Origin of the sequence: Frigoribacterium sp. PvP054, assembly GCF_040547465.1 — a bacterium.
Taxonomy (GTDB): domain Bacteria; phylum Actinomycetota; class Actinomycetes; order Actinomycetales; family Microbacteriaceae; genus Frigoribacterium.
This window is the reverse complement of sequence record NZ_JBEPPU010000006.1, coordinates 57363-172272: the sequence shown is the minus strand read 5'-3', so window position 1 is coordinate 172272 and position 114910 is coordinate 57363. Positions and strand designations below refer to the sequence as shown.

Here is a 114910-nt window from a genome sequence, read left to right as displayed (position 1 = left end):
CTATTGTTCCCCCCGAGCGCCAGCCGACTAAAAGCCGCGGGCCCCCCCCCCCCCCCCGCCGCCCGCCCCCGCCCCCCCCCCGGGGGGCCCCCCCCCCCGGGGGGGGGGCCCCCCCCGCCACGACCCCCACCACCGACGAGGAGACACCATGGCCGACGCCAACCTGACCCGCCCCTACGACATCATCGGCATCGTGCCCGAGTTCGAGCTCACGAGCACAGACATCACCGACGGCGCCGAGCTGCGCCGCCCGCAGGTGAGCGGCATCATGGGCCCGGGTGGCGACGACGCCAGCCCGCAACTGAGCTGGTCCGGAGCCCCCGAGGGCACCAAGAGCTTCGCCGTCACGATCTACGACCCCTACGCGCCCACCGGTTCGGGCTTCTGGCACTGGGCGGTCGCCGACCTGCCGGCCGACACGACCGACCTGCCGTCGGGTGCCGGCGACGACCAGGGGTCCGGCCTGCCCGAGGGCGCGATCCAGCTGAAGAACGACGGGGGCCTGGCCCGTTACGTCGGCGCGGCCCCGCCGGAGGGCCACGGCCCGCACACGTACTTCGTGGCCGTGCACGCCCTCGACGTGGAGAAGATCGGGGTCGACAAGACCGCCAGCCCGGCGTACCTCGGTTTCAACCTGCACTTCCACACCCTGGCTCGCGCCGTCATCTCGGCCACCTTCGAGGTGCCCGCGGCCTGATCGCACGCCCCGCCACGACGCGACGACGCCCCGCCACGATCTCGTGGCGGGGCGTCGTCGCGTCCCGTCGCCCGACCCGCGGGCCGCCGGACACGGGCCCGCGGGTCGACGGCGTCAGGCCTCGCGGCCGCTCGGCATCTGCGTCTTGCGCGGGTCGGTCTCGGCGAGACCCTCGAAGATCGACTCGATGCGTGACAACACGTCGGCCTCGAGCGTGACGCCCGACGCCTTCGCGTTCGACTCGACCTGCTCGGGGCGCGACGCCCCGATGATGGCCGAGGCGACGTTCTCGTTCGAGAGCACCCAGGCGAGCGACAGCTGGGCCTGGGTCAGACCCAGATCCGACGCGATCGGCTCGAGCTGGGCGACGGCGTCGAGGACGTCGTCGCGCAGCCAGCGCTCGATCATGCCCGCACCGCCCTTCTGGTCCGTCGCCCGGCTGCCCTCAGGCAGCTCGGCACCGACCTTGTACTTGCCCGTCAACACGCCCTGGGCGACGGGCGACCAGACGATCTGCGAGATGCCGAGCTCGGTCGAGGCGGGGACCACCTCGTCCTCGATGACGCGCCAGAGCAACGAGTACTCGGGCTGGTTCGAGACGAGCTGGATCTTCAACTCGCGGGCGAGGGCGTGCGCCTCACGGAGCTGCTCGGCGTTCCACTCCGAGACGCCGACGTAGAGGATCTTGCCCTGGCGGACCAGGTCGGCGAAGGTCTCCATCGTCTCGTCGAGGGGCGTCTCGACGTCGTACCGGTGGGCCTGGTAGAGATCGACGTAGTCGGTCTGCAGACGCCGGAGCGACCCGTCGATCGACTCGGTGATGTGCTTGCGGCTGAGCCCGGTGTCGTTGTGCCCCTTCGGGCCGGTCGGACCGTAGACCTTGGTGAAGATCTCGAGGGACTCGCGACGCTCGCCCTTCAGCGCCTCGCCCAGGACGGTCTCGGCCTGCGTGTTGGCGTAGACGTCGGCGGTGTCGAACGAGCTGATGCCGACGTCGAGGGCGGCACGGACGCAGCGCGTCGCCGTGTCGTTCTCGACCTGCGAGCCGTGGGTGAGCCAGTTGCCGTAGGTGAGCTCGCTGACCTTGAGCCCGCTGTTTCCGAGGTACCTGAACTTCATGACGACCTTTCTCGGTGGTGCCGCGTCGATGCGGCACCCGGTCGACGCTAGTCACGGGCCGCCCCGCCCGCCCGGTCGCGGACCGCGTCGGGCACCGTGAAGCCCGAGGGCGTGCGGTGCCAGAAGGCCCGCAGTCGGAGCGGTCCGGCACCGAGCGACCGGGCGATGCCCGAGGCCCAGACGTCGACGGCGACGCGGTCGACGGGGTCGTCGTCGACGGTCTGCCAGACGCAGACCAGCTGCCGGGCCCTGACCCGCAGGCCCTGGTGACGCCAGAGGTCGACGAGTTCGTCGACGTCGGGCCGGCGAGGCAGGCGCGGAACGCCGTGGAGCCGGCCCGCCGGGGCGAGCTGGCGGCCGTCGGCGGCGAGGAAGGCGAAATGGACGACCTCGCGCTCGCAGCTCTCGGCGCACAGGCGGGTCGCATGGTCGAGCAGGGCCCGGTCGTCGGCGTCGGCTGCGAGGACGGGGAGGCGCAGGAGAGCGGCATCGGCATCGACGGGAACGGAGCCGCCGCGGACGCGCACGCCTCAGCCCACCGGAAGGAGGGGACGGACGTCGGACGGGGTACGACGCATGGGTGGGAGGACCGTCAGGTCACCGGGGTCGATCACGGACAGGATCGCCGCGGCCCACCGCTGGTCGTCGCACGTCGCCGAGAGGGACTCGTCGGGGCTCTGCCACACGAGGAGGACGGACGCGGCCTCGACCCAGGCCGCCACCTCGACGATGCGGAGGGCGATCGTGCCCACCCGGTCGCGATCGGGCTCGACCGGGAGGCCGCCGACGGCGACGGGCGGAGCGACGGGGACGCCGTCCGGTCCGAGGTACATCCACAGCAGGGCCCGGTCGTCGGACGGCTCGAGGCAGAACTCGTGGACGAAGTCCTCGAGCTGCTCGTCGGTGGGATGGGGGGCGAGGACGGGAGGGTAGGTGTCGATGGAGGTCATGGGACGAGGCTGGCGGCCACGGTGTCGACGGTGGCACGCAGCCGGCCCGCCTGTGGAGGACGTCGGCGTCGGCCGAGCTGGGGAGGAGACGACCGGCTCGGGACCGGGGACGCGACCCGACGACTACCATCCCCGGCATGACGACCCCCGCCACCCCCACGAATCCCGCCGTCGCCCTGCCGGACGGTCGGGTCGTCCCGGCGCTCGGCCAGGGCACCTGGAACCTCGGCGACGACCCCCGGCGGCGCGAGGCCGAGATCGCGGCCCTCCGCGCCGGGCTCGACGCCGGGCTCACGATGGTCGACACGGCCGAGATGTACGGCGGAGGGCGGTCGGAGTCGCTCGTCGGCGAGGCGATCGCCGGGCGCCGCGACGAGGTGTTCCTGGTCAGCAAGGTGCTGCCGAGCAACGCCTCGCGGCAGGGCACGGTGGACGCCTGTCACGCCAGCCTCGATCGACTGGGCACGGACCACCTCGACCTCTACCTGCTGCACTGGCGCGGACGTCACCCGCTCGCCGAGACGGTCGACGCCCTGGAGACGCTGGTCGCCGAGGGCGCGATCGGCGGCTGGGGCGTCAGCAACTTCGACGTCGACGACCTGCACGAGCTGCTCTCGGTGCCCGGGGGCGACAAGGTCCAGACGAACCAGGTGCTCTACAACCTGGCCCGTCGCGGTCCCGAGTTCGACCTGCTGCCCTGGGCGCGCGAGCACGGCGTGCCGTTGACCTCGTACTCCCCCGTCGACGGCGGCGAGCTGCTCGGGCACCCCGTCCTCGCGCAGGTCGCGGGCGACCTCGGCGTCTCGCAGGCCCAGCTGGCCCTCGCCTGGGTGCTGCGCCTCGTGCCCGACCTCATGGTCGCGGTCAAGGCGGGCACGGCCGAGCACACCCTCGAGAACGCGGCCGCCCTGGCGATCGACCTCGACGACCAGGCCTTCGTGCAGCTCGAGCGGGCGTTCCCCGCACCGACGACCGGGGTGCCGCTCGAGATGCGCTGACCCGCGCCTCCTGGGCTCGCCTCACGCCGACGCATGCAGCAGAGTGGAGGGACCAGCCCGGGTGACATCGACGTCAGCCGGACGCGAGCTCCAGAGGACACCGCATGATCATCGACAAGGCCGACGTGATCGTCACCAGCCCCGACCGCAACTTCGTGACGCTGAAGATCACGACCTCCGACGGCGTCACCGGCCTCGGCGACGCCACCCTGAACGGTCGTGAGCTCGCCGTGGTCGCCTACCTGACCGAGCACGTCGTCCCCCTGTTGATCGGGCGCGACCCCGCCCGCATCGAGGACACCTGGCAGTTCCTCTACCGCAGCGCCTACTGGCGTCGGGGGCCGGTCACCATGGCCGCGATCGCCGCCGTCGACGTCGCGCTGTGGGACGTCAAGGCCAAGGTCGCCGGACTGCCCCTCTACCAACTGCTCGGCGGCGCCTCGCGCACCGGCCTGCTGACCTACGGCCACGCCTCGGGCAAGGACCTGCCCGAGCTCTTCGACAGCGTCCGCGACCACCAGGAGCAGGGCTACAAGGCGATCCGCGTCCAGACCGGCGTGCCCGGTCTCCGATCGATCTACGGGATCGCCTCGAACGCCACCTTCGACGCCAACAGCGGCGTGCGCTACGACCACGAGCCCGCGCAGCGCGGCGCCCTGCCGGCCGAGGAGGACTGGGACACCCGGTCGTACCTGCGGCACGTGCCCACCGTGTTCGAGGCGGTGCGGAACGAGTTCGGCCCCGAGATCCCCCTGCTGCACGACGGCCACCACCGCATGACGCCGATCCAGGCGGCGCGGCTCGGCAAGAGCCTCGAGCCCTACGACCTGTTCTGGCTCGAGGACGTCACGCCGGCCGAGAACCCCGAGGCCCTGCGCCTCGTGCGGCAGCACACGACCACTCCCCTGGCGATCGGCGAGATCTTCAACACGGTGTGGGACTACCAGCAGATCATCCGTGAGCAGCTGATCGACTACGTGCGGAGCGCCGTGACGCACACGGGCGGCATCACCCACCTCAAGAAGGTGCTCGACTACGCCTCGCAGTACCAGATCAAGTCGGGCATGCACGGGCCGACCGACATCTCGCCGGTCGGCATGGCGGCCGCGATGCACCTGGGCCTCGCCATCCACAACTTCGGCATCCAGGAGTACATGAAGCACGGCGCGAGGACCGACGAGGTCTTCCGGCAGAGCTTCACCTTCGTCGACGGCATGCTGCACCCGGGCGAGCAGCCCGGCATCGGCGTCGAGCTGGACGAACGGGCCGCGGCGGCGTACCCCTACGCCCAGGCGTACCTGCCCTACAACCGCCTGGCGGACGGCACGGTCCACGACTGGTGACGAGGAGGCGCGGCGCGCGAGAGGGCGTCAGTCGCCCTCGTACGCGGCCGCCAGTTCGGCGATGACGAGCCTGTTCATGCCCATCATCGCGGCCATGGCCCGGGCGGCGCCCTCGGGGTCGGGCCCGCCCAGGTAGCGGTCCATGACGGTGGGGACGACCTGCCAGGAGAAGCCCCAGCGGTCCGTCACCCAGCCGCACCGCCCCTCCTGCCCGCCGTCGGCAGCGAACGCGTCCCAGTAGTGGTCGAGCTCGTCCTGGGTCTCGACCGAGATCGAGAACGAGGTCGCCTCGGTGGGCCGCGGGCCGCCGTCGCCGCCGTTCAGCAGGCGGTACGGCTGACCGTCGAGCTCGAGGTCGACGACCAGCGCCCGACCGGCCATGGCCTGGTCGGGGAAGTCCTCTGGATAGCGCGAGACGTCGGTGACGCGGGACGCCGGGAACAGGCCGACGTAGAAGTCGGCCGCGGTCTCGACGTCACGACCGAACCAGAGCGTGGGGGTGATGCGGGGCATGGCGCGCCTCCTCGTGGTGGGCCGGTGGCGCCGTCGCCGCCGTGCCGCACAGGCTAGCGCCGCCCGGCCCGCGGGGCGAGGACTAGCCGATGAGCGCCTCGATCGGACCCCGCACGAAGTACACCAGGAACCCGGCGGCGACGATCCACAGCAACGGGCTGATCTTCCGCGCCCGCCCGGCGAAGGCCCCCACGACGACCCAGCTGACGAAGCCGACGCCGATGCCGTTCGCGATCGAGTAGGTCAGCGGCATCGTGATGACGGTGAGGAACACCGGGAGGGCGACCGAGAAGTCGGTCCAGTCGATCTGGCTGATCTGCGACACCATCAGGGCGCCGACGATCACCAGTGCCGACGCGGCGACCTCGAGGGGCACGACCTGGGTCAGCGGCGTGAAGAACATCGCGAGCAGGAAGAGCGCCCCCGTGACGACCGAGGCGAAGCCCGTCCGGGCACCTTCGCCGATGCCCGAGGCGGACTCGACGAACACCGTGTTCGACGACGAGCTGGTCGCCCCGCCGGCGACCGCCCCGACGCCCTCGACGATGAGGGCCGAGCGCAGGCGCGGGAAGGTGCCGTCGGCGTCGGCGACGTCGCCCGCCTTGGCGAGGCCGGTCATCGTGCCCATCGCGTCGAAGAAGTTCGTGAACACCAGGGTGAAGACCAGCATCACGGCCGACAGCACGCCGATGCGGGCGAAGGCGCCGAAGCTGAACTGGCCGACCAGCGAGAGGTCGGGCAGCGCCACGATCTGGGTCGGCAGGACGGGGGCGTTGAGGTTCCAGTCGTCGAGGTTCTGGCCGTTCGACGGCGGCACCTGGAAGATCGCCTGGAGGGCGATGGCGATGACGGTCGTCGCGACGATGCCGATGAAGATCGCCCCGCGCACCCTGCGGGCCATGAGCACGCCGATGACGAGCAGGCCGATGACGAAGGTGATCGTCGGCAGCGTCGCGACCGAGCCCGCATCGCCCAGCTGCACGGGCGGCGACGAGGTGCCGCTGGTGCGGACGAAGCCCGAGTCGACCAGGCCGATGAAGGCGATGAAGAGGCCGATGCCGACCGTGATGGCCGTCTTGAGGGCCGCGGGCACCGCGGTGAAGATCATGCTGCGCAGGCCGGTCACGGCGAGGATGGTGATGACGAGCCCGTTGATCACGACCAGGCCCATGGCCTCGGGCCAGGTGACGTCCTGCACGACGTTGACGGCGAGGAACGAGTTGATGCCGAGACCCGCCGCGAAGGCGAACGGGAGGCGCGCGACCGTTCCGAACAGGATCGTCATGACCCCGGCGGTCAGGGCGGTGACCGCACCCACCTGACCGTTCTGCAGCCAGTTGCCGGCCACGTCCGTGGCCGCCTGGTCGGCGCTGAAGCCGCCGAGGATGAGCGGGTTCAAGATGACGATGTAGGCCATCGTGACGAAGGTCACGACGCCGCCCCGGATCTCGCGCGCCCAGGTCGAGCCGCGGTGCGTGACCTCGAAGAAGCGGTCGAGCGTGCCCCCGACTCCGGGTCGCGGTGGCGTGGTGGCGGGGGCGTTCGTGGCCATGGCGATGCGTCTCCGGTGGGATCGGACGTGGGGGGAAGAGAACAGGATAGGCCGTGTGCGCGGTGCACGATGCAACGCTGCGCACCGCCGCGTCCGCCCCGTCGACGGGTCAGCCCCCGAGCCCGGCGATCAGGTTGACCGTCGAGGCGAGGATCACCGACCCGAACAGGTACGACAGCAGCATGTGGCGCAGCACGACGGCGCGGATGACGCTCGACCCGATGTCGGTGTCGGCGATCTGGAACGTCATGCCGAGCCCGAAGGCGACGTAGGCGAAATCGGCGTAGCGCGGCGGGGCGTCCTGGTTGAACGAGATGCCACCGACCTCGTCGCCGCTGTAGTAGAGCACGGCGTACCGCAGGGTGAAGAGCGTGTGCACGAGGAACCACGACAGGGCGATGCTGACGACGGCGAGCCCGGCGAGGAGGTCCTCGGCCGCCCCGCCCATGCTCGTCGCGCGGACGAGGACGACCCCGACCGCGAACAGGCTCGCGACGCTCGCGCCCACGAGCAGGAGGTCGCCGGCCGGTCGGGACGGGTCCTCTCGGGTCGCCCAGCGGCGGGTGTCGTCGGCGTCGAACCGGCCGACCGCGAGCCAGACCCAGGCGAGGTAGACGACGCAGGCCGCGGCCCAGCCGATCGCGACGGCGACGGAGGGCAGCACCCAGGGCCACGTGCCGACCACGGCCACGACGCCGACCACGGCCATCACGACGAACCGGAGGCGCGAGCGGCGGACGCGCACGGCGGTGGCCTGGGGGTCGACTCGGGGGCTCATGCCCCGATCGTGCCAGACCCCGCCCGCCCGGTGACGCCGTGCGCGTCGAGGTCGGAGGAGCCTAGGAGGCGCGGTGCACGCCGAGCGCGCGCGTCACCAGGGGCACCTGCAACGGCAGCCGGGCGATCGTCACGGCCCGGCGCACCGTCGTGGCCCGCTCGCTCCGCACGGCGCGCAGGGCCATCGAGACGTTCGCCGGGAACACGGCGACGAAGAGGGCGGCGGCGGCCAGACCGCCCGCCCGACGCGTCCTCGGCGACAGGAGGGCGACGGCGATGCCGACCTCGGCGAGGCCCGCTCCGATCGTCCAGAACCGGGCCGGCCCCGGCACGCTCCGCGGGACGACCGCGTCGTAGACCGCGGGCCTGGCCAGGTGGAGGACGCCGGAGCCGCCCAGGATCGCGGCGAGGACGCGGGCGTCCCGACGGGCGGCGGACCTCGGGGGGCGTCGGGGGCGGTGGCTCATGGGACCATCTTGCGCGCGCCTCCCGGGGTGGGCCGTGGGCGACGCGGCGCGGCGCTCAGACGGCGCGGCTGACGCCCCGGCTCGTGATGGCCGACATGAGGGCGTCGACGGGCTCGCGGGCGGCGCCCGGGTTGGCGACGAGCACGTAGTCGACGTCGCCGAGGGTGGGCAGCGAGAACCGGTCGCTGACCTTGACGAGGTCGGTGGGGATGAGCGAGAACGGGAACACGGCCACGCCGATGCCCGCCCGCACCGCGGCGAGCACCCCGTTGACGTCACGCGTGTTGCAGGTGATGCGCCAGGTGCGGCCGGCGCGCTCGAGCGCGTCGATGGCCATCTGCCGACTGAGGCTCGGCGCCTGGTACGCGATCAACGGGACGGGCTGGCCGGCTTCGACCACGAGCTTGTCCTGGCCGATCCAGACCATCGCGTCACCGGCGACCCGGGTGCCCTCGTCGGACTCGCCCGCCGTCTGCTTGACGAAGATGAGGTCGAGGTGGCCGGCGGCGAGGCGGCGGCGCAGGGGCGCGGACTGGTTGACGGTGAGCTCGAGGTTGATCTGCGGGTAGAGCTGGCGGAAGTGGCGCAGGATGCGCGGCAGCTGGGTGATCGCGAGGTCGTCGGCGGCGCCGAAACGCAGGCGACCGCGCATCGCCGAGCCGCTGAAGTAGCTCTCGGCCGCGGCGTGGGCGGCGAGGATCGTCCGGGCGAAGCCGGCCATGGCGTCGCCGTTGTCGGTCAGGCGCACGTCCCGGGTGTCGCGGGCCACCAGCGTGCGGCCCGCGGCCTTCTCGAGTCGGCCGACCTGCTGGCTGACCGTGGGCTGGCTGATGCCGAGGCGCTGGGCGGCCCGGGTGAAGCTGCGGGTCTCGGCCACGACGAGGAACGTCGCGAGCAGCGTGGGGTCGTACACCGCGCCTCCTCGGTCGAGCGGGCCTGGGGCCCCGTCATTCACGAAGCCAATGCGATTGATCATCTCCCACCGGGGTCCGAATGACCAGCCCGGCCGTACCGTCGATGCAGACCGTGAACCGAACCCCAGCGCAGGAACCGTGATGTCCGCCCCGCCCCGCACCGACTTCCCCCCGACCGCCCCCCTCCCGATCAGCACGACCCGCCCGCCGTGGCGGCACACCTTCATCGCCCTCAGCGTGCCGAACTTCCGGCTCTGGACGGCCGGCAACGTCGTGGCCATGACCGCCGGGTGGATGCAGCGCATCGCCCAGGACTGGCTCGTGCTCGAGCTGACCGGCAGCGCCACCGCAGTCGGCGTCACCGTGGCGATGCAGTTCGCCCCGATGCTGTTCTTCGGCCTGCTCGGCGGCGTGATCGTCGACCGGTTCTCGAAGCGGGCGCTCATGCTCGTCACGCAGAGCGTCTTCGCGGTGCTGAGCCTCGGCCTCGCGGCCCTGACCCTCTCGGGCGCCGTCGAGGCCTGGCACGTCTTCGCCATCGCGTTCGCCACCGGCCTCGTGACCGTCGTGGACAACCCGGCCCGCCAGGTGATCGTGACCGAACTCGTCGGACACACCCATCTGCGCAACGCGATCAGCGTCAACTCGAGCGTGTTCCAGCTCGGCGGCATGGTCGGCCCCGCGATCGCCGGCGTCCTGCTGCTCGCCGTCGGCGCCGGGTGGGCCTTCGTCGTCAACGGCGTGGCCTGCCTGGTCGTCGTCGTCATGCTGACGCTGCTGCGCACGGCGCAGATGACCCGGGTCGCCCCGGCCGCCCGAGGACGGGGCCAGTTGCGCCAGGGGCTCGCCTACGCGCGGTCGAAGCCGACCATCGTCGTCCCCGTGCTGCTCGTGGGCGTCTACGCCGTCTTCGGCCTGACCATGCCGGTGCTGCTCGCGTCGTTCGCCGCCGACGTGTACGACGTGGGGCCCGGCGGCTACGGCCTCTTCAACTCGATGATCGCCGTCGGCGCGCTGACCGGCGCCCTGCTCTCGACGCGTCGGGCGACGATCCGGCTGCGGACCATCGTGCTCGGCGTCCTCGTGACCGGCGTGCTGCAGGCCGTGGCCGGGTCGATGCCGTCGCTCGTCCCGTTCGCCGTCGTGCTCGTCGGCGTCGGGCTGGCCTCGCTGCTGTTCTTGACGGCGGCGAACCAGCTCGTGCAGATGTCGAGCAACATCGCGATCCGCGGGCGGGTGATGTCGCTGTACATCCTCGTGCTGCTCGGCGGTCAGGCGATCGGCGGCCCGCTGATGGGCGTGATCGTCGAGACCTTCGGCACGCACGCCGCCATGGTGGTCTCGGGCGGGGTGCCGGCCGTCGCCGCGGCCGTCACGGCGATCGCGTTGGCCCGACGGGGGCAGCTCACGCTGCAGGTGCGCACCCGGTGGCACGTGCCGGTGGTCAGCATCGAGCAGCGCTAGGCCCGGCCGGGGTCAGACCGCGGCGCCGCGGGTCAGCGCGGCGACGACGTCGGCCATCACGTCGCCGGCCGCCTGCTCGCCGGTGGCCGGCCAGTCGAAGGCGACGCCCAGCGTGATGCACACGAGCACCCGGGCCAGGGTGCGGGGCTCGAGGCCGGTGATCTGCACCGCGTGCCCCCGGAACACCTCCTCGACGAGCGCGTGCACCGCGTCGAGCACCTCGCGGCGTTGCCGCACGAAGTCCGCCATCACCTCGGGGTGCGCGAGGGCGTGAGCCCGGAACTCGCTCATCAGGGCGAAGTCCTCGACCTGGCCGGGCCCGTAGGGGGCGAACGCCGTGCTGATCTTCTCGGGCAGCTGCTCGAGGGTCGTCCCCGGCAGGAACATGCCCTGCAGCGCCCCCAGTGCGCCGTCGGTCTCGCGACGCATGAGGCTGACGACCAGGTCGTCCTTCGACGAGAAGTTCGAGTAGACCGCCCCCTTGCTGAACCCGGCGGCGCGGGCCACGTCGTCGAGGGTCGTGGCGTGCACCCCGCGACGGGAGAACAGCTCGGACGCCGCGTCGAGCAGTCGCTGCTTGACCTGCGCTCGGGGCGTGCGCGGAACGGGAGCGCCTGCGGTGCTGGCCATGCTGCGACCCTAACGGGTGCGGGTGATCCTCAGAAGTCACCCGCGTGGACCCCGAACGGGGCGCATACCGACGGGTATCGGGGCGTTACCATCGGATCGCCTGGTGAACCCGAAGCATCAGGAGACCGCGTGGGTGCGCGACCGCCCGACCCTCACCAGGTCGACGCCTCGGTCGCGCACCCCGCCCCGGCACCGCGGACCGCCGCGGGTGCGGTCGGTCGACCCGCGCCTCCTCGGACGGTCGTCGTCGAGGTCGGTGGCCTCAGATCGCGGTGCGTCGCGACGAGCCGCCGAAGCCGATCGACACGTCCAGGCGCCAGGCCTTCGGCTCGCCCGACACGTGCGTCGTGCCCACGAAGCGCAGCCGGTCGCCGGCGCCGAGGCTGAGGACGCCGTGCACGTCGAGGTTCTCGCCGAGCCGGAAGACGATCTCGTGCTCGTCGAGCAGCTCGTCGTCGACGGTCGCACCGAAGGTCGCGCCGTCGAACGTCAGGGGCACGTCACGGAACACCAGTGACGGCGCTTCGTCCGACCAGTCGACCACCTCGGGCACCCGCGCCGCGACGATGCGGGCGTCCACGACCCCGTCGTCGTCGAGGGTGACCGAGGAGGCACGCAGGTCGATGCTGAGGTCGTCACCGTCGAGTCGGAAGCGGTTCTCCACGGCCCCACGCTACCCAGCACCGGCCCCGGGCGGAATGGTCGGACCGCGTCCGGGGTTCGCCCGGTCATGAAGAAGCGCATCGGGTTCTTGTCGTTCGGCCACTACCAGGACGTCCGCGGCTCGGCGACCCCGACCGCCCGGGAGGCGCTGGTCCAGTCGATCGAGCTGGCCGAGGCCGCGGACGAGATCGGCATCGACGTGGCCGCCGTGCGCGTCCACCACTTCGTGCGCCAAGCCGCCAACCCCTTCCCGCTGCTGGCCGCGATGGCGGCCCGGACGAGCCGCATACAGCTCGGCACCGGCGTGATCGACATGCGGTACGAGAACCCGCTGTCGATGGCCGAGCAGGCGGCCGCCGCCGACCTGATCAGTGCGGGCCGGTTGCAGCTCGGCGTCAGCCGGGGATCACCCGAGCCCGCCCTGCGCGGCTGGGAGGCCTTCGGCCACGTCCCGCGCGACGGCGAGAGCGACGCCGACCTCGCCCGCCGGCACACCGAGCTCTTCCGGGCCGCGATCGACGGCGCCGACGTGGCCGAGTCCGACCCGAAGATGACCGGCTGGTCGCACGGCCTCTCGGTCGAGCCCCGCTCCCCCGGCCTCGGCGAGCGCATCTGGTGGGGCTCCGGCAGCCGCTCGACGGCCGTCTGGACCGGAGAACAGGGCATGAACCTGATGAGCAGCACGCTGCTGACCGAGGACACCGGTGTGCCCTTCGACGAACTGCAGGCCGAGCAGATCGCGCTGTACCGCGAGGCCTACCGGGCCGCGGGGCACACCCGCGAGTCGCGGGTGTCGGTGAGCCGCAGCGTCATCCCCATCACCACGGACGAGGACCGCCGTTACTTCGGCGTCCGGGCCCAGGCCGACTCGCAGGACCAGGTCGGGCTGCTCGACGGCGTGCAGTCGCGCTTCGGCAAGAGCTACGTGGGCGAGCCCGACGTGATCGCGGCTCAGCTGGCCGCGGACGCCGCGGTGCGGGCCGCCGACACGATCCTGTTGACGGTGCCCAACCAGCTCGGGGTGGCGTACAACGCCCGTCTGCTGCAGACGGTGGCCGACCACGTCGCGCCCGCGTTCGGCTGGGTGCCGAACCTGGCCCGCGCGAGCTGAGCCGCGCCTCCCGCGCCTCCCGCACCGCGCCTCCTGCACCGCGCCTGTCGGGCTGGCGCCGCGGGCTGCGGTAGACAGGTGCTCATGTTCACCGACCTGCCAGAGCCCGCCCTGCGCGAGTACCGCAGCACCCAGACCGACCCCGACGACTTCGACGAGTTCTGGGCCACGACGCTCGCCGAGACGCGGGCACACCCGCTCGACCTGCGCGTCGAGCGGGTCGACACGGGGCTGACGACGCTCGACGTGTACGACGTGACGTTCTCCGGGTGGGCGGGGCAGCCCGTGCGCGCCTGGCTGCGCGTGCCGGCCGGGGCGACCGGGCCGTTGCCGGCGGTCGTGCAGTTCGTCGGGTACGGCGGCGGACGCGGCGCCGCGGTCGAGAACCTGTTCTGGGCGTCGGCCGGGTTCGCGCACCTGCAGATGGACACCCGCGGCCAGGGCTCGGGCTGGAGCATCGGTGCCACCCCCGACCCCGACGGCTCGGGCCCGGCGCACCCGGGCGTCATGACGCGCGGCATCGACTCGCGCGAGACGTACTACTACCGGCGGGTGTTCACCGACGCGGTGCGGGCCGTCGAGGCGGCTCGCGGGCTCGACGTCGTCGACGCCTCCCGCGTGTCGGTCGTGGGCGGCAGCCAGGGCGGGGGCATCGCCCTCGCCGTCGCGGGGCTCGTGCCCGAGGTCGCCGCCGTGGCGGCGTACGTGCCGTTCCTCTGCGACTTCCGGCGGGCGACGGTCATCACCGACGCCGACCCGTACAAGGAGATCGGACGCTACCTGGCCGTCCACCGGCACCGCGCCTCCTCGGTGCACGACGTGCTCGCGTACTTCGACGGCGTGAACTTCGCCCGGCGGGCCACCGCCCCCGCCCGGTTCACCACGGCCCTGATGGACCCGATCTGCCCTCCGTCGACCGTGTTCGGCGCGTTCCACGCCTACGGCGGCCCGGCCGAGATCACCGTCTGGCCGTACAACGGGCACGAGGGCGGCGGGTCGGAGGACGACCTCTTGGCACTCGCCCTGTTCCGCAGCCCGGGGGTCTGACGCCCCGACGGTGGGACCACGGTCGAGCCGACCACGCACGACGACCGGCCGCCCACCCCGAGGGGTGGACGGCCGGTCGTGACGTCCCCGGCGACCGAGGCCGGGAAGCGCGGTTCAGCCGATCGGCGTCGGGTTCGTCGGGTCGGGCGGCACGGGCAGCGAGCCGCGGATCTGGTTCTGCGCCTGGCACTGGCTGGTGCAGTTCGTCGCACCGGCGCTCAGCTCGATCGCGTCCTCGCCGAGCACGCCGCCGAGGCGTCCGCCCGACTGCACGAGCCACTTCGTGACGGTGCCCGACTGGAACGTCTTGGTCGCGACCTGCGGGCTGTCCTTGCCGAGCAGCATCTGGTGCGCACCGGCCCCCGAGGCGACCCCGTCGACCCCGTCACCGAAGTTGACCTTGCCCGTGTACTGGTTGACGAAGTAGAAGACGCCCGGCGCGAGGGTGTGCACGAACTCGACGGGGGTGCCGAACTCGGACTCCATCTGGAAGATGCCGCCCTGGGCACCGTCCTTGGCCTGGATCTTGAACTTCCCGGCCGAGGTGCCGAAGAGCACGACCAGGGTGTCGTCCTTGATCTCGAGGCTCTTGATCGTCGCGCCGGACCGCTGGGCCGCGGTGAGGGTCGGCACCTTCGAGGCGAAGACGGTCGTGGGCTTCGTCACCATGCGCTGGGTGTCGGGGGCGCCGGTCAGCGTGTAGTCGTAGACGCCGAGGGTCGCGACGTCGATGTCGAAGCCGTTGTTGACGCCGCGGACGGCGATGCGGCCGGTCGGCACGAGGCCGGAGAGCTTCGTGCTCTTGCCGGCGGCCGGGTCGTACGTCGTGCCGTTCACGGTCACGGCGTAGTCGCCGCCGGCGCTGGTCTTGCCCGAGGCGCTGGCGGGGGCGGCCGAGAGGGCGAGCGAGCCGGCGACGACCGCCGTCACGAGCACGGCCGCGCGGGCCCTGCGGAAGAAGGTGCTTGGCATGGTGGGCCTTTCGAGAGCGGAGGACAGCTCGTTCTGTGCTGTGGACCCCAGCATCGTGGGGCGCCGGCCCCGGCACCATCGGACCTTGGTACTAGTACCCGCCGGCCCCGGACCCGCCGGCTCGGTGCCCGCCGGCCCCGTACCCGTTGTCGCGCGCCCAGAGCGCGGCGCTCGTGCGGTCGGCCACCCCGATCCGGCGGAACACGCTGCCGACGTGCGCCTTGACCGTCCGCTCGCTGATGCCGAGCTGCCCGGCGATCTGCTTGTTCGCCAACCCACGGGCGAGCAGCCGCAGCACCTCGGCCTCCCGACCCGAGACCGGTCCGGGTGCCCCGACCGCCGCCGTCGGGGACGCGGGAGGCGCGGGTGACGCGGCCACGCCTCCTCCGTCGCGAGACGGCAGCAGCACGCGGGCCGCCCGGGGGTCGAGGGGTGCGCCTCCCCCGGCGGCGGCGCGGACGCCCGCGACGACGCCCGCGGGATCGGCGTCCTTCAGCAGGTAGCCGACGGCCCCCGCGGCGAGCGCCTGCTGCACCGAGGCCGGGTCGGGGAAGGAGGTGAGGACGACGACGTGCAGGTGGTCGTGCGCCTCGGTGAGGAGGCGTGTGGCGGCGAGGCCGCCCATGCCCGGCATCGAGAGGTCCATCAGGACGACCGCGAGGGGGACGGGACCGGCACGGTCGGCGTCGTCGGCGGCGAACGCCACGGCGTCCTCTCCGCTCGCCGCCTCGCCGACGACGACGAGATCGTCCGCGGTGTCGACGAGGGCGCGCAGCCCGGCTCGGACGAGCGGGTGGTCGTCGACCACGAGCACGCCGATCACGGGGCGGTCACCGTCAGGCGCCACCGGGTGCCGTGGCCGGGGCTCGTGGCGAGGTCGAGGGCGGCCCCCGCGTCGCGCACGGCGTCGGCCACGAGTCGCAGGCCGAAGTGGCCGTGGGGCGCGTGGTCGGCGGTCGCCGGGTCGAACCCCCGACCGTCGTCGGACACCGTCGCGACGACGCGCCGCGACCCGGCAGGGCCCGTCGAGCGCCCCGAGGCCGAGGGGTCGACGGCGACCGTCGCCGCCTCGACGTCGACGGTCGCCGCGGACGCACCGGAATGCTTGACGACGTTGACGAGGCACTCCTGGACGACGCGGTGCACGAGTCGTTCGGCGTCGGCGTCGAGCCGCAGGTCGCCCGCGATCGTCACCGTGGTGGCCACCCCACGCGCCCGGGTCGCCGTCGCCAGGTCGTCGAGCGCCGAGGCGAGGCCGGCGCGCCCGAGGTTGGGCGGGTAGATGTCGACCAGCAGGGTCCGGAGGCCGCCGATGCCGTCGCGGACCGAGCCCGCGACGCCGTCGAGGCCGTCGGCGGTGCCGACGTCACCGCGTCGGCGGGCGGCCGCGCCCTCGGCCGACAGCGCGAGCGAGGTGGCCACGAGGTCTTGAACGACCCCGTCGTGCAGGGTGCCGGCGATGCGGCGACGCTCGTCGGCGCTGGCCTCGAGTGCCCGCGTCAGGAGCGCCTCGCGCTGCAGCCTGGCCGAGCGCAGCGCCGTGAGCAGGCGCCACAGCACGGGTGCCAGCAGGGCCAGCACGACGACGACGCTGCCGACGGCGATGCCGGCGAAGCCCTGCCAGAGCTGCCCGCTGCGCTGCAGCACCTCGTCGTAGCGGAAGTACACCTCGAACAGCAGGGGCGTGCCCTCGGCGGTCCGCACCGAGCGGTAGGTCTCGAGCAGCTTGCCCTCACCGCGTTCGTAGGCGTTCTCGGGGGCCTCGAGGTCGCTGACCTCGGCGTCGACGCCCGCACCCCGCAGGGCCTCGAGCTCGTCCTCGGCGAGGCCGAACCGCTGCCCGACCAGGCGCGGCTCGTCCGACCAGACGATGCGGCCGTCGGCGTCCCAGATCTTGACCCGCACGATGCTGTCGCTCAGCACGTGGTCGCGCACCACGGCGTCGACGGCGGCGGTCGCACCCGGGTCACCCGACAGCAGGGCGTCGGTGAGCTCGGGCTGCACCAGGACGTCGGCGATGCGGTCGGCCCGGTCGGCGGCGTCGCGGACCGACTCGGTCTCGGCCAGGCGTCGGGCCGCGACGAGGGCGGCCACGATGACCGCGACGATGACGACCACCGCCACGACGGCGACCCAGGTCACCACCCGGCGGGGCGTCGGGTCGACGGCGTCGCGGGGGCGGGCGTCGGTGGGCGCGACCACCGGCGTCCAGGGCGGTGCCGAGCGGTCGGTGGGCGTCATCACGCCATTCTGCGGCCTGGCTGAGCGCCGGGAACACGGCACGGCCGGGTCTGGTTGGCTCCGGGCATGAAGTCGATCGTGTACTCCGAGACCGGACCCGCCCCCACCGTGCTGCAGCTCGTCGACCGCGACCTGCCCGAACCCGCCGCCGGCGAGGTGCGCGTGCGCGTCGTGTGGTCGGGCGTCAACCCCACCGACTGGAAGTCCCGTGCGGGCGGCGGCCCCGGCGAGTCGCTGCCGTTCGCCGAGGTCACGCCGAACCAGGACGGCTCGGGCGTCGTCGACGCCGTCGGCGAGGGCGTCTCCGGCCTCTCGGTCGGCGACCGGGTCTGGACCTACCTCTCGGCGCACCAGCGCCCGACCGGCACCGCTCAGGAGTTCACCGTGCTGCCCGCCTCGCGCGTCGTCCCGCTGCCCGAGGGCGTCGGCCTCGACGTCGGCGCGAGCCTCGGCGTGCCGGCCATGACCGCGCACCGTGCCCTGACCGTCCGCGAGGACGGCCCGAGCCGCCTGTCCCCCGGCAGCCTCGACGGCACGGTCGTCCTCGTCGCGGGAGGCGCGGGTGCCGTCGGCCACGCCGCCATCCAGCTCGCACGGTGGGCCGGTGCCACCGTCGTCACGACCATCAGCAGCGACGAGAAGGCGGCCCTGGCCACGGCCGCCGGCGCGCACCACGTCGTCAACTACCGCACGGGCGACGCCGCCGCCGAGATCCGCGAGCTCGCCCCCGACGGCGTGGACGTCGTGGTCGAGGTCGCGATCTCGCAGAACGCCGAGCTGCTGTCGCAGGTCGTCGCGCACCGCGCCTCCGTCGCGATCTACGCCGACAACGGCGGCGACACGACCACCATCCCGATCCGGGCCAACATGGTCACCAACACGCGCTTCCAGTTCGTGCTGCTCTACACCGTGGGCGAGGAGGCGCTGCAGGCGGCCGTCGAGGACGTCACCGCCGCCCTGCGCGACGGCGTCCTGCCCGTCGGCGAGGCCGCGGGCCTGCCGCTGCACACCTTCCCGCTCGCCGAGACGGCGGCCGCGCACGAGGCCGTCGAGGGCGACGTCGTGGGCAAGGTGCTGATCGAGGTCTCGGCCGAGTAGCGGTGCGGCGCGGGCGGCGCTGGCTAGGCTCGCGGGGTGACCGACGCCGCCAGCCGACCCGCGCCTCCCGCGCCTCCCGTCCCGCTAAGCCGCGTGCAGGCCGACGCCGTCCGACGGGGTGCGCTGCCGCCCGTCGAGGAGATCCGGCACGGTGTCTGGTCGGTCGCCTTCGCGTTCGGCGACGGCATCGACGACCACTCTCTCGGCTACGTCGTCGAGGGCTACGACGGGGCGCTCACGGTGATCGACCCCGGGTGGCACGTCGACGACAACCTCGACCGCCTCGAGCGGGCCCTCTCCGACGTCGACCACTCCCTCGCGGACGTCGACCTGATCGCCGTCACGCACCTGCACGCCGACCACCTGGGCGGGGCGGAGGCCCTCCGTCGGGCCTCCGGGGCCCGGATCGCGCTGCACGCCGCCGAGCAGGCCGCCCTCGCCGACCGGCCGGCCGACGCGGCCGCCGCCGACGCCGACATCGCCCGGTGGGGCGCGCCGGCGGACGAGCAGGAGGCGCTGGTCGCCTCGTGGGGGTCGGGTCGCCACCTGCCCGAGGTCACCGCCGACCTGCTGCTGGCCGACGGGGACGTGCTGCCCGTCGCGGGCCGGAAGCTGCGGGCGGTCCACACGCCCGGGCACACCGCGGGCCACCTCTGCTTCGTCGAACCCGAGCAACGCCTCGTCTTCACGGGCGACCACGTGCTGCCGCGCATCAACCCCGGCATCGGCCTCGGGGGCCGCACCCCGACGAACCCGCTGACCGACTACCTCGCGTCGCTCGAGCGCATGGTCGCCGTCGACGTGCCGGGGCCGGACGCGCTCGAGGTCTGCCCCGGCCACGAGTACCGCTTCACCGGGCTCCGCGAGCGCGCCGAGTCGCTGATCGCCCACCGCACCGACCGCGGCCGGGACGCCGCGACGGCCCTCGACGCCCTCGACCGGCCCACGGTGTGGCAGGTCGCCGAGCGCATGTCGTGGAGCGGCGGTGTCGCCTCACTTCACGGCTACCGGCTCGGGTCGGCCCTCGCGCAGACCGAGTGGCACGTGCAGGCGCTCGGCCGGGGCGACGAGCTGCGACCGGCCTGACACCTGCCCGAGCACGTCGGGGGGCGAGCGGCCTACTGTCGGGCGCGGCCCCGGGGAGCCGCACCGCACCTCCTGCCCGGGCCGCCACCACGACCGAGGAGAGACATGAGCACCACGACGACCCCCACCCGCGCCGCCCTCGTCCTGGGCGGTGGCGGCATCACCGGCATCGCCTGGGAGCTCGGCGTGCTGTCGCGCCTGCTCGAGGCGGGCGTGCCCGTGGACGAGGCCGACCTCGTGGTCGGCACGTCGGCCGGGTCGGTCGTCGGCACCATGGTGCGACTCGGCCGCGTCGACGAGGGCCTGGGCGAACAGTTCGAGGACGCCGTCGAGCTGCCGTCGGGCTCGATCGACCCCGAGGTGTTCCAGCAGACCCTCGGTCAGGCCCTGGCGGGCGCCACCAGCCACCAGGAGGCACGGGCCCGCATCGGCGCGCTGGCCCGCGAGACGCCCGTGGTCGCCGACGAGCCCGAGCTCGTCACGGCGATGCGCGACCGGTTCGGAGGCGCGGCCTGGCCCGACGCGGCGCTGACGGTCTGCACCGTGGACGCGACCGACGGCACGTTCCGACCCCTCGACGCCGACTCGGGCGTGGACCTGTACCGCGCCGTGGCCGCGAGCTGCTCGGTGCCCGTGGTCTGGCCCACCGTCGAGGTCGACGGTCGGCCGACGATGGACGGCGGCGTGAGGTCGGGCACCAACGCCGACCTGGCCGACGCCTACGACCGGGTGCTGGTGCTGTCGTGCGGCCCCGAGCTCGACGTCTCGCCCCTCGGCCCGACGCTGCCCCAGGTCGCCGCGGCCCGCCGCGCCGCCGGGCACGAGGTCTTCGTGGTCGAGGCCGACGCCGCAGCCCTCGAGGCGTTCGGCACCGACGTGCTGGCCACCACCACGCGTCGCCCCGCGGCCGAGGCGGGCCGACGCCAGGCCGAGGCCGTGCTCGACGACGTCCGCGCGTTCTGGTCGGGCGTGACGGCCTGACGAGCGACCACCGGACCCCGGGCGATGAGACCGCGCGGGCGACGGGCCGGTACCCTCGGGAAGTGACCACCGCCTCCCCCTCGCTCCGCATCGCCCTCGTGTCGCTGCACACGTCCCCCGGTGCCGAACCCGGGTCGGGCGACGTCGGCGGCATGAACGTCGTCGTGCGCAACCAGGCCGAGGCGCTGGGTGCGGCAGGGCACGAGGTCGAGATCCTGACCCGGCGGTCGTCCCCCGACGAGCCGGTGAGCGTCTCGCTCGCCCCCGGCGTCACGCTCAGGTTCCTCGACGCCGGGCCCGCCGAGCCGGTCACGAAGGGGCGCAACGAGCTGTTCGTCGACGAGTTCCGCGACCGCCTCGCCGAGCTCGGCCCCTGGGACGTCGTCCACTCGCACCACTGGTTCTCGGGCATGGCGGCACTGCCCGTGGCCCGCGCCCTCGGGGTGCCCCACGTGCAGAGCTTCCACTCCATCGCCGCCCACGACTCCACGCCCCTCTCGCACGGCGAACGCGCCGAGTCGCCCGGCCGCCTCGCCGGCGAAGAGCACCTCGCCCGTGCGTCCGACGTCGTCGTCGCCATCAGCCGTGCCGAGGCCGAGACCGTCACGACGCGGCTCGGCGGCCGTGCCGACCGGGTCGCCGTCGTGCTGCCCGGCGTCGACGCCGAGCTGTTCCACCCGGCGGCCGCCGGTGCGGTGCGCGTCGCCGGCCACCGCCCCTACGTCGTCGTGGCCGGTCGGCTCGAACCGCTCAAGGCCCCCGACCTCGCCATCCGCGCCGTCGCGGCGGTGCGGGCCGAGGTCCGCCCCGAGCTCGTCATCGCCGGCGGCGCCTCGACCGAGTTCGCGGGCTACGAGTCCGAGCTGGGCACCCTCGCGGACGAACTCGACCTGACCGTGCACTTCCTCGGCCCTCGGTCGCGCCCCGGCCTGGCGTCCCTGTTGCGCGACGCCGCGCTCGTGCTCGTGCCCTCGCACTCCGAGACCTACGGTCTGATCGCCCTCGAGGCGGCGGCGAGCGGCGTCCCCGTGGTCGCGGCCTCGTCGGGCGGGCTGCGCGAGTCGGTGGTGGACGGCGTCACCGGCATCGTGCTCACGTCGCGCGAACCGCAGGACTGGGCCCGGGCCATGACGCAGGTGCTCGCGGACGCGGGGTTGCGCGACCGACTCTCGCGCGCCTCCCGGTCGCACGCCCTCGACCACCCCTGGTCGCGCTCGGCGGACGACCTCGTGGGCGTCTACTGCGACCTGCTCGCCCGGCAGGGCTCGCCTTGCGTCGCGGCGTCGGCCTGACCGCTGTGGTCGACGGGACGACCGAGCGGCCACCAGCGCGTTGACGGGGGCCGGGCCTAGGCTCGGAGCGTGCCGCGCCGAGACGCCGGTGCACCCGAGCAATCCGCCCGACCCACCAGGAGGCCACCGATGACCGACGACACCTTGCTGCAGACCCTCGTCGAGCAAGAAGAGCGCCTGGTGTTCCGCCGGTTCACCCTCGACGTCGCCCTCGACCTGGGCGCCCACCTGCTCGCCGAGGCCCGTCGCCGCGAGCTGCCCGTCGCCGTCACCGTGCGGCACGGTCGTCAGCGCGCGTTCCACGCGGCCCTGCCCGGCAGCAGCCTCGACAACGACGAGTGGCTCGACCGCAAGGCCCGCGTCGTCGAGCGCTACGGGCAGAGCTCGTACCGGGTCGGCGAGTCGTTCCGGGTGCAGGGCGGCAGCTTCGACGAGAAGTCCCGGCTCGACACCGGGCTCTATGCCGCGCACGGCGGGCTGTTCCCCGTGCGGGTCGCCGGAGTCGGCGTCGTCGGCTCGGCCGGCGTCTCCGGCCTGCCGCAGGCCGACGACCACGCCTTCGTCGTCGACGTGCTCGAGGACTTCCTCGACCACGGCTACGACGCCTGACCGGCAACCGGCACGACCGTGGGCGACACGACCCCCGGAGGCGCGGGTCCCGTCTCCGACGTCCCCTCCGACGACGAGGCGGCCGCGTCGCTCCGCGCCCTCGTTGAGCGGGCTGCCGCCGACCTGGCGGCCCGCGACGCCCGCACCGAGGCCCTCGCCCGGTACAAGCCCGCCCGGCGCATCGTCGTCGTAAAGACGGCCGAGTCGCTCGAACCCGCGGGCCGGGCCTGGCGCCTCGGCGTGCTGCTGCTCGCCACTGACGGTCGGGTGTTCGAGACCGGCCGCATCACCCGGGCGGTGACGCCGACCCGCTCACAGCACCTCAGCGCCCAGGTCGAGCAGCGCAAGGCAGAGCGGCGGGCCGCCGTCCGGGGCCACTTCGCCGAGGGCGAGGTCGTCAACTACGGGTACGAGCCGGTGGACCTGTCGACCGGGGCGCTGCGGGCGGCTGACCAGCGCCTCCTGGTCCGTGACGGGCACGCACTCGTGCGCTGGGGCACGGCGGCCGGCGAGGTCCGCGACCTCGCCGCCTACCTCGCCGATCGGGCCGAGCTGCTCTGAGGCGTCAGCGCCTGGCGTCCGGGCCTTCTCGGACGGGCTCGGCGTCGACGAAGGGCAGGTCGTCGAGGTCGATGTTCGGGTTCGCGTCCTGCGACTCGACGAGTTCGTGCGCCTCGGCCTCGGTGGCCACGCTCGGCATCGAACCGGGCAGGGGGCGCTGCGAGGACTCCTTCATGAAGAAGACCGCGACCGCGCCGACCAACGGCGTCGCCATGAGGAAGAACGCGGGCACGAGCTCGTCGCCCGTCGCCTGCAGGAGCGCCTGGATGATCAGCGGGGTGGTGCCGCCGAACACGGCGATGGCCACGTTGTACGACACGCCCATCGCACCGTAGCGGCTCGCGGTCGGGAAGAGCGCGGGCAGCGACGACGCCTGGCTCGACACCCACAGCGCCACGCTCACGGCGAGCAACGACAAACCGGCGAGGGTCGTGGTGATGCTGCCGAGACCGATCAGCAAGAACGCCGGCAGGGCGAGCAGCAGCACCGAGGCCGCCCCGAGCCACATGACCGGGCGGCGACCGATGCGATCGCTCAGGCGGCCGGCGACCGGCAGCAGGAGGGCCAGCAGCACGAGCACGGGGATCGTCAGCAGCGTTCCGTGCAGCGGGTCGTAGCCGAGCGAGTCGGTGAGGTACGTCGGCATGTAGCTGGTCAGCGCGTAGCCGACGGTGTTCGAGGCGGCGACCAGGCCGATGGCAATGACGATCGGGCGCCAGTGCTGTCGGACGAGGGCGAGCGTGTTGCGCGGGCGGCCCTGGGCGTCGGCGATCTCGCCGACCTTGCTCTCCTGCGCGTCCTGGGTGGCCTGGAAGGCGGGCGACTCCTCGATCTTCAGGCGGAAGTAGATCGCGACCACGCCGAGCGCCCCGGCGAGCAGGAAGGGCAGGCGCCAGGCCCAGTCGAGCATCTGCTGCTCGGTGGTCAGCACCTGGAGCACCGAGACGACGGCGGCACCGAGCGCGAAGCCCAGGTAGCTGCCGAGGTCGAGGATGCTCGCGAAGAAGCCCCGGCGCTTGTCGGGTGCGTACTCGCTGACGAAGGTCGTGGCTCCGGCGTACTCGCCACCGGTCGAGAAGCCCTGCAGCAGCTTGAGCACGACGAGGGCGACCGGGGCGAGGGCGCCGATCGCGGCGAAGTCCGGCAGGACCCCGATCAGGAAGGTCGCGCTCGCCATGAGGATGAGCGTGGTCGCCAGCACCTTCTGCCGGCCGACCCGGTCGCCCAGACGACCGAAGACGACCCCCCCGAGCGGGCGTGCGACGTAGGTCGACGCGAAGACGCCGAGGCTGAACAGGATCTGCAGCGACGGGTCGGCCTCGGGCAGGAACACGCGGCCCATCGTGACGGCCAGGTAGCCGTAGACGCCGACGTCGTACCACTCCATGGTGTTGCCGACGACGGTGCCGCCGATGGCGCGCTTCATCATCGCAGGGTCGACGACGGTGACGTCGTCGACGCGCAGACGCCGCGGCCTGGGACGCCGGGAGGCGCGGGTCGGGCGGTCGGGTCGGGTCTCGCGGGCAGGCGTGGGTTGGGTTCCCATGAACGACGTTCCTCTGGATCTCGGGCGCCGGTCGGACGGACGGGCGCCTCGGCGATCGAGCTGCGGAGGGGCGGTGCCCGGCTGCCGCGGCCCGAGTGGTCGGGTCGACGGCGGGCAACGTTACCGGCGTCTCGACGGAGGATTGCCAGGGCATTCGGAGGGACGCGCGTCGTTAGCCCAGGCCGCCGGGGTCGATCGTCCACCGGGATCGCGTACCCTCGACGTCGACTTCCGCGCCGCTCGGGGGCCGGCGACGTGCCGGTCGCCCGCCCTCGACCGCCGCCTGATCCGACCCCCTGGAGGCCTGCCGTGCGCCGCGTGCTGATCGCCCTGTCCGTCGAGTTCGGCGTCGGGCTGGTCGCCTTCGTCGTCGCGATCGCGATGGTCGTGTCGGCCCTCACGGCGCCGCGCGACGAGGACGTGGTGGCCGTCACGTCGACGCCGGTGCCGGCCTGCCCCGAGGTCGACCCGGTCATGGTGGGCGACATCGAGGTGCCGGCCGGCCCGGTCGCGGGCTACTGCCAGGACCGCCTGGTCAACGCGGCCTACATCATGCTGGCGGCCCGGGCGCAGGGCATCGGCGAGCACACCCAGGCGATCGGCGTGATGACTGCGATGGGCGAGTCGAGCCTGCGCAACATCGACCACGGCGACGCCGTCGGACCCGACAGCCGCGGGCTCTTCCAGCAGCGCGACAACGGGCAGTGGGGCACCTACGAGCAGCGCATGGACCCGTACACGGCGGCCACCAGCTTCTTCACGAAGCTCGTCTCCATCCCGGGCTGGAAGGACCTCACGCCGACCCAGGCGGCCCATGCCGTCCAGGTCAACGCCGACCCCGACCACTACACGAAGTGGTTCGCCGACGCCGAGGTGGTCGTGGCGACGCTGTCGGGTTGAGCCGCGCCTCCCGCGGTCGCGACCGTGTCGACGCCCGGGTCGGGAGCGGGTCCGGCTGCGGGGTGGCTACTTCGCGGGGCGACCGATGCTGCGGCGGTCGCGCCAGGCACCCGTCGACCAGAGCGACAGCAGGACGAGCAGCGGCTGGAAGACGAGGCGGAACGCCCGCTTTCCGTCGGTGTCGAGGCCGAAGGCGTCGCTGTGCGTCACGAGCTGCGAGATGTTGCCGGGGAAGATCGCGGTGAAGAACGCCGCGGCCACCCAGCCGACCGTCACGCGGTGCTTGGGCGCGACCACCAGGGCCGCACCGATGCCGATCTCGACGACGCCCGACGCGAGCACGACGAAGTCGTCGTCGAGGGGCAACCACTCGGGCACCTGGGCCTGGAAGGGCTCGCGTGCGAAGGTCAGGTGGCTCGTGCCGGCGAAGACCAGGGCACCACCCAGGGCGACGCGGCCCAGGGTGCGGGCGAGGGACGTGGGGCGGGGGCGGGGGCGCTTCGACATCGGTCCAGTCTGCACCTGCCCGCACCCCGCAGGAGGCGCGGTGTCCGTCATGCGCACCGCCCGCGTCGCGGGGTCACCGGCCGGCCGGGTCACCAGCCCATGGTGCCCGGGGCCCCCTTGAACGGGCCGACGAGGGCCGCCGTGATCCACCCGCCGTAGAAGTCGCCCTCCTGAGCCCGGACGACCTCGCCGTCGACCTCGCACGAGTCCATCGCGCCCGGGTAGAGGGCGACGTGGTCGACGAGCGACTCGTAGCCGGGCCACGGCTCGGCGTAGAACCAGCCCGACCGACGGGCCACGACTCCCCCGCCGGTGACGTCGACGTAGCCGGCCTGGCCCTTGAACTCGCACAGGCTGCGGCCCTCGGCGCGTGACAGGGACCCCGGCGCGAAGTCGGACCGTGGCAGGTAGTACACCGGCGGGTGACTCGTCTCGAGCACGCGGATCGCGGCCGTGGTGTCGGCCACCACGACGCCGCCGAGACGGACGACGACGCGCTCGTGCCGGGGCTCGACGCGCGGCGGGCGCGGATAGTCCCAGACGGACTCCTGACCGGGGCCGGGCTCGACGCGGACGGGGTGGGCGGGGCGTGACGGGCGGCGGAAGGCGGGCATGGCCCCATGATGCGCCTCTCGGTACCGTCGAGGGACGGACCTCGACGGTGACCTCCGCGCCGTCGCCGACCTCCCCCGTCAGGGCCCGGCGATGAGCGTGACGAGGACGAACGCGAGGAAGACCTGCAGGAATCCGCCCAGACCGGACGCCACGGACCAGAGGACCCTCCCCTGGTCGCCGAGTCGACGGTCCCTGGACGCCGTGACCGCCCCCGCGAGGCCGAGAGCCGGAGGCACGAGCAGGAGGAAGACGACGAGCCGGGCACCGCCCCCGACGTCCGGGTTCGGGACGAGCTCGAACGAGACCAGGGCGAGAACCACCGCGCCGACCGTGAGGAGGACGATCGTGGTCACCGGCACGTGTCGTCGTCGTGACCGCATGTCATCGCCTCCGCTCCTTCGGACCGACGCCACTCAGGGACAGATCGGTCGAGGTATCCTCAAACGTGCGCACACGTCATCTTGTCGCCTCCTCGGCCCTTCTCCTCGCCGTCAGCGCAGCCGTGGCGGGGTGCGCCTCATCGTCGGGAATCGAACAGCAGTGGGGTGACGGCAAGGGATACGTCTCAGCCGACCAGCTCGTGACCGAGGTCGCCCCGGAGGACCGCGGCGATCCGATCGAGTTCGAGTCCGCGCTCAGCGACGGCACGAAGATCACCGCGGCCGACTACCGGGGCGAGGTCGCCGTTCTCAACTTCTGGTTCGCCGCGTGCGGCCCGTGTCGTGGGGAGGCGACCGATCTCCAAGCGGTGAGCGAGGACGTGGCCGACGAAGCCGCCTTCTTGGGCGTCAATGTCAAGGACCAGCCCGACACCGCCGACGCTTTCACCCGACGATTCGGCGTCACCTACCCCACCGCCATCGACGCGAACACCGGTGCCGTGCAACTCGCGTTCGCCGGCCGAACGGCCCCCAATGCGACCCCGGCGACGTTCGTCCTCGACCCCGAGGGACGAGTGAGCGCTCGAGTCCTGGGGGCGGTCGAGCCCTCGATCCTCCGAGCACTCGTCGAGACAGCGGCTGAGACGCCCCAGTGAGCCCCGGGGCGCCTTCCCTCCGGTGACCGCGAGTCGATCTCCTCGTCCGGCCGGTTCGCGGATCCGCACCTCGTCGTACGCTACGTCCGACCGCGAAGCGCGGAGGACCGAACGATGAGGGTCGAGGGGGACGGATGGTGAACGTCACGGTGGAAGTGGACGTCTCGGAGCACTTGTGCTGCGGCGACGCCATCGAACGCGGCGAACGGGTCGACCTGACATGTGCGAGCCGGCAGGACTCCGACGGTCGCGTGCGCGTGCTCGCGAGCCATCACGTTTCCCGCATCGAGACCACGGTCCGAGGGCGCGTCGTCGACATCATCTCCGTGGCCGAGGACGGATCGACTCGGCCCGTCCTCCGCGTCCCCAACGGCCGAGCGCTGCGTGGCTTGGACGAAGACGACGACGGACACCTCGAAGCACCCTGGACCGGCGAGACCATTCGAGACCGAGGCCGGACGTTCGTCGTGACCGTGCAACGGTGAACGACGGCACGCCCGTCCTCCCTGCCGGCGGTGGATTTGCGCGTTCGTGCCGATGGTCGAACGGCCACCGGGTGGTGCCGCACGTCGGCCGCTCCCTCGGAACCAGGCTGACCTGGCCGTCCCGATCGGTCAGTCCGAAACGCATCTCTGCGGGAGCGACCACGTGCCGACCGCGATCGACGACGTGATCATCGGGATCGTCGACGGAGGCTTCCTGTACGCCGATGGCAAGGACGGGAAGCTGACCGACGCTGACAGGGCACCTCGCCGGATGACGTGCGGGTCAGGTCCGGATGTCAGCTCTGTGGTTCTCGATAGCTCGACGAAGAGCCACGCGGGCGCGCGAGTAGCGACTCCGAACGGTGCCGGGTCTCTTGTCGAGGATGGTCGCCACTTCGGCAAGGGAGAAGCCCTCCCAGTGCACGAGGCGGATGATCTCCTGATCGAGATGGCTCAGCTCGAGCAACAGGGCACGGAGTTCGTCGCCATCGTCCGCAGGCTGAGCAACGGGGCCGCGCACTTCGATCTCTCGCCGGAGACGGTCGGCGAGGGCAGCACGACGGGCTCCGGCGCGCCGGTACGTGGAGAGGACCCGGCGAGCGATGCCGAACATCCACAAGCGGGCCGCGAGGGGCTCACCGGGCAGCTGATCGACGCGGCGCCAGGCGACCAGCTGCGTCTCGCCGAGCAGGTCGGCTGCGTCCTCGGCCGCGATCACGCGGCGCAGGAAGTAACCGAGCAGGTCTCTGGACGTCGCCTCGATCACCGCCGTCACGCGTGCCCGCCTGTCTTCGGCCTGGCTCGTCGAGGCGGCGCTAGGTCCGACGGTCACTCGGCGACCCCGCACGTCAAGGACACGCCGCCGTACCGGGCAGAGTTCACGAGCTGAGGCTCGAGTGTCGATCGGATGCCTGCGTCGAGGGTGTTCACGACACGTCGGCTGAGGTCGATCTCGCCGCGGCGACTCTGCACCAGGGCTGCGAGTCGAGATTCGAGCACCGACCAGTCGCTGCCCGCGACAGCCTCTTCCACGCGGTCCTGGGCCGCCGTCCCCTCTGAGAGGTCGAAGCGAAGGTCGGCCAGGCACCTGGTCGGCGCGCTGTCACCGTCGTCGATGAACGGGTCCCCGGGGAGAGCGAAGGCGATCGTGGTGCGAGCTTGGTAGTCCGGCTGCAGACTCTCGACGAGGGCGCCGCCCCCGAGGAGCAGTGATCCTCCCAGGACCACCGCGAGCACGGGCCATCCCCGTCGACGGAACGCTGTCGTCGGTCGTGGCACCTTCCTCGCCTCGATGCGCGCAGCTGCACTCATCGGTCCGATGAGGGCCAGCAGGTCAGGATCGTTCTCGGCAGTCGCCGGGCGGCTCCTGCTCAGCATCTCGTCCAGGTTCGCGTTCGTCATCAGGGGGCCACCGTTCATGAAGTGAGTCGTCTGCACATGACATGGCCGGCTACCTCCGAAGCGTTGCATCTCGGGGTCATGACATGTGCACACGAGGGCTGGCGTGAGGCGGCACGGGCAGAACGCCCCAGCCGAACGGTCACATCCTCGGGCGTTGCCCTGTCGGGCGCCGTCCTCGACCGGGACGGCCGAGGACGGTAGGACTACCGTGGCGCCATGCTCACCGAGCGACAACTCCTCACCACGCAGGTCGTTCTCGTCCTCGCCCTCGTCGTCATCGTGATCTCGATCGCAACTCAGTCTTCCGGGCTCCTTCTCGGAAGCGTGGTTGCGGCCGTCGGCGCCATCACGATGCTGGTCCTGAACGCGATCGACGAGCGACGCCGCCTGTAGCGCGGGAGCGCTGAGGATCGACGACCGTTCGCCTCGCCGGATCGGGCGACAGACAGTCGAACGGGCGACACCAGGGAGCTCGGCACTTTCGCTGGTGGTGTGAGCGGCGGACGAACGCTCGGCAGACGAACACTGCGCCACCCGTCCCACCTGCGTAGGCTTTCTCACCATGAAGCTCGCCGAAGCCCTCCTGCAGCGATCGGACGCCCAGCGTCGGGTCGACCAGCTGCGCGACCGCGTCACCGCGAACGCGCGCTACCAAGAGGGCGAGGAGCCCACCGAGGACGCCGCCGCGCTGCTCGCACAGGCCGTCGAGACCCTGGCCACGCTCGAGTCGCTCGTCGTGCGCATCAACCTCACCAACGCCCGCACCACCCTGCCGGGCGGGGACACGATGACCGAGGCTCTGGCCCGCCGCGAGACCCTGCGCGGCACCCACGCCCTGCTCGTCACCGCCTCCGACGCCGCCCGCGGCGCCTCGGGCGGCTACCGACAGCTGCGCAGTGAACTACGGATGTTCTCGGCCCTGCCGGTCGCCGAGCTGCGCGACCGCGCCGACGTCGTCGCCCGCGAACTGCGCGAGCTCGACGTCGAGATCCAGAAGACCAACTGGGAGGCCGAGCTGCAGAACTGACCCGCGCGGTGAGTCGGTAGACGTCACCGGGGCGAGCACGAGCCGAGGCCGGCGGTCGATCCGGTCACTGCAGGCGCGGAGGGCAGCGCCACGACTCACGTCGTCACCACTCAGCCCCGCACCGTTCACCGGTTACCGCGCACCCTGCACTGATCACCACCGTGTGCTGACCGGAGACGTCGAGGGCGGGATCGGGGACCTCACCGCACCTCCTCGGGCCGTCGTGACGAGCACGCTCGCCCGTCACGCCGGGTCGGTCGGCGGGCACGACGCTCGGTAGGCTCGTCGGGTGACCGATCAGGCAGCCCGTGGGGCGTTCATCGTGTTCGAGGGCATCGACGGGTCGGGCAAGTCGACGCAAGCGCGGCTGCTGGCCGCCCGCCTCGGCGACGCGGGCGTGCCCGTGCACCAGACGGCCGAGCCGACGAACGGCCCCGTGGGCACGCTCATCCGCAACGGCTTCAACCGTCGCGTCGACCTCGACGACCGCGTCATCGCGTCGCTGTTCGTCGCCGACCGGCTCGACCACATCACCAACGCCCACGACGGCATGCTCGGCATCGTCGAGCGCGGCACGACCGTGATCTGCGACCGGTACCACCTCTCGTCGCAGGCGTACCAGGCGTCCGACGTGGGCGGCGACTGGATCGCCTCGTCGAACTCGATCAGCACCGGCCTCATGCTGCCCGACCTGACGATCTACCTCGACGTCTCGCCCGAGGTGGCGCTCGTGCGCCTCGCCAGCGGCCGGACGACCACCGACCGGTTCGAGGTCGACGAGCGCCTCCGGGCCGCCCGCGCGCGGTACGCCGAGGCGATCGAGCGCGCCGACGAGGTCGTCGTCACCCTCGACGCCGACCGCTCGGCCGACGAGCTGGCCGACGCCGTCTGGCGCGAGGCGTCGAGCCGGCTCGACCTCGGGTCGCTTGCTCGCCCTCGGGACTGACACCGCGCCTCCCGGGGACGGCCCGGTGAGGGCTCAGGAGGCGCGGGCCGCGTCGACGACGGACGGCCCGCCGGCTGCTCCCCCGCCCTCGTCGCGGGTGATCTCGGCCCAGACCTCGTCGAGCGACAGGCCGACCACGGTGGCGATCGCCGCGATGGTCGAGAACGCCGGCGTCGCCACGCGGCCGGTCTCGATCTTGCGGAGGGTCTCGGGCGACAGCCCGGCGTCGAGGGCGACCTGCAACATCGGCCGGGGCCCGCGCGCGCCCCGCAACAACACCCCGAGGCGGCGACCGCGGTCGATCTCGGCAGGGGTGAGCGGCAGACGGACCATGGCCCGAGCGTAGTGCGCCGAGGCGCCTCGTGGGATACCTTTACCGGGATGATCTTCGGCACGAGAACGGCGGCACACCCATGATCGAGATCCTGAACGAGTCGGAGGTCGAGCGGGCCCGGGCGACCGGCGCGCTCGTCGGCACCATCTTGCAGACGCTCCGCGACCGGGTGACCGTCGGCACGAACCTGCTCGACGTCGACTCGTGGACGAAGACGATGATCGACGAGGCCGGCGCCGTCTCGTGCTACGTCGACTACGCGCCCTCGTTCGGGCGCGGCCCCTTCGGGCACTACGTCTGCACCGCCGTGAACGACGCCGTCCTGCACGGGCTGCCGCACGACCGCCGCCTCGTCGACGGCGACCTGCTGACGCTCGACCTCGCCGTCGTGCTCGACGGTGTCGCGGCCGACTCGGCGGTGAGCTTCGTCGTGGGTGACTCGCGCCCGCCGGAGAGCGTCCGCCTGATCGAGACGACCGAGCGGGCCCTCGAGGCCGGCATCGCGGCCGCCGGGCCCGGGGCGCGCATCGGCGACCTCTCGCACGCGATCGGCAGCGTGCTGTCGGAAGCGGGCTACCCGATCAACGTCGAGTTCGGCGGCCACGGCATCGGCTCGACCATGCACCAGGACCCGCACGTCTCGAACACCGGACGCCCCGGCCGCGGCTACCGGCTGCGACCCGGCCTGCTGCTGGCCCTCGAGCCGTGGGTCATGACCGACACCGACCAGCTGGTCACCGACGCCGACGGGTGGACCCTGCGCAGCGTGACCGGCTGCCGCACCGCGCACAGCGAGCACACGATCGCCATCACGGACGACGGCGCCGAAGTGCTGACGCGACGACCGACCCGCTGACCCGACGACCGCGACTCGGACGTCAGACCCGGGCGACCGGCGGGTCGGCGACCGGCTGGTCGGCGACCGGCTGGTCGGCGACCGGCTGGTCGGCGACCGGCTGCCCCTGGCCCGTCAGCCGGAGGAAGCCGCTGAGCAGGCCGAGCCCCGCGATCGAGGTGGGCAGCCCCGTCGCGAGCAACGGCGAGTGCACCAGGAACGCCGCCCACTTCGCCCGTGACAGCGCCACGTTGAGCCGGTTGGGCATCAGCAGGAAGTCCAGGCCGCGCGGGATGTCCGCCGCACTCGACGCGGCCAGCGACACCACGGCCACAACCGCCTCTTGCCCCTGGAACAGGTCGACGGTGCCGACGGGGGTCGCGTCGAACCCGGCCGCGTCGAGGTGGTCGCGCAGGACCGCCCCGTGGGCGTTGTAGGGCGCGACGACGATCACGTCGGCCGGGGTGAGCGACCTCGTGCCGTCGCCGTCGGACCACTCGAGGCCGACCACCGAACGCACGATCTCGACCACCGCTCGGGCCTCTTCGACCGACGAGGTGGTGTTGCCGACGTGCGTCACGGGCTCGACGTGCAGCCCGGGCGCGAGGCCGTCGAGTCGGCGGTCGTTCGCGTGGGCGGTCAGCGCGCCGCCGTACGACAGCTCGCTGACCGGGGCGCACAACGCCGGGTGCATGCGCCACGTGGTGGCGAGGAAGTAGCCGTGCTCGGCCGGCAGCACGTCGTGGCCGTCCGCCAGCCAGCCGAGGGCCGACTCGTCGACCGGCTCGGGGTGGCTGCCCTGGCTGACCTGCGGCAGCTGCTGCGGGTCGCCGAGCAACAGCAGGCGGGTCGCCGCGACCGAGGCGGCGACGGTCGAGGCGAGCGAGAACTGCCCGGCCTCGTCGACGACCAGCAGGTCGAGGGAGGCGCGCGCCACCTTGTCGGCGTTCGCGAACCCCCAGGCGGTCGCCCCGAACACGGCCCCGACGGCCTGCCCGCCGCCGTCGGCGCCGGCACCGCCCGCCCCGCCGTCGGCCTCGGCCAGGAAGGCGGCCTCGCCGCCGGACTTCACGGCTCGCCACGGCTGCTCATCGGCCTGCTCGACGGTCGTGCCGGACTTCGGCACCTTGCCGACCCGCTCGGGGTCGACCCCCGCCGAGATCGCCGCCCGCAGCACGTTCTCGACGACCGCGTGCGACTGCCCGACGACGCCGACCCGCCAGCCGTGCTCCCGCACCAGCCGGGCGATGACCCGCGAGCCGACGTAGGTCTTGCCCGTGCCGGGCGGGCCCTGCACGGCCAGGTAGGACCGGTCGAGGTCGAGCAGGGTCTCGACGACGGCCGAGACGGTGTCGTGCCCGACCACGGGCGCGGGCCGGCCGCCCGACCGGAGGCGCGGGGGCTGCCGCCGCAGCAGGTCGAACGCCGGGTCGGCCAGCATCTCGGGCAGGGCGTCGAGCACCCGCCCGCCCCATTCGGCGATCGCCTCGGGCTGCGGGGTGGCCCGGGGAGGCGCGGCGGGCGTCAGCGCGACCGGGAACGCGTCGTGCCGGTCGTCGTCGCCCGAGACGCGCTCGAGCAGCACGACCTCGTGCCGGTCGCCGTTCGGGCCGGCCTCGACGACGGTCGACCCGACGGCACCACGGAGCCCCGGGCCGAGCGAGGCGACCCCGGACGGCACGGGGGCGTCGTAGACGGCGTACGGCGCGCCTCCTTCGGCGAGGCGGCTGCCGGGGGCCAGCCGTCCGCGCAACCGCACCTCGCGACTGAGCTTGCGGGCCCGGGGCAGCTTCTGCCACTCGCGCTCGACCGAGGCCGTCTCGACGACGAACACGTCGCGGGTGTCGGCCCAGTCGTCGACCGGGTTGCGCAGGCGGTCGAAGTGCTCTTGCCAGAACGTCTTGGCCTCGCGGCGGTGGTAGTCGATGGCCGACGCCGCGAGGGCGATCGCGGTCTCGTCGGCGGTGCGGTCGAGCGGGTCGACGTCGGCCACGTGCGCCGCGAGGCCGACGGCGACCGGGTTCGGTTCGCGCGGCACCCGGGCCAGCTCGAGCGGGTCGGGCGCGGTCGGCCCGTCGGACTCGTCGGCGAGCGAGCCGTGGCTCTCGGCGAGGTCGAGCAGCCAGTCGCGCAACCGCAGGGTCGACCGGCAGTCGTACTCGTTGTAGTCGCGGACCTCGTCGAGCATCCGGTCGCCGCGCGCGGGGTCGCCCGTGGTGCGCTCGGCGATCGCGTCGACGTACATCGTGATGCTGGCGGCGGCCGTCGTGACGTCGCTCTGCCGCAGGTCGTCACCCATGTAGAGCGGCTCGAGCTTCTTGAGCGAGTAGCTGCGCGAGCCGACCAGCAGCGCCTGACGCACCACCGGGTAGAGATCGACGAGCACGCCGTCGCGCAGCAGGTCGTCGACCACGTCTTCGCCGACGCCGTGCCGGGCGGCGAGCGAGAGCAGGTGGCTGCGCTCGTACGAGGCGTAGTGGTACACGTGCAGGTCGGGGAAGCGTCGACGACGCTCGGCGAGGTAGTCGAGGAAGTCGACCAGCGCCTGCCGCTCGCCCGCGAAGTCGTGGCCCCAGAAGGCACGGAAGGTGCCGTCGGCCTCGACCAGCCCGAAGAGGTAGTCGAGCCCCCAGGCCCGCCCGTCGCCCTCGGTGTAGAGCGGGTCGCCCTCGAAGTCGAAGAAGACGTCGCCGGAGTCGGGGCGTGGGAGGGTGCGGAGCGCCGCGGCGTCGACGACCTCGACCGCCGGTGGACCCGACGGGTCGCGCTCGGTCGCGAGCTGCACCCTGGCCTGGCCCCTCAGTCGCGTCAGGGCCGTCGCACCGATGCCGGCGACCGGGCCGGTCGACCCCGCCAACTCGTCGATCGTGCCGACGCCGGCCAGGTGCAGCCGTTGTCGCTGCTCGCCCCGCAGGCCGGCCACGAGCACGAGGTCTCGGTGCTCGTCGACCTGCGCCTGGCACGCCGCACAGCGCCCGCAGGCCGTGACGCCCGGGTCGCCCCAGGCCAGCGGCCCGTCGGCGGCGAGCCGGTCGTCGAGGGCGGCGCGCAACCGGTCGCGTTGGACGCGATAGACGGGCAGCACGTCGGCGACGTCGTGCACGCTCTCGCTGCCGTCGCCGAGCACGAGCCGGACGGTGTCGGCCGAGGGCAGCCCGAGCGCCCGGATCTGGTCGGTGTAGGCCGCCACCTGCAGCAGTGCGGGGATCTTGGCGTGCCGGGCCAGCTTGGTGTCGTAGACCTCGTACGTGCCGGCGTCGGTGCGCACCACGAAGTCGCTGAAGCCGATGAACGATCCGTCGAAGAACGTCGCCTGGAACAGGACGTCGGCCCCGGAGGCCATCGCGAGCCGCGCCTCCTCGGCGGCCGCCGCGTAGCCCGAGGGCGCCGGGCGCTCGAACTCGACCACTTCGCGGGTCGCACGAAGCGCCTCGAGGTACCGCAGCTCGTGCGCGTCGCCGAGCCGGGCGGTGCGGTCGAGCATGTCGTCGGAGGCGTCGGCGACGGCCTCGACCCGGCCGAGCTTCGCGTCGAGCCGCCGCAGGAACGACCACTCGCAGGCGGCCCAGGTCGTCAGGTCGGACGGGCTGGTGACCACCCGGTCGTCGTCGAGGTACACGCGGACTCCTTCTGTCGTGGCACGGCCTGGACGTACGCCACGAGCCTAGGAGGCGCCACCGACACCCCGGGACGCCCCACCCGGGCGAGCCGGACGGCGTCACACGGACGGCGGGCGTGTTCGGCGGCCCCGGGCCGTCGGGGACGCCCGCCTCCGACGAACCCGCCCGGGAACGGCACCGACGACGTCGGTCAGCCGGCGGACGAGCCGGGGGCGGTGCGCAGGTGCAGCCGCTCGCCCTGTCGGCCGAACAGGCTGAGCACCTCGACCGCGTCGTCGTCGGCCCGGCCGAACCAGTGCGGCGTGCGCGTGTTGAACTCGGCCGCCTCGCCCGCGGGCAGCACGAGGTCGAGGTCGCCGAGCACGAGCCGCACCCTCCCCCGCAGCACGTAGAGCCAGTCGTAGCCCTCGTGGGTGCGCAGCACGGGCTCGCTGCGCGGCGAGTCGGCCGGGATCACCATCTTGAACGCCTGGATCGCCCCGCCCCCGCGCGAGAGCGGCACGACGGTCATGCCGTGCTGCTGCCGCGGTTTGAGGTGCACGCGAGGGTCACCGGTCTCGGGCGCGCCGACCAGGTCGTCGAGCGGCACCCCGTGCTCGCGGGCGAGCGGCAGCAACTGTTCGAGCGTCGGCCGTCGCTGACCCGACTCGAGCCGCGAGAGGGTGCTGACCGAGATGCCGGTGCGCTCTCCCAGCTCGGCCAGGGTCACGCCGCGACGCGCCCGCAGGGCCCGGAGGCGCGGGCCGACCGCCGCCAGGACGTCGTCGGTGCTCGTGGTGTCGCCGCGAAGGGCGTCGGTCGGTTCGGTCATGACGGACATCTTGCCACTTCAGCAAACGAGCTTGCCAGTCTGACGACGGAGGTCGCAGGATCGTCACAGGAGGTCACACCATGACGAACCAGAACACCCACCCGACCGACGAGGCTCACGACGTCGTCGTGATCGGCGGCGGCGCCGCGGGCCTGAGCGGTGCCCTGAGCCTCGCCCGAGCCCGCCGCGACGTCCTCGTCGTCGACGACGACCGGCCCCGCAACGCGCCCGCCGACGGGGTCCACGCGTTCCTCACCCGAGACGGCGTCGCACCGCGCGAGCTCACGCGGCTCGGCCGGGGCGAGGTCGAGGGCTACGGAGGCGCGGTCACCTCGGGCACCGTGACCGGCGTCCGACGCGACGACCACGCCGATCACCCCTTCGTCGTCACCGTCACCGGCGTGGACGGTGCCGTGTCCGAGGTGCGCGCCCGGCGCCTCCTGGTCACCAGCGGCCTGGTCGACGAGCTGCCCGCCGTCGACGGGCTCGCCGAGCGCTGGGGCCGCGACGTCGTGCACTGCCCCTACTGCCACGGGTGGGAGGTGCAGGACCGCGTCATCGGCGTGCTCGCCACGAGCCCCTTCGCGATGCACCAGGCCCTGCTCTTCGGGCAGTGGAGCCGCGACATCGTGCTGTTCACGAACGGGTCGTTCACGCCCGACGACGAACAGGCCGAGCAGTTGCGCGCCCGGGGCGTCACGGTGGTCGACGGACCGGTGGCCGGACTGCAGGTCGACGACGACGCCCTGACCGGCGTGACGCTCGTCGACGGGCGGACCGTCGCCGTCGGCGCCCTGGCCGTGATGGCTCGCGTGCGGTCGCGAGCCGACTTCGTGGCCGACCTGGGCCTCGAGGCGACCGAGCACCCGGCCGGCGTCGGCACCCACCTCGCCACGGTCGAACCGCTCACCGGTCGGTCGGCCGTGCCCGGCGTCTGGCTCGCCGGCAACGTCACCGAGCCGATGGCACAGGTCGTCGCGGCCGCCGCCGCGGGCACGATGGCGGGCGCGGCGATCAACATGGACCTCGTCACGGCCGAGGTCGCGGCGGCCGTCGCCGCTCGGCGCGCGGACGCCGGCACGGACGAGCACGCCGACGAGCACACCGACGAGAGGATCGACGCATGAACCAGTCCGAGCAGCAGCACGAGCACGCGCCCGAACACGACGGCGCGCCCGCCCACCCCGTCTTCGACCGCGCCTACTGGGAGGACCGCTACGGTGCGCCCGGTCGGGCCTGGAGCGGTAGACCCAACGCCGCACTCGTCGCGGAGACCTCGGCGCTGACCCCGGGACACGCCCTCGACGTGGGCAGCGGCGAGGGCGGCGACGCCCTCTGGCTGGCCTCGCGGGGCTGGCGGGTCACCGGTGTCGACATCTCGCAGAACGCCCTCGACAAGGCGGCCGCCTCGGCCCGCGAGCGGGACGGCGTCGACCCCGAGCAGCTCTCGTGGCAACAGGCGGACCTCACGTCGTGGAGCCCGACCCGCGCCTCCTTCGACCTGGTCACGGCGCACTTCATGCACCTGCCGCTGGCCGACCGTCAACGGCTCTTCCCGGCGCTGGCCGAGGGCGTGGCACCGGGCGGCACGCTGCTGATCGTCGGGCACGACGCCGACGCCCTGCCGGGCGGGGCCGGCCGACACGGCGACCCGGGCATGCTGTTCACCGTCGACGAGGTGGTCGGCAGGCTCGACCCGGGCACGTGGCAGGTCGACGTCGCCGAGGTGCGACCGCGCGACATGACGGGGCCGGACGGTGACGTCTGGCACGTCGCCGACGTGGTCGTGCGCGCCACGCGTCGCGCCGTCTGAGCGAGCGACCGCCCCGGCAGCACACCGGGGCGGCGGCACGCAGGACGCCGGCACACAGGACGGGCGGGTCCGGCCGCACCGGGCGTCGTGAGACGCCCGGTCGACGCGGACCCGCCCGTCCTCGGCGGCGGCGGCCTGCTACAGCGCGCTGATCTTCAGGCGCAGCTGGTGGGCGCCCGGCCGCAGCACGTGCCGCGACGCCACGTCCGGACCGCACGCCCGCGACCCCACGCCGTGCTGCGCGGCGTCGAGGTAGAGGTAGGTGCGCTCGCTCACGGGCAGCTCGTGCGGGTGCTCGGCGACGCCGATCTGCTGGGCCGTGTGGCGGCTCAGCGTGAAGCCCGGACGTTCGCCCGTCGCGCTCGGCACCGCCTCGACGCGCAGCCACGGCCGGTCGGCGGACCCGAGGTCGAGCGTCCGCAGGTCACTGCGGTGCCCCGTCTCCTGCGGGCGGGCGTACCCGGCCGACAGCTCGTCGACGCCGGACTCGTAGCGTCCGACGAACGCCGAGTGACGGCTGTCGGGGTACGACTCGCGCGGCCCCGTGCCGAACCACGACGCGTGGTCGACGTCGCCCGCCAGGTCGAAGCGCACGCCGACGCGGGGCCAGACCATGTCCCACCAGCCGGTCGGCACGATGTCGATCGACAACCAGAGGTCGTCGCCGACCAGCTGCCAGCGTTCGTCGGTCGTCACGGCGTTGCGCGTGTCGGCCGCGGCGTAGCGGGTGCGGACGTGCACCGAGCCGGGCGCGACGCTCACCGACTCGACGCGGGCGGTCAGCCGGTCGAGCCCGGCGAGCAGCCAGGTGTCCTGCGAGCTGGGCAGCACGCCGACCTCGTACAGGTCGACGCGGTGCCGGTTGCGCATGACGTCACGGTCGCGGTCCTTGGGCGTCAGCCACTCGCCACGGTCGTTGTCGGTCGGCGCGCGCCACAGCTCGAGGCGGGCGCCGTCGACCGGACGTCCGGCCAGCGACACGAGTCGTCCGTCGTCGAAGACGGCCGGACCCAGTTCGACCCGCCCCGAGGAGGCGCGGGTCGCGTGGCCGCGCCCGTCGCCCACGACCGCGGGGCGGGGCGTCGCGACCTGCACCGGTGCCGGCGTGAGGTCGAGCTGCTGGGTCGAGATCACGTGGCCCGCGTCCGCCCACACCGTGGCGTCGGCGAGCTCGGCGGTGACCGTCAGCCAGGTCTCGCCGGTGCCCGACAGGGGCACCTCGGGCAGCGAGACGAAGACCGTCTCGTGGGCGACGAGGGCGCCCCCGTCGAGGCCGACCACGTCGAGGGTGCCCGAGCGCGCCTCCTCGCCGTCGTGGGACGCGACCCACCGGAAGACGACGTCGGAGGCGTCGGCCGAGTGCCGCAGGTTCGCCACGACGAGCACCGGCGCACCGTCGACCGTCGGGGTCTCGAAGCGCAGGCGGATGGGCGCCACGACCTGGGCCCACTCGAACAGGCCCGGCGACGGGGTGTCGTCGCTCAGCACCATGCCGTCCATGACGAAGTTGCCGTCGTGGACGACCTCGCCGAAGTCGCCGCCGTAGCCGAAGTACTCGACGCCGTCGGCCGTGTGCGTGCGGAGGCCGTGGTCGCGCCACTCCCAGACGAAGCCGCCGTGGAGGCGCGGGTAGGCGTCCACGAGGTCTTCGTAGTCGTCGATCGCACCGGGGCCGTTGCCCATCGCGTGGACGTACTCGCAGAGCACGAACGGCTTCGACCGCTGACGGGCGGCCTCGGCCGGGGTGCAGCCGAGCAGCGTGAACGACTCGTCGCCCGAGCCGATGGCCCGGGTCTCGTCGATCCACGAGTACATGCGCGAGTACACGTCGGTGTAGGCGCCCGTGTAGTCGCCCTCGTAGTGGACCGGTCGGCCGCCGTCGCGGGCGTGCGTCCACGCGGCCATCGCGGCGAGGTTGTGGCCGGTGCCCGACTCGTTGCCGAGCGACCACATCACGATGCTCGGGTGGTTCTTGTCGCGCTCGACGGTGCGGACCATGCGGTCGACGTACGCGTCGTGCCAGGCCGGGTCGTCGCTCGGGTTGCCGATCCACTCCTGGCGCTCGAAGGCGTGGGTCTCGAGGTCGCACTCGAGGACGACCCAGAAGCCCAGCTCGTCGGCGAGGTCGAGGAGGCGCGGGTGCGGCGGGTAGTGCGAGGTGCGGATCGCGTTCACGTTGAACCGCTTCATCTGGGCGAGGTCGCGGCGCGACCACTCCTCGTCGAAGACGCGTCCGCGGTCGGGGTGGGTCTCGTGGCGGTTGACGCCGTGGAACACCACGCGTCGGCCGTTGACCTCGAACTGGTCGCCGACGATGCGGACGGTGCGGAAGCCCAGGCGCAGCGAGATCGTCTCGGCACCCTCGGCGCTCGAGACGGTGGCGTCGTAGAGGCGCGGCGTCTCGGCGCTCCACGGCTCGACCTCGTCGAGCTCGACGGGGGCGACGTCGGCCGGGGTGGCCCAGGTGACCTCGACGCCGAGCTCGGGCACCGAGAGGGTGACCGGGTAGGCGGCGTCGGCCGCGGTGACCTCGGGGACGATCGCCGCGCCTCCTCGGGCCTGGCCGGCCGTGCCGTGGAACGGCGTCCGCAGCCAGACGTCGTCGAGGCCGCCGACCGGGCGGGCCTGCAGCGTGACGCTGCGGAAGATGCCGGGCAGCCACCACTGGTCCTGGTCCTCGACGTAGCTCGACGCCGACCACTGGTGCACGCGCACCGCGACGACGTTGGTACCGGGGCGCAGGGCGTCGGTGACGTCGAACTCCTGAGCGAGGCGGCTGCCGACGCCCATGCCGACCTCGACGCCGTTCAGCCACACGACGTAGCGGGACTCGACGCCGTCGAAGCGCAACAGCACGCGCTCGGCACCGTCGAAGGACGACGGCAGCTCGAAGGTGCGGCGGTGGTCGCCGGTCGGGTTCGCGTCGGGCACGAACGGCGGCTCGGTCGGGAACGGGAACTGCACGTTGGTGTAGATCGGGGCACCGCGCGAGCCGTCGCCGCCGAGCACCCAGTGCGACGGCACCTCGATGTCGCCCCAGGACGAGTCGTCGAGGTCGATCGCGCCGACGCCGTCGACGGGCTCGCCCTCGGGCAGGACGCCGCGGCCGCCGAGGGTGCCGGGGGCGCCGGGCAGCAGGCGGAACGACCAGGTGCCGTCGAGCGAGAGCGTCGGGGCGTCGGTGTGCAGCCAGGAACGCGCGGGGGTGCGCGCGCCCTGACCCGGGCCGGTGTCGGTGAGGTAGTCGGCGGAGACGACGGACGGGGTGGGGCCGGTGGTGGAGCTGATGGTCACTTGACGCTTCCTTCGGTGAGGCCGCCGCGCCAGAAGCGCTGGAGGACGACCATGGCGATGACCAGCGGGATGATCGACAGCAGCACGCCGCCGGTCGTCAGCTGGTAGAACTCGGGCAGTCGGTCGGTCTGGCTGAGCCAGTTGTTGAGGCCGAGCGTGACGGGGAACTTGTCGACGTCGCTCAGCATGACCAGGGGCAGGAAGTAGTTGTTCCAGATGCCCACGAGCTGGAACAGGAACACCGTGACGAGCGCCGGGGTGAGGATGCGCAGCCCCAGGGTGTGGAAGATGCGCAGCTCGCTGGCGCCGTCGAGGCGGGCGGCCTCCATGAGCGACGTGTCGACCGTGGCCTGGGCGTAGATGCGGCAGAGGAACAGCCCGAACGGCGACACGAGCGACGGCAGCAGGACGCTCCAGTAGGTGTTGGCGATGCCCATCTGGCTGAACAGCAGGAAGAGCGGCAGGGCCGTCGCGGTGCCGGGCACGAGCACGCCGCCGAGGATCGTGCCGAAGACGACGTTGCGCCCGCGGAACTCGTACTTGGCGAGGGCGTAGCCGCCGGCCGCGGCGAAGTACGTCGCGATCAGGGCGCCGACGCCGGCGTACAGCACCGAGTTGAGCACCCAGCGGACGAAGATGCCGTCGCCGTAGGTGAGCACCTGGCCGAGGTTGTCCCAGAGGGAGAAGGTCGGCGCGAACCAGAAGCCGAACGTGCCGAACAGGTCGGGGGTCGTCTTGGTCGCCGCGACGACGACCCAGTAGACCGGCACCAGGAAGTACAGCGCGACGACGACCAGGACGGCCGTGACGATGATGGTGGACGCCTTCGAGCGTCCGGCGGACCGGTCGGGGCCGGCGCTGCGGGCACGGCGGCTCGCGGGCTTGTCGGCCCCTCGCCCCCGCCCCTGGGCGGTCACGATGGACTCGGTCTCGGTGGCGTGCTCGGCACCCTTCGTCGAGATGCTCATTTCTGCTTCCTGTTCGTGATGCTGAGGAACGTGATCGACAGCGCGAACGCGACGAGGGCGATCAGGACCGACTGGGCGGCCGCGACGTTGTAGTCGTTGTAGGCGAAGGCCGTGGTGTACGCGCTGAGGTTCGGCGTGTACTGGCTGTCGATGGCCGGCGAGACGCGTTGCAGCACCTGGGCCTCGGCGAACAGCTGCAGCGTGCCGATGATCGAGAAGACCGCGGTGAGCAGAAGGGCCGGGCGGATCAGCGGCAACTGGATGCTGAACGCGACGCGCAGCGCCGAAGCGCCGTCGACCTTGGCGGCCTCGTACAGCTCGACCGGGATCGACTTGAGCTGGGCGATGATGATCAGCATGTTGTAGCCGGTGTAGCTCCAGGTCACGATGTTCGCGATCGACCAGAGCACGGTGTTCGCGCCGAGGAAGTCGGGCGTGACGCCGAAGACCTCGCCGATGTCGATGATCGGGCTGAGACCGGGCACGTACAGGAACGACCAGAGGATGGTGGCGATGACGCCGGGCACGCCGTACGGCAGGAAGTACGCGGCGCGGAACACGCCCGGCCACTTGGCCGACGCGGACTCGAGCAGCAGCGCGAGCACGGTGCAGAGGATCAGCATGACCGGCACCTGCACGATGCCGAACAGGAACATGCGACCGATCGAGGCGACGAAGTTCGGGTCGCCGATCACCTGGGCGTAGTTGTCGAAGCCGGCGAACCCGCTGGTCACGCCGCCCTCGCCGAACAGGCCGCTGCGGGTCACCTTGGTGAAGCTCGAGAAGACGGCGATGACGATCGGGATCACGAAGGTCAACGCGAAGAGCGCCAGGAACGGCGCGAGCAGCACCCACGGCGCCCGCTTGACGGCGCCCTTCGAGCTGCTGCGACGGGGGCCAGAGGAGGCGCGGGTCGAGTCGGTCGCGGACTCGGGCCGCGTGTCGGTCGCGGCGCTCATGCGTTCGCCTTGCGGATGGTGAGGCCCTTGTTCTGGAAGACGGCCATGATGTCCTTCTCGGCCTGCGCGACGGCGTCGACGAGCGTGCCGCCCGACGCCTTGCCGCGGAACCCGTCGCTCAAGATGTTGAAGGACTGCTGCGTGATCGGCCACCAGCTCCAGTCCTGGTTCTGGGCGGACTCCTGCGTGGCGGGCACGAAGACCTCCTGGTTGTAGTTCTGGCCGCTGAAGAACGGGCTCGGCTGCTCACGGAGCGTTCCGACGACGTCGCGGGCCGGCGACCAGCCGATGCCGCAGTACTCGATGAGGGCGTTGATGCCCTCGGGGGTGGTGGTCATCCAGACCGCGAAGTCGAGTGCCTCTTGCGGGTGCTGGCTGTTCGCCAGGATCGCGGCGGTCGAGCCGCCGAGGAAGCTCGAGGCGTAGCCGGTCTGCCACGTCGGCATCGGGGCGCACTTCCACTTGCCCTCAGCACCGCTGACGCCCTCGATCAGGGCGTCGCCCCACGAGCCGGTCGTGACCGAGGCGATGGTGCCGGCGCTGGCGGCCGAGAACCAGGCCGGCGTGTAGGCGCCGTACGCGGTCGTCACGATGCCGTCGTCGATGGCCTTGTCGAAGAAGCGGGCCACGGTGAGCGTGGCCTCGTCGGTCATGTCGATGACCCAGCCGTCGTCCTCGGCACGCAGCCACGAGGCGCCGGCCTGGGTGGCGTAGGCGGCGAAGAGCGAGGCGTCGGCGAGCGGGAACGAGTCCATCAGGACGCCGGCCCCCTTGAGCTCGGCGCCGACGGCGGCCCACTCGTCCCATGTGCCGGGAACGGCCGCACCGACGGTGTCGAAGACGGCGGGCTGGTAGAACATGCCCATCGGGCCGCTGTCCTGGGGGATGGCGTAGATGCCGTCGGTGTAGCTGACCTGGTTCCAGAGGGTGGGGTCGTAGAGGTCGGCGTACTGCTCGGCGCCGTAGCGCTTGAGGTCGACGACGCCGTTCGCGAGCAGGAACTCGGGCAGCGACCGCAGCTCGACCTGGGCGATGTCGGGGCCCGCGCCCGCGGCGAGCGCCGAGTAGAGCTTCTGGTACCCGCCGGCGTTGCCGCCGGGGATGAACACGGTCTCGACCTGGACGCGAGACTGGCTCTTGTTGTAGAGCGCCGTGACCTGGTCGAGGCCTTTCAGCCAGGCCCAGTACTGCAGCTTGACGGGGCCGTCGGCGGCCGGGATGGTCGGCAGGGCGTTCACCGAGGTCGTCCCGGGCGTGGCGCAGCCGGCGAGCATCGCGGTGGCGCCGGCGGTCACCCCCAGGCCGAGCAACTGGCGTCGGGACATCGGGCTCATTGTTTCTCTCACTTCGTCGTGGGGCCGTGGCGAGAGCGACGCTAACACAAATTCGAGTGGTCGTTCGATTTTCACCTGCGGGGTGCCTGGGAGGTCGTAGAGTGTCCGATCATGACGACGACCGGCTCGACGACGAGCGATTCCGACGATCGGCCCGCCGGCCCGACCGGCAGCGCTCGTCCCGCGCGTCGCGGCCCGTACGCGAAGTCGGCCGAACGCCGGGTCGCGATCGTCGAGGCCGCCTTCGAGGTGTTCTCGTCGAAGGGCTACGTCGGCGGGTCGCTCCGTGACGTGGCCGACGTCGTCGGCATGAGCCAGACGAGCCTGTTGCACTACTTCCCGTCGAAGAGCGCCCTGCTGCTGGCCGTGCTCGAACGACGCGACGCGGTCTCGGACCGTTCCGCCGCGCCTCCCGACTGCGGCGGTCTCGTCGAGACCGTGCTCGGGCAGGCGCGGCACAACGAGAGCGTCCCCGGGCTGATCGCGCTCTACGCGGTGTTGGCGGGCGAGGCGGTCACGGCCGACAATCCCGGCAGCGGGTACGTCCGCGAGCGCTTCGATCGTCTCCGCGTCGAGTACGGCGACGCCCTGCGAGCCCTGGAGGCGCGGGGCCGGTTGCGCCCCGGGGTCGACCCCGACCGTGCGGCGTCGGGGCTCGTGGCCCTGTGGGACGGCATCCAGGTGCAGTGGTTGCTCAACCCCGACCGCATCGACGTGGTCCAGCAGCTGCAGGACTACCTCGACCTGGTGATCGTGCCCGACGAGGGGCCGGACCGGACGTGAGCCCTGCCGTGCCGGTCCGGTGGTACGAGCCGTGGCCCGGGTCCACGGCGGTGCCGGGACCGACGCTGCTGTGGTTGCACGGGGGCGGGTTCTTCCGCGGGGGGCTCGATCAGCCAGAGGCCCACGACGTCGCGCGGTCGCTCGCCGCCCGCGGGGTGAGGGTGGCCACGGCGGACTACCGTCTCGCGCCTCCCCCGGGTCTCGGCGTCGCCGCTCGGCGGCTGATGCCGACGCGCGCGCGGTACCCGGCGGCGCTCGACGACGTGCTCGCCGCCTACGACGAGGTCGGCGACCGGTCGCCCGAGGGCGTCGTCGTGGGAGGCGCCAGCGCGGGGGCGTGCCTGGCCGCGGCGGCCACCCTCCGCACGATCGACGAGGGCCGCCCTCCGGTCGGCGCCGTCTTCGCCTACGGCTTCTTCCACGCCCGGCATCCTCGGGTCGCGCAGCGGCGTCACCGGTCGCGGGGTCATCGCGGCCTCAGCCACGCCCGGTGGGCCCTCGACGCGACGAACCGCAACTACGCGGGGTCGGCGGCGGCTCGGGAGGAGCGTCTGGCCTTCCCGGGCGGTCACGCGCTGACGGGGTTCCCCCGCACCCTCGTCGTGACCGCCGAGCGGGACAACATGCGCGCCTCGGGCGACCTCTTCGCCACGGAGCTCGTCGGTGCCGGGGTCGAGGTGCGTCACGACGTGCTGCCGGGCACCCGTCACGCCTTCCTGAACCGGCCCGGCCTCGCCGAGTTCGCCCACACCGTCTCGCTCGTCGCGGACTGGAGCCGCCGGGGTGCCGCGAGGCCGTCGTCTCGGAGGCCGTCGACGGCGTCGCCCGCGCCGTCCTCGGGGACCGTGCCCGCGCCTCCTGAGGTCGCGTCGAGCTGATCCGAACCGTGTCGAACGGGCTGGGAGCGGGTCGAGCGGGGCCGGACCGAGTCGCGACCCGCCTGCACCGCGTCAGCGGAAGTCGCCGACCTGTCGGTCGACGGGCACGGTGCGCTCGACGACGACGTCACCCGTGTGGGCCGTCGTCGTGGTCTCGATGAGGACGATCTCGACCTCGTCGTCGGCGACGGGGTTGTGCTGCACTCCCCGGGGCACGACGTGGAACTGGCCCGGGGTGAGCACCACCTCGACGTCGTCGGGCAGTTGGATGCGCAGGGTGCCCGACACGACGAGGAACATCTCGTCCTCGGCGTCGTGCGCGTGCCAGACGAGTTCGCCGAGCAGCTTCGCCACCTTCACGTACTGGTCGTTCACCCGCCCGACGACCCGGGGCGTCCAGTGCTCGGTCACCTGGCGGAGTTCGGCGGCGACGTCGATCCCGTGGAGAGCAGTCATGCAGTCATTCTCGGGGCACGGCGGTCCGTCCCGCGACGCGTCGCTCCCGTCTGGTTCGATGGCCCGATGACGAAGCAGCCGATGGCACCGGTCCCGAAGGCACGAGCCGGCGACCGCGTCGCGGTCCTCTCCCCCGCCTTCGCGGCCCCGGCGGTGTCGGAGGCGCTGCACGAGCAGGCCATGCGGCGGCTCACCGAGACGACCGGGCTCGTCCCGGTCGAGTACCAGACGACACGGCAGCTGGGGGCGACCGCCGAGGCCCGGGCGGCCGACGTCACCGCCGCGTTCGCCGACCCCACCATCCGGGCCGTGCTCGCCACCGTCGGCGGTGACGACCAGATCACGGTGGTCCCCCACGTCGACGCCGAGGTCCTCGCCGCGAACCCGAAGCCCTTCGTCGGCTACAGCGACAACACGAACCTGCACGCCCTGCTGTGGGGACTCGGCGTGCCCAGCTACTACGGCGGATCGACCATGGTGCACCTCGGCCCCGGCCCCCACGTGGACGACGTGCACCTGCTGTCCCTACGAGCCGCCCTGCTGGACGGCGGCGTCCTCGAGCTGACCGACCCCGGCGAGTCCGAGGACTTCGGCGTGCCGTGGGGCGACCCCGGGGCGCTGACCCGGTTCGGCGACCGACGACCGACCGGCCCCTGGGCCTGGGCCGGCCCCGACCGCGTCGTCGAGGGCACGACGTGGGGCGGTTGCCTCGAGGTACTCGACCAGCTCGCGATGGCCGACCGTCTGCCGCCGACGTCCGACCTCGAGGGCACGGTGCTGCTGCTCGAGACCAGCGAGGAGCTGCCGTCCGCGGACCAGGTCGGGCGGTGGGTGCGCGCCCTCGGCGAGCGCGGCGTCCTCGAGGCCGTGGCCGGCGTGCTCGTCGCCCGTCCGCCCGCGAGCGCCCTCGGCTCGCCCGTGCCGACCACGGCAGCGCAGGAGGCGCGGCGCACCGACCAGCGCGACGTCGTCGTCGAGCTGGTCGCGCGGTACGCCCCCGACGCCGTCGTCTGCGTCGGCGTGCCGTTCGGGCACACCCGACCACAGTGGATCGTCCCTCACGGCGGCACCGTCCGGCTCGACGGCGTCGCGCGCACGGTCAGCGCGGACTACTCGTAGGAGCTCGCCCGGTCGAGACCGTCAGAAGACGGCGACGGTCATGCCGGCGGTGACCGCCGGGCGGTCCATGGTTGCCAGGGCGTCGGGCAGGTCGTCGAAGGCGATCGTGCGGCCGATGGACTCAAGGGGCCGCAGCCGGCCCGCGACGACGTCGTCGATCATGGCGGCGTACTCGCCCACCGAGATGCCGTGGCTGCCGAGCAGCTCGAGTTCGTCGGCGATCACGCGGCCCATCGGGATGACCGGGGCGGCCTCGTCGTCGAGAAGCAGGCCCACCTGCACGTGCCGCCCACGGGGTCGGAGCGAGGCCACCGACGCCGTCGACGTCACCCGGCTGCCGAACGCGTCGAGCGCGACGTGGGCACCGCCTCCGGTGACGGCCCGCACGCGATCGACGGCGTCGCCGTCCATCGTGACGACCTCGGCACCGAGCGCCGCGGCCCGTTCGAGGGCGGCGGGTGAGATGTCGGAGGCCACGACGCGCGCGCCGGCGGCGACCGCGACGGCCACGGCCGAGAGCCCCACGCCGCCGCAGCCGAACACGGCGACCCACTCGCCCGCCTCGACGCGGGCCCGGGCGTGCAGGGCGTGGTAGGCCGTGCCGAACCGGCAGCCGAGCGCCGCCGCCTCGACGAAGCCGACCGCGTCGGGCAGGGCGACGACGTTCACGTCGGCATGGGGCACGACCACGGACTCGGCGTACGACCCGGGCAGGGTGAAGCCGGGCTGCTGCTGACGGGTGCACACCTGGGTGGCGCCGGCCCGACACTGGTCGCACGTGCCGCACGCGAAGACGAAGGGGGCGGTGACGCGTGCCCCGACGGCGACCCGCGTGACAGCCGGACCCACCGCCGTCACGACGCCGGCGAACTCGTGACCCGGCACGTGGGGCAGCCGGACCGAGTCGTCGTGGCCCTTCCAGGCGTGCCAGTCGCTGCGGCAGACCCCCGTCGCGGCGACGCGGACCACCACGCCGTCGTCGGGCGGGAGGGGCGTCGGGAGGTCGACGAGGGACGGAACCGACCCGAACTGGTCGTACTGAACGGCGCGCATCCCCCGATCCTGACACGAGCCGGGCGTCGGTCGCTCGTGACCCCGGACGGAGGCGCGCGGTAGCGGGTAAGAACGGTGCATGAGCCTCGCATCCACCCTCCTCCGCCTGACCGTCGGCGGCTTCTTCGTCGGCCACGGACTCCAGAAGCTGACCGGCGCCTTCGACGGGCCCGGCCTCGCCGGCACCGAGCAGATGATGGCCGGCACGGGCATGCACCCGGCCGCCCGCAACGCCCGTCTCGTCGCCGTCACCGAGACCGCCGGCGGCGCCGCCCTGGCCCTCGGTGCCGCGACGCCGCTCGCCGCCGCCGGCATCGTCGGCACGATGGTCACCGCCGTCCGCAAGGTGCACCTCGCCAAGGGCCCGTGGGTCACCGAGGGCGGCTACGAGTACAACGCCGTCCTGATCGCCGCGGCCGCGGCCCTGGCCTCCGGCCCCGGCGGGCCCTCGGTCGACCAGCTGTTCGGCAAGAAGTCGTGGGGTGCCGGCGGGACGGTCTTCGCCCTCGTCGCCGGCGTCGTGGCCTCGTTCGTCGCCGTGGAGCTGGGCAAGCGCGCGACCCCGCCCACCGAGCCGGGCGACGACCCCTCGGCGGCCTGAGCCCCCGGCCGCCTCGCGTCTCGTCCCCAGGGCGCGACCTCCCGGTGACGGGCGGTCGCGCCCTCCGTCTGCCCGCCGGGTGACGGTGGCCTCTGCGACCATGGGGCCATGACACCGACGAGCACCGCGACCGACATCGACGCCGAGGCACTCGACCTGCTGCGTGCGCTCACCGGGCGCGACGACGCGGTCTTCCACGACGGCCAGCTCGAGGCCATCCGCGCGCTCGTCGCCGACCGACGCCGGGCCCTCGTCGTGCAGCGCACCGGGTGGGGCAAGTCCGCCGTGTACTTCATCGCGACGCTGCTGCTGCGCCGACGAGGCACGGGCCCGACCCTGCTCGTGTCACCGTTGCTCGCCCTCATGCGTGACCAGGTCGCCGCCGCGGCGCGTGCCGGCGTGCGGGCGGTGGCCGTCAACTCGGCGAACGCCCACGAGTGGTCCGACGTGCAACAGCAGCTCGTCGACGACGAGATCGACGTGCTGCTCGTCTCGCCCGAGCGCCTGAACAACCCTCGGTTCCGCGACGAGCAGCTGCCCGTCCTCATCGCCCGACTCGGCATGCTGGTCGTCGACGAGGCGCACTGCATCTCGGACTGGGGTCACGACTTCCGCCCCGACTACCGCCGCCTCGCCGACCTCATCCGCACCCTGCCCTCGGGCGTCCCCGTCCTCGCGACGACCGCCACGGCCAACGCCCGCGTCGTGGCCGACGTCGCCGAGCAACTCGCGGTGGGGCCGGGTGACGAGGTGCTGACGATCCGCGGGTCGCTCGCGCGCGCCTCCCTGCGTCTCGGCGTGCTGCAGCTGCCGACGTCGCGCGACCGGCTCGGCTGGTTGCTCAGCCACCTGCCCGACCTGCCCGGCAGCGGCATCATCTACACGCTCACCATCTCGGCGGCCGACGACACCGCTCGGCTGCTGCGCGAGGCCGGTCACGACGTCCGCTCGTACTCGGGCCGCACCGACCCCGAAGAACGCGAACAGCTCGAACAGCGGCTGAAGGACAACGACCTCAAGGCGCTGGTCGCGACGAGCGCCCTCGGCATGGGGTTCGACAAGCCCGACCTCGGCTTCGTGATCCACCTCGGTGCGCCGTCCTCGCCCGTGGCCTACTACCAGCAGATCGGCCGCGCCGGTCGCGCCACCGACAACGCCGACGTGCTGCTGTTGCCCGGCACCGAGGACGCCGAGATCTGGCAGTACTTCGCGACCGCTTCGATGCCGTCCGAGGCCCGGGCCTCGGCCGTGCTCGCCGAGCTGGGCGAGACGCCCCTGTCGACGCCGGCCCTCGAGGCACGGGTCGACGTCAAGCGGACCCCACTCGAGCTCATGCTCAAGGTGCTCGACGTCGACGGTGCCGTCCGCCGGGTGCAGGGCGGCTGGGTGAGCACCGGGCGACCCTGGGTCTACGACGCCGAGCGCTACGAGCGCATCGCCGCAGCCCGGGTGGCCGAACAAGAGTCCATGCTGACGTTCGAACGGGGGGCGACCTGCCGCATGCAGATGCTCCAGCTCGACCTCGACGACCCCGCCGCCGAACCGTGCGGGCGGTGCGACGTCTGCGCCGGCGCCTGGTACCCGACCGACATCGCCGGTGAGGCGGCCAGCTCGGCCGCCAGCACGCTCGACCGCGTCGGCGTCGAGATCGACCCCCGCGCCCAGTGGCCCACCGGGGCCGACCGGGCCGGGGTCGCCGTCAAGGGCAAGATCCCCGAGGGCGAGCGGGTCGAACCCGGTCGGGCCCTGGCCCGGCTGACCGACCTCGGCTGGGGCAACACCCTGCGCGAGGTCTTCGCCGCGAACGCCCCCGACGCTCCCCTGTCGAAGCACCTGCTCGACGGTGTCGTGCGCGTGCTCAAGGAGTGGCCGTGGGCCGAGCGGCCGGTGGGCGTCGTGGCCGTGCCGTCGACGTCGCGCCCGCAGCTCGTCGGATCGCTCGCCGAGGCGATCAGCACCGTCGGGCGGCTGCCGTTGCTCGGCACGCTCGGCAGTGCCCGCCCCTCGGCCGGTCGTGGCCAGGGGGGCAACAGCGTCTACCGTCTGGCCGACGTCTGGCAGTCCTTCGAGGTCGGTCCCGAGCTCGCCGCCGCGCTCGCCGACGTGACCGGTCCGGTGCTGCTCGTCGACGACCTGGTCGACAGCCGGTGGACCCTCACCGTCGCCGGGCGCGAACTCCGCCGGGCGGGCGCCCCGGCCGTGCTGCCGTTCGCCCTCGCGATGGTGGGCTGAGCCGATCCACCCGGGCCGGGCCCCGCCCGGTGGCGGACGTCAACGCTCGAAGCGCATGCCGTCGCGCGTCACCGTGCTGTGCCGCATCAGCCACACGTCGCGCGGGTAGTTCTGGTGCATCCGCCACGGTGACCGCGCACCCTGCCGCGGCATCAGGTGCACCCCGCGCGAGACGTATCCGCTCGACAGGTCGATCAGCGGGCTCGTCGGCCCGGGCCGGGTCGGGGCGACCGGCACCGCCGACCGGTACCCGTGGCGGTCGAGGTGTCGCAGCACCCGTGAGACGTAATGCACGACCAGGTCGATCTTGAGGGTCCACGACGCGTTCGTGTAGCCGATGGCGAAGGCCAGGTTCGGCACACCCGACAGCATGAAGCCCTTGTAGGTCAACCGGGACGCCGGGTCGACCGCCACCCCGTCGACGGACAGCCGCATGCCGCCGAACAGCAGCAGGTTGAGGCCCGTCGCCGTGACGACCACGTCCGCGGGCAGCTCGCGCGCCTCCTGACCGTCGCGGCCGGCGACCCGGACCCCGTCGGGGGTGAACCCCACGATGTCGTCGGTCACGATCGAGGCGTCACCCGAACGCAGCGACCGGAAGAGCGCGCCGTCGGGGGTGATGCAGAGTCGCTGGTCCCACGGGTCGTAGCTCGGCTGGAAGTGTCGGTCGACGTCGAAGTCGTCGGGCAGGCGCCTGGCCACCTGTGCCCGCAGGAAGGCCTTCATCTTCTCGGGTGACCGTCGGCTGGTCTGGAAGCTCAGCAAGGCCATGAGGATGCTGCGCCAGCGGATCAGGCGGTCGTCGACGACCTGCGGCAGCAGCCGTCGCCAGGCGCGGAGCGGCTTCCGCTTCGACGGCAACGACAGGACGTAGGTCGGCGACCGCTGCAGCATCGTGACGTGCCCGGCGGTCTCGGCCAGGGCGGGCACGAGCGTCACCGCCGTCGCGCCCGAACCGATCACCACGACGCGCTTGCCGGTCACGTCGAGGTCGTCGGGCCAGTGCTGGGGGTGCACGACGCGACCTGCGAACGAGTCCTGCCCCGAGAACGTGGGCGACCAGCCCTCGTCGTAGCGGTAGTAGCCCGAGCAGACGAACAAGAACGCGCACGAGATCGTGAGGAGACGTGGGGCCGCGGCGGTGCCCGCGCCTCCTGCGACCTCGATCGACACGGTCCAGTGGGCGTCGGCCGACGACCAGTCGGCCGCGACGACCCGGTGCCCGAACCGGACGAGCCCCGCGACGCCCGTCTCGTCCGCCGTCTCGCGCACGTAGTCGCGGATGGCCGAGCCCGGGGCGATCGCCCGGCGGTCGCGCCAGGGCCGGAACCCGTAGCCGAGCGTGAACATGTCGCTGTCGGACCGGACGCCCGGGTACCGGAAGAGGTCCCAGGTGCCGCCGATCGCGTCGCGCGCCTCGACGACCGCGAGGCTCCGACCGGGGAAGTCCCGCCTCAGCTGAGCCGCCACGCCGACCCCCGACAGTCCGGCGCCGACGACGAGCAGGTCCACGTGCTCGACCCCGTCGTGGCCGCCGCCAGCGTGGCCCTCAGCCCGTGAGGCCGCCCCCGAGGAGGCGCGGGTGGGGTCGCTCACGGGACGAGCACGATCCGGATCGGGTCGCCTTCTTTGCGTTCGAGCATCTGGACGGCACGCTCGGCCTCGGCGAGGGGCACGGTGGCGCTGACCGAGCGCGAGAACTCGAGCCGGCCCCGGCCGGCCAGGGCGACGAGCGTCGTGACGTCGGACGGTTCCGAGCCGTAGTGGCCGAGCACCTGCTGTTGCAGGAAGCTGAACCTCGTGCCGTCGGTGATCGTGATCGGCTTGTCGGAGAGGCCGACGAGCGTCAGGCGGCCGCGGTAACCGAGGCAGGCGATGGCCTGTTCTCGCACGGCCGGCACGCCCGCGAAGTCGAAGGCCCGGGCGAGTCCGCGTCCGCCGGTGGCCCGACCGAGCGCCGTGGCGAAGTCCGGGTCGGCGGGGTCGAGCGCCAGATCGGCGCCGAATTCGAGCGCCCGCTCGCGAGCCCGGGGCAGCGGGTCGACCGCGACGATCGGCGCGGCTCCGAGCAGCGCGAGCAGCTGCACGGCGTGGGCGCCGAGACCGCCGACGCCCCAGACGCCGACCGCCGTGCCGGGCCGGACGTCGGCCGTGGTGGTCAGGGCAGCCCACGGGGTCGAGACCGCGTCGGGGATGAAGCAGGCCTGCTCGAACGGCAGCGAGTCGGGGATCGGCACGACGGTGTCGGCGCGGGCCACGGCGAACTCGGCCCAACCGCCGTCGTAGTCGACGCCCCGGGTGAAGACCTGGCCGTCGCGCTCCTCGCCGGCCTGCAGCAGGACGCGGTCCCCCACGGCGACGTGCGTGACGCCCTCGCCCACCTGGTCGACGGTGCCCGCGACCTCGTGGCCGAGCGTGACGGTGTCGCCGGGCAGGTGCAGCGGCGTCAACGAGCCGCCGATCAGGTGAACGTCGCTCAGGCAGACGCCGGCCGCTGCCACGGCGATGCGTACCTGCCCGGGCCCGGCGTCGGGGGTGGGCACCTCGGTGACCGAGAAGTGGCGGGTGCTGACGTCGAGGCGTCCGGCGAGCATGGTGGCTCCGTCCTGCGGGGCCCGGTCGGTCGGCTCTGACCGTGGGGCGTGACCGCACATCGGGTGTGAGGCTACGCCGCCGTCGCCGATGTTGCACCCTGCACCTCTGCGGTCCTCGCCGCGTGCGGCCGAGACGGCGTCCGAGCGGGTGGCGGCGCAGGCGGCGAGACCCCGGGAACACGCCGAGACCCCCGCGCGCGCACGGGGGTCTCGGTGACGTCCTGGGGTCTCGGCGACGTCTACCGGAGGCGCGGCTCGTCGTCCGGACGGGCGTCGCCCGCGGGGGCGTCGGCGAGGTGCTCGTCGGCCCGGCGGCCGTCGGTGCCGACCATGGCGTGCAGCGACCCGGTCGAGATGCGGTCGGGCGAGGTGCCCTCGAGCGAGCCGAGGCCTCCCGTGCGACCGTCGAGCAGCCGGGCCCCGGTGGGCCGACCGGCGTCGTCGGTCGAGAGGGCGGCCTCGTCCTCGTCCGAGGCGGCGGCCAGGGGGCCCGCCGGACCCGGCTCCGAGGAGGCGCCGTGCCCGTCGGCGTTCATGGTCGCCTCGTCGAAGGGCGCGCGACCCGACAGCACGGTCTCGACGCGGTCCTTGTCGATCTGCTTCGTCCAGGTGCCGACGAGGATCGTCGCGACGGCGTTGCCCGTGAAGTTCGTCAGCGCCCGGGCCTCCGACATGAAGCGGTCGATGCCGACGATCACGCCGACGCCGTCGACGAGGTCGGGTCGGTGGGCCTGCAAGCCCCCGGCCAGGGTGGCGATGCCTGCCCCGGTGACGCCGGCGGCACCCTTCGAGGCGATCATCATGAACAGCAGAAGCGACACCTGCTCGCCGACGCTGAGCGGCGTGCCCATGGCGTTGGCGATGAAGAGCGACGCCATGGTCAGGTAGATGGCCGTGCCGTCGAGGTTGAACGAGTACCCGGTGGGGACGGTGATGCCGACGACGGGCTTCGAGACGCCCAGGTGCTCCATCTTGGCGATGAGGCGGGGCAGGGCGACCTCGCTCGACGAGGTCGAGACGATCAGCAGGTACTCGCGGCCGAGGTACTTCATCATCCGGAAGATGTTGACTCCGGTGACGAGCTTGAGGATCGTGCCGAGCACGACGGCCACGAACAGGATGCACGTGATGTAGAAGGCGACCATCAGCGTGCCCAGCGCGACGATGGCCGCGACGCCGGTCTCGCCGACGACGGCGGCGATGGCGCCGAAGGCGCCGATCGGGGCGACCCACATGATCATCGCGAGGATGCGGAACACCAGCAGCTGCAGGTTGCGGACGCCCTCGAGGATCGTCTTGCCGCGGTCGCCCATGCGCTGCAGGGCGAAGCCGACGAGCAGCGCGACGAACAGCGTCTGCAGGATCGACCCGCTGGTCAGCGACGACACGAGCGTCTCGGGGATGATGCCGAGCAGGAAGGCCGCGGTGCCGCCGGCCTCTTCCGCGGCGGGCGCCTCGTAGCCGGTCGAGCCGACCATGAGGCCCTCGCCCGGGTGGATCAGGTTGCCGACGACCAGGCCGATCGCGAGGGCGAAGGTCGACATGGCGATGAAGTAGCCGAGCGCGAGCCCGCCCACCTTGCCGACGGTGGCGGCCTTCGCGATCGAGCCGACGCCGAGCACGATCGTGCAGAAGATCACCGGCGCGATCATCATCGAGATCAGCGACACGAAGGCGGTGCCGATCGGCTTCAGCTGCACCGCCACCTCGGGGGCGGTCAGGCCGACGACGATGCCGGCCGCGACGGCGACGATCACCGCGATGTAGAGCCAGTGCGAGCGGTCGATGCGGCGACGGGCGCGAACGCCGTTCGTCAGCGTCGTGCCGCCGGGGATGGGGGTCTGCGGGCCCTCGTGCGTCTTTGCCATGGGGTCTTCCTCGAGCTCATGACCGGCGGCGTCGTCGTCGACGGTCGTGCGGGGGTGCGATGTCGCGACTCTGGTCGCTCGCCCGGCGGCCGTCGACCTTGTGGTCATACTGGTCGCGCCACGCGGTCCCGTCGCGCCGCACGGTCCGGTCCCGCCGTGCGTCATGATGGACCCGGCCGCAGCGCAGCGAGGAGCCCGCCCGAGATGACCGTCGATCCCACCCGGTGGAGCATCGCCACCCGGCTCTTCGCGCTGCTCGTGGTCTTCGTGGTCGCCGTCGCCGTGCTCGCGACGGCCTGGACCCTCCGCTCGGCCCGCGAGGACGCCGACCGGTCGGCCGCGCGGGCCTGCCTGGCCCTCGCCACCTCGATCGCCGACAACCCGTACGTCGTCACCGCCCTGGCGACCGACGACCCCAGCGAGCGCCTCCAGCCCTACGCCGTGGCCCTGATGAGCGACACCTCGACCGACTTCGTCACGATCATGCGCCCCGACCGCACCCGCCTGACGCACCCCGACCCGACCGAGATCGGCCGTCCCTTCGTCGGCACCATCGCCCCCGCGCTGCGCGGCGAGTCGTTCACCGAGACCTACGCCGGCACCCTGGGGCCGTCCGTCCGGGCCGTCGTGCCGATCGAGAGCGACGGCGAGGTCGTCGCCCTCGTGTCGGCCGGGGTGACGGTCGACTCGATCACGCAGTCGGTCGGCGAGCGCCTCCCCCTGGTCTTCGCCGCCGCCGGGGCCACCGTGCTGCTCGGGGGCGTGGTGTCGTGGCTGCTCAGCCGCTACCTGCGGCGGGTCACCTGGGGTCGCGGGCCCGAAGAGCTCGCGCGGATGTTCGCCTACTACGAGGGCGTGCTGCACTCGGTGCGCGAGGGCCTCGTCCTGGTCGACGAGCGCGGGCGCCTGAGCCTCTACAACGACCAGGCCGCCGAACTCCTCGACCTGCCGCCCGGGGGCATCGCCGCGCCCGTCCCGCTCGACGGGCTGCAGCTGCCCGCCTCGTTGCGCGAGCTGCTGGCCTCGGGCCGCCGCGCCTCCGACGAGGTGCACGTGACGGACGACCGCGTCCTCGTCGTGAACCAGGAGGTCACCGAACCCACGGACGGCACGACGCCCGCCACCGGCCGCCGAGGCGCGCGGTCGGCGCCGCGCACGGCGAACCCGGGAGACGCGGTGCCCGCAGGAGGCGCGGCGCCGGTGACCGGCGCGGCCCGCCTCCGCCCCCGCCGCACCCTCGGGACCGTGACGACCCTGCGCGACCACACCGAGCTCACCCACCTCTCGGGCGAGGTCGAGACCATGCGCACCCTCTCGGACGCACTGCGGTCGCAGACCCACGAGTTCTCGAACCGGCTGCACACGATCGTCTCGTTGATCGAGCTCGGCCGCGGCGACGAGGCGCTGCGCTTCGCCGCCGACGAGCTCGACCTCGGCCAGCGGCTGGCCGACCGGGTCGTCGCCTCGATCGACGAGCCGACCCTCGCCGCCCTGCTGCTGGGCAAGGCCGCGCAGGCCCGCGAGCGGTCGATCGACCTGCGCGTCGACGTCGAGCCCGGGCTGGGGCCGATCGGCGTCGAGCCCGGCGACCTCGTGACGATCGTCGGCAATCTGGTCGACAACGCCCTCGACGCCGTGGCCCCGACGCTCGACCCCGACGCCTCGCCGCTCCGCCCCCCGAGGGTCGAGGTGACCGTCGCCCGGGTCGAGGGTGGCGTGCAGCTCGACGTCGAGGACGACGGGCCGGGGCTCGGCGACGTCGAGCTCGCGTTCCGACGGGGGTTCAGCACGAAGCCGGCGGCACCGGGCGGGCGCGGCATCGGCCTCGCGCTCGTCCGTCAGGCCGTGGGTCGGGTCGGGGGTCGGCTCGACGTCGCCACGGGGCCCGACGGGACCACCTTCTCGGTGCTGCTGCCCGACGCGGGACCGGACCGCGCCGGCGCCTCCGCACGGCGTCGGGGCGGGGTGCGGCCGTGAGCCGCGCCTCCTCGTCCGACGGTCGGGTGCGGGTGCTGGTCGTCGAGGACGAGCCCCTCACCGCCGAGGCGCACGTCGCCTACCTCGAGCGTCTCGAGGGCTTCGAGGTGGTCGGTCGGGCCCGTGACGGTCGCGAGACGCTCGAGGTCGTGCGGGCGGCCGGCGGCCCCGGGGGCCCGGGGCTCGACCTCGTGCTGCTCGACATGAACCTGCCCGACACCCACGGCCTGCAGCTGTGCCGGGCCCTGCGGGCGGCGGGGTCGACCGTCGACGTCATCGCGATCACGGCCGTCCGCGACGCGACCGTGGTGCGGACGGCCGTCTCGCTCGGCATCGTCCAGTACCTGATCAAGCCCTTCACCTTCGCGACCTTCGCCGAACGCCTGGCGTCCTACCGGGCGTTCCGCGAGTCGCTCGCCGCCGGGCAGGGGCAGGTGACGCAGTCCGACGTGGACTCGGGGCTCGCCAGCCTGAGGCAGGCCCCGACGCCGACCCTGGCGAAGGGGCTCGCCCCGGCGACCCTCGACCAGGTCGTGGCCGTGCTGCGCCGCGGCGGGTCGCCGTCGGCCGGCGAGGTGGCCGACGCGGCCGGGGTGTCGCGCGTGACGGCCCGCCGCTACCTCGAACACCTCGCCGACACGGGTGCGGTCACCCGTGAACCCCGGTACGGCAGCCCGGGCCGCCCCGAGCACGGCTACCGCTGGAACTGACCCGACGCGCCCCGGCGTACCCCGACGCACCCCGGCGTACCCCGACGGCCGCCCGGCTGGGCGGGCCTCCCGGCCGGGCCGGTAGACCGGGACGATGCAGAAACCCCTGGCCGTCCTGTTCGACATCGACGAGACCCTCGTGCACACCGGCGGGGCCGGTGGACGCAGCTGGACCTGGGCCTTCGACCACCTGCACGGCGTGGCCGCCGACATCGGCGACCACACCAGCGCGGGCGAGACCGACCCCGAGGTCGGTCGGCAGACCTTCGAGGGCGTGATGGGGCGCACCCCGACCGACGCCGAGATGTCGGCGCTCTACGCCGCCTACCTCTGGCACCTCGCGGACGACATCCGCACCTCCGAGGGGTACCGGGTGCTCGACGGGGCCGAGGAGGCGCTGCGGGCGTTGAGCGACGCGGGTGTCGTCCTCGGCGTGATCTCGGGCGCGATGGAGGGCGCGGCCCGCACGAAGATGGAGCCGGCCGGGCTGGGCCGCTGGTTCGTCTTCGGCGGCTACGGCTCGGACAGCCCCGACCGCACCGAGGCCACCCGGGCCGCGATCCGCAAGGCGTCCCTGCTCGTCGGCCACGACCTGTCGCCGGCCGAGGTCTTCGTCGTGGGCGACACCCCGCACGACGTCACGAGCGCCCACGAGGCCGGCGCGACCGGCATCGGCGTCGCGACCGGGCACCACTCGGTCGACGAGCTGCGCGACGCGGGGGCCGACGCCGTGCTGACCTCGCTCACCGAGGCGTTCCCCGGCCTCTGACGCGGCCGCCGTCGCCCGTCGGTGGCGTGCCGTCAGCGCCGGACGAGCCGGGCGATCTCGGGCAGCGCCGCGAGCGTGCCGGACGCCCCGTGCTGGTCGGGGTCGAGCGCGAGTCGCTTCAACCCGGCCCGGGTGTAGGTGCCGACGTCGGCCACGAAGTCGGCAGGTGCCCGCCAGACCAGCCGGTCGGCGGCCCCCTGGTCGAGCCCACGCGCGAGCGCGGCGTCGCGGGCGCGCTCGGGGGACGTGAACGCGAGCAGGGTCGGGGTGCCCTCGTCGACGACGGCGAAGGGCTTCGACGCGCCCGCCGCGCCACGGTCGACGAACCACCAGGCCTCGAGGCGGAACGCCGCACGCCACAGGGCCACGGGGTCGTCGGCGACGATCGCCGTGATCCGCTCCGGCGGCGCGTCCCCGGGCGCGGCCGTCCTGACCGGCACCCCGGCACCGGGCGTGACCCCGGGAGGCGCGGCGACGGTCGGCCCCGTCGGCCCGGTCGGCGAGGCGGTCCGCTCGACGACGCGCTCGAGCCGCGCGCGCCTCCTCTGCGTCACGCCGACGCGAACGAGCAGCACGCCCCCGGCGACGAGGACGGCCACCACGACGAGCGCGACGACGACGTCGACCGACGACTGACGCCCCGGCGCCACGAGGCCGACCAGCAGCACCGACGCTCCGATCGGCGATCCGACCACGGCGACGGCCAGCAGCACGACGCCCCAGGTCAGGGCGGCGGTTCCGTTGGAGCGACGGGTCGACGGGTCGGGGTTCGGCATCGACCCAGCGTAGGGCGGCTCGGGGCCGGGCGACCGGGGGCGTCCCGGCGGCTCACTCCGCCGCGCGCGACCAACCGAGCCCGCGGGCCTCGACCATCCGGTGGAGGGCCGTCGTCATGGCGGCGAAGTCCTCCGGGCCGAGGGCGTCGGTCAGGACCACGTACGCGTGAGCCGCGTCGGCGGGCAGGGACGGCGTGGCGAGGGTCGGATCGACGAGCCGGGTGGTGCCCGCGCTGCCGGCGTGACGACGGACCTCGTCGTGGTCCCGGAGGTGGAAGTTCACGAGCCGCTTCCCGTCGCCCATGGCGAACAGGCGCGCCGCCCTCGAGATCCGGCGCATCGACCCTCCGGCGCCTCCGGCCAGGGGGCCGGCGGCTCCGTCGACCCAGCTCACGCGCGTGATCGAATCCCAGGGGACCACGACGCTGTCGTCGATCACGACCGCCGCGGCGTGGACGGCCAGCAGGCGACCGCCGCGCCGACGTGCGGCTCCGACGTACTCGGAGAACGTCGCGACGGGCAGCAGGGTCGGCAGCACCCACAGCGCCACCACGAACCAGAGCCACCCCGTGCTCGTGATCGACCAGATGACGAGGGCGACCATCATCGCGAGGGCGAGCAGGACGCCGAGCCCGGAACCGACGAGCTGCCGCCGCAGCCGACGCCCGTCGTGGGCGGCCACGAGCACCGGCGGGTCGGTCGGTGGGGCGAAGCGGTCGGCGGGCGCGTCCGAGGTCGTCGCCCGAGGCGTCCGACGCTCACCCGTCACGGCCCCGGAACCCGCCCGTCGCGCCTCGCGTTCGAGGCCGAAGCGCCTCATGGCCTCGAGCGCGCCGAGCGGTGCGTAGGGGCCCCGGCCCTCGACGTCGAAGAGCACGCCGAACACGCCGGACCGCTCGGCGGCGGCGGCGTCGTCGACGAACCCTGCGGACGGGAGCGCGAGCAGTCGACCCGCCTCGTCGTCGGTCAGTCCTCGCACGAGGGCGTGCTGGCGTGCCCGCTCGGGCGACGTGAACGCGAGGAACATGGGACGCCCCTCGACGTCGGCCACGAGGGGCTGCACGTCGGGGAGTTCCCCGCGGGCGATGAACCACCACCGGTCCAGCGCGAAGATCGCGTCCCAGAGGTCGGCCTGGGCATCCGTGTCCTCGAGACCCCGGGCCTCGGAGACCCGGGTCAGCTCGTCGATGCGTTCGCTCGCCTCCCGCATCTCGGCGGCGGACGGAGGCGGAGGCAGCGGCGTGCCCCCCGGGGTAGGCAGAGGGGTCGGTTCACTCACCCTCGCAGCGTACGGGGCGTCCGATCTCAACGAGAAATCCTCACGGCACGTCGCCTCCCCGACGCGGGGCGTGACCGGCGGCGCTACGCTCCGACCATGGCCGACACGCGTGGACCCCAGATCGTCCGAGGCGACCCCGAGGTGACCCGGGCGACGCTCGACCTCAAGCTGCCGGTGGCGATGCTGCCCGGGCTCGTGCGGCGGGCCCTCCAGGCGAGCCCGACGTTCTCGTTCGGCGACGCCGACGAGACGGGCGCGACCCTGCTGCGGCGGTCGGCGGCGGCGAGCGTGGCCGACGCCGTCCGGCTCGACTTCGCGGCCTCCGACCGCGGCAGTCGCGTCTCGGCCGAGGTGCACTCCCCCGGGGGCACGATCGGCACCTCGGTCAAGCGCCGCGACGACGACACCACGGCCCTCTTCGAGGCCATCGCGAAGGCTGCCGGGCCGTTCTGACCCGGGCGGGTGCCGACCCGGGCCGTCCTTCCCCGGGCGGGTGCCGACCGCCTCGGCCTGCGACCCGGGGCCAGGGGCCTCGGGTCGCCGGCCGGCGCGGTGCGCAGCCGGTCGCTCGTCAGTCGCCGAGGCGACGGCGACGCTGGAGGGTCGTCACGATGCCGAGCGCGACGAGCACGAGTCCGGCGCCCAGGGCGACGCCGACCCCCCGGCCGGAGCCGGTGAAGGCGAGCACCCGGTCCGCGACCGTCCCGGCCGCGTCCGCACGGACGTCGTCGGACTCGGCTCCGTCACCCCCGGGGGCGACATCGCCGGCGTCCTGCCCGTCCCCCGCGCCGGAGCCCTCACCGGGGTCACCGGGGTCACCGGGGTCACCGGGGTCACCAGGGTCACCGGGGTCGCCCGGGTCGCCGGGGTCGCCCGGGTCGCCCGGGTCACCGGGGTCGCCCGGGTCACCGGGGTCGACCGGGTCGACCGGGTCGACGGGAGGCTGCCCGCCCTCCACCGCGGCGAAGCTCACCTCAGCGCTCGACGAGCGCCCGTCGGGGTGCACCACGTCGATCCGGACCTCGTACGACCCCTCGGGCACACCGGTCACGTCGACGGTGTACTCGCCCGACTCGTCGAGCCAGAAGTCGCCCAGCGCGTAGCCCCCGAAGCCCGTCTGCCAGGCGAACTCGTGACGGACGCCCTCGGTGTCGGACCCGGTCGTCGACGGGCGGCCGTCGACGGCGGCGCGTGTCGCCCTGGCGGGCTGCATGGCGAACTTCAGCTGGGCACCCGGCTGGGCCGTGCCGGTGAGGCGGACGGTGCCGGGGGCGACCTCGGCACCCTGCGTCGGGCTCGAGACGACCGTCGGCGCGATCGTCGCCGAGACGACCTCGAGCTCGAGGGTGTGCGGGGCGCTCTGCTCGGCGTCCACCGTCAGGGACCGGACCCCGGCCGTTGCCGTGGCCTCGTAGGCGACGTCGAGACGGACGCGCCCCCGTTCGTCGGCGGTCGCCGTCGTGTGGGGAAGTCCCTGGCCCGTGACCGAGACCGTCTCGCCGGGGACGTAGTTCGATCCGAGCACGGTGAAGGTCCGGCCGGCGACGACCGCGTCCGGGGCACCGGCGGTGGCCGGGAGTCCCAGGTCTTCGGTCACCGCGGCGAAGGCGTTCACCATGCCGACGCCCGAGTCCGCTGGGGTGCCCTGGTCGATGGCCTGGTGTCGGATGAGGTCGCGGATCTCGGCCGCGGACGCGTCGGGGTGGACGGTGCGGAGCAATGCGGCGACGCCCGACACGGCGGGTGCGGCGTACGAGGTCCCGCTGCCCTTCTCCCAGCCGCCGACGGAGCTGCTGACGATGTCCTGGCCAGGCGCGCCGACGGCGATCACTCCCTCGCCGTAGTTCGAGAACCCGGCGCGCGGGTAGACCCCCGGGACGTCACGCAACGCCGACACGGCGAGCGTGGTGTCGTTCTCGGCCGGCAGCGCGCGGCAGCCCGTCGACACGTCCCGCCCGAAGATGGGGACGCCGTCGCTCGGACTGCGGGAGTCGGTCGTCTTGTGAGCCAGGTCGTAGGCCTCGTTGCCGGCGGCGTCGACCGTCACGACGTCCTTCTCCTCGGCGAACCGGAGGGCCCGCGTGACGGCCTCCATCACCGGGGCCTGGTCGGGGTCGCCCTCGCACCAGAAGAGCCACGGCGCCATGTGGTAGCTCGCCTGGGCGACGTCGAAGCCGTGTTCGGCGGCCCAGACGTAGCCGCACAGCGTCGACTCGACGAACTGTTCGATGCGGATCATGGCGACGGTCACCCCGGGCGCCACGCCCACGGTCCCCACCCCGTTGTCCGCCGCGGCCACGACGCCGCTGACGAACGTGCCGTGCGACGCGTAGAAGCCCGGCTCGGGCGCCCACGCGGCGGGGCTCTGGTCCGCGATGCCGTCGGCCGAGCAGCCCACCGAGAGCGACGGGTCGAGGACGTCGACCAGGTCGGGGTGGTCCGCGTCGACGCCGCTGTCGATGACGCCGACGACGACGTCCTTCGAGCCGGGCTGGATCGCACGGGCCGCAGACGCCCCGATGGCGTCGTTGCCCCACTGCGCGGTCTCGTACGGGTCGACCGGGAGGCCCTGGGTGACGTCCCCCGGGCCGCTCCGGGCGCGTCGCTCGCCACCGTCGTCGGCGATCGGGACGGTCCGCGTGGGTGCGGCGGACTGGACGCCGTCCGCAGCCCGGATGTCGTCGACGAAGGCCGCGCGGTCGGACCGGGCCAGGGTGACGCCCAGCTCGGGGAACGCCCGCAGCACCCGCCCGCCGGCAGCGGACACCTGCTCGGCGACGCGGGCAGCGGCCTCGACCCCGACCTCGCCGTTCACGACGTAGTTCATGCGGTCGCCGTCGACCAGGACGCGTTCGGACGACGTCGGCGAGGGTGCCGGGCCGGCCAGCGCGGGGGTGGTGGTGAGTGCTCCGACCGCGGCGATCGACGCGGCGACGCAGGCTGCGACGACGGCGGTCCGTCTCGTCGGATGGTGGTGCAAGGGCATGGGGCCTCCCGGGGTCGGTGGAAAGGCGCCCAACATATCGTGTTCTACATTCCAACGCCAATCCGGCGGGTCGAGGCCGGACGGCCTCAGACCTCGCCGACGATCCAGGTGTCCTTCGCCCCCCCGCCCTGCGACGAGTTGACGATCATGCTGCCCTCGGGCGCGACCCGGGTGAGCGCGAGGTCGGCCAGCACGCTCTCGCCCGCCCCGGTGCCGGTCAGGTAGACGAAGCAGCGCAGGTCGACGTGCCGCGGCTGCAGTCCCGTCGCCGTGAGGGTCGGGTGCGACGACAACGTGACGACCTCCTGCGCGACCCATCCGGCCGGATCACGCGCGATCACGGCCCGGCGTTCGGCCACGACGGCGGCGCTCGCGGACGGGCCGATCAGCACGCCCCGACCGCCCTCGCCGTCGACGGGCTTGGTGACGAGCTCGCCCACGCGGTCGAGCACGGCCATCCTCTCGGCCGGGTCGCCCGTCCGGTAGGTCGGCACCGACTCGAGCAGCGGACGCTCGCCCAGGTAGTACCAGATGAGGTCGGGCACGGCACAGTACATCGCCTTGTCGTCGGCCAGACCGTTGCCGGGGGCGTTCGCGAGCACGACGTCGCCCGCGGCCGCCACGTCCATCAGGTGCTCGCCGAGCAACGGGTCGTGCGGCGCGTGCAAGTCGACCAACTCGCCGTCGAGCCGCAGGTAGAGCGCGTCGACGACGGTGCCCGTCCCGCGGTCGACGACCCGCGCCTCCCGGACCTCGACGTCGTCGGCCCGCAGCAGCAGCAGGCCCGCCCCCTCGGCCAGGGCGCGGTGCTCGTACCAGGCCGGACTCGTCGGCCCCTCGGACAGGATCGCCCCGACCGGTTCACGGGGGGCGCCCCCGACGGCGGCGTCACCCCGAGGAGGCGCGGCGTGCGCCAGCAGCGTCGCCCGCAGCACCCCGAACACGCTCGTCGGGTCGAGCAGCCCCGCCGGCCGCGGAGCGTCCGGCACCACCTCGTCGAGCAACCGCCGCACGGCGAGGGAGAACGCCGCCCCGCTCGGCGACCGGACGTTGTCCTCGAGCACCCGCCACCCGCCCAGCTCGTTCCGCACCAGGTCGAAGCCCTGCACCGGCGCCCGGACCGCGTCCGCCGGAAGCCGCGCGGCCTCGTCCCGCCAGCCCGCCGCACCGACGACCTGCTCGAGGGTGAGGACCCCGTCGGCGACGACCCGGCGCTCGCCGTAGGCGTCCCGGAGGAAGGCCTCGATCGCCCGGGCCCGCTGCGTGAGACCGGCGTCGAGCTGCCGCCACTCGTGACGCGTGACGATGCGGGGCACCAGGTCGCAGTGGAACGCCCGGTGGTCGCCACCGACCCCGAAGCCGAGACCGGCCTGCTCGCACCAGGCGTCTCGGGCCAGCGAGCGGGCGTGGGCCTCGGTCGGGTCGAGCTCCTGGAAGAAGGCGGCGACGTCGCGATAGGCCGGGCGGGGGTGCAAGCCCGGGCCGATCGCCTCGTCGCCGGCACGGAACCGGTACCCGGCGAGGGTCGGGGTCGGTGCGTCGAGTCCGGCGGCCGGGCCGTGCGTCTCGCGGACGACCAGGTCGACCACGTCGTCGAGGCTCCCCCGCTCGGCGAACGCGGCGCGCTGACGGTCGGCCGAGTTGCCGCGGGCGAGGGTGGCCTCGGCCAGGTCGGTCACGGTCTGCCAGTCCCCGAACTCCTCGAGCTGCGGTCGCAGCCGGGTCACGAGCTGACGGACCGCCTCGGCCGCGGGCAACCGCGACGGATGCTGCTCGAGGTCGAGCAGCTCGCCGCCGAGCCCGCTGCGAGCGGCCTGCCACATCGCGGCCCGGTGCAACGGCGCAGCCCGGTGTTCGGCGGGGCGCCCGGCCTCGACGTCCATCTCGGCCCGGCGGACGGCGGCGCGGTACAGCCCGGCGATGAGGACGGCGTCGTCCACCAGCGGGCACGCGTCGCAGGTGCGCAACTCGAGGGTCGGCGCATGGCTCGACGGGCGGACGTCGAAGTAGGCCATCTTGCTGTCGGCGATGACGCCCGTCCCGATCAGGTCGGCCAGCAGGCGGTCGTACTCGGCGGCGTCGGCCATCGGCCCGGTCGCCCCGGCGCTCGGCCACCGCTGCCAGATGATCGACCGCATGCTCGCGTACCCGGTGTCCTGTCCGTTCCAGTAGGGCGAACTCGCGCTCAGGGCGAGCAGGGCCGGCAGCACGGGGGCGACGCGCCCGGCGATCTGCACGGCCAGGTCGCGGTCGGCGACGCCCACGTGGATCTGCAGGCCGCAGATCAGCTGCTCGTCGACGAGCAGGCGGTACTGCTCGTGCATGCGGCCGTAGCGTCCGGTCGTGGTCAGCTCGAAGTCGGCGAACTCGCTGCGCGGCGCCGTGCCGACCGCTCCGATGCCCAGCCCCTCGGGCGTCGTCACCTCGACCAGGTCGCGGCGCAGGGTCAGGATCTCGCGACGCAGGTCGTCGAGCGTGGTCACGACGGGGACGTTGGTCTCGACGGTCGTGCGCTGCAGCTCGGCCCCGTACCGGTCGGCGGGCAGCCGGGCGAGCAGGTGCGGCGCCCGGGCCGACAGCCGTCCCGTCTCGAGGTCGATCAGGTGCAGCTCTTCTTCGGCCCCCAGCGTCAGCTCTGCGCTCATGCCTGCACAGTAGGGGCACGCCCCGTCTCCCACCCCCGATTCATGAGGAGTTCACACGATCTGAACACGAGGAGGCGCGGGCCGGGTCAGCGGCCGGGTCAGACCTCCGCGGTCTGGCGCACCCCCGCGGCCGGCAGCAGCACGCCGTCGATCAGCCCGATCAGGAACTCGCGGTCGACGGGCTTCCGCAGCACGAGCACCCGGTACGACACCATCGACGGGGTCACGAGGGCGAGCGCCTCGATGTCGGCGTCGGCCGAGATCTCGCCCCGCTCGCGGGCACGCCGCATGAGGAGGCGGTTGGCCTCGGCGCGGGGCTGCACGATGGCGGCGTCGACCGCCTCGGCCAGCTCGGGCGTCGTCGAGAGCATCGTGACGACGCCGGCCATGACCCGCATCTTCTTCTCGGCCTCGTCGATGCTGTGGGGTTTGATCATCGCCACGAGGTCGCCGCGCAACGTGCCCGTGTCGGGCAGGTCGTCGAGGTCGAGGGCACCCTGCTTGAGGCAGGCCACGGCGTCGACGACCAGCTCGCCCTTGGACGCCCACCGCCGGTAGAGCGTGGCCTTGCCGGCCTTGGCACGGGCGGCGACCATCTCGATGGTCATGCCCTCGAACCCGGTCTCGGCCAGCACGTCGATGGTGCACCGGAGGATCTCGGGATCGCGGCTGTGGTCGCGCTTGCGCCCGGGCCGCGCGGGCGTCGCGGGGTCGGTCTCGGCGGGCGTCGTCGCCGCGCCTTCCCTGTCGGTCATGGGGGTGACTCTACATCGGATGTTTACGAAACTGCCTGTATCCGAAACTGTCGCGACTCGTATATGCTCGCGCTCATGTCTCAGGCCTCCACCTCCCGTGACGGCGCGACCCGCGCCTCCTCGTCCTCGCCCACCCCGCCGTCGTCCCGGCGCTGGTGGACCCTCACCACGGTCGCGCTCGCGCAGCTGATGGTCGTGCTCGACTCCACCGTCGTCAACATCGCCCTGCCCGCCGCCCAGACCGACCTCGGCTTCTCGGACGGCGACCGGCAGTGGATCATCACCGCCTACTCGCTCGCGTTCGGCAGCCTGCTGCTGGTGGGCGGACGCGTCAGCGACCTGATCGGCCGCAAGCGCACCTTCATCATCGGCCTGATCGGCTTCGCCCTGGCCTCGGCCCTCGGCGGCGCGGCCGGCACCTTCGACCTGCTCGTCTTCGCCCGCGCCCTGCAGGGGGCGTTCGGCGCCCTGCTCGCCCCGACCGCGCTGGCCGTGCTGACGACGACCTTCACGATCCCGAAGGAGCGCGCCAGGGCGTTCGGCGTCTTCGGCGCCATCGCCGGCGCCGGTGGAGCCATCGGCCTGCTGCTCGGCGGATTCCTGACGCAGTACGCCTCGTGGCGCTGGAACCTCTACATCAACGTCGTCATCGCCGCCGTCGCCGTGGTCGGGGCCGTGATCTTCGTGTCGCACGTCACCCGCACCGGCCCACGCCCGAAGCTCGACGTGCCCGGCACGCTGCTCGTCTCGGGTGCCCTGTTCTCGCTGGTCTACGGCTTCTCGAACGCCGAGACGCAGGGGTGGGACTCACCGCTGACCTGGGGGTTCCTGGTCGCCGCCGTCGTGCTGCTCACCTCGTTCGTCCTGTGGCAACGCCGGGCCGAGCACCCGCTGCTGCCCCTGTCGATCGTCCTCGACCGCAACCGTGGGGCCGCCTACGCCTCGGTGACCATCGCGGGCGCCGGCATGTTCGGCATCTTCCTGTTCGTGACGTACTACCTGCAGACCTCGCTCGGCTACACCCCGACGAAGACCGGGCTCGCCTTCCTGCCGATGATCGCGATGCTCGTGCTGGCGGCCCAGCTGTCGACGAACGTCTTCGTGCCGCGGTTCGGGCCGAAGGTCATGGTGCCGTTCGGCATGACGCTCGGCGTGGTCGGCATGCTGCTGCTCACCCGACTCGACCTCGAGAGCAGCTACGCCGCGAACGTCCTGCCTGCCCTGATGGTGCTCGGCTTCGGCATGGGCTCGATCATGCCCGCGTCGATCCAGACCGCCACGCTCGGCGTCGACCGCGGACACGCGGGCGTCGCCTCGGCCATGGTCAACACCAGCCAGCAGGTCGGCGGCTCGATCGGCACGGCGCTGCTCAACACGCTCGCCGCGACCGCGGCGGCGAACTACGTCGCCGACCACCTGCCCGCGACCGGAGCCGTCGCGGCCGAGGCCGCGGTCACCGGCTACGCCACGGCGTACTGGTGGGGAGCCGGCTTCTTCGCAGTCGGCGCGGTCGTCGCGGCCCTGGTGTTCCGCCGGCGCGTCCCGCAGTCGGACCAGGTCGACCCGTCGGCCTCGCCGGCCGTCGACACCCCGGTGCCGGTGCACTGACGCGGACGACCCGCGCCTCCTCAGCCCTCGGGGCCGGGGAGGCGCGGGTCGCGTCGTCGACGGACGCCGCGCCGGTCAGGACGCGGCTTCGTCCTCGTCGTAGCGGTCGACGCTGATGGTCGGGATCGACGCGGTGATGACCGAACCGTCGGCACGCATGAGGCCGCGGAGGTCGCTCGTGGTGGGCACCCGCGTCGTGATGCGTGGGCCCTGCCCCTCGAGTGCCACGCGGACCGGCGCGTCGGGCGACACCTCGACTTCTTCGCCGCGGACGGCCACGGTCACCGTGTCGCCCGTCTCGATCGTGAAGACGATCTCGTGCTGGGCGAGGTCGACCCGCACGCGACTGCCCTTGATCGAGACCCGGAACGACAGTTCGTCCCAGTCCGCCGGCAGGCGCGGGTCGAAGGTGAACGACCCGAGCCAGTCGCGCATGCCGCCGTAGCCGTTGACGAGCGCGCTCCAGATGCCGCCCGTCGAGGCGACGTGCACGCCGTCGGAGGTGTTCTTGTGCAGGTCGGCGAGGTCGACGTAGAGCGACGACAGGAAGTACTGCTGCGAGAGCTGGTGGTGACCGACCTCGGCCGCGATGATCGACTGCACGACGCCCGACAGGGTCGAGTCGCCCGTGGTCAGCGCGTCGTAGTACTCGAAGTTGCGGAGCTTCTGCTCGGGCGTGAACTCGTCGCCCTGCAGGTAGAGCGCCAGCACGACGTCGGCCTGCTTCAGCACCTGGAACCGGTAGATCACCAGGGGGTGGTAGTGCAACAGCAGCGGACGCTTGTTCGCCGGGGTGGCCTCGAGGTCCCACAGCTCCTTGTCGAGGAACTGCGCGTCCTGCGGGTGGATGCCCCGGTGGTCGTCGTAGGGGATGTGCATGGCCTCGGCGGCCAGCTGCCAGCCGGTGATCTCGTGCTCTTCGAGACCCAGGCGCGCGACCATGCGGTCGAAGGCGACCGGCGCCTCCTCTTTCAGGCGGGTGACCGCCCGGACGGCCGCACGCAGGTTCGCCCTCGCCATGACGTTCGTGTACAGGTTGTCGTCGACCACCGTCGTGTACTCGTCGGGGCCGGTGACGCCGTCGATGTGGAAGCGTTGGTCGCCGTTGGAGCGCCAGAAGCCGAGGTCGGCCCACAGCCGGGCCGTCTCGACCAGGATGTCGACCGCGCCCCGCTGCAGGAAGTCCTCGTCACCCGTGGCCTGGACGTACTGGCTGAGGGCGTGGCTGATGTCGGCGTCGATGTGGTACTGCGCCGTGCCGGCCGCGTAGTACGCACTCGACTCGAGCCCGTTGATCGTCCGCCACGGGAACAGGGCGCCCCGCTGGTTCAACTCGACGGCGCGGTCGCGGGCGGCGTCGAGCATGCCGAGGCGGAACCGCAGGGCGTTGCGGGCGACGTTCGGCGACGTGTAGGTGAGGAACGGCAGGACGTAGATCTCGGTGTCCCAGAAGTAGTGACCGCCGTAGCCCGACCCCGTGACGCCCTTGGCCGCGACGCCCTGGCCGTCGGTGCGGGCCGTGGCCTGGGCGAGCTGGAAGAGGTTCCAGCGGACGGCCTGCTGGATCTCGGGCTGACCCGCGACCTGCACGTCGCTGCGCTGCCAGAAGTCGTCGAGCCAGGCCCGCTGGTGCGCGAAGATCTCGGCGGTCGGCGTCTCGGACGCCCGGTCGAGGGTGCGGTCGCACCGGTCGGCGAGCTCACGCGGGGGCACGCCGCGACTGGTGTGGTAGCTGATCGTCTTGACGAGGCGGACCTTCTGGCCGGCCTGCGCCTTGACCCGGTAGACGTGCTTGGCGATGTCGTCGTCGATCTGCGACGACTGGTCCCATTCGGCGTCGGTCTCGATGCGGTGCTCGGCACCGACCGCGATCGTCATGCCCGAGTTCGTCGTGCGGTAGCCCAGGACGGCTCGCGTGCCCCCGTTGCGCTTGAGCACGGGCTGCAGCACGCGGTCGTCGAACGACTCGGCCTTGCGCGGGTCGAACGCCTCGGCTGCGGCCCGCATGCCCGCGTGGTACTGGTCGCCGAGGTCTTGCCGGTTGAGGATCTGGCTCGAGATCAGCAGCGAGGCCGACGAGTCGAGCATCGTCACCTCGTACTCGATGACGACGAGGTGGCGGTCCTCGAAGCTGACCAGGCGGCGGCTCGTCACGAGCACGCGCTTGCCCGACGGCGTGCGCCAGTCGATCTCGCGGATCAGCACGCCGTCACGGAAGTCGAGGCGGCGGGTGTGCCGCAGGATGTCGGCCTCGAAGAGCACGAAGGGCTCGTCGTCGACGTACAGCCGGACGACCTTGGCGTCCGGCACGTTGACGATCGTCTGGCCGACGCGGGCGAAACCGAACGCCTCTTCGGCGTGCCGGATCGGCCAGGTCTCGTGGAACCCGTTCACGAACGTGCCGAACGAGTGACCACCACGACCCTCGTCGGGGTTGCCGCGCAGGCCCAGGTAGCCGTTGCCGACCGCGAAGACGGTCTCGGTCAGGCCCTCGTCGCCCTGGATGTACTCGTCCTCGACGAGCGCCCACTCGTCGACGGGGAACCTCGAGCGGTCGAGCGGGTCGGACGTGATGTGGTTCACGACTGTGCCTCCGTGGTGCCGGTGCTGCTGGTGCTGGTGCTGGTCGAGGGGGTGTCCGGTGTCGCCTGGCCGGGGTTCGGAGCCGAGGAGGCGCGGGTTCGGTCGAGTGCCCCGACCAGCGTGCCGAGATCGTCGACCACGATGTCGGCACCGAAGTCGAGCAGGGCCTGGGCACCGGTGCCGCGGTCGACGCCCAGGACGAGGCCGAAGGCCCCCCGCCGGCCGGCCTCGACGCCGGACTGCGCGTCTTCGACGACCACGCAGTCGTCGGCGGTCAACCCGAGGCGGCGGGCGCCCTCGAGGTACGTGTCGGGGGCCGGCTTGCCGGCGATGCCCTCGTCGGCCGCGACGACGCCGTCGACGACGACGTCGAAGCGGTCGCGCAGGCCGGCGGCCTCGAGCACGGGGACGGCGTTGCGCGAGCTGGAGACCACGGCGACCCGCACGCCTTCGGCGATGGCCCGGTCGAGGAAGGCCACCGACCCCGGGTAGGGCGTGACGCCGTTCTCGTCGAGCTCGGCGGCGAAGGCGGCGTTCTTGCGGTTTCCGAGACCGCAGACGGACTCGACGTCGGGGCCGTCGTCGGGCGACCCCTCGGGCAGCACGACGTCGCGGGCGGCGAGCATGGCCCGGACGCCGTCGTAGCGGGGCCGACCGTCGACGTGCTCGAAGTAGTCGCTCTCGGTGTACGGCGCGAGGCCATGCGCGGCGAAGTACTCGGTGAAGAGCCGGGACCACGCGCGCATGTGGACCTCGGCGGTCGGCGTCAGGACGCCGTCCAGGTCGAAGAGCAGGGCGTCGAGGTGGGCGAGGCGCGAGGCGTCGCGGGGCGTGGCGGTAGACACGGGGGTGCCGGTCCCTTCGAGCGTGGGGGCAGGGTGATCGGCACCGGGGCGACGACGGCCCGGTGCCGGTGAGGCGGGAGCGATGCGGGGGCAGGACGGAGGCGGGGCGACGGGACGAGCGGGGGTGATGCGCGTCAGCTGCTGCGCCGACGGGGGTGGTGCGGGGTGAACCGCACGGGTCAAGTGTGGCACCGCTCCGGCCGGACACCTAGCCACTCGTCCGGGGTGTGGACGACCGTCCCGCTGGGGACGGGGCGTGGCGACGCCTCCCCCCTGCCCGTGGGTGGACCTCCGGGCTGTGGACGACGATCGAGCTGTCGGTGACGGCTGACATCATGGCGGCATGGACCTGGGCGACGAGTTCGACGTGCACGAGGGCTTCCCTGCCCGCGCCGGCGGTGCCCCGCGCGACGCCTCACGCCACGTCGGCGACGATGCCGACGGGCCCGTGCACTCGACGGCCGTGCCGCTCGTCGACGCCGTCGACGTCATCCGCCTCGTCGGGCCGAGAGCCTTCAACCGGGCGAAAGAGTACGTCCGTGACGGTGCCGTGCTCGACACGACGTGGCACCCGGCCGACGAGCGACTCGACGGCACCGTTCGTGGGGCCGAGGCGACGCCCTACGACGTCGTCGTCGACCTGCGGGCGACCCGGGGCGAGTACAGCCGCCCCGTCCGCAGTCGGTGCACGTGTCCGATCGGCAGCGACTGCAAACACGTCGCGGCGACCCTCCTGCAGAGCAACTCCCGCGCGGTGGCCGACCGCAGCGCGACCTCACCGAGCCCGGACGACCTGACGACCGGGGGCGTGACCGCGCTGGGCGCCGCACGACCCGGCCCGGGCACGGGCGACTGGCGGTCGACGGTGGGGGCGGTGGGGCGCCCCACCCGCGCCTCCTCGGCTCGGACGACGCGCATGGGGCTGCTGTTCGAACTCCGCGACCGGGCGCACTCGACCCGGGGGCGGGCGGTCGCTCCCTCGGCACGTCGTCAGGGCGGCCCGACCGTCCAGCGGCTCGGCGTGCGGCCCGTGACGCTGAGCGGCACGGGCAACTGGGTGCGGGGCAACCTCACCTGGTCGTCGCTGCCCTACCAGCTCAACCGGCTCGCCATCGAGCCCGAACAGCACGCCTGGTTCGGCCAGTTCGCGGCGCTGCACCGCTCGGCCGTCTCGACCTACACGCCCGGCGACGCCGACTGGCTGTTCGTCGACGACTTCGCGAGCCCGCTGCTCTGGCCCCTGCTCGCCGAGGCCGAGCGGCTCGGCGTCTCACTCGTCACGGGCAAGCGGTCCACCGACGTCGTGGTCGGCGACGAGGCCCGGGTCAGGGTCGACGCCGTGCGGGGCGACGACGGCTCGATGCTGCTGACCGCCGGGGTCACCGTCGACGGCGTGGCCCGTCGTGCCGAGTCGACCGGCGTCATCGCCGACCACGGCGTGTGGTGCGTCGCCCACGAACCGGTGCTGACCTTCACCCTCGCACCGACCGTGGTCCCGCTCGACGACGAACAGCGTCGACTGCTCACGATCACGCCCGAGGTGGTCGTGCCGGCCGCCGACTCGGCCGAGTTCCTGCGCGACTACTACCCCACCCTGCGGCGGAGCGTCGACGTCGTCAGCTCGGACGCCTCCGTCGAGTTCCCGACGATCGAGCCGCCGGTGCTGACGGTGACCGTCCGGTTCGAGAAGGCGCAGACCATCCGCGTCGCGTGGGGGTGGACGGTCGACGGCGGGTTGCAGCCGCTCACCGCACACTCCCCCGTGCCCGACCTGGGCGAGCTCGACGTCGTCCCCCGCGACCAGGTGCTGACGGGGGTGACCGCGGCCGAGTTCGCCACCGGCACGCTGCCCGCCCTCGAGGCTCGGTCCGACGTCCGGGTCGACCTCGTCGGCACGCGGCCCGACTACCGCGAGCTGACCGACGAGCCGCGGCTGACCATCACCACGATGCCGACCGACAAGCGCGACTGGTTCGACCTCGGCGTGATGGTGACGGTCGAGGGGCGGACGGTGCCCTTCACGCCCCTCATCACCGCACTCGCGAAGGGCCGCAAGAAGCTGCTGCTGGTCGACCACTCGTACCTCTCGCTCGACCACCCGGCCTTCGACGAGCTCAAGCGGCTGATCGACGAGGCCTCCGCCCTCGACGAGTGGCAGGTCGCCCCGCGCATCAACCGCTACCAGGCGAGCCTCTGGTCCGAGCTCGACGACCTCGCCGACGAGTCGATCCCGGCGGCCGAGTGGCAACGGGCCGTCGGCGGGCTGCTGGCCCTCGCCGACTCCGGGGGTCTCGACGCCGCGACGACCGTGCCCGTGCCGGCCTCGGTGGCGGCGACCCTGCGTCCGTACCAGCACGAGGGGTTCGCGTGGCTGGCCTTCCTGCACGAACACGGGCTCGGTGGCGTCCTCGCCGACGACATGGGGCTCGGCAAGACCCTGCAGACCCTCGCACTCGTCGCGCACGTCCGCGAGGCCGAACGGGCCCGGGGCGGGTCGCCGGCACGCACCGGGTCGCCGGCACGCACCGGGTCGCCGGCACGCACCGGGTCGCCGGCACGCACCGGGTCGCCGGCACCCGCCGACGAGGGCGCCGCTCCTGCCCCCTTCCTGGTCGTCGCCCCCACGTCGGTCGTGTCCAACTGGGTCGCCGAGGCCGCCCGCTTCACCCCGGGCCTGACCGTCCGCGCGGTCACGGCGACCCAGGCCAAGGGCGGGCGCGGTTCGGTGCACGACCTGGCCGAGGGCGCCGACGTGGTCGTGACGTCGTACGCGCTGTTCCGCCTCGACTTCGCGGCCTACCAGGCCGAGGGCTGGGCCGGGCTCGTCCTCGACGAAGCCCAGTTCGTGAAGAACCGCGCCTCGCAGGCGCACCGCTGTGCGGTCGACCTCGACGTGCCGTTCAAGCTCGCCATCACGGGCACGCCGCTCGAGAACAGCCTCACCGACCTCTGGTCGCTGCTGCACGTGGTGGCACCCGGCCTGCTCGGCAGCAGCGTCCGCTTCGCCGACGACTACGTCAAGCCGATCGCGACCGGCGAGGCGCCCGAGCTGCTGCAGAAGCTGCGCCGCCGCATCCGGCCGCTGATGATGCGGCGGACGAAAGAGCAGGTCGCCTCCGACCTGCCGGCCAAGCAAGAGCAGGTGCTCCGCGTCGACCTCGAACCGGCGCACCGCGAGCTCTACGACGCCTTCCTCCAGCGCGAGCGGCAGAAGCTGCTCGGCCTGATGGACGACCTCGACCGCAACCGGTTCATCGTGTTCCGGTCGCTGACCCTGCTGCGCCTGCTGTCCCTCGACGCCTCACTGGTCGACGAGGCCTACGCCGACGTCCCGTCCGCCAAGCTCGACCAACTGCTCGACGAACTCGACGACGTGGTCGCCGAGGGGCACCGGGCCCTGGTCTTCAGCCAGTTCACGACGTTCTTGCACAAGGTCGCCGCCCGACTCGAGCAGCGTGGCGTGGCCTTCGAGTACCTCGACGGCTCGACCCGGAGGCGCGGCGAGGTGATCGACCGCTTCAAGACGGGCGACGCCCCGGCCTTCCTGATCAGCCTCAAGGCGGGCGGCTTCGGACTCAACCTCACCGAGGCGGACTACGTCTTCATCCTCGACCCGTGGTGGAATCCCGCGACCGAGGCGCAGGCCGTCGACCGCACGCACCGCATCGGCCAGACGGACGCCGTCATGGTCTACCGGATGATCGCCAACGACACCATCGAGGAGAAGGTCCTCGCCCTGCAGGCGCAGAAGTCCCAGCTGTTCGACGCCGTGATGGACGACGACGCCGTCTTCAGCGCCGCGCTCACGGCCGACGACATCCGCGGCCTGCTCGACGCCTGACGGCGAGCCGGGGCGGCCGACGGTCGACGCCGGGCGGACGACACCGGGCTGCCGGCCCGGGTGGCTGCCGGCCCGGGTGGCTGCCGGGCTCACGCGAAACGGGCGAGTTCGTCGGGGACGGGCGTCCGCGGACGACGAACTCGCCCGTCGTGGCTGGTGTGCGGCCGTCGACGGACCGACCGCTCGACCGGGCCGACGCCGGGTGGGCCGAGCCGGTCCGAACGGACGCCCGGGCCTCAGCCCAGGGGCACCGTCTCGGCGAACGACCGCGTGGTGGGGGGCGCCACGAGCACCTCGGGCAGGCGGTTGGCGCCCTCCGGCGTCGCGCGCCACGCCACGTAGGCCTCGTGGTCGGCCGAGGTGGCCCAGGTCTCGACGACGATCATCACCGACGGGTCGGCGTCGTCGATCAGCACCTCGAGCCCCTCGCAGCCGGGCCAGGCCCGCGTGGCGACGAGCGTCTCGCGGGCGATCTCGTGGGCGAGGTCGAGCCGGGAGGGGTCGACGTGCAGTTCGAGGTGGACGGTGGTGGGCATGGGGGTTCCTTCGATCGGACGGCGGCCCCGGGAGCGGGCCGCGCGGCGGACGGGCCGCGGACTCCCACCCTGGCACCCGCGCCTCCCCGGCCGCCCGCGCGGCCCCCGTCCGCCCGCCGCAGGGTGGGTCCAGATCGACGGGGGCGGGCCCCGCACGCGACGTTGACGTCCCGAGGACGACGCTCGTCAGGCGACGTCGACCGTCACCCGGTGCCACCCCTCGGCACCGTTCGGCGCCGGTTGCACGTACTCCTCGGCCTGCCACGTGCCGTCGGCACCTCGGGCCCGGACGTCGATGGTGTGCGACCCCGACCCGGCGGCCGCGGCGTCCCACCGATAGACCCACTGGCGCCAGGTGTCGGCCGAGACCGAGTCGGCGAGCGTCGCGTCGAGCCACGACCCGCCGTCGATGCGCACCTGCACGGCCTCGACGCCGGTGTGCGGCTGCCAGGCCACGCCTGCGATCGACACCGTCCCCGCGTCGACCGAGCCGCCGTCGCGGGGCACGTCGATGCGCGACTCGAGCTTGACCGGCCCGAGGGCGTCCCAGCCGCGCGGCGTCCAGTACCCCTGGGCGTCGGCGAAGCGCGTGACCTCCATCTCGACGACCCACTTCGTCGCCGAGACGTAGCCGAACAGGCCGGGCACGACCATCCGCACCGGGAACCCGTGCTCGATCGGGAGCGGCTGGCCGTTCATGCCGACCGCGAGCAGGGCGTCGGTGCCGTCGTCCTGCAGCACGCCGAGCGGCGTGCCGGCCGAGAAGCCGTCGATGCTGCGCGAGAGCACCATGTCGGCCCCGCCGTTCGGCCCCGCGCGCTCGAGCAACGCCCGGATCGGGTACCCGAGCCAGAGCGCGTTGCCGATGAGGTCGCCACCGACGTCGTTCGAGACGCAGCTGAGGGTGGCCATGTGCTCCTCGAGCGGCAGGGCGAGCAACTCGTCGAACGAGATCGTGACCTCGCGGTCGACCAGGCCGTGGATGCGCAGGCTCCAGTCGGCCGGGTCGATCGACGGCACCTGCAACGCGGTGTCGATGCGGTAGAAGTCGGCGTTCGGCGTCACGTACGGGGTGATCCCCTCGACGTCCAGGGAGGCGCCGGCCGGCACCGCGGCCTCGGTCACGCTCGCCCGCGGCAGCGTCAGGGCGCGTCGCAGGGCCGCGGCGTTGGCGCGGCCCGCGTTGACGACCCATGCACCCGTGCCGACGACGACCGCCGCGACGCCGGCGACCACCGTGTAGGTCAGGAACGACCGGCGTTCGAGGCCGGCCCCCCGCAGCGGCGGCACGGGCTGCGTCTGCTCGGCCCACCCGGGCGAGGTCGAACGGACCCACCGACGGAGGCGCGAGGCCAGCTTGTCGACCAGCAGGACCGCCGCGAAGGTGCCGACGAGGCTCGGGATGGCGTCCACCTGGCCCGCGTCCGCGCGGGTCAGGACGGCGACCACGGCGAGCGCCCCGCCGGCCACGAAGGCGACCTTGCCGATCGGCTGACGGCGGTACTCGCCGTACCCGGCCGCACCGGTGATGACGACGAGCAGGACGCCCATCAGCACGAAGAGCGCGACCTTGTCGCCGGTGCCGAACAACGACACCATCGCGTCCTTCACCCCGGCGGGGGCGAGGTCGATGACGGCCGAGCCGACGGCGAAGAGCGGGCTGCCGGTCGGGCCGGTGGCGAGGGCGACGACCTCGGCGGCGGCGAGGAACGCGGCCATCGAGACGATGCCGGCGAGGGCGGCCCAGAGACCGGCGGCTCGCGGGGTCATCGGGTCGGTGACGCCGGACGTCGGGGCAGGGCCGGGCGTCGACGACGGGGGTGGGGACAGGCGGACCGACATGGGCTCAGGGTACGTCGCGTGGCTCGGGAACCGCCTGCGTCCGCGGGGTCCGGTGCGCGCCTCCTGACCACCGCCGTGGCGGTGCCCAGGTTTCCGGGCCGTGACGATGCGTGGCCGCCCCTTCCGTCGCCTCGACGACGAGGGCAGGATGTCCGGAACGCCCGAGACACATCGATGCGCCCCGGAGGTCAGCATCTCGACGACGAATCAACAGCCCGTGACGACCGACACGGGTGAGGGTCCCACCGAGTTGAAGCGGGCCATCGGCCCGAAGCTGTTGTTGCTGTTCATCGTCGGGGACATCCTCGGCACGGGCGTCTACGCCCTGACCGGGCAGGTCGCGGCCGAGGTCGGCGGAGCGGCGTGGCTGCCCTTCTTGATCGCGTTCGCCGTGGCGCTCGTGACGGCGTTCTCGTACCTCGAGCTCGTCACGAAGTACCCGCAGACCGCGGGCGCGGCGCTCTACGTGCACAAGGCGTTCGGCATCCACTTCGTCACGTTCATCGTCTGCTTCGTGGTGATGTGCTCGGGCATCACGAGCGCGTCGACGGCGTCCCGGGCCTTCGCGGCCAACCTCGCGGCCGGCATCGGGGTCGAGCTGTCGAACTCGGCCGTGATGCTCATCGCGATGGCGTTCATGCTGCTGGTGATGGCCGTGAACTTCCGCGGCGTGAGCGAGAGCGTCAAGGCGAACGTCGTGCTGACGTTGATCGAGCTGTCGGGCCTCGTCATGGTGATCTTGATCGGCTTCTGGTTCATCGCGGGCGGCAACGCCGACTGGGGTCAGGTGGTGCTGTTCGAGACGCCGGGCGACAAGTCGCTGCTGCTGAGCGTCAGCACGGCGACCTCGCTCGCGTTCTTCGCGATGGTGGGCTTCGAGGACTCGGTCAACATGGCCGAAGAGACGAGGGACCCGAGCCGGATCTTCCCGAAGGTCATGCTGACCGGGCTCGGCATCACCGCCGTGATCTACGTGCTCGTGTCGATCTGCGCCGTCGCCATCGTGCCGATCGGCGAGCTGGCCGACAACGAGACGCCGCTGGTGACGGTGGTGAACACGGCGGCCCCGGACTTCCCGATCGGGCAGCTGCTGCCGTTCATCTCGATGTTCGCCGTCGCCAACAGTGCCCTGATCAACATGATGATGGCCAGCCGCCTGCTCTACGGCATGAGCAAGCAGGGCGTGCTGCCGGGCTTCCTCGGCAAGGTGCACCCGAAGCGGCAGACGCCGTGGGCGTCGATCGTCTTCACCACGGCGCTCAGCCTGCTGCTGATCGGCTACGTCTCGCTCTCGCCCGAGTCGCCGATCGTCGCCGTGCTCGGTGGCACGACGTCGTTGCTGTTGTTGTCGGTCTTCACGTTGGTCAACGTCGTCGTGCTCGTGTTGCGCCGCGACACCGTGACGCACCGGCACTTCCGGGCGGGGACGGTGCTGCCGATCGTCGGCGTGGTGGCCTGCCTGTGGTTGGTGCTGCCGGTGTCGTCCGGTCGAGGCGCCGAGCAGTACACGATCGCCGGCGGGCTGCTCGCGATCGGCGTGGTGCTCTGGCTCGTGACCTTCGTGTCGCGCCGGGGACGGCCCGTGCCGAGCGACGCGATCGCCGACGCCGAACGAGCCGACCCCGGCGCGTAGCGGGGCACGCAGGAGGCGCGGTGCCGGTCTCGTCACCGGCACCGCGCCTCCTCGGGTCGTCGGGTCGGGCCGCTAGACGAGCCGCTTCTCGCCGGGGCGCAGCACGCGCAGCCAGCGGAACCCGTAGCCCTCGAGCTCGACGCGAAGGTGGCCGTCGGCGGCCAGCTCCTCGGGCGTCGCCAGGTCGGCGAGCAGGTCGACGACCCGCGCCGAGCCGTCCAGGTCGAGCGCGCCCAGGTCGACGTCGACCGATCGACCGTCGGGTGCGAAGTTGTGCAGCGCGACGAGCGTCCCGGTGCTGCCGTGGACGGCGTGGGCGAGAACACAGCTGTGGCCGGTGTCGAGCACGGTGAGGTCGCCCCAGCCGATCTCGGGCGAGGCCCGGTAGTGCCGGACGAGGCCCTGCACGAACCGCAGCATCGAGTCGGGCTCGTGGCGCTGCCGCGAGACGTTGACGTGCTCCGGCGCCCAGCCCTCGCCCGCGACGGGGGCGATCAGGTCGTCGGCGTCGGCGCGTGAGAAGCCGCCGCCGGGCTCGTCGGTCCACTGCATGGGCGTGCGGACCGCGCCACGGCCCGAGACCTCGGGGTTCTCACCCATGCCGATCTCCTCGCCGTAGAACAGCACGGGCGCCCCCGGCGTCGAGAACATCAGGCTGTAGACCATGCGCACGCGCCGAGGGTCGCCGTCGAGCATCGGCGGCAGGCGACGCACGATGCCCCGGCCGTGGATGCGCTGCGACTCGAGCGGGGCGAACGCCTCGAAGACCTCGTCGCGCTCGGACTCGCTCAGCTGGTCGAGGGTCAGCTCGTCGTGGTTGCGGACGAAGTTGCCCCACTGGTTGCCCCGCGCCAGGGCAGGCCGGTCGGCGAGCGCGGCCGCGAGCGGCGCAGCGTCCTGCCGGGCGAGCGAGAGGTAGAGCGCCTGGTTGGCCACGAAGTCGAACTGCATCGTCAGCTCGTCGCCGTCGTCCTCGCCGAAGAACGCGACCATCTCGTCGTAGGGCAGGTTCACCTCGCCGAGCATCATGCCGCTGCCGCTGCGGCGCGACACGTACCCGCGCAGGGCCCGCAGGAACTCGTGCTCGGCACCGTCCTCGGTGTCGATCAGGTGGGGCACGGCGTCGACGCGGAACCCGTCGATGCCGAGCTGCAGCCAGAAGCCGATGACCTTGGCGATCTCGTCCCGCACCTCCTGGCGGTGGGTCGCCAGGTCGGGCTGGTGCGAGTAGAACGAGTGCCGGTAGTACTGACCGGCGGTCTCGTCGAACGACCAGACCCCGTCCTCGACGTCGGGGAACATGTTCTCGGGCTGGTCGTCGGGCACGTCGTCGCGCCACTGGTAGTACTCGCGGAACCGGCTCTCGGGGTCGCGGCGCGCGGCCTGGAACCAGGGGTGCTGGTCGCTCGTGTGGTTGACGACGAGGTCGACGATCACCCGCATGCCGCGGTCCTTCGCGGTGCGGACCACCTCGACGAAATCGCCCAGGTGCCCGTACCGCGGGTCGACGCCGTAGTAGTCCGAGATGTCGTAGCCGTTGTCCTGCTGCGGCGAGGGGTAGAACGGCGCCAGCCAGAGGCAGGTCACGCCGAGCTCGGAGAGGTGGTCGAGACGGTGCACGAGGCCCTCGAGGTCGCCCACCCCGTCGTCGTTCCAGTCGAGGTAGGTCTCGACGTCGAGGTTGTAGAAGACGGCGGTCTTCCACCACAGGTCGCTGGTGTCGGTGACCCTCATCGGGTCGTCCCCGTCGCCACCGCGCGGCGGTGCGGGGGGCTCGGCCGGGCGGCGATCGGGTGGGCGGCGCAGGAGGCGCGGGTCGGGCGGGTCATGTCGGCTCCGTCTCGGGTGGGTCGCTTTCGCCGACCGTACCGACGCCCGGGAGGCACGGCCCTGGCCATCCCCTGTACATCGCCCGTGCGGACGCCGCGCGCCGCGCCGCCCGCCGACCCGCGCCTCCTCGGCCGCCGACCCGCGCCTCCTCGGCTGCCGACCCGCGCCTCCTCGGCTGCCGCCTCCTACGGGATGAGGCGGGCGGCGCGGTAGCGCGCGAACAGGTCGACGAAGGCCTGCTCGGTGCGGCGGTACCGGGTGAAGCCGGCGTCGCGGGCCTTGCCCATGTCGGTGACGACCTCGATGTCGCGGCCGAGGTCGCCGTCGGTGTGCCACCACGAGGCGACGCGCGACAGCTCGGGCTCGGCGAGGTCGTGCTCGGCGACCAGGTCGCGCCACTCCTGTTCGAGGCCGACCATCTGCTGCTCGAGCGGCCGCGGCTCGCCTTCGAACCCCTCGACGAGCGCGGGGTCGACGCCGAGGTGGCCCGCCAGGCGGGGCCACAGCCAGCGCCAGCGGAAGACGTCGCCGTTCACCACGTTGAACGCCTCGTCGGCGCCGGCCGGGTCGGTCGCGGCCCAGATCATCTGCTCGGCGAGGACGCCGGCGTCGGTGACGTCGACCAGCGAGTTCCACTGCGTCTCGCTGCCGGGGAACGTGAACGGGCGGCCGAGGCGCGTGCTCAGCGCGGCCTGCACGGCGAGGGTCAACCCCATGTTCATGGCGTTGCCGACGGCGAAGCCGATGACGGTGTGCGAGCGGTGCACCGACCAGGTGAAGCCCTGGCGCTCGGCGGCCGCGAACAGCTCGTCCTCCTGCGCGTAGTAGAAGTTCGGGTAGGGCAGGCGCTCCTCGTCCTCGTGGAACGGCGTGTCGGGCATGTCGCCCTTGCCGTAGGCCTCGAACGGGCCGAGGTAGTGCTTCAGCCCGGTGACGAGCGACACGTGCCGGACGGGCGCGTGGTCGAGGGCGGCGAGCAGGTCGCGCACCATGGCGCCGTTGACGGCGATGTTCTCGGCCTCGGTGTCGCGCCGCTGCCACGCGGCGAAGAACACGTGCGTCGGCTTCGCGTCGGCCAGCGCGGTGCGCAGGCTCTCGGCACTCGTCAGGTCGGCCGCGATGCCGGTCACCCCGGCGGACGAGGAGGCGCGGCGCGAGAGCGCGAGGACGTCCCACCCCTCGCGCGTCAACTGCTCGACCAGCGCGGTGCCGGTGATGCCGCTCGCACCCACCACGAGGGCGGTGCCGGGGACGGTGTCGGGGCCCTGCGGCCGGGTGCTGTCGGTCTGGGGTGTCTCGGTGGAGCTCATCTGTGCCCCAAGCCGCGGGCGTCGCCCGGCATTCCCACCCGGTGCCGACCGGGTCGTACCCCGGGGGCCCACACCTGACAGGGAGCCCGACGCACCGGGCGTACGGTCGGCCCATGGATCAGGACACGAACGAGCCCGCCGCCCGGACGCCCGAGGAAGAGGCCGCCGCCCTGGCGCTCGCCGTCGTGTCGCAGGCCGCGGCCATCACGCAGGGCGACCCCGAGGCGGTAGAAGCCAGCGACGAGAACCTGCGCGAGGTCGTCGGAGAGTTGACCGACGAGCCGTTCACCGCCCGCCAGGAGGACGTCGTCGCGACGCTCGGGACCGCCGGCGGCAGCCTGGCCGCGGGCCTCACGGCCGCCCTGGCGCACGAGAAGGGCGTCGACCCCGGGGTCATCCTCGGCTCGACCTCGCAGGCGATCGTCGCGCAGACGCAGACCCCCTTCGCCGGGGGCCTCGACGACATGGACGACGACCCCGAGCTCGTCGCGCAGGCCGAGCGCGACGCCCGGGCCCACGCGGCCGAGCTCGACGGCGACGACGCGGCCTCGCGGGTCGACGGGACGGGCCCTCTCGGCGGTCGCCGTGACATGGCCGACGCCGGCCTGGACCGGGGCGACGCCGGCGAGCCGCGGGGCGAGCGCGACGACGACGACTCCGACCACGTGTCCTGACTGCGACGCCTCGCGAGGCCTGCGGGTTCTTCGGGGGTGAGGGTCGCGGACGACGCGACCCGCGCCTCCTAGACTCGACGGACGGGTCCCACCGCCCCGGCGGACGGTGAGGCGACCCGGACCGGAGTGAGCGAGAGGGGCAGCGTGTCCGACGCGAGACGAGCCGACCGACCGGCCGCGCCGAAGGCCCGCCCCCCGCGCGTGCCCAAGCCGCCGAAGGGCAAGCCCCGGGGGCCGGCCCAGTCGCGACTGGTCAACCAGCACGAGCTCCGCGACGTCCGGGCCCGGCTCCGCGGCACGATCTACGAGGGCACGACGCCCGAGCACGGCATCGGCGGCGACCTGTACTCGCCCCGCCAGATCGTCGACTTCTGCCTCGACCTGGGCGACGTGATGCTCTCGTCGGGCGCCGACGTCCGCAGCACCGAGGTCGCCATCGTCGCCGTGAGCACGAAGTGGAACCTCGCGCCCCTCGAACTCGACATCACCGGCACCGCCATCACCATCCAGTACGCGCCGGCCGGCCACAACCCGTTGGTGAAGACGCGCGTCATCTACGCCGAGGGCTCGAACCTGCACCGGCTGTCGCGGGTGTACCAGATCGTCGACGACCTGCTGCACGACGACCGCGACATGACCGAGGCGGTGGCCGGCCTCGTCGAGGTGCTGGGGTCGCCGCCGCGCTGGCCGTCGTGGATGACCGACCTCGCCATGGGCCTGCTCGGCGTCTCGGTGACGCTGCAGGCCGGCGGCACGTGGCAGGCCGCGGTCGGCGCCTTCGTCGTGATGATCGGCATCATGGCCTCGGGGCGGGGGCTGACCGCCCGCGGCATCCCGCAGTTCTTCGTCATCGGCCTGCAGGCCGCCGTGACGGCGACCCTCGGCACGCTCGGCATCTGGGCGGGGCTGCTGGCCCCGGGAGGCGCGGCGGCGATGGTCGCGGCGGTGGTCGTCCTCGTGCTGCCGCACCCCACCATCGTCACCTGGGCCCAGGACGCCATCTCGGGGTTCCGGTCGATGGCGGTCGGTCGAGCGCTCGTCATCGGGTTGATCGTGGCCGGCGTGGTCTGCGGCATCCCGGCCGGGCTCGCCGTCACGGCCCGGTTCGTCGCGATCGAGGTCGACCCGACCAACATCACGCTGCAGGCCCTGCCCCTCTGGCTCTCGCTCATCTCGAGCTTCGCCGCGGCGTCGGCCAACTCGATCGCCCAGGGCTCGACCGCCCGCATGATCCCCATCACGATCGGCGTCGCCCTGGTCGGCAACCTCTCGTTGTTCACGTTGCGCCACCTCGGCCTGCCCCTGATGGGCGCGACCTTCGTCGCCGCCACCCTGCTCGGCGCCCTGTCGACCGTCGCGGCGGCCCGCCTGCGCACGGCCGCCACGGTCATCGCCGTGCCCGCGTTCTGCGGGTCGCTGCTGCCGTCCCTCGCGGTCGCGTCGTCGCTGCTCAACTTCATGGCGGGCACCGACGGCGCCGAGGTCGACTTCGTGTTCTCGATGCTGACGACGCTCGCGATCGGCGCGGGGCTCGTGCTCGGCAGCCTGCTGGCGACCCCGGGTGCCCGACGGTGGCTGCGCCGGGCCAAGCGCGTCCGGGTGCAGTCGGTCCACACCGACACGACGCCGATCAGCGTGATCTCGGCTCCGGGGGCTGGTGCGGGAGCCGCGCCCGCGCCGGCTGCGGGGGCCGCCCCCGCTGCCCCTTCCGCTCCGGCTGCGGCTTCGGCTGCCGCTCCGGCTCCCGCTGCCGCTCCGGCTCCGGCTGCCGCTCGCACTCCGGCTCCGGCCGCCGCTCCGGCTCCGACCACCGCCCCGCTGCCGCTCGCCACGACGCCGCCGCACGCACCCGCACGACCTCGTCGCTCGGACCCCGACTCGCCACGGCTGCCCGGGGTGGCCCTGTCGACGCCCGTCCGCACCGCGGTCCCCTCGACGGACGGCTCGCCCGCAGGCGACTGACGCCCGGCCGACCCCCCGGCTAGCGGTCGACGACGGCCGACACTCCGCGCCCGGTGTCGCCGCGCCCGGTGTCGCCGCGTCCGGGGGGCTCGACCTGCGCCTCCTGGCCTTCGAGGCGTCGGATGATCGGCCCGACGTCGCCGATCTCGGCGCCGATCCAGTGGCGGTGCATCTTCTCGGCCACGGCGTACGTCGTGCCCGACCCGCCGAACGGGTCGAGGACGAGGTCGCCGGGTTCGGAGCTGATCGTCAGCACGCGCTCGAGCAGCTTCTCGCTGAGCTCGTTCGCCCCGCGGGTCTTCGTCGCACGGTGACGCACGGGCGGGATGTCGAGCCAGACGTCGGTCAGGTTGATGCCGTCGGGGTGGAGCTTGCTGCGGTGCCCGCCGTAGTCCTTGATGTCGCGACCGCAGTGACGGCACACCTGGATCGGCAGTCGGGGCCGGACGAAGCGCGACGGCTTGCCCTTGCTGTAGTAGAGCAGCGAGTAGTGCGAGGGGTAGAGCTTGCCCGGGATCGGCAGGCCGTACTTGATGTCGACGGCGACCCAGTGGCGGAAGGTCATGCCCTCGGCGTTCAGGACGTGGCCGAGCTCGATGTTCCAGCGCGGGAGGTTGAAGAGGTAGAACGAGCCGCCCGGCCGCAGCACCCGGACGCATTCGGCGATCCACCGGCGGCACCAGACCAGGTACGCGTCGTCGTCGAGCGAGTCGTCGATGCCCACGCCGTAGACCTTGCCCAGGTTGAAGGGCGGATCGGCGAACACGAGGTCGACCGACTCGTCGTCGAGCTCGGCGAGGACCTCGAGGCAGTCGGCCTGGAAGAGCCGACCGCTGGCGGTGCGGTAGGTCGGTTGCACGTCGTCCTTCGGGGTGTCGCGGGTCGGGCGGAGGTCGTCGAGAAGACTACTTCGGGCCGCCGACATCGACGGCCGCCCGATCCCCGGACGACCAGTAGGCTAACGACCGTGTTGTCATCTGCGACGGAGCAGTCCCCCGACCCGAGGCGCCGCCGACCGGTCGACGAGGTGATCGTCCTCCGTCGCCAGGGCCGCCTGCCCCTCGACGACACCCTCGAGCCGGACGACCCGATCCTCCGTCCGCGTCGCCGGGGGCGGCGGCGCTCGCCCGTGCTCTACGTCCACCGCGAGCCCGTCCCGCACCAACCCGCCCTCGCCCTCGCCCTCTCCGCGGTCGCCGTCGGCTGCTACCTCGCCTGGGGCTGGACCGAGCTCGCCGAGGGCGCCTCGGACTTCCCCCTCGGCCTGGGCCGAGGTCGACGGGCGGCCGAACCGGTGATCGGAGTCACGGCGGCGTCCTTCGCCGTGTCCGCCCTCCTGGCGGCCACGGTGGGACGCCGCCCCGGGCGCTCCCCCGCCCTGCGGTGGACCGCGATCGTCTGCGCCGCGGTCACCACGATCGTCGTCGTCGCGACCCTGGTCGCGGCGGTGCCGTCGGTCGTCGGCACCTGACGTCGGCCCGACCCGAGTGCGAGAGGCACCGGCGGAGGCCGCGGACAAGCTACCGTTGCACCATGAGTGACACCACCGAGCAAGCCCCGAGCGACGCCACAGAGCAAGCCGACACGACGCCGACGTTCGCCGACCTGGGCTTGAGCGACCAGGTGCTCAAGGCCATCCGCGAGATCGGCTACGAGACCCCCTCGGCCATCCAGGCCGCCACGATCCCCACCCTGCTCGACGGCCGCGACGTCGTCGGCCTCGCGCAGACCGGCACCGGCAAGACGGCCGCCTTCGCCCTGCCCATCCTGTCGCGCCTCGACGTCTCGGCCAAGAAGCCGCAGGCCCTCGTCCTGTCGCCGACCCGCGAGCTCGCCCTGCAGGTCTGCGAGGCCTTCGAACAGTTCGCCTCGGGCATGCGCGGCGTCCACGTCCTGCCGGTCTACGGCGGTCAGGCGTACGGCGTCCAGCTGAGCGCGTTGCGTCGCGGCGTCCACGTCGTCGTCGGCACGCCCGGTCGCATCATGGACCACCTGGCCAAGGGCACGCTCGACCTCAGCGAGCTCAAGTACCTCGTGCTCGACGAGGCCGACGAGATGCTCAAGATGGGCTTCGCCGAGGACGTCGAGACGATCCTCGCCGACACCCCCGACGACAAGCAGGTGGCCCTGTTCTCGGCCACGATGCCGCCGCAGATCCGTCGCATCTCGAAGCAGTACCTGAACGACGCCGAAGAGATCACGGTCAAGGCGAAGACCACCACCTCGGTCAACACGACCCAGCGCTACCTGATGGTGTCGTACCCGCAGAAGGTCGACGCCCTGACGCGCATCCTCGAGGTCGAGAACTTCGAGGGCATGATCATCTTCGTCCGCACCAAGAGCGAGACCGAGACCCTCGCCGAGAAGCTGCGGGCGCGCGGCTACTCGGCCGCCGCGATCAGCGGCGACGTCGCCCAGGCCCAGCGCGAGCGCACGGTCAACCAGCTGAAGAGCGGCAAGCTCGACATCCTCGTCGCGACCGACGTCGCGGCCCGCGGCCTCGACGTCGACCGCATCAGCCACGTCGTCAACTACGACATCCCGATCGACACCGAGTCGTACGTGCACCGCATCGGCCGCACGGGTCGCGCCGGCCGCAGCGGCGCCGCGATCAGCTTCGTCACGCCCCGCGAGCGTCGCCTGCTCGGCGCGATCGAGAAGGCCACCCGTCAGCCGCTCACGCAGATGCAGCTGCCCACGGTCGAGGACGTCAACAGCACGCGCCTCACCCGCTTCGACGACGCCATCACCGAGGCCCTCGCGCAAGAGGCCCGCATCTCGGCGTTCCGCGACATCATCAGCCACTACGTCGAGCACCACGACGTGCCCGAGGCCGACGTCGCCGCCGCCCTCGCGGTGGTCGCCCAGGGCGAGACGCCGTTGCTGCTCGACCCGAAGGACGAGCGTCCCCAGCGCGACGAGCGCCCGCTGCGCGAGCGCGACGACCGTGCCCCCCGCGCCGGCCGCGACGACGACCGTGGCGAGCGTCGCGACCGCGGACCGCGCACGTCGAAGCCGATGACGGCCTACCGCATCGAGGTCGGTCGTCGCCACCGGGTCGAGCCCCGGCAGATCGTCGGTGCCCTGGCGAACGAGGGCGGTCTCAGCCGCGACGACTTCGGGGCGATCCAGATCCGTCCCGACTTCTCGGTGGTCGAGCTCGCCTCCGACGTGTCGAGCGACATGCTCGACCGCCTGAGCGACACCCGCATCAGCGGCAAGCTGATCGAGATCAAGCCCGACCGCCGAGGAGGCGCGCCCCGCCGCGACGACCGCCCCGACCGGTCGTACGGTGGCGACCGACCCGCCCGCAAGCCGCGCTACTAGGCACCCGGCCGCACGGCCCCCGACGCCGACCCGGCCCCCGCCTGGTCGGCGTCGTCGTGTCCGGTCCGCACGAGCCGTGGCGCCGGACGGGCGAGTCCGTCCACGACGGTGCGTCGTGGCCGACCGTCGGGCGCGAACTCGCCCGTCATCCCACCGATCAGCGCGCCTCGGGCGGCACGCACCACCCCAGCAGAACGGAGCCCGATGAGCACCCCGCCCTCCCCCGGTGGCACCGACGCCCTGTTCGGCGTCGTGCAGACCGCGCTCACGATCGGCAGTGCCATCCCGCTGCTGCTCTCGGTCGTGGCACTCGTGCTCTTCGTCCGCATGCGCCGCCGTCTCGCGACCGAGCCGACGGGCACCCGACGACTCGCCGACGACACCCGGCGGCTCCGCGATCTGGCCCGGGTGGGCCTGCTGGGCTCGGCGTTCGGTCTCGTTCTGCTGTTGATCGGGCAGCTCGTCGTGGGACTCGGCACGACGGTGGGCCCGGCCGCGGCGTTCGCCGGGCCGCTCGCACCCGTGACGATCGGTGCGGCCGCGCTGACCGCCCTCGCGGCCGGGGCGTTCGCGACCTCGCCGGCCCCGCCCGCGCCTCCTCGCCGCTGACCCATCGCCTTCGGCGAGTCCGTCCCCTCGAGTGGACCCAAAACGTCCTTCGTCGTCGCACGAAGGACGTTTTGCGCCCACTCGATCGACTCGTCGAGCGAACGGGTCCGCCGACGACTCGCCCACAGGCGGCTCCGGACTGACGGTGGTCCCCAGATCGCCGGAGTGCCACCACGACCGGCGCCGGCCGTCCGTACCGTCGACCCATGCTCGTCGAAGCGGGAGGTGGCACGGTCGATGACGACTCTCACGATGACAGCGTCGATCCGTTCGACGAACGCCGGGGCCTTCGAAAGCGACGACCTCACCCGGCAGCGGATGAGCCGCATCGCCAGACGCGACACGGCGCCCGAACTGGCCCTGAGGAGGGCACTCCACGCCGAGGGGTGGCGGTTCTTCGTCGACCGCACCGTCGAGGGGACGAGATGCCGACCCGACCTGTCGTTCCCTCGGCTGCGGGTCGCGGTGTTCGTCGACGGCTGCTTCTGGCACTACTGCGAGGCGCACACCCACCTTCCCCGGCGCAACGGGGACTACTGGCTCGACAAGCTCAGCGGCAACCGTCGGCGAGACGCCGCCACGACCTCACGCCTGGAGGTGGCGGGCTGGACGGTCGTCCGTGTCTGGGAGCACGACCCGCTGGACGACGCGGTGCGCAGGGTCGAGTCCGAGCTCGTCATGGCCCGCCGTCGTCGAGGCGTCTCCCACGGCCCGCATCGAGGCTCTCAGGCGGGCACGCCGGCGTACTCCGCCGCGAGCACGTCGCCGAGCCAGGCGGCGAGGGTCGCGGCGGCCGAAATGGGCGACTCGCGCTCGACGTCGGGGTTGTAGTTGGTGTTCGTGTTGACGTCGTACGGCACGAACCGGCCGTCGGCGGTCTCGATGAACTCGATGCCGGCGACCTCGATGCCCTGCTCGGCGACGAACGCCTCGAGCCGCTTCACCAACGGGTGCTCGGCGGTCACCGAGGCACGCACGGCGAACGGGGCGAACGTGGCCGGGTCGGCCCCGTCGGGCACGACGCACGCGTCCGCCGGGCACAGCTCGAAGCTGCCCGCCGAGGTGTCGACCCGCACCGCGTAGACGAACCGCCCGCCGACGAACTCGACGCGGGTGTTGAACGGCTCCTCCGCCTCGAGGAACTCCTGCAGCAGGGTGATCCCGTCGACCGGCACCTCGAAGTCGGGCCCGTCGACGTAGGCGTCGAACGAGGCGAGGTCGTCGAAGCGACGCACGCCCAGGCCCTTGCCGCCCTGGTTGTGCTTCGTGATGAACGGCAGCGCTCGCTCACGCGCCCGCGCCTTGAGGTCGCTCGTGCCGAACACGGCGGTCGTCGCGGGCACGTCGAAGCCGGCCGACGCCAGCGCCAGGTACTGCGCGACCTTGCTCACCTCGAGCTCGACGACGCCGCTGCCGTTGATCGTCCGGCGCCCGTGCCGCTCGGCCCAGCGCAGGGTCGCTCGGGCGACCTCCTTCGCCGTCCCCCGGCCCCGGGTGTGGGCCGAGCCGCTGAGGCGCGACCAGAAGATGCCCTCAGGAGGCGCGGCCGCGAGGTCGAACGACGTCCCGTCGAGGAGGTGCTCGCGGTGGGGCACCCCCGCGGCGTCGAGCGCGGCGACGAGCGGCGGCAGCCACTCGGGGTTGTCGTGCAGGACGTGGACGACGGGTGTCGGGTCGGCGCGGTCGACGGGAGCGGTGGCGAGTGCGGAACTCATCGTCCGATCGTGCACCACGCGCCTCCGTCGCGCCTCCACGTGTCGGCACGTGACCTTCGCCTCGCGGGTGCCGCCGCGGGCGAGTGGTCCGAGAACGTCCTTCGTCGATGCGCGAAGGACGTTCTCGGACCACTCGACGCCCGACCGGGGGCGACCCGGCACGATCGGGAGGTGCGAGCCAGTTGGTATCGTCGTCCGACGACTGCCGGAGGTCTTGCTTGGTGAACCACCCGTCGGGGCACGACGACGCCCTGAGCCGCGACGACGTGCGCGCGGCGTACGAAGACGACCCCACCTGGGCCCTACTCCGCGGCTACAACGCGCGCTGGATGCTGCCGCTGTTCTCCCGCCACCTCGAGCACGCCGAGGGGCCGGTGTCGGCCGACTGGTTCCACCGGCAGGTCGCCGACGCCCTCGAGCAGAACGCCGCCGAGCAGGCCGCGTCCGAGCAGGCCGCGTCCGAGCACCCCGAGGAGGCGCGGGTCGCGTCCCCGGCGACCCTCGCGTCCCCGACCACCGCGGACGTCGCACCCGGCGCCCCGTCCTCTTCCGCCGCGCCCGCGCCTCCCGCCGGCCCGGCCCTTTCCGCCGACGGCCGCACCACCCCGGCCGAGTACTGCCGCAGCTGGGTCGAGAGCCGCTGGCTGGTCCGCAGCCGCGCCTCCGGACCGGACGCCCGCGCCGAGTACCGCCTGTCGCCGCACGCGCTCAAGGCGCTGCGCCTCGTGCGCGACCTCGTCGAGCGCGACAACGCCGTCAGCGAGGCCCGCCTCGGCAGCATCGCGCACGCCGTCGGGCAGCTCGCCGGCCTCGCCGACCCGAGCCGCGAGGCCCAGCTCACCCGGCTCGACGAGCAGATCGCCGAGCTCGAACGGCGCAAGGCCGAGATCGAGCGACACGGCACCGAACCCACCGCTCCCGACGTGCTGCGCCGACAGGTCCGCGAGGTGGTGCGCCTGACCGCGTCGCTGCCCGAGGACTTCCGCCAGCTCGGCGCGATGGTCGAGCAGCGACACCGCGAGGTCGCGCGCCGGGCGTCGTCCCAGCACGTCGGCAAGGGCGCGCTCGTCGACCAGTACCTGCGCGACAACGACCTGCTCGAGCAGACCCCCGAGGGTCGGGCCTACCGCGGCTTCGCCCAGATGCTCTCGTCGCGCGAGATCGACGTCATGCGGGCCGACATCGAGAAGGTCCTGGCGCAGCCCGACGCGGCCGAGCAGCTCACCGAGCGCCAGCGGACCCAGCTCGAGTCGCTCATCTCGTCGTTGCTCGCCGAAGAACAGAGCGTGCAAGAGACCTACGGCCGCTGGACGTCGTCGCTCCGCAGGTTCTTGACCCGGTCGGGCTCCGACCAGCAGCAACGCCTGCTCACCCTCGCCGACCGGGCGCTGCACGCCGGGGGCGTCTGGGCCGAGCGTCGGCCGGGTCACGCCATGCTGCCGACCGAGCACGGCGACGGACTCGGGCTCGGCGCGCTCGACGTCCGCGACGTCAGCCAGGTGCAGCTGCACACCGACCGTGCCCGCCCGACCGTCGACGTGCAGGTCACGATCGGCGACGCCGCCCTGCCCGAGGCCGACCGCGCCGCCCTGCGCCTCACCTCGGGCACGAGCACGGCGGCCGTCTCGGCGACGATCGACCGCCTGCTCGCCGACCGCGACGAGGTCACGAGCGCCGACGTCTACCGCGCGACCGACCCCGAGTTCCGTCGCCTCGGGCTCGTGCTGAGCATGCTCGACCTCGCCCTCGACCGCGGTGTCGTCGGCGACGACACCGAGACGGTCGAGCTCGCCGGCGACCCGGCCGACGATCCCGCGCCCGTCGACACGCGAGGCGGACGAACAGGACCAGGAGGCGGGGGTCCAGGAGGCGCGGGCCGTCAGGTCACGCTGCCCCGCCTCGTCTTCCGGCGAACCGCCGCGGCGCCGCCCGACGGGGCGCCCGCCACCACGCCCCCCGACGTCGACCCCGCCACGCCCGGCGCCCCCGCCCGCACGACCCGCTCCACCCGCACGAAGGACCCCGCATGAGCCCCGCAGCACCGCTCGACGAGACCGGCGTCGACGAGCCGACCCGCGCCTCCTCGGTGGAGGCGACCGGCGGCTCCGTCGACGGGCCGACCCGCGCCTCGCGCGACGCGTTCGACGACGGCGACGCGGACGACGTCCGGTCGGGCGCGGCGTCGGACGCCCTGCCGCTCGCCGGCCGCAAGGCCCTCGTCACCCTGCTGACCCATCGGTTCGTGTCGCGTGCCCGGCAGCAGGAGGCCTGGGCCGGCCTGCTGGCGCACGAGGCCGAGATCCGGGCCCGGCTCGACGAGATGTTCCTCGTGCTGGTCGTCGACCTCGACCACGAGGTCGCCTTCAAGAGGCAGGGCGGCGAGGACGACGTGCCCGTGCTGTTGCGCCGCGAGAAGCCGCTGTCGCGTGACGCGTCGCTGCTGATGGTGTTCGCCCGGCGCGAGCACGCCTTCACCGACGGCCTCGACGAGGCCGTCGTGATCTCGAGGGACGCGGTCGTCGAGTTCGTCGGGCGCCACCACGACGACACCGGGGCCGACGAGGTTCGGGCACGACGCCGGGCCGACGCCGCGATCGCCGCGCTCGTCGCCCGCGACCTGCTCTCGCCCGAGCCGGACGACCCCGAACTGTTCGTCGTGTCGCCCGCGATCGTGCCGCTGATGACCGCCGACCGGCTGGCCCACCTCGAGCGGGTGTACCTCGAGGCGGCAGGGGTCGAGGGCGACGGCCTCCCGTCCGGCGACGAGTCCCGGGCCGACGTCGACGACCTCGACGAAGACGAGGCCGAGAGCGACGGTGTCGGCGACGACGCCCTCGACCCCGAGGTCGAGCCCGACCCGGACGACGCCCCCGACCGCGCCGCCGAGACCGACGACTCCCCCGAGCCCGACCCGACCGCCGTCCCGCTCGACCTCGACCTCGACCTCGACCTCGACACCGACACCGACACCGACCCGGAAGCACCCCAGTCATGAGCACCGCCGACACCGCGCCCGACCTCGGCATGTTCCACTCGGGCCAGTACCGCATCGAGCAGGTGCAGCTGCTGAACTGGGGCAGCTACGCCGGCCTGCACCGCATGCCCGTGGGTCGCGGCGGCATCGCGATCCTCGGGCCGACCGGTCGCGGCAAGTCGACGGTGCTCGACGCGATGGCCGCGGTCATCATGCCGAACCCGCAAGAGTTCAACCGTGCCGCGCGCGACGACAGCCGCAACCGGTCCGAGCGGACGGTCTACAGCTACGCGCGCGGCAAGACCGACGAGGTGCGCGACGCCGCCTCCGACCGCACGACGACGCGCTTCCTCCGCCCGCTCGGCGAGGCGTTCCCGAGCGGGGCGGCGATCACGTGGTCGACCGAGCTCGGCCAGACCGTCACGGCCGTCCGCGTCGCCTGGATCGCTGAGGACACCGCCGGTCAGGACGACGTCACCCAGGCGAGCGTCTACCTGCTCGTGCACGGCCGCTTCGACCTCAGTCGGCTGTCCGAGGTGACCCGCGAGGGCACGAGCCAGAACCCGTTGACCCGCGGATCGCTCGCCCGGCTGCTCGACCCGGCCCGCGACCTCGCGACGGCCTCGCAGCCCGAACTGCGGGTGCGGCTCTGCGGCGTGCTCGGCATCGGCGGCAGCGACGAGTCGCAGCTCAAGGCCCTCACCCTGCTGCGGCGGGCGCAGGCCTCGAAGGGCGTGTTTTCGATCGACGACCTGTTCAAGCAGTTCGTGCTCGTGCAGCCGCAGGCCCTCAGCCGCTGGGAGACCACGCTCGCCACCTACCGCGAGGCCTCGGCCCTCTACGACGTGTTCGAGACGACGCGCAAGAAGCTCGACGTGCTCGACCCGGTGCCGGCCCTCGGCGACCGGTACGAGCTCGCCGGCCGTGACGGCTCGGCGAAGCGACGGCTGCTGGTCGACGACGGCGGCCCCAGCCGACTGCGCGTCTGGCTGGCCGAGCGCGTCGGCAGCTGGGTCAGCGGCGAGGTCGACCGCGTCACCGCCGACAAGCGCGAGCAGACCGAACGCAGGAGGCGCGCCCAGGCGGACGAGCAGCTCGCGTTCCGGTCCCGGGAGCAGGCCCTGGCACGCATCGGCGAACTCGGGGGCGACCCCACGCAGTCGCTCCGCGAGCACGTGGCCGCCGCCGAGGCCGAGCTCGCCGCCGTCGAGCGCACCCGGGGCCGACTCGCGGCAGCTCTGGATGGCACCGGCGAGACCTTCCCCCGCGACGCCGCCCAGCTCGACGCCCTCGTCCGTCACGCCGAGCGTCTCGCGGCCGACGACGCCGCCGCCCGCACCGCGACCGGCGACGCCCGCAGCGAACTCGCCGCGCGCATCGGCGAGACGAAGCGCGCCCTGGCCGCCCTCGAGAGGCAGAAGCGGTCGTTCGAGCAACGACGCAGCAACGTGCCCGACGACGCGATCGAGCGCCGTCGACGCATCGCCGAGGGCGCGGGCGTGCCCGTGTCGAGCCTGCCGTACGCCGGCGAGCTGTTCGAGGTCGCGCCCGAGCACGCCGGCTGGACCGTCGCGATCGAGCGGGTCCTCGGCGATCTCGCCACGCACCTCCTCGTCGACCGCGACCACTTCGACGCCGTGCGCCGCTGGGTGGACGGGAACGACGTGCGCGGACGCGTCACGCTCGTGCCCGCGACCGTCGACGCCGTGCCGCGACTCACGCCCCTCGACCACACCGTCCCCGCGATGGTGCGCCTCGACCGGGCGAGCCCCTTCCACGGCTGGTTGCACGACGAGCTCGTCGCCGACCGCAGCGTGCTCTGCGTCGAGGGTCCCGACGACCTCGACGACCCCCGCCCGACCGGCACCCGCGGTGCCGTCACCCGGCGGGGGCTCCGCACCGGTTCGCGTGACCGGGTGGTCAAGGACGACCGGTCGACCCGCTCGTGGATCGGCCTCGACAACGCCGCCCGCATCGCCGAGCTCGGCGATGAGATCGTCGACCGCGAGGCCGAGCTGGCGCGGGTCCGAGGCGAGTACGACGCCATCGAGGCCGAGGCGGCCGAGCGTCGCCGGGTGGTCGACGCCGTCGCTCGAGCCAGGGAGTTCACCTGGGACGAGCTCGACACCGCGCCCGCCTCGGCCAGGCTCGACGACCTGCGCGCCCAGCTCGACCGCATCGCCGTCGAACGCCCCGAGCTCGCGACGCTGCAGGCCGAGGCGGCGCAGCACGACGACGACCGGTCGGCCGCGACCCGGCGTCTGGCCGAGATCGACCAGGTGCTCGCGCGCCTCGACGAGAAGCACGCGACCCTCGTCGACATCGAGGACGAGTTCGCCGACGCCGCCGACGCCGAGCCCCTGACCGACGACGAGCAGGCCCTGCTCGCACCCCTGCCGTTCGCCGCCCCGCGCGAGGCGACCGACGTGGCGCGCCTGTACCGCGACGCGGCGTCGCAGCTGCGGGCCCAGGTCGACGCCCACGACCGTGACCGCGCGAACGCCGAGGCGACCCTCGTCGTCGTCTTCGAGCGCTACCTCGAACTCGACCGCACGGCGGGCTTCGACGCGACCGTCGACAGCCTGCCGACCGTCCGGGCGATCCACCGCCGGCTCGTCGCCGACGACCTGCCGCACGCGAAGCAGCGATGGCTCGAGAAGGCGGGCACCGACGTCGGCGACAGCCTGCGGGCGCTGCTCGTCCAGATCGAGGAGGACGGCCACGTCATCCGTCGCGGCGTCCGCCCGATCTCGCAGGCGCTGCGCTCGATCGAGTTCCGGCAGGGCTCGACGCTCGACATCGAGCCGCGGCCGGTGTCGAACGGCGACCTCGTCGACTTCAAGCGCACCCTGCGCGAGCACGCGAGCGGGGCGGACCGCCCCGAGGCGCCCGGCTCGGGTGCGAGTGGCTCGACCGACGGACGAACCGAGGAGGCGCGGGACGCGTCCGCGGTCGAACGACGGTTCCTGAGGCTCCGCCGCGACCTGGCCCACCTCGAGGAGCGGTCGAAGGTCGGCGACGCCTGGCGTCGACGGGTGCTCGACGCCCGCGAGCACTACCAGTTCCGGGCGATCGAGACCCGGGCCGACGGCACGCAGATCGTGCACGAGGGCGTGGCCGGCAAGTCCGGCGGCGAGGGGCAGGAGCTCATCGCGTTCGTGCTCGGGGCCGCCCTGCGCTTCCGGCTCGGCGACGGCACCGACCGCGTGCCGACCTACGCGCCGATCGTGCTCGACGAGGGCTTCGTCAAGGCCGACGCCGAGTACACCGGCCGGGCCCTGGCGGCGCTCACGTCCTTGGGCTTCCAGCTCGTGGTCGGGGCACCGCGCGACAAGGTCAACGCGTTCGAGCGGCACGTCGAGAGCGTCGCCTACATCTCGAGCGACCCGTCGAACCCCGAGCTCTCGCGCATCTACCCGCTGACGATCCGCCAGGCGATCCAGGTCGAGCGGCACGGCCTCGACCCCGCCGCCCTCGCCTGACCCGCGCCTCCCGTCAGCGGGACGAACGCCCCTTGAGGAGGCGCGGTGCGAGCGTGACCCGGCGCGCGCCTCCTGCATCGGCATGCGCCGCCGAGCCCAGGGCGTCGATCAGCAGCCGCACGGCCTCGCGACCCATCGCCGGCCACGGGTGACGCAGGGTCGTGATCTCGCGGTCGTCGCCCTCGCCGAGCGACACGTCGAGCAGACTGGCCACCTGGAGGGTGCCGGGCACCGCCACTCCGTTCAGCCGGAGCACCGTGACCAGTCCGTGGGCGACGTCGTCGTTGGCACAGATCGCGGCGTCGACCGCGTGCTGCTCGACGTCGACGCCCCGCGGGACGTCCCGGCCCGCACCGGTTGCTGCCGTGCCCTCGCGGCTCGACGTCGATCCCTCGAGCAGGGCGTTCGCCGCGGCGACTCCCCCGGCGAGCACCGCGTCGGCCGTGATCGCTTCGACGAACGTCACGTCGCGCAGTTCGCACGACGCCCGCACGGCCGCGATGCGACGGGCGTCGGCGGGATCGCCCGGCGAGAGCCCGACCGTGACGAGCGATCGTGCCCCGCCGTCGGCGAGGGAGCCGACGAGCAGGTCGGTGGCCCGGTGGTCGTCGAGACCCACCGAGTCGGTGCCGTCGCCGAAGATGTGCCGCCCGACCTGCACCACCGGGACTCGCGCGGCGGCGGCGATCGCGTCGCGGCTGACGTCCTCGCTCGGCGGGCAGATGATGAGCCCGTCGACGCGACGGCTCAGCATCGACTCCACCGTCGCGACGTCGTGGTCGTCGCCGTCGGCCGAGTAGCGCAGCACGAGCGACATGCCCTCGTCGTCGAGGGCGGCGCTGACCGACTCGATCAACGCCGACAGGAAGCCGGTCGTGTACCGCGGCAGGATCAGGCCGACCGTCTCGGTGCGCTGGCTTCGCAGGGCGCTCGCGACGGCGTTGTGCCGGTAGCCGAGATCGGTGATGGCCTTGCGCACGGCTCGTGACCGCGACTCCGAGACGTGCTGCGCTCCCGAGAGGACCCGCGACGCGGTGGCGATCGAGACGCCGGCCTCGCGGGCGACGTCGACCAGGGTGGGCCCGGCGACCGGGGTCACCGGTCCACCAGGCCTGCTGCGTGTCCGCCGGCCGAGGACTGGTCCCTTGCACGAGAACGCTCGTGCTCGATCGACGCCACGAAGTCGGTGAGCACGGCCATCGCCCCCTCGACCGTCGCTTCGAGCAGCCGCTCGCCCTTCTCGGCCGTGGCCGACGTGGGGTCGCCGAAGACGCCGCTCGCCGAGAACGGGTGCAACTGCATCGGGGTCGTGCCGAAATCGGAGGGGAAGACGGGGTAGCTCGCCTCGTACCGGTCACGCCGCACGTCGTCGGGCGCGACGCGCAGCATGATCGAGGTCTCGATCTCGTCGGCGTGAGCGAGGCCGGGCGCGGCGGCACGGCTCTCACGCACCTCGGCGATGGCGTCGTCCATGCCGGGATGGTCGAGCGTCACGGTGGGCAGGACACCCTGATCGATCAGGAGGCGTGTGGCCGCGTACAGCGGAGCCCGGTTTCCCCAGTCGCCGTTCACGACGATCAGCCCTCCGGCACCGGACGCCGCGAGTGCCCGTCCCAGGTCGACCACGATCGCCGTGACGGTCGCCGTCGAGAGGGAGAGCGTTCCGCGGTAGCCCGCGGTGTTCCAGGTGTCCCCGTAGTGCACCGGCGGCAGCAGCACCGCGTCCAGTCGATCGGCGAGGCGGCCGGCCACCTCGGCGGCGGTCGCGGTGTCGGTGCCGAGGGGCAGGTGCGGCCCGTGCTGCTCGAAGGCGCCGAAGGGCAGCACGGCGAGACCTGCCCCCCGGTCGAAGGCGGCGGCCACGTCGGGCCAGGGCGTGCGGTCGGCGTCGATCATCATCAGGGAGCGTACGTCTGGATCGTGGTGCCGTGCGACCGGTCCGTCAGCCCGGGCAGGCGCTCGTTCATCTCGGCCATGAGCGGCCCGAGCTCCACGCCGACCAGACGGCCCTCGGCCACGACCACACGGCCGTCGACGATCACGGTCTCGACGTCGCTCGACCGCACGCTCAGCACCAGCGCCGCGGCCAGGTCGTTCATGGGCTGCAGATGGGGTTTCCACGGGTCGATCAACACGATGTCGGCTTTGTACCCCGGCTTCAGGGCTCCGAGATCGTGCTCGCGCCCGATCGCGGCGGCGCTCTGGCGGGTCAGGAGGTCGAGGGAGTGCGCGCTCGTCATCCAGGTGGCGTCGCCCGAGTCCGCCTTCTGCACCAATGCCATGCTGCGCAGGCTCTCGAACATGTCGAGGGTGTTGTTCGACGCGCAACCGTCGGTGCCGATGCCCACGACGATCCCGGCATCGTGCAGCAGGCGGATCGGCGTCGTCGAGTGGGTGTGCTTCTGGTAGACCTTGGCGCAGCACGAGACGCCGACGCGGTCGGCGTACGGCGTCAACCAGGCGAGATCGCTCTCGACGATCCCGGTGCCGTGCGCGATGAGGGCCCCGGCGTCGAGCATGCCGGTGTCGTGCAGCACCTGGATCGGCGTGACCCCTCGCCTCGCGAGCGACGATTCGGTCTGGTGCATCGTCTCGGACGCGTGCACGTGGCTGCGGACGCCGATCGCGCGCGCCGCGTCGGCCGTCCGCGCGAGATCGGCGTCGTCGACCGTGTAGACCGCGTGCGGCCCGAGCATCGTCGTGATGCGTCCGTCGGCCCGGCCGTTCCACTCGGCCGCGAACGCGGCGCTCCGGTCCAGACCCGCGGCCCCCTGGGACGAGAAGTAGGTCTCGGCGAGCACCGCCCGCATGCCGCCGTCCTCGACGGCGGTCGCGATCTGGGCCATCGAGAAGTAATGGTCGGCCACGGTCGTGACGCCGGCGAGGAGCATCTCGGCCACCGCGAGCCGGGCCCCCAGCAGGACGTCGCGATCGGTGAGGTTGACCTCCATCGGCCAGATGTGGTCGTTGAACCAGGAGGCGGTGGGGACGTCTTCGGCGGAGCCCCGGAAGTACGTCATCGAGGAGTGGCTGTGCGTGTTGATCATGCCCGGCATCGCGATCCGACCCGGGGCGTCGATCACCCGGGCCGTCTCGAGATCGGCGGAGGAGACCTCGTCGTCGGGCTTGATCCAGACGATGTCGGCACCCGAGACGCCCACGGCCTGGTCGGGCGAGAACGTGACCGGCTCGGGGCGAGTCGGATCGTGCGGCGGTAGGTCGGGGTACGCCGCGACGGGGCGTCGCGTCTCGGTGAGCACGGTCACCCCACGGATCACCAGGTCGACTGAAGCGGGGCGCTGTGCGGCGGTCGTCATTCAGACACCATGGCAGACGATGACGCATCTGTGAGAACGTTTACTTCATTGCTTACGCGCTCGAAACACGCCCGAAACAGCGAAGGTCCTAGCGTGGTGACACCCCTTCACCCCGACGAACCTCCGCGAGCCACGCCTTGTCGCTCTCGGTCAGGTAATCGTTTACAGCCTTGGAGTCCCCGTGCCCACTCTGCCGTCCCGCCCCGCCCTGCACCTCGTCCCCGCCCACCGCCTCGTGATCGCATCCGGAACGGCGCTCGCCGCCACGATGCTGCTGGCCTCGTGCTCGGGTCAGACCGCCGCGACCACGCCGTCGGCCGACCCAGACGCGGCGACCGTCGCCCTGCTCTACGGCACCACCGGCGATTACTCGATCATGGACGGCGGCTATTCCGGCTTCACGGCCGCGCAGGAGAAGCTCGGCTTCAACCCCGTCGAACTGTCGAGCCCGAACACCGACGACTACCAGGACCGCCTCGACCTCGCCGTGTCACAGGGAGCGGATCTCGCGGTCGGCATCGGATTCCAGTTCGCCCAGCCCATGCAGACCACCGAGCACCCCGACACGGCCTTCGTCGACGTCGACACCGACATCGGCACCGAGATCGAAGGGGTGACGACGATCTCCTTCGCCGCCAACGAATCGTCGTACCTGGTCGGCGTCGCTGCCGCCCTCACCTCGACGACCGGTCACATCGGGTTCGTGGGCGGCGTCGATCAACCGTCGATCCAGAACTTCTTCGTCGGCTACGAAGCCGGCGCCAAGTCGGTCGACCCGTCGATCACGATCGACTCGACCTACCTCTCGCCGCTGGGCGACTTCACCGGCTTCTCCGACCCGACCAAGGGCAAAGAGGCCGCGGCGTCGATGTACGCCGGTGGGGCCGACGTCGTCTACGCGGCCGCCGGGGGCTCGGGCCAGGGCGTCTACGAGCAAGCGGCCGAGTCGAGCACACCCGACGCGAAGGTCTGGGCGATCGGCGTGGACGGCGACGCTTACGAGCAGGTCGACGACGACATCAAGCCCTACATCCTCACGTCGGCGCTGAAGAACGTCGACGTCGCGGTCGAGGACGTCATCACGGCGTTCGACGCCGGCACGCTCGAGACGGGCGAGCAGGTGTTCGACCTCGAGACGGGTGGGGTCGGCTACTCGACGAGCGGCGGCTTCGTCGACGGCATCACCGACCAGCTCGACGAGGCCGAGACCTCGATCGTCGACGGTGACGTCACCGTCCCGACGGCACTCTGACCCGATGGTGGAGCACGAGGCGTCGGTCCGACTGACCGGGATCGTCAAACGCTTCGGCACGTTCACGGCGAACGACCGGATCGACGTCCTCGTGAGACCCGGCACGGTCCACGCGATCGTCGGCGAGAACGGGGCCGGCAAATCGACCCTCATGAAGGTGCTCGCCGGTGAAGAGCGACCCGACGAGGGCACCGTCGAGGTCGAAGGCGTCGCGCACGACTTCCGTTCACCGCGCCAGGCACAGCAGGCCGGGGTCGGCATCGTGCACCAGCACTTCTTGCTCGCCGGCGCCCTGCGCGTCTGGGAGAACGTCGTCCTCGCCGACGAACCGGGCAGGCCGTGGCGGCTCGACGCGGCCGCGGCCCGCGCTCGCGTCACGGAACTCGCCGATGCGAACGGCTTCGACGTCGACGTCGACGCCTTCGTCTCCGATCTGGGCGTCGGTGATCGACAGCGCGTCGAGATCCTGAAGGTGCTCCATCGAGAGGCCAGGGTGATCATCCTCGACGAGCCGACAGCCGTGCTCGTGCCGTCGGAGGCGAGTGCGCTCTTCCGGTCGATCCGCGCCCTGACCGCACGGGGCGCCTCCGTGGTCTTCATCTCGCACAAGCTCGACGAGGTGCTGGCCTTCGCCGACGAGATCACGGTGATCCGCGCGGGGCGGGTCGTCGGCCGCACCACTCCCGCCGAGACGACTCCACGCGAGCTGGCCGGCCTGATGGTCGAGGTGGCGATGCCCACCGTCGAACCACGCACCAGCCCGCCCGGTGATGCCGTCGTGCTCTCGGTCGACGGCGTCACCGTCGGCTCCCCCGACGAGCGTCCCCTGCTCGACGCCGTGTCGTTGGTCGTCCACGCGGGCGAGATCGTCGGTGTCGCCGGCGTCGAGGGAAACGGGCAGTCCGAGTTGTTGGCCGCCTTGCTCGGCCGCGTCGACTACGACGGGCAGATCACCCTCGACGGGCAGGCCATCGACGCGCTGTCGACGCGGGAGCGTCGAGCACTCGGTGTCGGCTACATCCCCGAGGACCGTCACCGCGACGGTGTGGTGCTCGGCTTCAGCCTGAGCGAGAACGCGGCACTCGGCTACCAGCAGCGGGCACCGATCAAGCGTGGCTGGTGGTTCGACCGGTCGGCGGCGGTGTCGACGGCCGCCGACATCATCCGTCGATTCGACGTCCGCGGTGGGTCGCCGACCACGACCGCGGCGTCGCTGTCGGGTGGCAACCAGCAGAAGTTCATCATCGGCCGCGAGCTCGGGTCGGATCCGACCGTCCTCGTCGCCGCTCATCCGACTCGTGGCGTCGACGTCGGCGCACAGGGCGCCGTCTGGCGCGAGTTGGTCACGGCACGCGACGCGGGGCTCGGCACGCTGCTCGTGTCGGCCGACCTCGACGAGTTGCTCGCCCTCAGCGACCGTCTGCTCGTCATGTACGGCGGACGCGTGGTCGCCGAGCTCGACCCCCGTTCCGTCACCGCCGGCGATCTCGGAGAACACATGACCGGCGCCCACCTGCCCACGAACGGAGGCCGCTCGTGACCCGACGTCGCACACTGCCGGTCGGTCTGCCGCGACGCCTCGCCGTGACGGTGGCCGGCCCCTTCGTCTCGGTGCTGCTCGCCCTCGCGGTCACCGCGCTCTTCCTGACCGCGGGCGGCTACAGCGCTGCGAGCGCCTTCTCCGTGATGTGGGCGTACGGCGTCCAGCCGAACTCGCTCGTGTCGAGCCTGAACGGTGCCGTGCCTCTCTACGTCGCCGCCGTCGCCGGCGCGTTCGCGGTGCGCATGGGGCTGTTCAACATCGGAGTGGACGGTCAGTACCGCATGGCGGCCCTGGCCGGTGCCGTCGCGGCCGCGTCGCTGCCCTTCCCGCTCGCGGTGCGCCTCCCGCTCACCCTGCTGATCGCCTGCGCGGTCGGGGCCGGGTGGGCGCTGATCCCCGCCCTGCTCAAGATCCATCGAGGCGTGAACGAGGTGATCACGTCCATCCTGCTGAACGCGATCGCGACCACCATCGTGGCCGTGCTGCTCAGTGGTGTCTTCCGCTCGGGCGGCGGGCAGAACACCGGCACCGCCCTCATCGACGACGGAGGGCTGATGCCCGCCCTCCCGGGTGTCGGCACGGGTCAGGGCTCCATCTCGAGCTTCGTCGTCGTCGCGCTGCTGGCCGGCATCGTCTACTACCTCGTGATCGAGCGCAGCGTGTTCGGCTACTCGTTGCGCGTGGCGGCCCGGTCGCCCGAGGCCGCCGAGTCGGCCGGCATCCGCGTCGACCGAAAGATCGTGCAGGCCATGCTCATCAGCGGCGCCGTCGCCGGGCTCGTCGGACTGCCGCACATCCTCTCAGTGGCCGGTCGGTTCGACGGCACGCTGCCGACCGACCTGATGTTCACCGGGCTCGCCGCGACCCTGCTCGGCCGCCAGCACCCGATCGGGATGGCCCTGGGTGCCTTCGTCCTCGCCTTCGTCGAGCGCAGCGCCCAGGTGCTCGGCCTCGTGCAGCTGCCGACCGAGGTGGGGCAGGTCTTCCTGGCCGTCGTGCTGCTGTCGTCCGCGGTCGGCTACTGGCTGACGGAGCGGGCGGACGCCCGCATCGCGCTGACCCTCGCCCTCCGCCGACGCCTCCGAGCCGCACGTGACGCCGTCGCTCCCGGCGCGTCGTCGACCCCGACCCCGACCGGAGGAGCCTCGCGATGAGCCTCGGCCCCAACCCCCCGACCACGCTGTCGCCGTCGCACGGTGCGCCGGCCCGCGCGTCCGTCGCGCGTCTCCGGCCGTCGTCTCGCCGAGTGCGTGCGGCCCTGCGCTGGGCCCTGCTCGGTCTCGGCCTGTTGATCCTCGCGCGCTACCTCGCCGACGCACCCGGCATCACCGCGTCGTCGACCTGGGGGTCCGCCCTCCGACTGACCGTGCCGATCGCCCTGGTCGCGATGGGCGGCCTGTTCTCGGAACGGTCCGGGGTGATCAACGTCGGCCTCGAGGGCATGATGATCGGCGGGACCTGGATGGCGGGCCTCTTCGGCACCCTCGCCGGACCCTGGGCCGCGCTGCTCGGCGGGGTCGTCGGTGGCCTCTGCTTCGGTGTGCTGATGGCCGTGCTCTGCATCGAGATGGGCATCAACCAGCTGATCGTCGGTGTGTCGATCAACGTGATCGCCGCGGCGGTCGCGCGGTTCATGGCGGACATCGTGTTCAGCCAGATGGACGGCGGCACGATCGCCCGTTCGCCCCGGATCGGCGGCGACGTACCTCACCTGTCGCTGCCCGTCGTCAGCGGCGGGTTCGGCACACCTGACGTCAGCCGCGTGATGGAGTCCTCCGAGCTGCCCGTCGTGGCACAACTCGGCGGTGTGCTCGGCGGCCTCACGCGGGACGTGTCCGTGGCTGCCGTCCTCGGCCTGCTGATCATCCCGCTGGTCGCGTGGGTGCTCTGGAAGACCCCGTTCGGCCTGCGTTGGCGAGCGGCAGGCGAAGAACCGGCGGCGTTGCAGGCACTCGGCGGCAGCGTGCACCGGACGCGGTGGATCGCGGTGCTGGTCGGGTCGGGGCTGGCCGGATTCGCGGGTGGGTACCTCACGCTCATCTCGCAGGGCTACATCGAGAACCAGACGGCCGGACGAGGGTTCATCGGCCTGGCGACGCTGATCTTCGGCAACTGGACGCCGTCCGGAGTCTTCTTCGGCGCCTCCCTGTTCGGCATCAGCGACGCGGTCGGCATCGGTCGTCCCGAGACCCTGCGCGCCCTGGTCCTGGTGCTCGCCGTCGTCTTCGCCGCCGTGGGTGTTCGCCGACTGCTCCGCGGAACGCCAGGACGACGCCTCCGTGACGGTGTGCCCTCGCTCGTGCTCGGTGTCGTGTTGCTCGCCGTGTTCGCGTTCGTCCCCCTGCCCGCCGCCGTGTCGAGCGCGACGCCCTACGTCGTCACGCTCGCCGTGCTCGTGGTGGCCGGCACCCGCATGCGTCCTCCGGCCGCCCTCGGCCGACTCGTGCCCCGGCGCACGCGGCGCAGCTGACCCTCACCGCGCCTCCTCGATCCCCATCACGAACCGCAAGGACCCCCCGTGCACCATCGCTCCACGCCCTCGCCCCTCGACGGAATCGACGTGTGGGACGGCCACGAGCCCCTCGGGGCCCGACGGCTGGCCTGGGCTCCCTCGGGCACGGACGCCTCGCCGGACGCGGTCGTCTCCGACCTGCGGCCGGTGCCCCCGTCGCCGCGCTACGAAGGACTGTCGGTGATCCCGGGGTTGATCGACACGCACGTCCACCTGATCGGGAACGCCGGAGGCGCGGCGTCGGGATTCCTGACCTGGCCGCTGGTCACCCCGCCGACCGAACAGGTGCTGCACGGTCTCGCGCATGCCCGCCAGGCCCTCGCCGGCGGGGTGACGACCCTGCGCGACCTGTCGGCGGACGAGGTGCAGTTCTCGCTGGCCCGGGCCGTCGAGGCAGGGCTGGTCGAGGCTCCGCGCCTCCTCGCCCACGGCATGGTGAGCATGACGGGCGGGCACGGCGACATGTTCGTCCCGCCCGGGGTCGACCCCCGCCTGCGCAAGCCGACGGCGGACGGGGTCGACGCCTGCCGTGCGCTGGTGCGGGCCCACGCCCGAGCCGGGGCCACGGGCATCAAGATCGCCACGAGCGGCGGGCTGTTGTCCGACGGCGACAAGCCGTCGTGGCGCAACCACACGGTCGCCGAGATCGACGCGATCGTCGACGAGTCCCACGCGCTCGGCCTGCTCGTGGCGGCGCACGCCCACACGACCGAGGGCATCCGGATCGCGCTGCGTGCCGGTGTCGACTCGCTCGAACACGCGACACAGCTCGGTGGCGAGCTCGCCGCCGACGTGATCGCCGCGGGCGTGCCGGTGGCTCCGACGCTCCTGATCAACGACGCGATCGCCGACGGCACCGTGGCGGTCACCCCCGACCAGCAGGCCGCCGCCCGCGAACTCGTCGCGACTCGCGACGCCGGGTTCGCCGCCGCCGCGGCGGCCGGGGTCGACTTCGTGCTGGGCACCGACGCGAACGGTTTCCACGTGCGCTTCGGCGCGCAGATGGACGAGCTGCGACGCATGGGAGAGGTCTTCGGCTGGTCCCCGGAACGCGTGCTCGAAGCGGGCACCTCTCGCGCGGCGGCTGCGATCGGTCGGGGCGCGTCGTCCGCGGTCGGTGCAGGCTCGGGCGGGGCCGTGCTCGGGCGGATCGCGGTGGGGGCCGCGGCCGATCTCGTCGTGATGCACGGCCGGCCCTGGCGCGACTCGGGCGCGCTCGACACGGCAAACATCGTGGCCGTGGTCGCCCGGGGTCGCGTCGTGGCCGGGGCTCTGCCCATCTGAGGACACGACGCGGCCGAACACGGCGTTGCACACACCAGCCCGGGTCGGACCGGACCGGGCACCGTCTCAAGCACCCGGCGCGAGCAACCCCGTCTCGTACGCCACGATCACGAGCTGGGCCCGGTCGTGCGCGTCGAGCTTCGTCATGATGCGGTTGACGTGGGTCTTCGCGGTGTGCGGTGAGATGACCAGCTCGGCGGCGATGTCGGCGTTCGCGCGGCCGCGGGCGACGAGCAGCAGCACCTCGCGCTCCCGCTCGGTGAGGTGCGCGAGCTCGCGCGGCACGGGCCGCTCGAGCCCCTGGGTGGTCCCCCCGCCGAGGCCGCCGACGCCGGCCCCGCCCGAGCCGCCGCCCGGCAGCACGTACTTCTCGATGAGGCTGCGCGTCGCGACGGGCGACAGCAGCGACTCCCCCGCGTGGACGGCCCTCACCGCCCGCACGATCTCGTCGGGCTCGGCGCCCTTGCCGATGAACCCGCTGGCGCCGGCGCGCAGGGCGGCGACGAGGTACTCGTCCTCCTCGAAGGTGGTGAGGACGAGCACCTTCGTCTCGGCGAGCAGCGGGTCGGCGCAGATCTCGGCCGTGGCGCCGATGCCGTCGAGCTCGGGCATCCGGATGTCCATGACGACGACGTCCGGCCGCAGCGACGCGGCCCGCGTCACGGCCTCGCGGCCGTTCACGGCGTCGCCGACGACCTCGATCCCGTCCGTGCCGTGGAGGATGTCGGTCACGGCCTGACGGATCAACGACTGGTCGTCGACGACGAGCACGGTGGTCACGAGGCTCCTCCGTCCCGGCCGGGCGTGCCGGCCTCGCGCCCGAGCGGCAGCACGGCCGCCAGCCGGAAACCGCCCGGCGTCGGCCCGGTCTCGACCGACCCGCGCACCGAGGCCACGCGCTCGCGCAGCCCGAGCAGGCCGTGCCCGCCCCGCACGACGTCGGAGTCGACGTCGTCCTCGTCCTCGGCCCGGACCACCGGCACGGGGTTCGTCACCACGACCGACACCTCGTCCCCGGCGACGGCGACCAACACGTGGGCGCGGTCACCGGCGCCGTGCTTGCCGGCGTTCGTCAGCCCCTCCTGCACGACCCGGTAGGCGACGAGGTCGGCCGCGCCGCCCACCGCGGCGATGGCTCCCTCGACCCGGGTGGTCACGACGAGTCCCGCGTCGGCGAACCCGGCCACGAGCTCGTCGAGCCGCGCCAGTCCCGGCTGGGGCGACGGCGCCCGGTCGGAGTCGCCGGCCCGCAGCACCTCGAGCAGGTCGCCGATCTCGCCGAGGACGGTCCGGGAGGCGCGGCGGATGGTCGCGAGGGCCGTCACCGCCTTCTCGGGTCGCGTCTCGATCGCCGACGATGCGACGCCCGCGTTGAGGCTGATCACCGAGATCTGGTGGGCGACGGCGTCGTGCAGGTCGCGGGCGATGCGCAGGCGCTCCTCGGCGACGCGGCGCGAGGCCTCGGCCTCGCGGGTGCGTTCGGCCCGCTCGGCACGCTCGGTCACGGCCTCGATGTACTCACGGCGCGACCGGCTCGCGTCACCCGCCGCGGCACCCAGGGCGATCAGCAGGGCGAACTGGACGACGGGCAGGTCGAAGAACCGTCCGTCCACGGCCACGAGGCCGAGCAGCACGACGACGAGGGCGGTGACGGCCGTCACGACGATGGTCCGACGACGTGGCGTCCGCGCGGCGACGGCGAAGACGGCGATGCCGGTGGCGAGCACCACGCCGGGTGCGAGCGTGCCGAGCAGGGCGGCGAGGCCGAAGAGCCCCACGATCGCGGCGAGCACCGCGACCGGCCGACGCCGTCGCAGGGGCAGCAGCAGGGCCGGCGCGACGACGACCGCGACGGCGAGCGCACCGCTCGGCCGGAAACCGGCCACGGGGAAGGGTGCGAAGGCCGCACCGACGACGAGCCCGGCGGCGAGGGCGTCACCCAGCCACCAGGGGACGCGGGGTCGCGGGTAGGCCGGCTCGCGCCTCCTGCCGTCCGTCGTCGTCATGACCCCATCGTGCCCTGGAACGGCGGCGGCCGAGTCACCCCGACGCGTCGTCTCGCGTACCGCGGTCGCGGTACGAGCGGTCGGGCAGGTGTCCGCGGCGGGGGGACGCCCGTGGTGGCGGCGGCCGCGATCGTTGGTCCCGGCCCCGGAGACACCGGGCCGACAGCGACAGGAGCACCATGGCGCCGATCATCTCGGTCCGAGACGTCCACCGTTCGTACGGGCGCGGCCCGAACCGCTTCGAGGCCCTCAAGGGGGTGAGCTTCGACGTCGCCGAGGGCGAGAGCGTGGCGATCGTCGGCAAGAGCGGCTCGGGCAAGTCCACCCTGATGCACGTGCTCGCGCTGCTCGACGCCCCGACCACCGGCACGGTCGAGCTCGAGGGCGTCGACACCGGCACGCTGCGCGGTGCCCGCCTGAACCGCACCCGCAACGCGACGTTCGGCTTCGTCTTCCAGCAGTTCTTCCTCACGGCGAGCTCGTCGGTGCTCGAGAACGTCGTGCTGCCGATGACGATCGCGGGCGTGCCCCGCGGCGAGCGCCGGCGTCGCGGCCTCGCGGCCCTCGAGCAGCTCGAGCTCGCCGACAAGGCGGGCAGCAAGGCGAAGGACCTCTCGGGGGGTCAGAAGCAACGAGCGGTGATCGCCCGGGCGCTGGTCAACGACCCGCGGATCATCTTCGCCGACGAGCCCACCGGCAACCTCGACTCGGCGACCGGGGCGGTGGTCGAGGACATCCTGTTCTCGCTGAACCGGGAGCACGGCATCACGCTGATCGTGGTGACCCACGACGACGACCTGGCCGCGCGCTGCGACCGGCGCATCGTGATCCGCGACGGACGGATCGTCGACCCCGAGGGCGAGGTGGCCGCATGACGACCGTCGACCTGCTGCGGAGTGCCGTGGCGAACACCTTCCGGTCGAAGACGCGCACCGTCCTGACCATCCTGGCGATCTTCGTCGGTGCCTTCACGCTGACCCTGACGAGCGGGCTGGGCACCGGCATCAACGACTACATCGACGACACCGTGTCGGCGGTCGGGTCGTCCGACACGATGACGGTCACCACGGCGTCCGACGACGCGCAGGGCTTCGGGTCGGCCGACCCGGGCCCGGCCGAGTACGACCCCGACACGGTCGCCGCCGGCGGGTTCGGTGCGCCGGGGGCGACCGTCGTCGCCCTGACGCCGGACGACGTCACGACCCTCGAGGGCATCGACGGCGTCCTCGCGGTGCAGCCGACCGAGTCGATCGAGACCGACTACGTCGAAGGCGCCAGCGGCACGAAGTACGTCGTGTCGGCAGGAGCCCTCGTGCCGGGGCAGCACCTCACGCTCACCGCGGGCGACCAGCCCGCCGACGACGGCACCGAGCTGCAGGTCGTCATCCCGACCTCGTACGTCGAGCCGCTGGGGTTCCGTGACGACGCGGCGGCCGTCGGGCAGTCCGTCACCCTCGCGGTGACCGACGCGACGCGGACCCAGCACACGGTCACCGCGACCGTGGTCGGCGTCGCCGAAGAGAGCATCGCCTCGCCGACCGGTGCGTCGGTCACGCCGGGCACGGCTCTCGCCACGGCCCTGTTCGACGCGCAGAACGTCGGGGTGCCCGCCGACCAGGTCGACCGGTACGCGCAGGCCACCGTGCGTTTCGCCGCGGACGCCACCGACGAACAGGTCACCGCGCTGAAGGACCGCCTGACGGCGGCCGGCTACACGGGCACGACCGTCGCCGACCAGCTGGGCACCTTCACCACGGTGATCGACGGCATCGTGCTCGTGCTCAACGCCTTCGCGATCATCGCCCTGCTCGCCGCGAGCTTCGGCATCGTCAACACGCTGCTCATGTCGGTGCAGGAGCGCACCCGCGAGATCGGCCTCATGAAGGCGATGGGCATGGGCAGCGGCAGGGTCTTCGCACTGTTCAGCCTCGAGGCGGCGTTCATCGGGTTCCTCGGCAGCGCCATCGGCGCGGGCGTCGCGATGGTCGCGGGCAGCGTGGTCAGCTCGGCCCTCGCCGGGTCGCTGCTGTCGAACCTGCCGGGGCTGACGCTCATCGCGTTCGACCCCGTGTCGATCGCGCTGATCGTCGTCGTGGTCATGGTGATCGCCTTCGTCGCCGGCACGCTGCCCGCGGCGCGTGCCGCCCGCGCCGACCCGGTCGAGTCGCTGCGCTACGAGTGAGGAGGCGCGGGTCGGGGCGCGAAGGACGCCTCCCGACGACGGACGGGACGTCGTGTCCTCCACGACGTCCCGTCCGCCCGACGGCGGGCCCGGGCGGGCCCGGTGGTCGGTGGGCCCGGTCGGGCCCGGTCATCGGGGCTCAGCAGCGCTGTTGCAGCGCCTCGTTGTACCCGGCGAACCCGGTGGGCGTGCCGAACGCGGGGGTGCCGTCCGCCGCCCACGGAACGGGCTGGGCGAAGATCTTCCGGTCGTCCCACCCGTCGGCCGTGGTCGTCTTCGCGTGGTAGACGTTCCAGTTCACGCCGTTCTTGCCCGGCACCGGGATCGACTCGCCGCCGGGGCCGTAGACCCCGCCACCCGACGAGAACACCGGCCCGCGCTTGGTGTACGAGCGGTAGTCGGTGAGGTCACCGCCCTTGTAGACCAAGAGGCCGAGGGCGTACTCGGTCGTCCACGAGGCGTTGGCGTTGTAGACGATCGACAGGGTGCCGTTCGGGCTGATCCAGGCCTCCGGACCTTCCATGATGGCCGCGCGGCTGGTCTCCCAGGTCTGGTCGGGGTTGCCGATCAGTCGTCGGTGGTCCTGGTCGATGGTCAGCGGGCTGCTCATGCGCGCGATGTAGATCTGCTGGGGCGCGCGTCCGCCGTTGCCCGTGGGCGTGCCCGACCAGAGCAGCCACCAGCTGTCCTGGTAGCGGAACACCGTCCCGTCGATGGCCCACTGGTCGGTCGAGTCGGCGATCTTGCCTGCGAACGTCCACGTGCCCATCGGGTCCTGCGTGTCGGCCCGGATCGCGAACAGCCGGTGGGTGTCGTTCGTCGCGTCGAACGAGCCGCGCTCGGTCGCCGCCGCGTAGTAGACGTACCAGCGTCCGTCGAGGTACTCGAGCTCGGGCGCCCAGGTCTGGGCGCTGTGGTCGGTTCCGACCGGTGCCGTGAAGATGGTCTTGGCCCGGGCCGACGAGAGGCCGTTCAGGGTCGACGAGGCCTTGAGCGTGATCGACCGGTCGCCGTCGGACTGCGCCAGGTAGTACGTGTTGTCGCGG

The 114910-nt window shown here is 72.9% G+C and carries 99 protein-coding genes (1 of these 99 running past the window's edge); 49 read left to right on the top strand and 50 right to left on the bottom strand.

Going from position 1 to position 114910, the window contains the following annotated elements; all coding sequences use genetic code 11:
* The first annotated feature begins 148 nt into the window (after positions 1-148).
* Positions 149-697, top strand: a complete 549-nt coding sequence (locus ABID81_RS10325; RefSeq protein WP_354594715.1) for a YbhB/YbcL family Raf kinase inhibitor-like protein — start codon at positions 149-151, stop codon at positions 695-697.
* A 114-nt stretch (positions 698-811) separates the two neighbouring features.
* On the opposite strand, the gene ABID81_RS10320 is transcribed toward ABID81_RS10325, so the two are convergent.
* The 3 genes from ABID81_RS10320 to ABID81_RS10310 are packed head-to-tail and all read right to left on the bottom strand — an operon-like array spanning position 812 to position 2766.
* Positions 812-1816: an aldo/keto reductase family protein gene (locus tag ABID81_RS10320; RefSeq protein WP_354594714.1), complete on the bottom strand. Its 1005-nt coding sequence runs from the start codon at positions 1814-1816 to the stop codon at positions 812-814.
* A gap of 47 nt (positions 1817-1863) precedes the next feature.
* Positions 1864-2343 (bottom strand): hypothetical protein, encoded by a 480-nt coding sequence (locus tag ABID81_RS10315; protein ID WP_354594713.1) that lies wholly within the window; start codon positions 2341-2343, stop codon positions 1864-1866.
* 3 nt (positions 2344-2346) lie between these two features.
* Positions 2347-2766 (bottom strand): hypothetical protein, encoded by a 420-nt coding sequence (locus tag ABID81_RS10310; protein ID WP_354594712.1) that lies wholly within the window; start codon positions 2764-2766, stop codon positions 2347-2349.
* Positions 2767-2903: 137 nt separating this feature from the next.
* Between ABID81_RS10310 and ABID81_RS10305 the strand changes: the two genes are divergently transcribed.
* Together ABID81_RS10305 and manD are read left to right on the top strand one after the other, a co-directional pair.
* Complete coding sequence (locus ABID81_RS10305) at positions 2904-3764, top strand: aldo/keto reductase (protein WP_354594711.1); 861 nt, start codon at positions 2904-2906, stop codon at positions 3762-3764.
* Between the two features lie 104 nt (positions 3765-3868).
* The gene (gene manD, locus ABID81_RS10300; protein WP_354594710.1) at positions 3869-5107 is read left to right on the top strand and encodes a D-mannonate dehydratase ManD; all 1239 of its coding nucleotides are present in this window, start codon (positions 3869-3871) and stop codon (positions 5105-5107) included.
* Positions 5108-5134: 27 nt separating this feature from the next.
* On the opposite strand, the gene ABID81_RS10295 is transcribed toward manD, so the two are convergent.
* The 5 genes from ABID81_RS10295 to ABID81_RS10275 all read right to left on the bottom strand — a co-directional run bounded on the left by ABID81_RS10295 (position 5135) and on the right by ABID81_RS10275 (position 9329).
* Positions 5135-5620, bottom strand: a complete 486-nt coding sequence (locus ABID81_RS10295; RefSeq protein WP_354594709.1) for a VOC family protein — start codon at positions 5618-5620, stop codon at positions 5135-5137.
* Between the two features lie 82 nt (positions 5621-5702).
* Positions 5703-7172, bottom strand: coding sequence for an NCS2 family permease (locus ABID81_RS10290; protein WP_354594708.1), 1470 nt, complete (start codon positions 7170-7172; stop codon positions 5703-5705).
* 109 nt (positions 7173-7281) lie between these two features.
* Positions 7282-7950 carry a DUF1345 domain-containing protein gene (locus ABID81_RS10285; protein WP_354594707.1) on the bottom strand — a complete coding sequence of 223 codons (669 nt, stop codon included), beginning with the start codon at positions 7948-7950 and terminating at the stop codon, positions 7282-7284.
* 61 nt (positions 7951-8011) lie between these two features.
* On the bottom strand, positions 8012-8416 hold the full coding sequence (locus tag ABID81_RS10280; protein ID WP_354594706.1) for a DoxX family protein: 405 nt from the start codon (positions 8414-8416) through the stop codon (positions 8012-8014).
* A gap of 55 nt (positions 8417-8471) precedes the next feature.
* Positions 8472-9329 carry a LysR substrate-binding domain-containing protein gene (locus tag ABID81_RS10275; RefSeq protein WP_354594705.1) on the bottom strand — a complete coding sequence of 286 codons (858 nt, stop codon included), beginning with the start codon at positions 9327-9329 and terminating at the stop codon, positions 8472-8474.
* Between the two features lie 142 nt (positions 9330-9471).
* On the opposite strand from ABID81_RS10275, the gene ABID81_RS10270 reads away from it, so the two are divergent.
* Complete coding sequence (locus tag ABID81_RS10270; protein ID WP_354594704.1) at positions 9472-10794, top strand: MFS transporter; 1323 nt, start codon at positions 9472-9474, stop codon at positions 10792-10794.
* A 12-nt stretch (positions 10795-10806) separates the two neighbouring features.
* Here ABID81_RS10270 and ABID81_RS10265 read toward each other — a convergent pair whose 3' ends face one another.
* Positions 10807-11424, bottom strand: a complete 618-nt coding sequence (locus ABID81_RS10265; RefSeq protein WP_354594703.1) for a TetR/AcrR family transcriptional regulator — start codon at positions 11422-11424, stop codon at positions 10807-10809.
* A 262-nt stretch (positions 11425-11686) separates the two neighbouring features.
* Positions 11687-12088, bottom strand: coding sequence for a hypothetical protein (locus ABID81_RS10260; protein WP_354594702.1), 402 nt, complete (start codon positions 12086-12088; stop codon positions 11687-11689).
* 66 nt (positions 12089-12154) lie between these two features.
* Between ABID81_RS10260 and ABID81_RS10255 the strand changes: the two genes are divergently transcribed.
* Positions 12155-13198 carry an LLM class flavin-dependent oxidoreductase gene (locus tag ABID81_RS10255; RefSeq protein WP_354594701.1) on the top strand — a complete coding sequence of 348 codons (1044 nt, stop codon included), beginning with the start codon at positions 12155-12157 and terminating at the stop codon, positions 13196-13198.
* Between the two features lie 84 nt (positions 13199-13282).
* Positions 13283-14245, top strand: a complete 963-nt coding sequence (locus tag ABID81_RS10250; RefSeq protein ID WP_354594700.1) for an acetylxylan esterase — start codon at positions 13283-13285, stop codon at positions 14243-14245.
* 114 nt (positions 14246-14359) lie between these two features.
* On the opposite strand, the gene ABID81_RS10245 is transcribed toward ABID81_RS10250, so the two are convergent.
* The 3 genes from ABID81_RS10245 to ABID81_RS10235 form a co-directional block, all read right to left on the bottom strand.
* Positions 14360-15217, bottom strand: a complete 858-nt coding sequence (locus tag ABID81_RS10245) for a hypothetical protein (RefSeq protein WP_354594699.1) — start codon at positions 15215-15217, stop codon at positions 14360-14362.
* A 91-nt stretch (positions 15218-15308) separates the two neighbouring features.
* Positions 15309-16040, bottom strand: a complete 732-nt coding sequence (locus ABID81_RS10240) for a response regulator (protein WP_354594698.1) — start codon at positions 16038-16040, stop codon at positions 15309-15311.
* Positions 16037-17458, bottom strand: coding sequence for a sensor histidine kinase (locus ABID81_RS10235; RefSeq protein WP_354594697.1), 1422 nt, complete (start codon positions 17456-17458; stop codon positions 16037-16039). Before ABID81_RS10235 ends, ABID81_RS10240 begins: the two co-directional genes overlap by 4 nt.
* A gap of 66 nt (positions 17459-17524) precedes the next feature.
* Here ABID81_RS10235 and ABID81_RS10230 point away from each other — a divergent pair, with 66 nt between their 5' ends.
* The 6 genes from ABID81_RS10230 to ABID81_RS10205 all read left to right on the top strand — a co-directional run bounded on the left by ABID81_RS10230 (position 17525) and on the right by ABID81_RS10205 (position 23085).
* Positions 17525-18556, top strand: a complete 1032-nt coding sequence (locus ABID81_RS10230) for an NADPH:quinone reductase (RefSeq protein ID WP_354594696.1) — start codon at positions 17525-17527, stop codon at positions 18554-18556.
* Between the two features lie 36 nt (positions 18557-18592).
* The gene (locus ABID81_RS10225; protein WP_354594695.1) at positions 18593-19642 is read left to right on the top strand and encodes an MBL fold metallo-hydrolase; all 1050 of its coding nucleotides are present in this window, start codon (positions 18593-18595) and stop codon (positions 19640-19642) included.
* Positions 19643-19747: 105 nt separating this feature from the next.
* The gene (locus ABID81_RS10220; protein WP_354594694.1) at positions 19748-20623 is read left to right on the top strand and encodes a patatin-like phospholipase family protein; all 876 of its coding nucleotides are present in this window, start codon (positions 19748-19750) and stop codon (positions 20621-20623) included.
* Between the two features lie 62 nt (positions 20624-20685).
* Entirely contained in the window at positions 20686-21915 is a 1230-nt protein-coding gene (locus ABID81_RS10215) for a glycosyltransferase (protein WP_354594693.1), read from the top strand.
* A gap of 129 nt (positions 21916-22044) precedes the next feature.
* Positions 22045-22524 carry a heme-degrading domain-containing protein gene (locus ABID81_RS10210; protein WP_354594692.1) on the top strand — a complete coding sequence of 160 codons (480 nt, stop codon included), beginning with the start codon at positions 22045-22047 and terminating at the stop codon, positions 22522-22524.
* A gap of 18 nt (positions 22525-22542) precedes the next feature.
* Positions 22543-23085 carry a hypothetical protein gene (locus ABID81_RS10205; RefSeq protein WP_354594691.1) on the top strand — a complete coding sequence of 181 codons (543 nt, stop codon included), beginning with the start codon at positions 22543-22545 and terminating at the stop codon, positions 23083-23085.
* A gap of 4 nt (positions 23086-23089) precedes the next feature.
* Here the strand turns inward: ABID81_RS10205 and ABID81_RS10200 are convergent, their stop codons facing one another.
* Positions 23090-24631, bottom strand: a complete 1542-nt coding sequence (locus tag ABID81_RS10200; RefSeq protein WP_354594690.1) for an MFS transporter — start codon at positions 24629-24631, stop codon at positions 23090-23092.
* Positions 24632-24949: 318 nt separating this feature from the next.
* On the opposite strand from ABID81_RS10200, the gene ABID81_RS10195 reads away from it, so the two are divergent.
* Positions 24950-25531: a hypothetical protein gene (locus tag ABID81_RS10195; protein WP_354594689.1), complete on the top strand. Its 582-nt coding sequence runs from the start codon at positions 24950-24952 to the stop codon at positions 25529-25531.
* 66 nt (positions 25532-25597) lie between these two features.
* Here ABID81_RS10195 and ABID81_RS10190 read toward each other — a convergent pair whose 3' ends face one another.
* The 3 genes from ABID81_RS10190 to ABID81_RS10180 form a co-directional block, all read right to left on the bottom strand.
* Positions 25598-26038 carry a DoxX family protein gene (locus ABID81_RS10190; RefSeq protein ID WP_354594688.1) on the bottom strand — a complete coding sequence of 147 codons (441 nt, stop codon included), beginning with the start codon at positions 26036-26038 and terminating at the stop codon, positions 25598-25600.
* An 89-nt stretch (positions 26039-26127) separates the two neighbouring features.
* On the bottom strand, positions 26128-26652 hold the full coding sequence (locus ABID81_RS10185) for a DUF427 domain-containing protein (RefSeq protein WP_354594687.1): 525 nt from the start codon (positions 26650-26652) through the stop codon (positions 26128-26130).
* Between the two features lie 78 nt (positions 26653-26730).
* Positions 26731-27006 (bottom strand): hypothetical protein, encoded by a 276-nt coding sequence (locus ABID81_RS10180; protein WP_354594686.1) that lies wholly within the window; start codon positions 27004-27006, stop codon positions 26731-26733.
* Between the two features lie 17 nt (positions 27007-27023).
* Between ABID81_RS10180 and ABID81_RS10175 the strand changes: the two genes are divergently transcribed.
* Together ABID81_RS10175 and ABID81_RS10170 are read left to right on the top strand one after the other, a co-directional pair.
* Complete coding sequence (locus ABID81_RS10175) at positions 27024-27689, top strand: TlpA family protein disulfide reductase (RefSeq protein ID WP_354594685.1); 666 nt, start codon at positions 27024-27026, stop codon at positions 27687-27689.
* A gap of 134 nt (positions 27690-27823) precedes the next feature.
* The gene (locus tag ABID81_RS10170) at positions 27824-28174 is read left to right on the top strand and encodes a hypothetical protein (RefSeq protein WP_354594684.1); all 351 of its coding nucleotides are present in this window, start codon (positions 27824-27826) and stop codon (positions 28172-28174) included.
* 283 nt (positions 28175-28457) lie between these two features.
* Here the strand turns inward: ABID81_RS10170 and ABID81_RS10165 are convergent, their stop codons facing one another.
* Together ABID81_RS10165 and ABID81_RS10160 are read right to left on the bottom strand one after the other, a co-directional pair.
* Positions 28458-28949 carry an RNA polymerase sigma factor gene (locus ABID81_RS10165; protein WP_354594683.1) on the bottom strand — a complete coding sequence of 164 codons (492 nt, stop codon included), beginning with the start codon at positions 28947-28949 and terminating at the stop codon, positions 28458-28460.
* A 53-nt stretch (positions 28950-29002) separates the two neighbouring features.
* A complete protein-coding gene (locus ABID81_RS10160; protein ID WP_354594682.1) occupies positions 29003-29575 on the bottom strand; it encodes a hypothetical protein in 573 nt (190 codons plus the stop codon).
* Between the two features lie 216 nt (positions 29576-29791).
* On the opposite strand from ABID81_RS10160, the gene ABID81_RS10155 reads away from it, so the two are divergent.
* The 3 genes from ABID81_RS10155 to tmk all read left to right on the top strand — a co-directional run bounded on the left by ABID81_RS10155 (position 29792) and on the right by tmk (position 31548).
* On the top strand, positions 29792-29968 hold the full coding sequence (locus ABID81_RS10155; RefSeq protein WP_354594681.1) for a hypothetical protein: 177 nt from the start codon (positions 29792-29794) through the stop codon (positions 29966-29968).
* Positions 29969-30137: 169 nt separating this feature from the next.
* On the top strand, positions 30138-30602 hold the full coding sequence (locus tag ABID81_RS10150; RefSeq protein WP_354594680.1) for a DIP1984 family protein: 465 nt from the start codon (positions 30138-30140) through the stop codon (positions 30600-30602).
* Between the two features lie 289 nt (positions 30603-30891).
* Positions 30892-31548 (top strand): dTMP kinase, encoded by a 657-nt coding sequence (tmk, locus tag ABID81_RS10145; RefSeq protein WP_354594679.1) that lies wholly within the window; start codon positions 30892-30894, stop codon positions 31546-31548.
* A 33-nt stretch (positions 31549-31581) separates the two neighbouring features.
* On the opposite strand, the gene ABID81_RS10140 is transcribed toward tmk, so the two are convergent.
* Positions 31582-31881, bottom strand: a complete 300-nt coding sequence (locus ABID81_RS10140; protein ID WP_354594678.1) for a helix-turn-helix transcriptional regulator — start codon at positions 31879-31881, stop codon at positions 31582-31584.
* Between the two features lie 80 nt (positions 31882-31961).
* Between ABID81_RS10140 and map the strand changes: the two genes are divergently transcribed.
* The gene (map, locus tag ABID81_RS10135) at positions 31962-32738 is read left to right on the top strand and encodes a type I methionyl aminopeptidase (protein ID WP_354594677.1); all 777 of its coding nucleotides are present in this window, start codon (positions 31962-31964) and stop codon (positions 32736-32738) included.
* A 22-nt stretch (positions 32739-32760) separates the two neighbouring features.
* Here the strand turns inward: map and ABID81_RS10130 are convergent, their stop codons facing one another.
* Positions 32761-36336: a TM0106 family RecB-like putative nuclease gene (locus ABID81_RS10130; protein WP_354594676.1), complete on the bottom strand. Its 3576-nt coding sequence runs from the start codon at positions 36334-36336 to the stop codon at positions 32761-32763.
* A 191-nt stretch (positions 36337-36527) separates the two neighbouring features.
* On the bottom strand, positions 36528-37148 hold the full coding sequence (locus tag ABID81_RS10125; RefSeq protein WP_354594675.1) for a helix-turn-helix domain-containing protein: 621 nt from the start codon (positions 37146-37148) through the stop codon (positions 36528-36530).
* Positions 37149-37228: 80 nt separating this feature from the next.
* Between ABID81_RS10125 and ABID81_RS10120 the strand changes: the two genes are divergently transcribed.
* Entirely contained in the window at positions 37229-38275 is a 1047-nt protein-coding gene (locus ABID81_RS10120; protein ID WP_354594674.1) for an FAD-dependent oxidoreductase, read from the top strand.
* Complete coding sequence (locus ABID81_RS10115) at positions 38272-38961, top strand: class I SAM-dependent methyltransferase (protein WP_354594673.1); 690 nt, start codon at positions 38272-38274, stop codon at positions 38959-38961. Before ABID81_RS10120 ends, ABID81_RS10115 begins: the two co-directional genes overlap by 4 nt.
* A 138-nt stretch (positions 38962-39099) precedes the next feature.
* On the opposite strand, the gene ABID81_RS10110 is transcribed toward ABID81_RS10115, so the two are convergent.
* The 4 genes from ABID81_RS10110 to ABID81_RS10095 are packed head-to-tail and all read right to left on the bottom strand — an operon-like array spanning position 39100 to position 45516.
* Positions 39100-42255, bottom strand: a complete 3156-nt coding sequence (locus ABID81_RS10110; RefSeq protein WP_354594672.1) for a glycoside hydrolase family 2 TIM barrel-domain containing protein — start codon at positions 42253-42255, stop codon at positions 39100-39102.
* Entirely contained in the window at positions 42252-43223 is a 972-nt protein-coding gene (locus tag ABID81_RS10105) for a carbohydrate ABC transporter permease (RefSeq protein ID WP_354594671.1), read from the bottom strand. Before ABID81_RS10105 ends, ABID81_RS10110 begins: the two co-directional genes overlap by 4 nt.
* The gene (locus tag ABID81_RS10100; RefSeq protein ID WP_354594670.1) at positions 43220-44182 is read right to left on the bottom strand and encodes a carbohydrate ABC transporter permease; all 963 of its coding nucleotides are present in this window, start codon (positions 44180-44182) and stop codon (positions 43220-43222) included. The genes ABID81_RS10105 and ABID81_RS10100 overlap by 4 nt, the downstream gene beginning before the upstream one ends.
* On the bottom strand, positions 44179-45516 hold the full coding sequence (locus tag ABID81_RS10095; RefSeq protein ID WP_354594669.1) for an extracellular solute-binding protein: 1338 nt from the start codon (positions 45514-45516) through the stop codon (positions 44179-44181). The genes ABID81_RS10100 and ABID81_RS10095 overlap by 4 nt, the downstream gene beginning before the upstream one ends.
* Before the next feature lie 111 nt (positions 45517-45627).
* Between ABID81_RS10095 and ABID81_RS10090 the strand changes: the two genes are divergently transcribed.
* Positions 45628-46299: a TetR family transcriptional regulator gene (locus tag ABID81_RS10090; protein WP_354594668.1), complete on the top strand. Its 672-nt coding sequence runs from the start codon at positions 45628-45630 to the stop codon at positions 46297-46299.
* Complete coding sequence (locus tag ABID81_RS10085; protein ID WP_354594667.1) at positions 46296-47177, top strand: alpha/beta hydrolase fold domain-containing protein; 882 nt, start codon at positions 46296-46298, stop codon at positions 47175-47177. Before ABID81_RS10090 ends, ABID81_RS10085 begins: the two co-directional genes overlap by 4 nt.
* Positions 47178-47249: 72 nt before the next feature.
* Here ABID81_RS10085 and ABID81_RS10080 read toward each other — a convergent pair whose 3' ends face one another.
* Complete coding sequence (locus tag ABID81_RS10080) at positions 47250-47633, bottom strand: cupin domain-containing protein (RefSeq protein WP_354594666.1); 384 nt, start codon at positions 47631-47633, stop codon at positions 47250-47252.
* 66 nt (positions 47634-47699) lie between these two features.
* On the opposite strand from ABID81_RS10080, the gene ABID81_RS10075 reads away from it, so the two are divergent.
* On the top strand, positions 47700-48752 hold the full coding sequence (locus ABID81_RS10075; RefSeq protein ID WP_354594665.1) for a S66 family peptidase: 1053 nt from the start codon (positions 47700-47702) through the stop codon (positions 48750-48752).
* Between the two features lie 21 nt (positions 48753-48773).
* Here the strand turns inward: ABID81_RS10075 and ABID81_RS10070 are convergent, their stop codons facing one another.
* On the bottom strand, positions 48774-49805 hold the full coding sequence (locus ABID81_RS10070; RefSeq protein WP_354594664.1) for an alcohol dehydrogenase catalytic domain-containing protein: 1032 nt from the start codon (positions 49803-49805) through the stop codon (positions 48774-48776).
* A gap of 79 nt (positions 49806-49884) precedes the next feature.
* Here ABID81_RS10070 and ABID81_RS10065 point away from each other — a divergent pair, with 79 nt between their 5' ends.
* Entirely contained in the window at positions 49885-50406 is a 522-nt protein-coding gene (locus ABID81_RS10065) for a DoxX family protein (RefSeq protein WP_354594663.1), read from the top strand.
* A 108-nt stretch (positions 50407-50514) separates the two neighbouring features.
* Complete coding sequence (locus ABID81_RS10060; RefSeq protein WP_354594662.1) at positions 50515-52638, top strand: RecQ family ATP-dependent DNA helicase; 2124 nt, start codon at positions 50515-50517, stop codon at positions 52636-52638.
* A gap of 39 nt (positions 52639-52677) precedes the next feature.
* Here ABID81_RS10060 and ABID81_RS10055 read toward each other — a convergent pair whose 3' ends face one another.
* From ABID81_RS10055 to ABID81_RS10045, 3 genes are all read right to left on the bottom strand, one after another.
* A complete protein-coding gene (locus tag ABID81_RS10055) occupies positions 52678-54234 on the bottom strand; it encodes a flavin-containing monooxygenase (protein WP_354594661.1) in 1557 nt (518 codons plus the stop codon).
* Entirely contained in the window at positions 54231-55232 is a 1002-nt protein-coding gene (locus ABID81_RS10050; RefSeq protein WP_354594660.1) for a zinc-binding dehydrogenase, read from the bottom strand. The genes ABID81_RS10055 and ABID81_RS10050 overlap by 4 nt, the downstream gene beginning before the upstream one ends.
* Before the next feature lie 239 nt (positions 55233-55471).
* The gene (locus tag ABID81_RS10045) at positions 55472-57100 is read right to left on the bottom strand and encodes a cation:dicarboxylate symporter family transporter (protein ID WP_354594659.1); all 1629 of its coding nucleotides are present in this window, start codon (positions 57098-57100) and stop codon (positions 55472-55474) included.
* Positions 57101-57304: 204 nt separating this feature from the next.
* Here ABID81_RS10045 and ABID81_RS10040 point away from each other — a divergent pair, with 204 nt between their 5' ends.
* The 3 genes from ABID81_RS10040 to ABID81_RS10030 all read left to right on the top strand — a co-directional run bounded on the left by ABID81_RS10040 (position 57305) and on the right by ABID81_RS10030 (position 60556).
* Complete coding sequence (locus ABID81_RS10040; RefSeq protein WP_354594658.1) at positions 57305-59077, top strand: sensor histidine kinase; 1773 nt, start codon at positions 57305-57307, stop codon at positions 59075-59077.
* The gene (locus ABID81_RS10035) at positions 59074-59787 is read left to right on the top strand and encodes a response regulator (RefSeq protein WP_354594657.1); all 714 of its coding nucleotides are present in this window, start codon (positions 59074-59076) and stop codon (positions 59785-59787) included. The genes ABID81_RS10040 and ABID81_RS10035 overlap by 4 nt, the downstream gene beginning before the upstream one ends.
* A 94-nt stretch (positions 59788-59881) precedes the next feature.
* Positions 59882-60556 (top strand): HAD family hydrolase, encoded by a 675-nt coding sequence (locus ABID81_RS10030; RefSeq protein WP_354594656.1) that lies wholly within the window; start codon positions 59882-59884, stop codon positions 60554-60556.
* 32 nt (positions 60557-60588) lie between these two features.
* Here the strand turns inward: ABID81_RS10030 and ABID81_RS10025 are convergent, their stop codons facing one another.
* Together ABID81_RS10025 and ABID81_RS10020 are read right to left on the bottom strand one after the other, a co-directional pair.
* Positions 60589-61332 (bottom strand): hypothetical protein, encoded by a 744-nt coding sequence (locus ABID81_RS10025; protein ID WP_354594655.1) that lies wholly within the window; start codon positions 61330-61332, stop codon positions 60589-60591.
* 52 nt (positions 61333-61384) lie between these two features.
* Positions 61385-62611: a hypothetical protein gene (locus ABID81_RS10020; protein WP_354594654.1), complete on the bottom strand. Its 1227-nt coding sequence runs from the start codon at positions 62609-62611 to the stop codon at positions 61385-61387.
* A 96-nt stretch (positions 62612-62707) separates the two neighbouring features.
* On the opposite strand from ABID81_RS10020, the gene ABID81_RS10015 reads away from it, so the two are divergent.
* The gene (locus tag ABID81_RS10015) at positions 62708-63064 is read left to right on the top strand and encodes a hypothetical protein (protein WP_354594653.1); all 357 of its coding nucleotides are present in this window, start codon (positions 62708-62710) and stop codon (positions 63062-63064) included.
* A 118-nt stretch (positions 63065-63182) separates the two neighbouring features.
* Here ABID81_RS10015 and ABID81_RS10010 read toward each other — a convergent pair whose 3' ends face one another.
* The 3 genes from ABID81_RS10010 to ABID81_RS10000 all read right to left on the bottom strand — a co-directional run bounded on the left by ABID81_RS10010 (position 63183) and on the right by ABID81_RS10000 (position 68997).
* On the bottom strand, positions 63183-65597 hold the full coding sequence (locus ABID81_RS10010; RefSeq protein ID WP_354594652.1) for a S8 family peptidase: 2415 nt from the start codon (positions 65595-65597) through the stop codon (positions 63183-63185).
* Between the two features lie 86 nt (positions 65598-65683).
* A complete protein-coding gene (locus ABID81_RS10005; protein WP_354594651.1) occupies positions 65684-68242 on the bottom strand; it encodes a glutamate--cysteine ligase in 2559 nt (852 codons plus the stop codon).
* A 98-nt stretch (positions 68243-68340) separates the two neighbouring features.
* Complete coding sequence (locus tag ABID81_RS10000) at positions 68341-68997, bottom strand: TetR/AcrR family transcriptional regulator (RefSeq protein WP_354594650.1); 657 nt, start codon at positions 68995-68997, stop codon at positions 68341-68343.
* A 75-nt stretch (positions 68998-69072) separates the two neighbouring features.
* Between ABID81_RS10000 and ABID81_RS09995 the strand changes: the two genes are divergently transcribed.
* Positions 69073-70605, top strand: a complete 1533-nt coding sequence (locus ABID81_RS09995; protein WP_354594649.1) for an MFS transporter — start codon at positions 69073-69075, stop codon at positions 70603-70605.
* 75 nt (positions 70606-70680) lie between these two features.
* Here ABID81_RS09995 and ABID81_RS09990 read toward each other — a convergent pair whose 3' ends face one another.
* A complete protein-coding gene (locus ABID81_RS09990) occupies positions 70681-73188 on the bottom strand; it encodes a glycoside hydrolase family 65 protein (protein ID WP_354594648.1) in 2508 nt (835 codons plus the stop codon).
* Entirely contained in the window at positions 73185-74033 is an 849-nt protein-coding gene (locus tag ABID81_RS09985) for an HAD family hydrolase (RefSeq protein ID WP_354594647.1), read from the bottom strand. The genes ABID81_RS09990 and ABID81_RS09985 overlap by 4 nt, the downstream gene beginning before the upstream one ends.
* Before the next feature lie 343 nt (positions 74034-74376).
* Between ABID81_RS09985 and ABID81_RS09980 the strand changes: the two genes are divergently transcribed.
* Entirely contained in the window at positions 74377-77874 is a 3498-nt protein-coding gene (locus ABID81_RS09980) for a DEAD/DEAH box helicase (protein WP_354594646.1), read from the top strand.
* 236 nt (positions 77875-78110) lie between these two features.
* On the opposite strand, the gene ABID81_RS09975 is transcribed toward ABID81_RS09980, so the two are convergent.
* Both ABID81_RS09975 and ABID81_RS09970 read right to left on the bottom strand, forming a co-directional pair.
* Positions 78111-78410 carry a putative quinol monooxygenase gene (locus ABID81_RS09975; RefSeq protein WP_354594645.1) on the bottom strand — a complete coding sequence of 100 codons (300 nt, stop codon included), beginning with the start codon at positions 78408-78410 and terminating at the stop codon, positions 78111-78113.
* A gap of 186 nt (positions 78411-78596) precedes the next feature.
* Entirely contained in the window at positions 78597-80252 is a 1656-nt protein-coding gene (locus ABID81_RS09970) for a molybdopterin-dependent oxidoreductase (RefSeq protein ID WP_354594644.1), read from the bottom strand.
* A 148-nt stretch (positions 80253-80400) separates the two neighbouring features.
* Between ABID81_RS09970 and ABID81_RS09965 the strand changes: the two genes are divergently transcribed.
* On the top strand, positions 80401-81885 hold the full coding sequence (locus tag ABID81_RS09965; RefSeq protein ID WP_502915206.1) for an APC family permease: 1485 nt from the start codon (positions 80401-80403) through the stop codon (positions 81883-81885).
* 72 nt (positions 81886-81957) lie between these two features.
* Here ABID81_RS09965 and ABID81_RS09960 read toward each other — a convergent pair whose 3' ends face one another.
* Entirely contained in the window at positions 81958-83619 is a 1662-nt protein-coding gene (locus ABID81_RS09960; RefSeq protein ID WP_354594642.1) for an alpha-amylase family protein, read from the bottom strand.
* Positions 83620-83900: 281 nt separating this feature from the next.
* A complete protein-coding gene (locus ABID81_RS09955) occupies positions 83901-85025 on the bottom strand; it encodes an SDR family oxidoreductase (protein ID WP_354594641.1) in 1125 nt (374 codons plus the stop codon).
* Positions 85026-85138: 113 nt separating this feature from the next.
* Here ABID81_RS09955 and ABID81_RS09950 point away from each other — a divergent pair, with 113 nt between their 5' ends.
* The gene (locus ABID81_RS09950; RefSeq protein ID WP_354594640.1) at positions 85139-85699 is read left to right on the top strand and encodes a hypothetical protein; all 561 of its coding nucleotides are present in this window, start codon (positions 85139-85141) and stop codon (positions 85697-85699) included.
* 144 nt (positions 85700-85843) lie between these two features.
* On the top strand, positions 85844-87661 hold the full coding sequence (locus ABID81_RS09945; RefSeq protein WP_354594639.1) for a threonine/serine exporter family protein: 1818 nt from the start codon (positions 85844-85846) through the stop codon (positions 87659-87661).
* 19 nt (positions 87662-87680) lie between these two features.
* Here ABID81_RS09945 and ABID81_RS09940 read toward each other — a convergent pair whose 3' ends face one another.
* A complete protein-coding gene (locus ABID81_RS09940) occupies positions 87681-88586 on the bottom strand; it encodes a DNA-methyltransferase (protein WP_354594638.1) in 906 nt (301 codons plus the stop codon).
* A 42-nt stretch (positions 88587-88628) separates the two neighbouring features.
* Here ABID81_RS09940 and ABID81_RS09935 point away from each other — a divergent pair, with 42 nt between their 5' ends.
* The 4 genes from ABID81_RS09935 to ABID81_RS09920 all read left to right on the top strand — a co-directional run bounded on the left by ABID81_RS09935 (position 88629) and on the right by ABID81_RS09920 (position 92428).
* The gene (locus ABID81_RS09935) at positions 88629-89132 is read left to right on the top strand and encodes a hypothetical protein (RefSeq protein WP_354594637.1); all 504 of its coding nucleotides are present in this window, start codon (positions 88629-88631) and stop codon (positions 89130-89132) included.
* Positions 89133-89194: 62 nt separating this feature from the next.
* On the top strand, positions 89195-90988 hold the full coding sequence (locus tag ABID81_RS09930; RefSeq protein WP_354594636.1) for a DEAD/DEAH box helicase: 1794 nt from the start codon (positions 89195-89197) through the stop codon (positions 90986-90988).
* A 204-nt stretch (positions 90989-91192) separates the two neighbouring features.
* Complete coding sequence (locus ABID81_RS09925; protein ID WP_354594635.1) at positions 91193-91597, top strand: hypothetical protein; 405 nt, start codon at positions 91193-91195, stop codon at positions 91595-91597.
* A 252-nt stretch (positions 91598-91849) separates the two neighbouring features.
* Entirely contained in the window at positions 91850-92428 is a 579-nt protein-coding gene (locus ABID81_RS09920; RefSeq protein ID WP_354594634.1) for a very short patch repair endonuclease, read from the top strand.
* Here ABID81_RS09920 and ABID81_RS09915 read toward each other — a convergent pair.
* Positions 92323-93312, bottom strand: coding sequence for an ATP-grasp domain-containing protein (locus tag ABID81_RS09915; protein ID WP_354594633.1), 990 nt, complete (start codon positions 93310-93312; stop codon positions 92323-92325). The two genes, ABID81_RS09920 and ABID81_RS09915, sit on opposite strands and share 106 nt — an antisense overlap.
* A gap of 221 nt (positions 93313-93533) precedes the next feature.
* Between ABID81_RS09915 and ABID81_RS09910 the strand changes: the two genes are divergently transcribed.
* From ABID81_RS09910 to ABID81_RS09900, 3 genes are read left to right on the top strand one after another with little or no spacing between them, the layout of a single operon-like run.
* On the top strand, positions 93534-95342 hold the full coding sequence (locus ABID81_RS09910; RefSeq protein WP_354594632.1) for a DUF3375 family protein: 1809 nt from the start codon (positions 93534-93536) through the stop codon (positions 95340-95342).
* Complete coding sequence (locus ABID81_RS09905; RefSeq protein WP_354594631.1) at positions 95339-96307, top strand: DUF4194 domain-containing protein; 969 nt, start codon at positions 95339-95341, stop codon at positions 96305-96307. Before ABID81_RS09910 ends, ABID81_RS09905 begins: the two co-directional genes overlap by 4 nt.
* The gene (locus ABID81_RS09900; RefSeq protein ID WP_354594630.1) at positions 96304-99768 is read left to right on the top strand and encodes an ATP-binding protein; all 3465 of its coding nucleotides are present in this window, start codon (positions 96304-96306) and stop codon (positions 99766-99768) included. Before ABID81_RS09905 ends, ABID81_RS09900 begins: the two co-directional genes overlap by 4 nt.
* A 13-nt stretch (positions 99769-99781) precedes the next feature.
* Here the strand turns inward: ABID81_RS09900 and ABID81_RS09895 are convergent, their stop codons facing one another.
* From ABID81_RS09895 to ABID81_RS09885, 3 genes are read right to left on the bottom strand one after another with little or no spacing between them, the layout of a single operon-like run.
* The gene (locus ABID81_RS09895) at positions 99782-100867 is read right to left on the bottom strand and encodes a LacI family DNA-binding transcriptional regulator (RefSeq protein ID WP_354594629.1); all 1086 of its coding nucleotides are present in this window, start codon (positions 100865-100867) and stop codon (positions 99782-99784) included.
* Positions 100864-101664, bottom strand: a complete 801-nt coding sequence (locus ABID81_RS09890; RefSeq protein WP_354594628.1) for a creatininase family protein — start codon at positions 101662-101664, stop codon at positions 100864-100866. The genes ABID81_RS09895 and ABID81_RS09890 overlap by 4 nt, the downstream gene beginning before the upstream one ends.
* 2 nt (positions 101665-101666) lie before the next feature.
* On the bottom strand, positions 101667-103085 hold the full coding sequence (locus tag ABID81_RS09885) for an amidohydrolase (RefSeq protein WP_354594627.1): 1419 nt from the start codon (positions 103083-103085) through the stop codon (positions 101667-101669).
* A gap of 181 nt (positions 103086-103266) precedes the next feature.
* On the opposite strand from ABID81_RS09885, the gene ABID81_RS09880 reads away from it, so the two are divergent.
* From ABID81_RS09880 to ABID81_RS09860, 5 genes are read left to right on the top strand one after another with little or no spacing between them, the layout of a single operon-like run.
* A complete protein-coding gene (locus ABID81_RS09880) occupies positions 103267-104337 on the top strand; it encodes a BMP family lipoprotein (RefSeq protein ID WP_354594626.1) in 1071 nt (356 codons plus the stop codon).
* A 4-nt stretch (positions 104338-104341) separates the two neighbouring features.
* On the top strand, positions 104342-105877 hold the full coding sequence (locus tag ABID81_RS09875) for an ABC transporter ATP-binding protein (protein ID WP_354594625.1): 1536 nt from the start codon (positions 104342-104344) through the stop codon (positions 105875-105877).
* Positions 105874-107034: an ABC transporter permease gene (locus ABID81_RS09870; RefSeq protein ID WP_354594624.1), complete on the top strand. Its 1161-nt coding sequence runs from the start codon at positions 105874-105876 to the stop codon at positions 107032-107034. The genes ABID81_RS09875 and ABID81_RS09870 overlap by 4 nt, the downstream gene beginning before the upstream one ends.
* Positions 107031-108350, top strand: coding sequence for an ABC transporter permease (locus tag ABID81_RS09865; protein ID WP_354594623.1), 1320 nt, complete (start codon positions 107031-107033; stop codon positions 108348-108350). Before ABID81_RS09870 ends, ABID81_RS09865 begins: the two co-directional genes overlap by 4 nt.
* 48 nt (positions 108351-108398) lie before the next feature.
* Positions 108399-109676 (top strand): amidohydrolase family protein, encoded by a 1278-nt coding sequence (locus ABID81_RS09860; protein ID WP_354594622.1) that lies wholly within the window; start codon positions 108399-108401, stop codon positions 109674-109676.
* 66 nt (positions 109677-109742) lie between these two features.
* Here ABID81_RS09860 and ABID81_RS09855 read toward each other — a convergent pair whose 3' ends face one another.
* Both ABID81_RS09855 and ABID81_RS09850 read right to left on the bottom strand, forming a co-directional pair.
* Entirely contained in the window at positions 109743-110456 is a 714-nt protein-coding gene (locus ABID81_RS09855; protein ID WP_354594621.1) for a response regulator transcription factor, read from the bottom strand.
* Positions 110453-111682 (bottom strand): sensor histidine kinase, encoded by a 1230-nt coding sequence (locus tag ABID81_RS09850; protein ID WP_354594620.1) that lies wholly within the window; start codon positions 111680-111682, stop codon positions 110453-110455. The genes ABID81_RS09855 and ABID81_RS09850 overlap by 4 nt, the downstream gene beginning before the upstream one ends.
* A 179-nt stretch (positions 111683-111861) precedes the next feature.
* On the opposite strand from ABID81_RS09850, the gene ABID81_RS09845 reads away from it, so the two are divergent.
* Entirely contained in the window at positions 111862-112557 is a 696-nt protein-coding gene (locus ABID81_RS09845; RefSeq protein ID WP_354594619.1) for an ABC transporter ATP-binding protein, read from the top strand.
* Entirely contained in the window at positions 112554-113864 is a 1311-nt protein-coding gene (locus tag ABID81_RS09840) for an ABC transporter permease (RefSeq protein ID WP_354594618.1), read from the top strand. The genes ABID81_RS09845 and ABID81_RS09840 overlap by 4 nt, the downstream gene beginning before the upstream one ends.
* 139 nt (positions 113865-114003) lie before the next feature.
* On the opposite strand, the gene ABID81_RS09835 is transcribed toward ABID81_RS09840, so the two are convergent.
* Positions 114004-114910: the 3' portion of a glycoside hydrolase family 43 protein gene (locus ABID81_RS09835; RefSeq protein WP_354594617.1), read on the bottom strand. Its footprint extends 173 nt past the window's final position; the window shows 907 of its 1080 coding nt (coding positions 174-1080); its start codon lies off the right edge, out of view — the gene reads right to left on this strand; the stop codon is at positions 114004-114006.

Excerpts from the sequence above, each read along its gene's own strand:
- ABID81_RS10325 (WP_354594715.1), top strand. The coding sequence starts at position 149 with ATGGCCGACGCCAACCTGACCCGCCCCTACGACATCATCGGCATCGTG.
- ABID81_RS10320 (WP_354594714.1), bottom strand. The coding sequence starts at position 1,816 with ATGAAGTTCAGGTACCTCGGAAACAGCGGGCTCAAGGTCAGCGAGCTC.
- ABID81_RS10310 (WP_354594712.1), bottom strand. The coding sequence starts at position 2,766 with ATGACCTCCATCGACACCTACCCTCCCGTCCTCGCCCCCCATCCCACC.
- ABID81_RS10305 (WP_354594711.1), top strand. The coding sequence starts at position 2,904 with ATGACGACCCCCGCCACCCCCACGAATCCCGCCGTCGCCCTGCCGGAC.
- manD (WP_354594710.1), top strand. The coding sequence starts at position 3,869 with ATGATCATCGACAAGGCCGACGTGATCGTCACCAGCCCCGACCGCAAC.
- ABID81_RS10295 (WP_354594709.1), bottom strand. The coding sequence starts at position 5,620 with ATGCCCCGCATCACCCCCACGCTCTGGTTCGGTCGTGACGTCGAGACC.
- ABID81_RS10290 (WP_354594708.1), bottom strand. The coding sequence starts at position 7,172 with ATGGCCACGAACGCCCCCGCCACCACGCCACCGCGACCCGGAGTCGGG.
- ABID81_RS10285 (WP_354594707.1), bottom strand. The coding sequence starts at position 7,950 with ATGAGCCCCCGAGTCGACCCCCAGGCCACCGCCGTGCGCGTCCGCCGC.
- ABID81_RS10280 (WP_354594706.1), bottom strand. The coding sequence starts at position 8,416 with ATGAGCCACCGCCCCCGACGCCCCCCGAGGTCCGCCGCCCGTCGGGAC.
- ABID81_RS10270 (WP_354594704.1), top strand. The coding sequence starts at position 9,472 with ATGTCCGCCCCGCCCCGCACCGACTTCCCCCCGACCGCCCCCCTCCCG.
- ABID81_RS10265 (WP_354594703.1), bottom strand. The coding sequence starts at position 11,424 with ATGGCCAGCACCGCAGGCGCTCCCGTTCCGCGCACGCCCCGAGCGCAG.
- ABID81_RS10255 (WP_354594701.1), top strand. The coding sequence starts at position 12,155 with ATGAAGAAGCGCATCGGGTTCTTGTCGTTCGGCCACTACCAGGACGTC.
- ABID81_RS10250 (WP_354594700.1), top strand. The coding sequence starts at position 13,283 with ATGTTCACCGACCTGCCAGAGCCCGCCCTGCGCGAGTACCGCAGCACC.
- ABID81_RS10245 (WP_354594699.1), bottom strand. The coding sequence starts at position 15,217 with ATGCCAAGCACCTTCTTCCGCAGGGCCCGCGCGGCCGTGCTCGTGACG.
- ABID81_RS10235 (WP_354594697.1), bottom strand. The coding sequence starts at position 17,458 with ATGACGCCCACCGACCGCTCGGCACCGCCCTGGACGCCGGTGGTCGCG.
- ABID81_RS10230 (WP_354594696.1), top strand. The coding sequence starts at position 17,525 with ATGAAGTCGATCGTGTACTCCGAGACCGGACCCGCCCCCACCGTGCTG.
- ABID81_RS10220 (WP_354594694.1), top strand. The coding sequence starts at position 19,748 with ATGAGCACCACGACGACCCCCACCCGCGCCGCCCTCGTCCTGGGCGGT.
- ABID81_RS10210 (WP_354594692.1), top strand. The coding sequence starts at position 22,045 with ATGACCGACGACACCTTGCTGCAGACCCTCGTCGAGCAAGAAGAGCGC.
- ABID81_RS10200 (WP_354594690.1), bottom strand. The coding sequence starts at position 24,631 with ATGGGAACCCAACCCACGCCTGCCCGCGAGACCCGACCCGACCGCCCG.
- ABID81_RS10190 (WP_354594688.1), bottom strand. The coding sequence starts at position 26,038 with ATGTCGAAGCGCCCCCGCCCCCGCCCCACGTCCCTCGCCCGCACCCTG.
- ABID81_RS10185 (WP_354594687.1), bottom strand. The coding sequence starts at position 26,652 with ATGCCCGCCTTCCGCCGCCCGTCACGCCCCGCCCACCCCGTCCGCGTC.
- ABID81_RS10170 (WP_354594684.1), top strand. The coding sequence starts at position 27,824 with ATGGTGAACGTCACGGTGGAAGTGGACGTCTCGGAGCACTTGTGCTGC.
- ABID81_RS10160 (WP_354594682.1), bottom strand. The coding sequence starts at position 29,575 with ATGACGAACGCGAACCTGGACGAGATGCTGAGCAGGAGCCGCCCGGCG.
- ABID81_RS10155 (WP_354594681.1), top strand. The coding sequence starts at position 29,792 with ATGCTCACCGAGCGACAACTCCTCACCACGCAGGTCGTTCTCGTCCTC.
- ABID81_RS10150 (WP_354594680.1), top strand. The coding sequence starts at position 30,138 with ATGAAGCTCGCCGAAGCCCTCCTGCAGCGATCGGACGCCCAGCGTCGG.
- ABID81_RS10140 (WP_354594678.1), bottom strand. The coding sequence starts at position 31,881 with ATGGTCCGTCTGCCGCTCACCCCTGCCGAGATCGACCGCGGTCGCCGC.
- map (WP_354594677.1), top strand. The coding sequence starts at position 31,962 with ATGATCGAGATCCTGAACGAGTCGGAGGTCGAGCGGGCCCGGGCGACC.
- ABID81_RS10125 (WP_354594675.1), bottom strand. The coding sequence starts at position 37,148 with ATGACCGAACCGACCGACGCCCTTCGCGGCGACACCACGAGCACCGAC.
- ABID81_RS10120 (WP_354594674.1), top strand. The coding sequence starts at position 37,229 with ATGACGAACCAGAACACCCACCCGACCGACGAGGCTCACGACGTCGTC.
- ABID81_RS10115 (WP_354594673.1), top strand. The coding sequence starts at position 38,272 with ATGAACCAGTCCGAGCAGCAGCACGAGCACGCGCCCGAACACGACGGC.
- ABID81_RS10105 (WP_354594671.1), bottom strand. The coding sequence starts at position 43,223 with ATGAGCATCTCGACGAAGGGTGCCGAGCACGCCACCGAGACCGAGTCC.
- ABID81_RS10100 (WP_354594670.1), bottom strand. The coding sequence starts at position 44,182 with ATGAGCGCCGCGACCGACACGCGGCCCGAGTCCGCGACCGACTCGACC.
- ABID81_RS10095 (WP_354594669.1), bottom strand. The coding sequence starts at position 45,516 with ATGAGCCCGATGTCCCGACGCCAGTTGCTCGGCCTGGGGGTGACCGCC.
- ABID81_RS10090 (WP_354594668.1), top strand. The coding sequence starts at position 45,628 with ATGACGACGACCGGCTCGACGACGAGCGATTCCGACGATCGGCCCGCC.
- ABID81_RS10080 (WP_354594666.1), bottom strand. The coding sequence starts at position 47,633 with ATGACTGCTCTCCACGGGATCGACGTCGCCGCCGAACTCCGCCAGGTG.
- ABID81_RS10075 (WP_354594665.1), top strand. The coding sequence starts at position 47,700 with ATGACGAAGCAGCCGATGGCACCGGTCCCGAAGGCACGAGCCGGCGAC.
- ABID81_RS10070 (WP_354594664.1), bottom strand. The coding sequence starts at position 49,805 with ATGCGCGCCGTTCAGTACGACCAGTTCGGGTCGGTTCCGTCCCTCGTC.
- ABID81_RS10065 (WP_354594663.1), top strand. The coding sequence starts at position 49,885 with ATGAGCCTCGCATCCACCCTCCTCCGCCTGACCGTCGGCGGCTTCTTC.
- ABID81_RS10060 (WP_354594662.1), top strand. The coding sequence starts at position 50,515 with ATGACACCGACGAGCACCGCGACCGACATCGACGCCGAGGCACTCGAC.
- ABID81_RS10050 (WP_354594660.1), bottom strand. The coding sequence starts at position 55,232 with ATGCTCGCCGGACGCCTCGACGTCAGCACCCGCCACTTCTCGGTCACC.
- ABID81_RS10045 (WP_354594659.1), bottom strand. The coding sequence starts at position 57,100 with ATGGCAAAGACGCACGAGGGCCCGCAGACCCCCATCCCCGGCGGCACG.
- ABID81_RS10040 (WP_354594658.1), top strand. The coding sequence starts at position 57,305 with ATGACCGTCGATCCCACCCGGTGGAGCATCGCCACCCGGCTCTTCGCG.
- ABID81_RS10030 (WP_354594656.1), top strand. The coding sequence starts at position 59,882 with ATGCAGAAACCCCTGGCCGTCCTGTTCGACATCGACGAGACCCTCGTG.
- ABID81_RS10025 (WP_354594655.1), bottom strand. The coding sequence starts at position 61,332 with ATGCCGAACCCCGACCCGTCGACCCGTCGCTCCAACGGAACCGCCGCC.
- ABID81_RS10015 (WP_354594653.1), top strand. The coding sequence starts at position 62,708 with ATGGCCGACACGCGTGGACCCCAGATCGTCCGAGGCGACCCCGAGGTG.
- ABID81_RS10010 (WP_354594652.1), bottom strand. The coding sequence starts at position 65,597 with ATGCCCTTGCACCACCATCCGACGAGACGGACCGCCGTCGTCGCAGCC.
- ABID81_RS10005 (WP_354594651.1), bottom strand. The coding sequence starts at position 68,242 with ATGAGCGCAGAGCTGACGCTGGGGGCCGAAGAAGAGCTGCACCTGATC.
- ABID81_RS10000 (WP_354594650.1), bottom strand. The coding sequence starts at position 68,997 with ATGACCGACAGGGAAGGCGCGGCGACGACGCCCGCCGAGACCGACCCC.
- ABID81_RS09995 (WP_354594649.1), top strand. The coding sequence starts at position 69,073 with ATGTCTCAGGCCTCCACCTCCCGTGACGGCGCGACCCGCGCCTCCTCG.
- ABID81_RS09980 (WP_354594646.1), top strand. The coding sequence starts at position 74,377 with ATGGACCTGGGCGACGAGTTCGACGTGCACGAGGGCTTCCCTGCCCGC.
- ABID81_RS09975 (WP_354594645.1), bottom strand. The coding sequence starts at position 78,410 with ATGCCCACCACCGTCCACCTCGAACTGCACGTCGACCCCTCCCGGCTC.
- ABID81_RS09970 (WP_354594644.1), bottom strand. The coding sequence starts at position 80,252 with ATGTCGGTCCGCCTGTCCCCACCCCCGTCGTCGACGCCCGGCCCTGCC.
- ABID81_RS09965 (WP_502915206.1), top strand. The coding sequence starts at position 80,401 with ATGTCCGGAACGCCCGAGACACATCGATGCGCCCCGGAGGTCAGCATC.
- ABID81_RS09960 (WP_354594642.1), bottom strand. The coding sequence starts at position 83,619 with ATGAGGGTCACCGACACCAGCGACCTGTGGTGGAAGACCGCCGTCTTC.
- ABID81_RS09955 (WP_354594641.1), bottom strand. The coding sequence starts at position 85,025 with ATGAGCTCCACCGAGACACCCCAGACCGACAGCACCCGGCCGCAGGGC.
- ABID81_RS09950 (WP_354594640.1), top strand. The coding sequence starts at position 85,139 with ATGGATCAGGACACGAACGAGCCCGCCGCCCGGACGCCCGAGGAAGAG.
- ABID81_RS09940 (WP_354594638.1), bottom strand. The coding sequence starts at position 88,586 with ATGTCGGCGGCCCGAAGTAGTCTTCTCGACGACCTCCGCCCGACCCGC.
- ABID81_RS09930 (WP_354594636.1), top strand. The coding sequence starts at position 89,195 with ATGAGTGACACCACCGAGCAAGCCCCGAGCGACGCCACAGAGCAAGCC.
- ABID81_RS09925 (WP_354594635.1), top strand. The coding sequence starts at position 91,193 with ATGAGCACCCCGCCCTCCCCCGGTGGCACCGACGCCCTGTTCGGCGTC.
- ABID81_RS09920 (WP_354594634.1), top strand. The coding sequence starts at position 91,850 with ATGACAGCGTCGATCCGTTCGACGAACGCCGGGGCCTTCGAAAGCGAC.
- ABID81_RS09915 (WP_354594633.1), bottom strand. The coding sequence starts at position 93,312 with ATGAGTTCCGCACTCGCCACCGCTCCCGTCGACCGCGCCGACCCGACA.
- ABID81_RS09905 (WP_354594631.1), top strand. The coding sequence starts at position 95,339 with ATGAGCCCCGCAGCACCGCTCGACGAGACCGGCGTCGACGAGCCGACC.
- ABID81_RS09900 (WP_354594630.1), top strand. The coding sequence starts at position 96,304 with ATGAGCACCGCCGACACCGCGCCCGACCTCGGCATGTTCCACTCGGGC.
- ABID81_RS09890 (WP_354594628.1), bottom strand. The coding sequence starts at position 101,664 with ATGATCGACGCCGACCGCACGCCCTGGCCCGACGTGGCCGCCGCCTTC.
- ABID81_RS09885 (WP_354594627.1), bottom strand. The coding sequence starts at position 103,085 with ATGACGACCGCCGCACAGCGCCCCGCTTCAGTCGACCTGGTGATCCGT.
- ABID81_RS09875 (WP_354594625.1), top strand. The coding sequence starts at position 104,342 with ATGGTGGAGCACGAGGCGTCGGTCCGACTGACCGGGATCGTCAAACGC.
- ABID81_RS09865 (WP_354594623.1), top strand. The coding sequence starts at position 107,031 with ATGAGCCTCGGCCCCAACCCCCCGACCACGCTGTCGCCGTCGCACGGT.
- ABID81_RS09850 (WP_354594620.1), bottom strand. The coding sequence starts at position 111,682 with ATGACGACGACGGACGGCAGGAGGCGCGAGCCGGCCTACCCGCGACCC.
- ABID81_RS09845 (WP_354594619.1), top strand. The coding sequence starts at position 111,862 with ATGGCGCCGATCATCTCGGTCCGAGACGTCCACCGTTCGTACGGGCGC.
- ABID81_RS09840 (WP_354594618.1), top strand. The coding sequence starts at position 112,554 with ATGACGACCGTCGACCTGCTGCGGAGTGCCGTGGCGAACACCTTCCGG.